This window comes from Shewanella kaireitica (assembly GCF_023284045.1).
GTDB lineage: Bacteria > Pseudomonadota > Gammaproteobacteria > Enterobacterales > Shewanellaceae > Shewanella > Shewanella kaireitica.
This window is the reverse complement of record NZ_JAKIKQ010000004.1, coordinates 1-115,343: the sequence shown is the minus strand read 5'-3', so window position 1 is coordinate 115,343 and position 115,343 is coordinate 1. Positions and strand designations below refer to the sequence as shown.

Below are 115,343 nucleotides of genomic sequence, written 5' to 3'. Positions count from 1 at the left end.
TTGCAGCGGGTTTATCGATTGATTGAACCGCATTTTCTGTACGTTCGCTGATCTCATGTATATCGGAAATAAACTTTTCTTTCGGACCCGCTTTTTCTATAAAACCGTCTCTTAAGCAAACAACCCAATCCATCTGCCTTAAAAATCCCGCTCGGTGGCTGATCATTATCACGGTGATCCGTTGCTCTTTGCAGTACTGCAGTACTATCGCCAAAGCCACTTCGCCTTCGGGGTCTAGGTTAGAATTGGGTTCATCTAGGATTAACACTTTAGGTTTGCTAAACAGTGCTCTAGCGAGAGCTAAGCGTTGCTTTTGTCCACCACTGATTTGACTACCCACCTCACCTAACTGAGTTTCATAACCTTTAGGTAAACCGATAATAAGTTCGTGGACACAGGCAAGTCGTGCGGCTTCGACGATCTCTTTAGGCTCAGCATCACTGAATCGGCAGATATTCTGCGCAACAGTGCCAGATAGAAGCTCTACATCTTGGGAGACAAAACCGATATAACGCCCGAGTTCATCGCCATTCCATTGATTCAGGCAGGCGCCATCAAGCTTTACCATACCGCTCGTGGGTGTCACGATCCCCATCAGTAGCTTGGCGAGTGTCGATTTTCCAGAACCGCTAGGGCCAATTATCGCGAGGGAGAGCCCCGCTTGTAGGCGAAAGTTAATATTGTTAAGTATCGGCTTGTTATGACGATCGATAGCAAAGCATACTCGTTCGAGTAGGTACTCTCCTTTAGGGGCGGGTAGCGAGGTCTTTTTCTCCTCAGGTGCTTTTTTTAACGCCTGCTTCAATCTTTGATAGGCCTGCCAACTCGACTCCCAATTTTTCCAGCAACCAACAGCTTGCTCTATGGGTGCCATAGCCCGTCCAAGAATAATTGAGGCTGCTATGATCTCACCAGTGCCCAATTGCTGAGTTAGCACAAGCCCAACACCGATACCAATAACGGCTACCTGTAAAAGCGTCCTAGTTAAACGAGTTAATACCAACATCATGCTGACCTTATCGGCCACACTCCACTGTAACCCGAGTAATTGTTGATGCCCTTTCTGCCAATGCTTAGCAACATCAGCCGCCATCCCCATGGCTTGCAATGAACTTGCATGACGTAAGATATCGTTTATCTGCATGCTACTTTCAATCACCGCTTTTGATGCCGCATCCTGCGGTGGTTTAGCAGCAGCTTTGACACCAAACGCTAACAACGACAATACGATTGCCCCAAATGTCGCCGTTACGCCCAATAATGGATGTAGCCCAAACAACACAATAAGAAATACGATAACCCAAGGGGCATCAAAGATTGCCGTCGTTGATGGCGTAAGGAGAAGGCTTCGAACTTCACGCACATCGAGTAAACTCTGCTTGCTAATACTGCCTTGCCTAGCAGATGCTTCAATTGATTCATGTACCAGCATAGAGCTCAACTTCATCTCAAGCTTAAGCCCGCTTTGTTGCATCAACTTATTACGGACAAAATCCAGCGACGCTTGTACAACAAGCAAAAAAACGACAATGAGAGTGAGGTTAACGAGGGTGTGGTAACTGGAACTAGCTATGACTCGCCCAAAGAGTTGTAAACTGTAAATAGGCAGCGCTAGCATCAAAAGATTGACAAAAACACTGAATATCGCCACGTACTTTAATTCCATTTGTAGTGAGCGAATAATACTATTGAAGTGATTATTCATAAGTTCGCACTCCATTGCGAAAGGTATTGCTGGTGCCGAGGTAAACTGACGTTAAGTTGCTTTCAGTATAGCCAAGGGTTTTAAAAATTTTGCTTCACGCAAAAAAAATCCCGTACTTAAAAAGTACGGGATTGATTTAGCTCATAAATATATTTGATATTTTAGTCAAACATTTTATTAGCCAAGCACAGCAAGTAATACACCGGCGGCAACCGCACTACCTAATACCCCTGCCACATTAGGCCCCATTGCGTGCATAAGTAAGAAGTTTTGGTTATTCGATTCAAGCCCCACTTTATTCACGACTCGAGCGGCCATTGGCACAGCCGAAACTCCTGCGGCGCCCAGTAGCGGATTTATTTTTCCACCCGATAGCTTACTCATCAGCTTAGCCATTAATACCCCTGTCGCCGTGCCGATACCAAACGCTACAGCGCCCAATACCAAAATACCAAGAGTTTCGACTTGTAAAAACTTATCTGCAGATAACTTAGAACCTACCGCGAGGCCTAAGAAGATGGTCACGATATTGATCAACTCATTTTGCGCCGTGCTCGATAGTCTATCAACCACGCCAGATTCACGCATCAAGTTACCGAGACAGAACATGCCCACCAGCGGCGTTGCTGCTGGTAAGAACAAAATAGTTAATCCAAGTACCATCAGCGGGAAAATGATCTTCTCCTTTTTGCTGACTTCCCTTAACTGCTCCATCTTAATTTGACGCTCAGACTCTGTCGTTAGCAGCTTCATGATTGGCGGCTGAATGAGTGGTACCAATGCCATATAGGAGTATGCAGCAACCGCAATAGCACCCAGTAGATCAGGCGCCAGCTTGGACGCCAAAAATATCGCCGTAGGCCCATCGGCACCGCCGATAATCGCAATCGCGGCCGCATCCTGCATCGAGAACTCAAAACCTGGAATTAGGTTTAGGCCGATTGCACCAAGCAGCGTGGCAAAAATGCCAAATTGCGCCGCTGCGCCCAATAACAACATTTTAGGGTTAGCGATCAGCGCACCAAAATCGGTTAAGGCACCTACCCCCATAAAGATAAGCAACGGGAATATCCCAGTTTCAATACCAACATGATAAGCAAAGTAGAGCAGCCCACCTTCATCAGTGAAACCTGCATTGGGAATGTTGGCCAAAATGGCACCAAAGCCAATAGGCAGCAATAGTAATGGTTCAAATCCCTTAGCAATGGCTAAGAACAGCAACAAGCAGCCAACGCCCATCATAAATATTTGGCCTACCGTAAAGTTGGCAATGCCTGACTCTGACCAAAAAGCTAATAATCCTTCCATGAAGACTCCTAAGCTAAGGCTAGCAGTTGACTACCAACAGCGACCGAATCACCCTCTTTTACCCAAACCTGAGAGATCACACCATCGGCCTCAGCTCTTACTTCCGTTTCCATCTTCATCGCTTCGAGAATAATAACCACGTCCCCCTCTTTGACACTATCACCAGGAGACACATGTACTTTAAAAATGTTACCTGATAACGGCGCATTTTGTTCAAGCTTTACCACTGAGGTATCAACAGCTGCAGCTGGTGCAGGCGTTGCAAAAGGCACCACATTCTCTGCGGGAGTAATCTCACTAATATCGCCACCTTCAGCGACCTCAACCACAAAGCGCTGCCCTTGCACTGTTACCGTGTAAGTTTCAGGACCCGATTTAGCTGCACAGGCAAGCTCTGCCTTTTTAGCCTCCTCAAGTGCTTTAGCGGCCACTTCAGGTTTTGGTTCAAACGCATCAGGATTATTACGATTGCTAAGGAACTTCAAACCAATCTGCGGGAATAGTGCATAGGTTAATACATCATCATCGAGCTCAGTTGACAGTGTGATAGCCTCTGCTGTGGCCTTTTCAGCAAGCTCAACTCGCAACTTATCAAGTTCTGCTTCGAGTAGATCAGCAGGGCGACATGTAATCGCTTCAGCGCCATCAAGTACCCGCTGCTGTAATTCACTATTAACTGGCGCAGGTGTCGCACCGTACTCGCCTTTGAGTACACCTTCCGTCTCTTTTGTCATCGACTTATAACGTTCACCCGTTAAAACATTGATGACAGACTGGGTACCTACAATTTGCGACGTGGGCGTTACCAGTGGCAGAAAACCTAAATCTTCACGAACACGAGGGATCTCTTCCAACACCAAATCTAACTTATCTGCCGCGCCTTGCTCTTTGAGCTGACTTTCCATGTTAGTTAACATGCCACCAGGCACTTGTGCGCGAAGTATACGTGAATCAATTCCTTTAAGTTCGCCCTCAAATGCTGCATATTTTTTTCGAACGACTCTGAAGTAAGCTGCAATCTCTTCCAGCAGCGCCATATCATAGCCCGTTGCTCTGTCAGTACCTTCAACCATAGCGACTACGGTTTCAGTGGCACTGTGCCCATAGGTTTGACTCATAGAAGAGATAGCAGTATCGAGAACATCAATACCTGCTTCAATCGCTTTTTGATAAGTTGCAGTGCTAAGCCCTGTTGTCGCGTGGCAATGAAGAGAAACGATTAAATTAGTTTGAGATTTGATTTGGCTTATCATTTCATAAGCCTCAAATGGCTTTAAGAGCCCAGCCATATCTTTAATACACAGTGAGTGACAGCCCATATCTTCTATGCGCTTGGCCATATCAATCCAAGTCGCTGTCGTATGTACAGGACTGGTAGTGTAAGACAGTGTCCCTTGCGCATGGGCGCCAACTTCAACCACAGACTTAACCGCAGTCTCGAGGTTGCGCACATCATTCATTGCATCAAAGATTCGGAAAACATCGACACCATTGGTGTGAGCACGTTCTACAAATCGGTTGACTAAATCATCCGCATAATGACGATAGCCTAAAAGGTTTTGCCCTCGAAGTAACATCTGCTGAGGCGTGTTAGGCATCACTTTTTTTAGTTCTCGAATACGTTCCCAAGGATCTTCACCAAGGTAACGAATACAAGAATCAAATGTTGCGCCGCCCCATGATTCAAGCGACCAAAAGCCAACTTTATCAAGCAATGGTGCAATAGGTAACATATCTTCGGTACGCAACCGAGTAGCGAGTATTGATTGGTGAGCATCTCTTAAGACGACATCGGTTAAAGCCAGTGGCTTGCTCATGGTAAACTCCCTACTTTATTTATGCTTTTTGACGGTGTTGATGAATTGCAGAAGCGATTACAGCAGCCATTAAAGGGCTCACTGTTGGTTTGCTTGCTGTCGGCTGGAGAGCAATGTTACGTTTTTTTTCTTGGGGCTCTGGAGCATATTTCTTAGCAACTAGCTTCATCGCCAAAATCAATACACTTAAAAACACAAAAACCAAACACATGCCGAGGATCATTATTCCTAGCGCATCGGTTAACTGTTCTGATATTGCTTCCATCTAATCCTCTCACCAACAATAAAATTGCCAAAGTGCAAACTACCCAGCTAAATGAACAATCACCTACCACAGTTCATTTAGCCAGTTGTGAACACACTGAAACAATACAAACATTCAATCACTATTTATTCACATATTATGCATTTCTGTTGATAACGAAAAATAGCTACTAATAGGCTGTTGCCGCTATCATTGGCAAAAACAATAACTAATCTATAACAAAATAGCGAGAGCTTTGTAAATTGGTCATACCAATAAAAATAAAAACAAACACCACATGATGAAGATTTAACAAAAAAAGCCCACCCATACTGAGGAATAGATAACCAAAAAACAAATATCATCTTATTTACTCAATTAGGTCGTTAAATTGAAGGAAATTGATTTCAGATATAAGAACAGATCACGACCAATCACAGTAATATGAGGTTTTATGCACAAAGGGAAACGGCAATTAAGAGCGGGAAGTTATCGCCAATTTGTAGGGCATAGCATGCCTTTTAACGAAGGGGTTACCTTACAACATATCTAAACAGCTTTTTTAAAGATAGTTCATCCGCAGGTTGAGCTTCGATATCATCACGCTCTTTAGCCAAACGAGGCCCAAAGTAATGTTCAAACAATCTCGATATCGCTTGCTGCTTGTTTGTAAGCTCATCTGTTACAGGTTGCTTAACAGTAACGTGAGGCTTTATTTGCGCCGGAGCTGATACTTTATCACCACGCTGGTAAAGTAAGTTAATAAACCTCCGCCAATCTCTTAGCATTAATGCTTGGCTTAGCTGCACATTTTGAGGCAGCTTCAATTTTTTGTACTTGCAGATCAGCATTAAGCCCACGATAGCCAACACTAATACACAAGCAGCAAGGAGCCATTTATGATTAACGACACTGCCCTTTACAGCAACGCTATATGTCGAATATTGCAGCTGATTTAATCCAACATCAGGCTGCCACCAATTAAGGTTTTCCCCCCCCAATAGATACTCTCCGCTTCGGTGAATAATGTAGCGGTATGTCTGGCTAACGGTTGCAATACTTTCGCCACGATTAACCTTATCCTTCAATTTAGCTTCTTGCGCAATAAGCTTGACTCCTTTAGGCGCAGCAACCTTAAGCCTTGGAATATTCATCGAGGGTAAATTAACAACCGAGATGGTAATTTCACGCTCAATCACATCGCCTATTTGGTAGCTTTGCTTAGGCTCGGACCATTGCTCGTCGATTGAAACCTGCTCTGCGACTATGTAGGGCTCATTATTGGGAATATCCGCTGGTGTATAGGCGTAGAACACTTTAGGTTCAGAGAGCAAACTCAGCGTCTTTGGTTGCAGGCTAACATTATCCATAAATTTAATATCAAACCTGACACTCGGCAACTCTATTAATCCTTGTTGCTCTGGATAAAGATATACTTCCCATAGCTGAGAGGAGTAAGTTACCCCCGCAATCTTTTTGTTACCATTAATGGCGAACGAAGAGGCTCGAGATAATCTTGCCGTAGACATGGAGGGCAGTTCAAATTGAGTGCCACCATTAAAAAAACCATTGACCAGCAGCTCAAAGCGCAACACCACCTGCTCCCCGACTACGGGGTGAACATTAGACACTTGCGTTAGTAGCCGGCTAGTGAATATCGCATTATCTTCGCCCGCTACTTTATGGTTATTAGCGAGGGCACTAAGCTGAAAAAAAGCCAGTAACCCCAATAAAAATGGCAGGAATTGCTTCAGTCGATTTGTATAACACTTTCGTCTATTTGCCATTAGTCGTTACCTCAGGACTTTGGCCTGACGAAGAAGGACTTTGCAGCTGAGAGCGGTTATATTCAGCCTGAAATTTTGCCGCTAAGAACTGTTGTGGATCTTTGCTAATATCGGTCAACCACTGCTGCTTTTTAGTCTCGCTATTTAATAGCTCTTCAACCGATAATTGTTGGATCTCAACCGTAATCTTACCCATCTGCGGTTTATCAGCGCCAAGCTCGGGATCCGTCATGTCATCGGGGTTAATCGATTCAGGTGGATGTTCCTCCTGCTGGCTTTCACCGAGCTGTTTAATATCTCGGATGAGTTGGGTCACAATGCGTAAATTAGTTTCGGCGCCAGGGAAATCTGCATCGATTTCAATCAACAACTGATACAGAGATTGCGCTTTACTGTAATTCCTACCGCGAGTGTATGTCATCGCTAGATTAAATAGACTTTGCAAATCGTTCTGTTGGCGATATATTTTTGCCGCTTTACTGTACTCTTTAGCTTGGTAATACGCCTGTGCTTTCCAATGTGGGTCAGTAAAGATAGTTGCCGCAGTTTGATAATCACCTTGATTGTAATAGTACTGCCCTTGTTGATTTTCGCTGAAAAACCAATCGAGCCAACTCGCTTGTACAGGAGCCGGAAGTAAACTGACGCATAGTACAATGGCGCTTGCCCAATAAAGACTAAAACCTTTACGAAAAAACAACAGCAAAATAAGCCCTGCGGGATAGAGTAACCAATAGCCAAAGTTAACCCGTCGGCTAGACTCTCCTAGTGCACGTTGCTCCAAACTAGCGACTTTGGCAAGCAACCTATCAGGGTTTTCAATCAAACTTTCGCTACCGATAACGCCATAGCCAAGCTTTCTCGCCCCCTCTTCAGCCTCGGTGGTCAATGCGGCAATTACCACCTGTGCGTTTAGCCGATCAGCCAAACCTGATAACTCGCGACCACCGGTAAAACCATCAGAAAAGATCAACAGATCGAAACCAAATTCTTCAATCTCTGGCATAGCACTGATAATGCTGACCAAAGTATCAATATCATCTCCCCCGACAGGCATCATACCTGGTGATAAATACCCCAGATATAAAGTCAGTAATGCGAGTTGGTCTGATGCGGGTAATACTTGATGGCTACTCCCCGAAAATGCCACCAAGGAGATAGGTCTTGCACTCCCCTGTTGTAATAAGGTGGTAATCGCTAATTTTGCCCGAGTTAAATGCTCAATACCTTGTTGCCGCTCTTGCATCGAAGGTGATAGATCTAGCGCTATTACCAGCGGTGCCTTAATGCTATCACCACTGGCCTTTAGCCAGCTGGGTCCCGCTAAGGCGATCACAATCAAACTGCCGCAAAGTAGTGTTAAGGTAATCGGCGCAGTTGCCGTTTTGTGGCTATTTTGCCTAGAGAAGGTCTTTGCAAGATGAGCTGCGATTATCCCATCACCAGCCTGTTCTTCAGCCAACACTCGATTGCGCCAAAGCCCATACATCAACAAAGCTATCGGAAAAAAGAGTAATAGCCAGGCAGGAGCTGAAAACTGAAAGCTAGTCAACATAAGCCCGCCTTCTCACTCTCACCGCCGCTGAAATATTCAATGACAACCACACACAAATATAAATGACGAGCATAGGCCCAAGTAGCCACGGGTAAAGATCTGATTTAGGTTGGAAACTATTCTGCTGATACTTAGCAGGCGCTATGGTGTCAATTTGAGCCAATATCTCGGCGATAGCTGTACTACTATTGCCTTCAAACGCCCTACCATTAGTGATCTTAGCTATTTTATTAAGAGTATTAAAATCAACTTGGTCCTCGCCCTCAGTATCAATAGAGCCCATTCCTAGAGTGAAAATTTCAATACCTTCAGCAGCGGCAACTCGGGCAGCATCGACAGGATCGAGTCTAGAGCTAGTATCGCTGCCATCAGTGACCAATAAAAGAATGCGCTGGCTAGTATTGGAACGCTCAAATGCGCGAATACTTAGGCCTATAGCATCACCAATTGCTGTCGCGGGCCCAGCCATCTGCGTATCCATTTGCTCTAGCAATGTTTGCCATAACCTAATGTCCTCAGTAAAAGGGACTTGCAGGTAGGCGCCAGAGCCAAACACGATCAAACCAAGCCTGTCACCATCGCGTTGCTGTGAAAAGGTGCTAAGCAGTGATTTAAGTGCCACTAAGCGAGATACCTTACTGGCCACTTTCAATTGGCCATCTTGAGATGACTCGTTGCTCGGTAACAAGTAGTCTTTCTGCTCCATAGACTGAGACAAGTCCACAGCAATCATCATGTCTCTACCAGTCTTTTGGGTCACAATAGGCTCTCCAATAAGTACAGGCCGCGCAATACAAAGAGTAATAACAAACCAGCTCAATAGCAGTGCTAGTGCTTGAATACGTTTGCGCTGCTTTATTTGGCTACCAGAGGTAGGCGCTTGGCCTGTCGCTGCGACAATGCGTGAGAAAAATGGCAAGTAAATAGAGGCTGCAGGCTGCCTGTATGCTGGCGAAGCCTTGAAAATAATAAAAGGTAAGATGAGCAGTAGTAGCATCCATGGATACTCAAGACTCATGTTCAAAATGATGCTCCTTTACCCAACGTAGGCATAACTCTTTTAGCGTCACGAAATCAGTTTGTGACAGCTGCTTTGCCACACTTTGAGCGGGCTGATAGTTCAACTGCTCAAGTAGATTAAGCTGCGATTCACTCAATATTGGTTGCTCACTACTGCTGGTAATTAATTGATACCACGCTGTGCCAGTATGGTTTAGCACAATGGATGAATTTCCATTCAAAACTGCCTGACGAAGGATTTGGTTCATGCCACTAGCATTATCCAATGTGAGTGTTTGCAGCTCGCGGTAAGCGACTCTGCGGTATCTATTGGCAACCCAGCGCCGCCTTTTTCTGGCAATAAGTAAACCAAGTACAAGACAAATCCCAATAAGCACGACATACCAACCAGCAGACAAAGGCCACCATGAGATAGGCTCAGGTAGCGGAATCTCAACCAACTGCATCACCTGATTCATTCAGGTTCTCCCATCAATAAACGACTTAACTGACTGATGACTGGCTCATAGGTATTGACAATACCTACTGGTAATATACTGCCTAGCACGGCCTTTTTAAGACTAAGCAACCTTTGCTGGTAAAGCTTTTCATATTTAAGTTGGTTATCAGCATTCGCTTGGATGTTAATCTGCTGCTCACCATGGGATACACTCAGACCATGGGCTCGGGTTAAATCATCTTCTAACGGATCTTGAATGACAAAAAGCAATACGTTTGTTTTCTGAGATAACACCTCTAACTCAGCCAACTCAGCAATTTCTATCCCTTCAATATCAGTTATCAATATCAATACGCTCTGGCTACTTAAAGTCGAAATGAGTGGCCTCACCATTGAGAATATCGATTGTGAAGCATTGGCTGTGTTGTCCGCCGATGACAGCTGTAGTCCATTATTAGCAGTAACAATTGCTTCGAGCAGATGAACAACATTATGACTTGAACGCTTTGGCGATATTGACACTAAATCATTACTGGCCAATACAACGCCTCCAACTCTGTCTCCCGCATCAAATACTTGCCATGCTAACAGCGCAGCTAAATGCGCAGCGGTTACTGACTTGGTGTTAACTTGGCTACCAAAAAACATCGGCAAGCGCTGATCGACAATGATATGAACAGGTCTATCAGTTTCTTCAGAGTAAACTCTCACATAGGGCTTACCTAGGCGGGCTGAAACTCTGGAGTCAATTTGCCGAATATTGTCACCAGCTTGATATTGTCTCAGCTCTTCAAAATTTAATCCGCGACCTTTTATCCGCGACGCATGTCGGCCAGAGAGCATTCCCGCAGGCCTATACCGCGGCGATAACGACAGTTGACGACTTTCCTCTCTAAGTGCCAATAACGCAGCTAAATTGGTATAGATCCTAGGATCGCGCTGATTCATAGCTGGCTCGAAGTATTATTCATAATACAGGCGTCACACTAACGAGTTCTTTCACCACGTCTTGAGCACTCATACCATCAGCGACTGCAGCATAAGAAAGCATTAATCGATGACTCAGCACCGCTAATACAACAGCTCGCACATCATCAGGGTCAACATAGTCTCTGCCCTCAAGGACTGCATGAGCTCTAGAGGCTTTATCAAGCGCTATTGACGCTCTGGGGCTAGCCCCTATCTTGATATATTTATGTAACTCGCTGTTTGGATACCTTTCTGGCTTTCGGGTGCCCATCACTAACGCTACAATATACTTTTCAATGCTTTCAGACATGAAGACTTGATGCACTAATTGCCTCCCCTGCATGATCAACTCTTCAGCATTATCGGTGTTGAGTGACTTAGTATCATTTTGCGCTTCCTGTCCACGAGTGAGGCGAATAATCGCCAATTCAGTTTCATCATCTGGGTAATCAATAACTACTTTAAACAGAAATCGATCCATCTGTGCTTCAGGTAGAGGGTAGGTTCCCTCTTGCTCTACTGGGTTTTGAGTCGCTAAAACTAAAAACACGGCTTGCATTGGATGGCTGGTATTTCCAATGGTGACTTGACGCTCCTCCATCGCTTCAAGTAACGCAGACTGAACTTTGGGTGGTGCTCGGTTAATCTCATCCGCCAGCAAGATATGGTTAAAAATAGGGCCGGGATTGAAGTCAATGTTGTTATTTTCTGAAGATGATAGCGCTTCATAACCAATGACGTCAGAGGGTAAGAGATCAGGAGTAAATTGAACTCGCCCTTGAGATAGGTTCAACAAATCAGCTAAGGTTTTTACAGAGCGTGTTTTAGCTGTGCCTGGTAGCCCTTCGAGTAGCACATGCCCGTCAGCCAATAGTGCTAAGACGAGACTTTTTACAACATGCTCTTGACCGAGAACTTGTTCCTCTAGCGCAACTTGCAACTGATTAAGCTGTGAATATATTGCTTGGCTGTCCATACAGTGAATATCCTTAATGCACATTTTCTATTTTTAAAAAGCGCTAACACTAACCTTTTTAAAAATAGAAAAAGGGCGCAAGCGCCCTTTGTCATTGTTAACTCTATTTACTCGCAGGTTGCTGTAATTTCTCCATAACCTGATCTAGGCTAAAGCTCGCGGCTTTTTGGCTAGGTGGATATTCTTTAAAGGTTTCGAGGAACTTGCCAACATAAACCTGAGCAGGAACCAACATAAATGCTCGATCTAACATCCAATCCCAATAGGTATTTGAGGTTATATCGGCATTTTCATAAGGATCCATTCTTAGGTTATAAATCTTAGGGAGACGCAGCACCACAAATGGCTCAGCCCATAAAGCTAATGTTCCAGCAAGACGCTGCTCCATAAAGACCAACTTCCAGTTTTTAAAACGTAAAGCCGCAAGATCACCATCATCAGTAAAATAAAAGATCTCTTCACGAGGGCCAGATTTATCTTTACCAGTTAAATAGGGCAAGAAATTATAACCATCGAGATGGTTTTTAAACTTCTTACTGCCGGCTTTATGGCCTTTTAATAGCTTGTCTTTAACTTTGCTGTCACCTGCTGCGGCTGCAAATGTCGGCAGCCAATCCATATGATGCATAATTTCATTAGAGACTGAGCCTGCTTCGATGTTTCCAGGCCAACTCACCATGGCGGGAACTCGATAAGCTCCCTCCCAGTTAGTATTTTTCTCACCTCTGAAAGGTGTTGTTCCCGCATCCGGCCAAGTATTCATATGTGGGCCGTTGTCGGTAGAGTAAAATACGATGGTATTGTCTTTGATACCTAACTTATCTACGGTATCGAGCAGTTGCCCTACGTGATTATCGTGCTCTATCATGCCATCAGCATAATTACTTAAACCACTTGAACCTTGCAGTTCAGCTTTCACATGCGTACGAAAATGCATGCGGGTGCCACTCCACCATACAAAGAACGGTTTTTTGCTTTTTACTGTTCGCTCCATAAAGTCGATAGCAGCAGCAACCGTTTCATCGTCCACTGTTTCCATACGCTTTTTGGTTAACGGCCCTGTATCTTCAATCTTGCCGTCAGCAGATGACTTGATAACCCCACGTGGGCCAAACTTCTTGCGAAATTCAGGGTTCTTAGGGTAATCGGCATTTTCAGGCTCTTCTTCAGCATTTAAGTGGTATAAGTTTCCAAAAAACTCATCGAAACCGTGATTTGTAGGCAAGAATTCATCTTTGTCTCCGAGATGGTTTTTACCAAACTGCCCCGTGGCGTACCCCATAGGCTTAAGAATTTCAGCAATGGTTGCATCTTTTGCCTGTAAGCCTATATCCGCCCCGGGCATTCCCACCTTTGATAAGCCAGTACGGAATACACTTTGCCCGGTGATAAAGGTTGAGCGTCCAGCAGTACAGGACTGTTCACCATAGTAATCGGTAAACATCATCCCCTCTTTGGCAATACTATCAATATTAGGTGTTTTATAGCCCATTACACCGAAGGTATAAGCACTGATATTAGACTGTCCAATATCATCTCCCCAAATAACTAGAATATTTGGCTTGTCCGCTCCCACCGCAGCAAAGGACATTAGCCCAGCGGTTAGCGGCAATAGTGCCAGACTTTTTGCAAACTTATTGCGAAGTAGCGTCATAAAAGATCTCCGTTCATTAGTACAAACTTGTTTTTATACAAACCTGAATTCATTCTGCGCATTGCGACTTCCAGAATGACTATGACAAATATAGCTGTTCACTTTAAAATCACACGTTAATGAAGTGTAATCAACCAAAAATACGCTTTATTCTATAAATTTACAGATGGACGAGCTAGCAACTACAATTGTCAATTTCTTATTAGTACGTATCAAAACCAAGTGTAGGTCACAAAACCTCTGTTATACCAATTGCATTAAAAGTTTGACCATTCAGCGGGAATTCAAAACGCTGTAGGCAAGTAGTGGGGGTTGAGCTAATAGTTATTCTCGGCTCTGGCATCCTGCTTCGCTCTACCTCCTAAATCTGACCGCCAAGGAGGGCCGGAATGTCTTATTTTGTATGGAACAAAATAGACCATTTAGTCGTATATCCAAATCCCATAGCGAAGCATACAGCGTTTTGCCAATTTGACTCACCTAAGTCGCACTACGTGAGCCACTCAGTCTTTCCACTTCTGCTTTGCATTGGCTTAAAAGGGAATAACCATTTCTTTACCAATGCGCTTTGAATTGAAAAGACTGAGGGGGTCTGAACTGCTCAAATACTTAATGCAATTGGTATTAGGGGAGTCATCATATTGACAAGGGGGAAAATGAAATTGGCGTCGTATGTGAAAATTATCCTAGCCTGCTGCAGCTAACTTTAAGCCTCCAAATACTCTTCTTCACCTGTGTAATGGCTTTAGGGAATGAACACTCTCGTCAAGCCACGATAAAGTACAACATATTAATGCTTGCGGATAACTTGCTATTGAGAACACATGGAGTGCTTATTTTTGAGTAAGGCTAAAATGATAAGATTTACTGGCTAGTATATTACGGGCACAAAAAAACCGCTTCTAAAAGCGGTTTTTTTGTATTTAAAGAATGGCGGAGAAGGAGGGATTCGAACCCTCGATGGGAGTTAAAGCCCATACTCCCTTAGCAGGGGAGCGCCTTCGGCCACTCGGCCACCTCTCCGCAAAACTTGGTGCGCGTGGAAGGAGTCGAACCTCCGACCGCCTGGTTCGTAGCCAGGTACTCTATCCAGCTGAGCTACACGCGCTAAATTCTGTAAACTTTATATGGTGCGGATGGGAGGATTCGAACCTCCGACCGCCTGGTTCGTAGCCAGGTACTCTATCCAGCTGAGCTACATCCGCATATATAAAGGTATATCGACTAAGGCTTAATGGTGCGGATGGGAGGATTCGAACCTCCGACCGCCTGGTTCGTAGCCAGGTACTCTATCCAGCTGAGCTACATCCGCGCATATTAAGTTTTAGGTCTAGCTTTTAAATGATTTAATGGTGCGGATGGGAGGATTCGAACCTCCGACCGCCTGGTTCGTAGCCAGGTACTCTATCCAGCTGAGCTACATCCGCTCACTAAAACATTTAAACACAACAGTAGATTATGGTGCGGATGGGAGGATTCGAACCTCCGACCGCCTGGTTCGTAGCCAGGTACTCTATCCAGCTGAGCTACATCCGCATCGTCGTCTACTTTAAGAAATGGCGGAGAAGGAGGGATTCGAACCCTCGATGGGAGTTAAAGCCCATACTCCCTTAGCAGGGGAGCGCCTTCGGCCACTCGGCCACCTCTCCGTTTCTTGGCGCACATATTACTGTTTGCCGAAAATAAGTCAAACCATTTTTAAGAAACAATATCCGTTTGAACTGTTTTTAAGCATGTTGACTGTATATCCGCCTAAGAACGCCTATTATCAGACTTTTAAAAACCAAAAAATAAAAAAGCCAGTTAAAAAACTAGCTTCTAAAATTCTCAGTAATCATCAAACTACAATCAGAAATTTCCGCCTTCAGGGGCAGAGCCTGATTTTTCAGATTGAATGCGTTGGTAAATCTCTTCGCGATGGACAGAGACTTCTTTAGGTGCATTAACACCAATTCTAACTTGGTTACCTTTAACGCCTAATACAGTGACAGTAACTTCATCACCAATCATCAGTGTTTCACCAACACGACGAGTCAATATCAGCATTATTTTGCTCCTTTAGTTCCTAAATCTGCTTTATACGGCATTATTCCGTTATATACATATTATAGAGTTAGCTTAGTACAAATTAACAGTATTCAATTTGAAATAAGCCAATTAATTACATCTTTAAAACGGTTTACACTACTTTGAAGACGAAACCCTATAAGCCATATTAAGAAAAAACTGCACTAAAAGGCCATTATCAAACATCTAGATTAAACAAGCATGAAAAAAGCACCAATAGCTTCCTCGCCACCATTTAACCGTGTCTATAGCCACACAACTCTTAATTGTCACATTCAACCATACCAAAGTTAACTGTGATATCTACTAGTTTTCTCGTAAACAGTGATATTTATGCAATTAGTTAGCTAAATACTCCCAGTATCGTTGTTGCAATTCTATTTTTTAAGCTTCTAACAACAAAAAACGCTCATAAAGAGCGTTTTTAGTATTTTCATTCAACAATCATCGTCATTAAGCGAGCTTATCTGTAATCCAAGGGATTACGCTATCTAATGCGCCTTTAAGGTTTTCAGGCTGACTACCACCGGCCTGAGCCATATCAGGGCGTCCACCGCCCTTGCCGCCAACCTGAACAGCGATAGAAGCAACAAGTTCGCCAGCTTTCACTTTAGCCGTCAGATCCTTAGTCACACCTGCAATTAGGTTAACCTTGGCGTCTCCGGCAATACCTAAGACTACGATACCCGACTTAAGCTTTTGCTTTAGCTCATCTTGAAGGCCACGAAGTGAACCTGCATCAACACCTTCAAGTTGCTTAACCAAAACTTTGATGCCATTAACCTCAACAGCTTCACCTGCTAAATCAGCACTCGTCGCTGCTGCTAACTTATCTTTTAGCTGAGCAAGTTCTTTCTCCAAAGCCTTCGACTTATCAAGCTGAGCCTTAAGCTTGGTGATAACTGACGCGCTATCGCCTTTAAGCAGTGCCGCAGCCTCCTCAAGTGACGCTTGCTGCTTAGCCACATATGCCATCGCAGCTGCGCCAGTTACCGCTTCAATACGACGTATACCGGCTGCGATTCCGCCTTCTGAGGTGATCTTAAATAGACCTATGTCACCAGTACGTCCTACGTGTGTACCACCGCAAAGTTCAATAGAGAAGTCGCCCATCGTCACGACGCGTACTTCAGCGTCATATTTTTCGCCAAATAACGCCATAGCGCCCTTTTCTTTGGCTTGCTCAATATCCATGACTTCGGCTTTAAGCTCATGGTTACGACGAATTTGAGTATTAACCAACTTTTCAACTTCTTTAAGTTCTGAGGCTTTAACCCCTTCGAAATGAGAGAAGTCAAAACGTAACCGCTCAGGATCAACCAATGAACCTTTTTGAGTAACATGAGTGCCGAGTACTTGACGCAACGCTGCGTGTAAAAGATGTGTCACAGAGTGATTTAACTCAGTGCGATGACGTAGCTTCTTATCGACATTGGTTGCGATACTCTGCCCAACAGTAATAGAACCTACAGCAAGCTTACCGATATGCCCGATTGCCTGGCCATATTTCTGTGTATCTGCTACTTGGTACTCTACACCGTCAGCTAGCAGCACGCCTTTATCACCACACTGGCCACCTGATTCGCCATAAAACGGTGTGTTATCGAGTACGATAACTGCTTCATCACCAACATTCAGCACATCTACAGACTCACCCGCTTTATAGATAGCAGTAACGCTTGCTTGGTTATTAAGCTCTTGGTAACCAACAAAACCGCTCTGTTCATCAATTTTGAGGCCTTCATTGTAATCAGTTTCAAACTGACCAGCAGCTTGAGCACGACTGCGCTGCTCAGCCATTGCCGTTTTGAAACCCGCTTCGTCAACGGTAATATCGCGCTCACGACAAACATCAGCAGTCAAATCAACAGGGAAGCCGTAAGTGTCATACAACTTAAATGCTGTTTCTCCATCGAGCACATCGCCTTTCAAGCTAGATAGTGCATTATCTAAAATACCTAGACCACGCTCTAAAGTACGAGCAAACTGCTCCTCTTCAGCTTTAAGTGATTTTTCTACGATAGCTTGTGTTGCAACTAAACCTTTAGCAGCATCGCCCATCACTTCGATTAATGTTGGTACTAACTTATAGAAGAAACTACTCGTTGCTCCCAGCTTGTTGCCATGACGCACTGCACGGCGAATAATTCGACGAAGTACATAGCCGCGACCTTCATTTGATGGCATTACACCATCAGCGATTAAGAAGGCACATGAACGAATATGATCTGAAATAACTCGCAAAGACTTATTCTCTAAATCAGTCACGCCAAGAATTTCTGCCGTCTTTTTGATAAGTGCTTGGAAAATGTCAATTTCGTAATTCGAGTGTACGCCCTGCATAATAGCGGCGATACGCTCAATCCCCATGCCAGTATCAACCGATGGTTTTGGTAGTGGGTTCATCGCACCGTCAGATTGACGATTGTACTGCATGAATACAATGTTCCAGATCTCAATAAATCTGTCGCCATCTTCTTCAGGTGTGCCAGGACGTCCGCCCCATATATGCTCACCGTGGTCATAAAATATTTCAGTACAAGGACCACAAGGACCCGTGTCACCCATCTGCCAGAAGTTATCCGACGCATAAGCGGCACCTTTATTGTCACCAATACGAATGATATTTTCAGGTGCTACACCGACTTTCTTAGTCCAAATATCGTATGCTTCGTTATCTGTTTCGTAAATCGTTACACATAAACGCTCTTTAGGTAGCTTTAACTCTTGAGTTAAGAAGTTCCATGCAAAGTTAATTGCATCTTCTTTAAAGTAATCGCCAAAGCTAAAGTTACCCAACATTTCAAAAAATGTATGGTGACGTGCTGTATAACCAACATTGTCTAAATCATTATGCTTGCCACCTGCGCGCACACAGCGCTGAGAAGAGGTAGCACGGGTATAATTGCGCTTGTCTTCACCAAGAAAGACGTCCTTAAACTGGTTCATGCCCGCATTGGTAAATAACAGTGTAGGGTCATTACCCGGCACTAAAGAACTACTATCAACGACCTGGTGACCATTTGTGCGGAAATATTCCAAAAAAGCACTACGCAGTGCTGCAGTGGTTTGATACATGAAACCGTCCTGAATTAGGTTGTGCAACTAGCTCGAAAAGAGCCTAATGATAAATTTTTATGAAGAGCATTATAAGCAGTGTCATGACTAACAACCAGCCCTGTAGATGCAAAACTCGCTAGACAGTTAAAAATAAAATGGATCTTGCGCGGTAACCAATAGATATGAACGTAAAAGCAGTCAGTTATCGCCATATCGACAACAAATTCATCGACAGCTCAAAAAGATGTAACTTAAAAACAACTACGGCGTGCTTATAGCACGCCGTAGTTAGCATTGATAACCCTATGGGTTTAGGGCTAATGGAATGATGACATTCGTTTAAAAAACTTCACCGGTTTCCATATCAACATTATCACCAGCTGTATCAGTGGCGCCAGCTTCAACTTTTTCGCCTTTGCCTAACAACATTGAACGTAGAGCTGTTTCAATCTCATCTGATATTTCTGGGTTCTCGATTAAGTACTTACCCGCATTTGCGCGGCCTTGGCCGATTTTGCTGCCTTTGTATGCATACCATGCACCTGACTTTTCAATCAACTTGTGCACAACACCGAGGTCAACTAATTCGCCAGTACTGTTAATACCTTGACCGTAAAGGATTTGGAACTCAGCTTGCTTAAATGGTGCAGCAATCTTGTTCTTCACCACTTTTACGCGTGTTTCGTTACCAATAACTTCATCACGATCTTTAATCGCACCTGTACGGCGAATATCTAGACGAACTGACGCATAAAACTTAAGTGCGTTACCACCCGTTGTCGTCTCTGGGTTACCAAACATCACACCAATTTTCATACGAATTTGGTTAATAAAAATAAGCAGTGTATTCGACTGTTTAAGGTTACCCGCAAGTTTACGCATCGCTTGGCTCATCATACGTGCAGCAAGGCCCATGTGAGAGTCACCAATTTCGCCTTCAATTTCGGCTTTTGGTGTTAGTGCAGCAACCGAGTCAACAATAATCACATCTACAGCACCTGAGCGAGTTAATGCATCACAGATCTCTAACGCTTGCTCACCGGTGTCAGGTTGTGAACAAAGTAAGTTATCAATATCGACACCTAGCTTTTGAGCATATACAGGATCCAAGGCATGCTCCGCATCGATAAATGCACAGGTCTTTCCTTGCTTCTGCGCTGCTGCGATAACTTCAAGAGTAAGTGTCGTCTTACCTGATGATTCTGGACCGTAGATCTCAACGATACGTCCCATTGGTAGGCCGCCAGCGCCTAATGCCACATCCAAAGAGAGAGAACCTGTCGAGATAGTTTCAACATCCATTGAGCGATCTTCACCCAACTTCATAATTGAACCTTTACCAAATTGCTTTTCAATTTGACCTAAAACGGCATTTAACGCTTTCTCTTTATTTGGATCAGTCTTCATTCTTATGTCCTTTGGATCTCAGTGCTAATACAGTATCAGCACTGCATTATCATTTAGGTGATGACTCTAATGCCTTCTCTAGAGCCTCAATATGAAACTAGTATACTGTACAATCATACAGTATCAAGTACTGTGCAAGATTTTTTTACAAAGACATATAAATCAACAAGATAGTTACCCTCCGTTAAACATAGCCATGAATTAACAGTATTTCATTGCAATAATCCACACTAAAATGGGTAAAAAATTGCTAAGATTGGCTCCCATAATTGTTTCATGGCTCACGATGGCCGCAGTAAAAGTACAGGCAAAGCAAATCAATGACTGCAATTGAACCGCAAAACATAGAAAAACATACCCCAATGATGCGTCAGTATTTGACGTTAAAAGCACAACATCCAGACATGTTGTTATTTTATCGCATGGGAGATTTCTACGAGCTTTTCTACGAAGATGCTAAGCTCGCATCGGAGCTGTTAGGGATATCATTGACAGCGAGAGGCAAAAGCGGCGGTGATCCTATTCCCATGGCTGGCCTACCCTACCATGCAGTAGAAGGGTATCTAGCTAAGCTAGTTCAACTGCGAGTATCTGTTGCGATATGTGAGCAAATTGGTGATCCCGCAACTTCAAAAGGCCCTGTCGAGCGTAAAGTGGTTCGCATAGTGACCCCTGGTACTTTAACCGATGAGGCTTTACTGCAGGAACGACAAGATAATTTGTTAGCCGCGCTCTATCAAGGTAAAAGCGGGTACGGCTATGCCACGCTGGATATCGCATCGGGCCGTTTTGTGATCACAGAGCTGGCAAATACCGAAGCGCTAGAAGCAGAACTGCAAAGAACCAACCCAGCAGAATTACTCTATAGCGAAGATTTCTCGCAGATGAGCCTTATTGCTGGCATGAATGGTACTCGCCGTCGTCCTGAATGGGAGTTTGATTTTGATACCTGCCAACGTTTACTACTAAATCAATTCGGTACAAAAGATCTTAATGGTTTCGGTATTGAAGGTGCTAGACTTTCGCTACAAGCTGCTGGCTGTTTGATGCAATACGTCAAAGATACTCAGCGTACCGCACTGCCACACATTAACTCTATCGTGCGTTTTAACCAAACAGATAGCATAGTGCTTGATGCAGCAACCCGCCGTAATCTAGAACTGACCGTAAACTTACAAGGCGGGCACAGCAATACTTTGGCTTCAGTTTTAGACAATACCGTTACCGCTATGGGGAGCCGCATGTTGCAGCGCTGGTTGCATCAACCACTGCGAGATCACCAAGTGATTAAAGCAAGGCAGTCATCAATTGCCGAGTTAATTGCAACAGAAAACTACCAACTTCTCGCTGATGATTTAAAAGCGCTTGGGGATGTTGAGCGAATTACTGCACGTATCGCGCTTCGAAATGCCCGACCAAGAGATTTCGCCCGTTTACGTCAGGCATTAGGGTTATTACCTCAGCTACAACAAACGTTAAAAACCTCCTCAGAACCTCACCTACAATATTTGTCACAGGTTATTGGAGAGTTTCCTGAAGAGTTAGCATTACTCTCTAGGGCTGTTGTCGACAATCCGCCCATGCTTATTCGCGATGGCGGTGTAATACGAGACGGTTACGATGCAGAGTTGGATGAGTGGCGCGTACTAAGCGCTGGTGCTACTGATTATTTGACTCAACTTGAAGCCAGAGAAAAAGAGCAAACAGGCATATCAACCCTCAAAGTCGGTTACAACCGAGTTCACGGTTACTATATTGAAGTCAGCCGCCGTGAGTCTGATTTAGTACCACTGAGCTATCAGCGACGTCAAACACTCAAAAACACTGAACGTTATATTATTGCTGAGCTAAAAGAGCATGAAGAGAAAGTGCTTTCTAGCCAGGGAAAAGCGTTAGCACTCGAAAAACAGTTATGGGAACAGTTGTTTGATCTCATCTTACCTAAGCTGCATGAACTGCAAGAGTTTGCCACTGCGGCGGCAGAGTTAGATGTATTATGCAATTTCGCTGAGCGCGCTGAAACACTTAATTATGCCTGCCCAGAGCTTTCTGACACATCAGGCATACACGTTGAAGCAGGTCGTCATCCTGTCGTCGAACAAGTAAGTCAAAGCCCTTTTATTGCCAATCCAGTGACGCTAAATTCACAGCGTAAGATGCTGATTGTAACAGGACCTAATATGGGCGGTAAGTCCACCTATATGAGACAGATTGCCCTCATTACATTAATGGCCCATATAGGTTGTTATGTTCCCGCAGAACACGCGGTTATCGGTCCAGTTGATAGGATATTTACGCGCATTGGTGCATCTGATGATTTAGCATCTGGCCGCTCAACCTTCATGGTGGAGATGACTGAAACGGCAAATATCCTTCACAATGCGACGCCAAATAGCCTAGTGCTAATGGATGAAATTGGTCGTGGAACCTCAACCTATGATGGTCTTTCACTTGCGTGGTCAGCAGCCGAGTACTTAGCAAATAATTTAAACGCTATGACCCTATTTGCCACTCATTATTTCGAGTTGACCCAGCTGCCAGAACAGATGGGAAATGTCGAAAACGTGCATTTAGATGCCGTTGAACATGGTGACACTATTGTATTTATGCATGCAGTACAGGAAGGTCCAGCGAGCCGTAGCTACGGACTACAAGTTGCTGCACTTGCAGGTGTTCCTAACAGCGTTATCAGTGCGGCCAAACAAAAACTTCACCATTTAGAAAGCCGCGATCACGCATTAGAGCAATCTAAAAATGGAGAGATGGCAGTGCAGCAAGCAATGAGCTTCCCAGCTCAACCGACATCACCAGTGATAGAAGCACTTGAAAAACTCAACCCAGATGAATTAACACCAAGACAGGCTCTCGATTACCTTTACAACTTGAAGAAAATGACCAGGTAATTTGTAATCAAGAGATACAAAAAAGGCGCCATTGGCGCCTTTAATTTATCATTAACAACTACACTCTGAAGATAGCTTCAACTGACAGCCCTTGAGCCCCAAGTAGATCTTTCAAACGCTTTAACGCTTCGACTTGGATTTGGCGTACACGCTCACGTGTCAAACCAATCTCTTTGCCCACATTTTCAAGTGTTGATGGCTCATAACCCAATAACCCGAATCGGCGCGCTAACACTTCTCTTTGTTTGGTATTAAGTTCATCTAACCATTTCACAACTGATTTTGACATATCTTCATCCTGAACTTTGTAATCAGGACCAACGTTGTCATCATCGGCTAATACGTCAAGCAGTGCTTTATCACTTTCACCGCCTAATGGGGTATCCACAGAGGTAATGCGTTCATTGAGCTTTAGCATACGGCTAACATCACTACTTGACAGATCAAGCTTCTCTGCAATCTCTTCCGCTGTGGGCTCATGATCAAGTTTATGTGCTAGCTCTCGTGCCGTACGCAAGTAAACATTGAGTTCTTTAACAACGTGAATAGGTAATCTAATCGTACGAGTCTGATTCATTATTGCTCGTTCAATTGTTTGTCTAATCCACCAAGTGGCATAGGTAGAGAATCTAAAACCGCGTTCAGGGTCAAATTTTTCAACTGCGCGGATTAGGCCTAAATTGCCCTCTTCGATAAGGTCAAGCAGCGCTAAGCCACGATTATTATATCGGCGAGCAATTTTTACCACAAGTCTAAGGTTACTTTCAATCATGCGGTTACGTGATTTTTCACAGCCTTTAAGAGACTTGCGTGAAAAGAACACCTCTTCTTCTGCACTGAGAAGGGGGGAAAATCCGATTTCGCCAAGATACAGTTGAGTTGCATCGAGGTTTTTTTGTAAATCGTCTTGTACTTGTTGTTCTAATTCTGCTTCTTTAACTGCTTTTGTACTGAGGTCTGATTTGGATTCCTTTACAGAAACATTCGTAGGTTCTTCTGCCATAACGGCGTTATTAGTTCTGCCCATAATATATCTCCCGAATTTTCAATTTAATTACTGCACTTCACTATCCTCCGATTTGCCAAATTGGCAGCCTAATCAATTATTGCTTAGGCAAATATTTAAGTGGGTTTACTGACTTCCCATGATAACGGATCTCAAAATGTAACATGACCCGATTCGTGCCTGTACTACCCATTTTAGCAACTGCCTGTCCAGCATTAACAGCTTGCTTTTCTTTTACTAAGATCTTATCAGCATGTGCGTAAGCACTGAGGTAATCGTCGCTATGTTTTATAATAACCAAATTACCATATCCTCGTAGTGCACTTCCTGCATAAACCACTCTACCACTAGCAGCAGCTTTAATTGCCTCACCACGATTACCCGCGATCTTTATTCCTTTATTTCCCTGCTCTTTGGCTGAGAAAGTACCAATCACCTTACCTTTCACTGGCCAGGACCAACGACTTACCTTTTTCGGCAGTGTTGACTCTTGCCTGTGGATAACTCGGTTAACAGCTTGTTGACTGTCTGTAACAGAATACGCAGGCTTTGCCACATGATCAAGCTGTTTTTTTGACGCAGATTTAGCGGTCTCTTGAGATACCGCAGATGACACAACTGGTTGTTTAACAATAGAATTTATTGTATTGACCGCCTGTTTAGATGTCTGTTTCGACGGTTTTTTGGCAGTATTGCTATTTGTAACAGATTTTTTAGAGTTTAGACTCAACACCTGTCCAGGGTAGATGGTGTAAGGCTTTGCAAGATTATTTATCTTTGCTACGTGAGCAAAATCTTTATTTGCTCCCCAAGAGATAGAGTAAAGTGTATCTCCCTGTTTCACCTTATAGCGGCTAGCGGTAATAGAGCCTTTATCGTGGGAAGGTTTGCTAGGGTAATTAAGTGATTCTACAGGCGCGGGACGGTCAGCCTGAAAACTACAGCCGGCTAACAACAAAATAAAAACGATAGTGAAGTGTGGTAAAAACTTCATATAAACAGGCCACCCCAAATCGCTAGTCTGCGACGATAACTAAAATATTGCGCTAATTTAAAATGACTAAGCAAGCTCGCCATTGATTAACGGTACAAACCGAACGATTTCTATAGCCTCTGAGACATACTGATTGCCTTTGCGAGTGACTTTAAGTAGTTGTTGTGAAGTCTCTCCTACAGGAATAACCAATACTCCACCGTCTGTTAACTGCTCTATTAATGCATTCGGTACACTTGCCGCTGCAGCAGTCACCATAATTGCGTCATAGGGCCCTTTACTGGGCCAGCCCTGCCAGCCATCGCCGTATTTAAAAGCTATGTTGTGTAAATCTAACTTCTTTAAGCGTTGCCTAGCTTGTATTTGTAAGCTCTTTATACGCTCTACAGTACAAAGTTGGGGAACCAGTTGCGCTAATATTGCCGCTTGGTAACCGGAACCCGTACCAATTTCTAACACTTTTTGAGGTTGACACTGCAGTAGAATTTCAGTCATCCGCGCAACAATGTAGGGCTGCGATATTGTCTGCCCTTGCCCAATAGGCAATGCAGTATTCTCGTAAGCTTTATGCCCCAAAGCTGCATCCAAGAACCGCTCTCTGGGCGTATTGGCTACCGCTTTTAAGACCGGTTCGTCACGAATACCAGCTTCATACAAACTTCTTGCTAGATTTAAAGCCGATGTTGACGCGAGCCGATCCATAAATAACAGTTCCAATTTAAATAAGTCATTAAGTTGCAGCACCTATACCAAATATTAGCAAGGCTAATTGTTGTGATTAAATTAGCGACTCAAGCCAAGTCGTCATTTCAGGTAGCTGCTCAAAAGCGGTTAAGTCAACCGTCAATGGTGTAATAGAAACATAGCCATGCTCTACGGCATAAAAATCAGTGCCTTCGCTCGCATCTTGCTTGTCCCCTGGCGGACCTAACCAGAAGATCTCTTTACCCGCAGGATCTTGTGTTCTAACCATCCCTTCAGCGCGATGTCTGGCACCAAGTCGGGTGATCTTAATACCTTTAACATCCTCAATAGGCAGATCAGGCACATTTACATTTAAGATTTTGTCTTGTGCAATCGGACTCTTCTTTAGGCCCTGAACTATCTTCAATGCAAAATGTGCTGCTGTATCATAGTGTTTTAGCTCAGTTCCCACTAACGAAATTGCAATTGCAGGAAAGCCTAAAAAGCGCCCTTCCATTGCAGCGGCAACGGTTCCAGAATAGAGAGTATCATCTCCCATATTAGCGCCAGCATTAATACCTGACACCACCATATCCGGTTCATCTTGATACAGCTCTCTTATCGCTAGGTGGACACAATCAGTAGGCGTGCCACTCACTGATATATAACCATTGTCTAACTTATTCAGCCGCAATGGATTCGTCAAGGTCAAAGAGTTACTGGCACCTGAGCAGTTTCTGTCTGGGCCCACCGTTAAAGTTTCCGCTATCAAGGTTAAGGAGTTGGTTAATGCAGCAATGCCTGCTGCATTTACGCCGTCATCGTTACTAATTAAAATTTTCATTAGATTGAAACGTTATCCTGTTGAGCTGCTAGCATCGCTTTTCTTGCGACCTCCTGTACATCTTGGTAGTCAACCAGTTCGCGTAATACCGATGTAGCATAAGAGCCTGATGGTAAAGCAAATTTAAGAGTAATAGTATTATCTTCAACTTGATACTGCAAATGTTGAGGCTCAAGTAGCAAAGTCCGGCGCTCTTGATTGAGACCCGCTTGCTCCAATCCATCTCTATCAACTGAATATTCAGCTAACGCTGCGGATTCAAGCTCTGCCGCATCGGATTGCACCAAAGGCTCTCCACGGCCCCATAAAGGTGCCGATAGCTGAATGTCCTTATTGTTTAAGCGCTCTACTAATGTTTCATCCCAATGCTCAGCGGTAAAGTAACTCTTACTGCCCGCAAGCATCACACAATCTCCCGCAAGTGTTGCTGCTCCATGAGCCGCTAATCTTGCTGAGCTAGCTAAGTTAAACAAGTTAGAGCGCACTGCAGATAAATACATACTGCGCTTTTTTCTATCTTTTACTTTACGGCCAGTAAACATCTGTCGACCGAAAATAATATTCTTTCCATCATGGCCAAAGCGTTGCTCGCCAAAGTAATTCGGCACACCAACTTGCGCGATTTTTTCTAGACGAGCGATCACATCTTCAACCTCTGATACATTCCTAAGCACTAAGGTGAAACGATTTCCCGCTAACGCGCCAATCCGCAATTTCTTTCCATGGCGAGATGCAGACAAAAGCGTGAGTTTATCACTATTCATTTTTTGCCAATCCGGCGTTTCTTTGCCTGGAATTCGCACACCAAACCACTGCTCCGTTACCGCATTCTTGTCTTTTTGCCCGGCATAAGTCACTTCTTTCGGGTGCACATGGGCAAAACTTGAAAGCATTTTAGCGACCTCAACGGTGTTCAAACCATCTTTTCGAATATGTAGCAGATGATGCTCACCTTCGCCTGTTGGCGCAAACGGTAAGATCTCCTGCACCAAGAAGTCGCTATTCTGGGTACGTAAATCAGCTTTAGCGTTAGGCTTGCCGTATAAGTAGTGAAGTTCGCTCATCTCAATCTAGTTCTCTTTAAATCTTGGTCATCAGTACCACAGCTTCAACTGCAATACCCTCTTTTCTACCGGTAAACCCGAGTTTTTCGGTGGTAGTTGCTTTAACATTAATATCATCAATATCTGATTGTAGATCTGCGGCTAAAACCAATCTAATCGCTTCGATATGCGGCGCCATTTTCGGCGCCTGAGCAATAACCGTCACGTCGAGATTGGACAAACTAAAGCCCCTATCTAATGCCAATTGATAGCAATGCTTTAATAACACTCGGCTATCAGCCCCTTTAAATTCAACATCAGTATCAGGAAAATGCTTGCCGATATCCCCCAACGCCATAGCACCTAATATGGCATCAGAGATAGCATGTAGCACGACATCACCATCTGAATGTGCAATAAGACCCATTTCATAGGGTACTGTCACGCCGCCTAAAATCAATGGCGGTTCACCGCCAAATTTATGCACATCAAAGCCATGGCCGATTCTAATTTTCATTTCAATTCCTCGTAACGGTAAAGCTTATATTTAAGCTAATCGTTAGTAGTCAGCCTAGCGGCCTAAGTTTTTAAGAAACAGTGAAGCTAATTGCAAATCATCGGGGTGGGTAACTTTAATATTATCTGCACGACCGCTAACGATACCGGGCATGACCCCCGCCCACTCCATTGCTGAAGCTTCATCGGTGATTTTAGCCCCCGCAGCGAGTGCCGCTTGAAGGTTAAGTTTAAGCTGCTTTGCTTGAAAATACTGGGGGGTTAATGCATGCCATAAATTATCACGACAAACAGTATTGCAGATCTCTCCATGCTCTCCAGTACGTTTCATTGTATCTCGCACCGGAGCGCCAAGTATTGCTCCCTGTGGAAAGGCCTTTGTTGATGCAATTAATTTATCAATATCTAAATGACTTAAACAAGGACGCGCTGCATCATGGACTAACACCCAGCTCTCCTCATCAGCCTGTTGCAGCGCTGCTAAAACTGAATCTGCGCGCTCATTGCCGCCAGTGACTGTCTGCAGTTTCTTATGCTGCGCTTGTGGCAACAGACAAAAATGTTTGTCTTCAGGGTTTAGCGCAACGATAACCTGTGCAATTTGAGGATGATTCAATAAGCAATCCAAAGTATGACCAAGTATAGTTTGCTCATTGAGTGCTAGATATTGTTTAGGCACTTCGGCGCCCATTCGACTACCGATCCCCGCCGCTGGCACGACAGCGATAATTTGATTGGTTGGTTGACTCATTAGAGGATCCCGCTAGCAGGTAAAAATGTATTAATTATTCTGTTTGGTTAGCCGATCGCCACCAACAACTCGAAAGAAGGTTTCCCCCTCTTTGACCATACCTAATTCGTTGCGAGCCCGCTCTTCAAGCGCTTCAGTTCCACTACGAAGATCATTAATCTCCTCTCTTAAGACCTGGTTTCTTGCCACAAGCTGCGCATTACTTTCTTGCTGTAGCTTGATCTGTTCTTGCAGATGAATAGAGTCAGCAAGGCTCTTATCTCCTAACCATAGGCGATATTGAAGCATGGCAAGTAACACTATAAGGGCAAAAAGAAGGCGTTTCATTATACTAATGATAAGAATTTGAGAATAGTAAACAGATAGTACAACAAAAAAGGCCACCGAGTGGTGGCCTTTTTTAGTTAAATCAGCAAATCATTTGATTATGCTTGACCTTTAACCTCTTTAAGCCCTTTATAAGGAGCTTTTTCACCAAGTTGCTCTTCGATACGAAGCAACTGGTTGTACTTAGCAACACGGTCACTACGGCTTAAAGAACCCGTTTTGATTTGGCCTGCAGCAGTACCAACAGCTAGATCAGCAATAGTTGCATCTTCAGTTTCACCAGAACGGTGAGAGATAACAACTGTGAAACCAGCGTCTTTAGCCATTTTGATTGCAGCTAAAGTTTCAGTTAACGAACCGATTTGGTTAAACTTGATTAAGATTGAGTTAGCAATACCGTTGTCGATACCACGCTTAAGAATCTTAGTGTTTGTTACGAATAGATCGTCACCAACTAATTGGATTTTATCACCCATTAGTTTAGTTTGGTGTGCGAAACCGTCCCAGTCAGACTCGTCAAGGCCATCTTCGATAGAAACGATTGGGTATTTATTAGTAAGATCTTGTAAGAAGAAGTTGAACTCTTCAGAAGTGAATTTTTTGCCTTCACCTTTAAGATCGTAAATGTTTGCTTCTTTGTCGTAAAACTCAGATGCAGCACAATCCATTGCTAGAGTGATGTCTTTACCTAATTCGTAACCAGCGTTTGCAACAGCTGTTTCGATTGCAGCAAGTGCAGCTTCGTTAGACTCAAGGTTTGGAGCGAAACCACCTTCATCACCAACAGCTGTTGAGTGACCACCAGCTTTAAGTACTTTAGCAAGGCTATGGAAGACTTCTGCCCCCATACGTAGACCTTCACGGAAGTTAGCAGCGCCAACAGGTTGAACCATGAATTCTTGGATGTCTACAGAGTTATCTGCATGCTCGCCACCATTAATGATGTTCATCATAGGTAACGGCATAGAGTAAACACCTGGAGTACCGTTTAGATCAGCAATATGTGCGTATAAAGGTACACCTTTAAACGCTGCTGCCGCTTTAGCTGCCGCAAGAGAAACAGCTAGGATAGCGTTAGCGCCAAACTTAGCTTTGTTTTCTGTGCCGTCTAAATCGATCATGATTTGATCAAGTTCAGCTTGCGCAGTTGCATCTTTGCCTATCAGAGCGTCAGCAATAGTACCATTGACAGCTTCAACAGCCTTCAATACGCCTTTGCCTAAGTAACGTGCTTTGTCACCATCACGTAGTTCTAGTGCTTCACGTGAACCAGTTGATGCACCAGATGGTGCAGCAGCCATACCCATGAATCCGCCTTCTAAATGAACTTCAGCTTCAACAGTTGGGTTACCGCGAGAATCCATGATTTCGCGACCGATAATGTTAATAATCTTAGCCATAATGCCCTCGATTTAAGTTTGAAAGATAAATTTAAAGTTAAAAGTAAAACGAATTTCTTTATGCCTAAATCCACATCACCAAAAACAAAAAAACCGCTCCCATAAAATGGGAGCGGTCAATATTTTGGTTTAGCCTAAATCGCGTTTCTGATACGCGGCGGCTGCAGCAACAAAACCTTCAAACAATGGTTGCCCATCACGAGGTGTCGATGTGAATTCAGGGTGGAATTGACCGGCTACAAACCAAGGGTGGTTCGGTAGCTCAATCATTTCAACTAACTGGCGGTCTGAAGATAGACCACTAAAAATTAAACCTGCTTTTTCAAGACGATCTTTATAGTTGTTGTTCACTTCATAACGATGACGATGACGTTCAACACAGCTAATACCTTTGTAGGCTGCTGCGGCTTTGGTGCCTTCTTCAAGATGACAAAGCTGAGCACCAAGGCGCATTGTACCGCCTAAATCAGACTCTTCATGACGTTCTTCAACTTGACCTTCTTCGTTGATCCATTCAGTGATCAAACCAACGACTGGATGCGGTGACTCTTTATTAAATTCAGTTGAATGTGCGCCTTCTAGACCAGCAACATTACGCGCGAACTCAATCAGTGCAACTTGCATACCCAAACAGATACCAAAGTAAGGAAGGTTATTCTCACGGGCATACTTTGCCGCCATGATCTTACCTTCAACACCGCGCTCGCCAAACCCACCTGGAACCAAGATACCGTCAAGTCCAGCAAGAACTTCTTCGCCTTTGGCTTCAACGTTTTGTGAGTCAATATACTTAATGTTAACTGAAACGCGGTTAAACAAACCGGCATGTTTTAATGCTTCATTAACTGATTTGTATGCATCTGGCAGCTCAATGTACTTACCCACCATACCAATGGTAATTTCGCCCGTTGGGTTGGCTTCTTGGTAGATAACATTTTCCCACTCGTGCAGATCAGCTTCCTGGCAATCAATACCAAAACGCTTAGTTACAAGTTGATCAAGACCTTGAGCTTTAAGTAAAGCAGGGATCTTATAGATGCTATCAACATCTTTAAGTGAGATAACCGCGCGCTCTTCTACATTACAGAATAGCGAGATTTTCGCCTTTTCATTAGCAGGAATCGCTCGGTCACCACGGCAAACCAATACATCAGGAGCAATACCGATTGAACGGAGCTCTTTAACTGAATGCTGAGTCGGCTTAGTTTTAACTTCACCTGCAGCGCCTAAGAACGGCACTAAGGTTAGATGCATAAACAGTGTTCTTTCACGACCTAGCTCAACGCCAAGCTGACGAATAGACTCAAGGAAAGGTAGTGATTCAATGTCACCTACCGTGCCGCCAATCTCAACGATAGCAACATCGTGACCTTCACCACCAGCAAGTACCTTTTCTTTAATCGCATTAGTAATATGTGGGATAACCTGAATGGTTGCGCCCAAATAGTCGCCACGACGCTCTTTACGCAATACTTCTTCGTAAATTCGGCCAGTGGTAAAGTTATTACGGCGATTCATCTTGGTACGAATAAAACGCTCATAATGACCTAAATCTAGATCAGTTTCAGCGCCGTCTTCTGTCACAAACACTTCACCGTGCTGTGTTGGACTCATGGTACCTGGATCGACGTTAATATATGGATCCAGCTTCATAATGGTTACGTTGAGGCCGCGAGCCTCTAATATTGCAGCCAAAGAAGCTGCTGCAATGCCTTTACCTAGTGATGAAACCACGCCACCAGTAACGAAGATATACCTTGTAGTCATGCTGAACCTGAGAAAATGAGTTGGAAATATGTGCTTGTAAGAAAGCACTAGGACGGGGCAATATTATACCAAAGCATCACCGATTCGACAAACTAGAATTAACCTAAAATTCAGTTTATTTACTCTTCTCGCTCTGTTTAACCCTATCCCAGTATGTATCAAGTTCAGCTAATGTATGTGTCTCAAACGCTCTGCCATCTTGCGTGACGCACTCTTCTACACCACGAAAGCGTCTTTCAAACTTTTGATTTGCTTGCCTTAAGGCTTTTTCTGGCTCGACACCTAAATGCCTTGCAAGGTTCACAACAGCAAACAATAAGTCGCCCATTTCATCCTCAACTTTGCTTTGGACAACTTTTTCCTGCTGCACCTCAAAGAGAACTTCATCTATCTCTTCATGGATTTTCGCAACCACGGGAGGCAAATCTGGCCAATCAAACCCTACACGAGCCACTCTTTTTTGAATCTTTATCGAACGAGATAGCGACGGTAAGCTCAAGGGAATGTCGTCCAGCACGGAGTGTTGTTCTCGCTCTGCACGCTCAGATTCCTTAATTTTTTCCCAGTTGTGTTTAATCTGCTCGCTGCTGGTCTTTTGCAAATCGGCAAATACATGAGGATGTCGGCGGGTCAATTTATCGCAAATACGGCTAACGACAGTATCAAAATCAAACATGCCCTGCTCTTTGCCAAGCTGGCAATAAAACACCACTTGAAATAGCAAATCGCCTAACTCATCAGGCAGCTCATCAAGTGCTAAACGCTCAATAGTATCCGCCACTTCGTAGGCTTCTTCCAATGTAAACGGCACGATTGTTTGAAAGGTTTGCGCTTTATCCCATGCGCAACCAGATTCCGGATCGCGCAGCTTTTGCATAATAGTGAGCAAAGGCTGCATGTTTCCTATTTGCTGTGTCATTCTTTTTCTACTCTCTTAAAGCTAATACCTATCTAACTCAAGTTAGATAGGTATATTAAACTCTTCGTGCTTCACTGACGCCGTCAACCTGAGACAGCTTGGCAATTACTCGAGATAAACCGTCAAGATTGTACAGTTCAAGTTCTAATTCGATAGTCGCCGTTTGCGTTTTCACATCGGAGCTTGAGCTCATCGATAAAACGTTAGACTTTTCCGCTGCCAGCACAGAGGTAAGATCTCTAAGCAGTCCAGAACGGTCACTAGCAAAGACTCGAATGCGGATCTTGTAACCACCTGAGTAGTTCTCCCCCCAAACCACTTCAACAGAACGTTCAGGATGAGCACGAATAAGCTCTTTAACCTGATCACAATCGGCGCGGTGTACAGAGATCCCTCGGCCTTTAGTAATGAAACCAAAGATTTCATCACCTGGTACAGGCTGGCAACACTTAGCAATGTGGCTCATAAGGTTCCCCACACCGTCAACCTCTACCTGACCTTTACCTTTTCTAGTCGGCTTGCTTTGACTCTTTTTGACAAGGTCTTCGAGCACTTCTTCGTCAGATAGCTCGTTAGTGCGCAGCTTGCTTTGCACATGGTTAACCACTTGGTTAAGACGAACATCACCGCCGCCAATACCAGCAAGTAGATCATCCATACTCACCATATTGAAGCGTTCAACTGCTGATTGAGCATCTTTAATTTTTAAATTGGTGCGCGCGAGCTCTGTTTCTAACATCTCACGTCCAGCGACGATGTTCTTATCTCTGTCTTGCTGCTTAAACCAGTGCTGGATTTTAGAGCGCGCACGAGATGTTTTGATGTATCCCAAATTAGGATTCAGCCAGTCTCTTTTCGGGTTAGGATTCTTAGAAGTAATAATCTCAATCCGCTGGCCGGTTTCAACTTGATAAGTAAATTGTACAATACGGCCGTCAACCTTTGCGCCGATGCACTTATGGCCAACGTGAGAGTGAATATAGTAGGCAAAATCTAACACGGTTGAACCAAGAGGCAAGTCGACAACTTCACCACTTGGGGTAAAGACATAAACTCTGTCTTCAAATACTTGGCTGCGCACTTCATCAACTAAATTGCCGCTTTCAGCAACGTCTTCTTGCCACTGTAAAATCTTACGCAACCAATTTATTTTCTCTTCATACCCGCTTTGTTTACCGCTAGCACTGCCCTCTTTATATTTCCAGTGCGCAGCAACACCGAGCTCTGCATCTTCATGCATCTGTTCGGTGCGGATTTGAATTTCTACAGTCTTACCTTCAGGCCCCACAACAATAGTGTGAATAGATTGGTAACCATTGGGTTTAGGGTTGGCCACATAGTCATCAAACTCACGGGGGATGTGATGCCAAAGTGTATGCACTACGCCTAACGCACCATAACAATCTTGCAGTCTATCGGTGACGATTCTCACCGCTCGAACATCAAACAGTTCATCAAATTTGAGCTGCTTACCGTTCATCTTTTTCCAGATACTGTAGATATGTTTTGGTCGGCCATAAACTTTGGCGCGAATTTGGTCTTTATCTAAACGCGCTTGCAGTTGGCTGACAAAGTCATCGATAAAGGTTTCTCTGTCAATACGCTTGCCATCTAGCTGCTTAGCGATATCTTTATAGGTTTGTGGATGCAGGTAGCGAAAAGAGATATCTTCAAGCTCCCATTTTAACTGTCCAATACCTAGGCGGTTTGCTAGCGGAGCATAAACATCGGCAATCTCTCGAGCGATGAGTACTTTGACCTCTTCATCGGCATTTTTTATCTCACGCAGCAGGCAAATACGCTCAGCGAGTTTAATCACCACGGCGCGTACATCTTCAACCATCGCCAATAGCATTTTACGGATATTGTCGATTTGTGGTTCGCCGTTGCGAGTTTGATTATCTACCTTCAATGCGCCAATGGCATTCATGGTTTGGACACTAGAAACTAGAATCTCTAATTTGGCACCAAAACGTTCTTTGATCTCCTCTTCAGAGATCAGGTCTGCATCAAAAACAACAAACAGAATGGCCGCTTGTAGGGTTTCAATATCCATATTGAGCGGGGCAAGGATCTCTATCATCTCTCGGGCACGTTCGAGCACAGGTGTTTTGGTCTCTTTGTCTTGACCAACTAAAAGCTCCACCTGCTCAATCAACTCCAAAAGAGTGTTGGCTTCGTTGGAATCACTTATATAACGTTTCACCCACTCTTCGAGTTGAAAGTCAGGGTCGCTAAAATGTGCTTCACGAACTGATACCATTATCTGTTATTCCTTTAAAATCCTAAGGCTGATTAACTTATAACGGTTAATCTTATCCTTTTAAAATTAAGACTCTCTATCTTCAGCATTCAGCGTTTGTTGTCAATGAACAAACGCTGACTATCGTAACTAAAAGTGTCATTTACCAAGCTCGAATAGGGCCATCGATTCCAAATGGTGTGTTTGCGGAAACATATCCACCATGGCAATTTTTTTCAGTGTGTAACCTTGTTTTAAAATCACTTCGCTATCGCGGGCTAAACTAGCGGGGTTACACGAGACATAAACCAATGCTTGCGGCTTTAATTTTTTAAGTGACAACATGCTCTCATAGGCACCAGCTCTTGCAGGATCGATTAGCATCTTATCGACTTTTCCTAACCATGGTTGTTGTGACAAATCAGCACTTAAATCTGCATGGTAAAAAGAGACTTTATCTAGCGCTGCACCTTTGGCATTAATCGTTGCCTGCTCAACCATGGCAGGCACACCTTCAACACCTATAACTTCAGCGCCATCTTTAGCTAATGGCAAACTAAAATTTCCGATCCCACAGAACAGGTCTAGCACTCGCTCATCTGCTTGCGGGGCTAACCAGTCCACCGCTTGTTTAACCATTGCTTGATTAACTGAGGCATTAACCTGAATAAAGTTACCCGCTGAAAATTTAAGCTCAGCATCACTATCATTAAAACCATAAAAAGGCTGCTGACCATGGCCACTTAAATGCTCAGTATTGCCATCGTCATTTTGTAGCAGCATATTAAGCGTGTGGCTTTCACCAAACTCGGCTAAACGTTGGCGATCTTTATCCGATAACGCTTTAGTAACGCGTAGCACGACAAAAATACCGTTATCAGCCAGCGTGAGTTCAACATGGCCGAGCGCATTTTTACCACTCAATTGATTGAGTAAAAAAGCCAATTCAGGGATCAAAGCCGACAGTGGTTTCGCTAATACAATACAAGATTGGATCTCAACCACGTCACTACTACTGTTCGCGCGGAAACCTAAACTAATATGCTTGGTTTTTTTATCAAACCAGGTCGCTAAACGTGCACGTCTGCGGTAATGCCACGGCGAATCGCTTAAGGTTTCACAAACTTGGCTTGCCGTTGTTTGGGCAAATTTAGCCACTAGCTCCTGTAATGCTTTCGCTTTATGTGCTCGCTGTGATTCTACATTAAGGTGCTGGAGATCACAGCCACCACACTTTTCATAATGAACACATAAGGGGGCAACACGTTCACTCGACGCAGTTTCGACTTTTAATAGCTTAGCTCTAGAAAACTTCTTCTTCTGCTCAGTCAGTTGTACCTGCACGGTTTCGCCTGGCAATGCACCATTGATAAAAACAATCTTGCCTTGATGGTGAGCGATACCTGCGCCAAGGTGATCTAACTGAGTAACATTCAAAGATAACTTTGACGATAATTGTTTAGATCTATTTGGTTTTGCTTTAAAAAATTGTGCCATTTTACTCTCTAAATAGATAAAAAAACTGGCCAACACAGGCTGTTACTGGCAGTCTATCGAATACTCACACTATATTTATCGGTAACGCAATCATCTCATGAATGAAGCCAACAATATGACCAAATACAGCCTACGTTCATGGGTTCTGGTATTGGCGTTAGCTCCAACTATTTTAGTGGGTATTTTATTGGGCAGCTATTTTACCATAAATAGATTCTATGAACTTGAAGAAACGCTCATCGATCAAGCGAGTAATATTATCGAACCGCTGGCGATTGCTGCAGAGGTTGGTTTAGACAGTAAAGATTTTGAAACCACCAAGCGATTAATCACTGCCGCTCAGCTCAATAAAGCCTCTTTAGTACAATTCATTGCCATTTTTGACGTCAATAACCGCGTTGTGGTCACCTCGCACCATTACAAAAATCATGAAGTCATGCGATATGACAAGCCATTAAGCTCGATGCTAAGAACCGAGCTTGAACAAGTTGGCGATAGTATGATTTTACGCAGCCCTATTTTTAACAATAGCGCCATCAAGCCTATCGATACCTTTGATGAGAACAACCAGCGCATTGAGCCTGAAGTCATAAAATTGGGCTACATATCTATATTGATAAATAAAGAGAACGCACTGCTTGAGCAGCACCGCGCTGCAGTTGCGGCATTTATTATTGTGTTAATCGGGGTTCAACTAAATCTATTCTTTACTTTTCGTCTGGTTAAAAACGTTACCCAACCTATTACGGAGATGGTACGAGTTGTCGCCAAAATTCGAGAAGGCAAACTCGATACTCGGCTAACAGGCAATTTGATTGGTGAACTGGATCTGCTCAAGCGTGGTATTAACGCCATGGCGGGTTCTTTGTCAGAATATCACGACGAGATGCAACAAAATATTGACCAAGCCACATCAGATCTGCGCGAGACATTAGAGCAAATTGAAATTCAAAACGTCGAGCTTGATATGGCAAAGAAACGTGCGCTAGAAGCCAGCAGGATTAAATCTGAATTCCTTGCCAATATGTCGCATGAGTTACGTACCCCGCTTAATGGAGTGATAGGTTTTGCTAAACAGCTATTGAAAACGCCACTACACTCTAGCCAGCAAGACTACATTCGTACGATCGAGCGCAGTGCGACCAACCTTTTGAGCATCATTAACGATATCTTAGACTTCTCTAAACTCGAAGCCGGTAAAATGGTATTAGAAAATATGCCATTCTCACTGCGGGAGATCATCGAAGAAACGGTGACAATGCTCTCGAGTAGTGCCAGAGAAAAAGAGATCGATCTAGTGATAGATGTGGACCCGCGCATTCCAGAGGATGTCACTGGCGATGCTATGCGTTTTAGCCAAATTATCACTAACTTAGTTGGCAATGCCGTTAAGTTTACCGACAGTGGCAGTGTACAGCTAAAAATGCAGCTAGAAGAGATAGCAGATGGAAAAGTACATGTCCGCACTGAGATTATCGATACAGGCATTGGTATCGATGAGGAAAAACTCGCGTCTTTGTTCCAGGCTTTTGGTCAAGCTGACTCTTCCATCTCACGGCGCTTTGGTGGAACAGGTTTAGGACTTGTGATCACCAAGCGCTTAGTAAATCGAATGGGCGGCCAAATTGGCTGCAACTCAGAGCCGCAGCAAGGCTCGACCTTCTGGTTCTCTTTACCGTTAAATTTAAGCCAATACCCTATTAGCGATACTTTACCCATAGGCACGCTGAAAAATAAAAGTATTCTGTTATTCGAACCAAATCCGTTATCACATCACGCTATAGAACGAATGCTTGTACGTTGGGGATTAAGAGTCACCAAAGCTGCCACCAGCAAGCAATTAGAGTTTATTGTCACTCAGTCAAGTCACTTATTCGATTATGGCCTGTTTAGCTGTAAAGGCTTAGCGGCTTCAGGTAACGCAGCGGAATTACTCAAGGTCACTAAGCCTAAGATCAACTATTTAATGTTGATCACCAATTGTGTCGAAAGCGAAGAGATATTCTCACAACTTCGCCCTTATATCGATAAGCAGCTTACGATGCCTATTGGTGAAAAAAGGCTGTCGAGTAGCTTAATTGATCCGCAATCAACGCTAGAAGCTGAAGCTTTGCCACTGCCTATGCCCATTGCTATTCCCGAGGCAAAAGAGAACTTAACAGTACTGGCAGTTGATGATAACCCTGCCAATTTGAAGTTAATTGACACCCTACTCAATGAGCTAGTAACTCAAGTTCATATCGCTGACAACGGTGATGCCGCCGTACAGCTAGCAAAGCAGCGCAGCTTTGACCTCATCTTTATGGATATACAGATGCCGGGTACCGATGGCATTAGCGCCACTAAACAGATAAGACAAAACTCGGCTAACCGCAATACACCAATCATTGCGGTCACCGCACATGCCATTGCCGAAGAACGCGAACGTATATCATCTAGCGGAATGGACGGTTACCTGCCTAAACCGATTGATGAAACGGCGCTTAAAGATGTTATTCATAAATGGAAAAACAGACCTAAGTTTACTCACTTTGACCAGCGTACTCTCAATTGGGAACTATGCTTAACCCAAGCGAATAATAAACCGGATTTAGCGCTGGATATGCTCAAAATGTTGCTCAAGTCGCTACCAGAAGCTGTTGAACATATAAATAGTGCACTGGCAAGCTTCGATCAACAAGGCATGTTGACCTGTATACACAAGTTGCACGGTGCAAGTTGTTATTGTGGCGTACCGACGACACAACAGCTTTGCCAAGAGATTGAGTCAGGATTAAAGAAAGGCATTGCTGTTGAAGACGTTGAACCTGAAATCCTTGAGTTACTTGATGAGTTAACTAAGGTAGAATCAGCGGCTAATCAGGTGATCACCCAGCTATCAGTGGATGTAAAAGATGACAAATAAGACGGGCTTTTTTCAACGCCTTAAAGGGCTAACGCTAGCACAAAAGAAACTTTTTGCTATTGCACTCTGCCAACGTATGCTGCCCAATTATCAGCTTTTTTCTGAAGTGTGTGAATTTGGCAACCCCAAAGTACTCGATACACTATTGAATCTACTTTGGCAGTCTATGTATGACAATAAGCTTAAGCTAAACATTGAGCTACAAATGGAACGTATTGAAGAGAATACTCCTGAGCCCGCTGATTTTGACGTATATGGCGTCTACCCTGCTATGGATGCTGCAGTCGCGTTGACCTCTTTACTTAGCGCATTAGAGAGTAAAGTAGAGGAAGATATTACTAATATCAGTAAGCTTTCATCAGCCACTGTTGCCAACTATATTGAAGCGACCTGTGAGCAAGAGTTTGGTAAAGAGTCTGAATTAGATGACTATATATTCAACCATGAAGTGATGGTTGAAGAAAAAGAGATGCAAGCTGTTCTTCTACAAGCCATTGAAGAAAACCCTCATCTTAAAGCTGATTTTGTCAAAGAGTTACGCCGAGAAATTGTCGCCGTCGGCATTTCAAATATCGGCATTAGCCACACAGAAGCTTAAACAAAAGACAATACTAAAAAGCCGTTCACTGAACGGCTTTTTTATTGCTCACTGTTATTCTAAATCAGGCTACTTACTTTCCATCGAGAACAACTGCTCCGCTTTCGAATGCATAAACTCGATAAACAGCTTTACCTTTAGCGGCTGATGACTACGCTGGTGATATAAGATCGAAATTCGCCTTTTTTCACCAATCCACTCAGGCAACAAGCTCTGTAACTGACCAGAGTTGAGCTCATTTTTTACAAAAAGTGCAGGGCCATACAGTATTCCACCATTATCAACAGCCGCTCTGACGGCACCATTTAGCTCACTTAATGTTAACTTAGCCGGTCCATCATAATAAAAGTTCTCTCCAGATGGATGCTTGAGTGTCCAGTTAAAAAGCGGCCACACCTTTATCAAAGCATGGTTATCTAGCTCGCTAGGATGTGTAAAAGGAGCGGCGCTGGCAACATAACCTGGCGATGCAAACAAACCGTAATTAAGCACCCCAAGAGAGCTTGAGATCCAAGAGGAGTCCGGCTGGGTACCGCCAACGATGGCAACATCAACACCTTCATCAATCAAGTCAATCACGTTATTGTTTTGCACAATATGCAGCTGGATATCTGGATACTTTTCGCAGAACTCATTAATAACATGAATGAATATCATCGAGATAATTGACACCGGCGCTGCAATCCGAAGGGTGCCTTCAGGCCTATCAACCGCTGCGCCACGAATGCTATCAAACTGAGACACGATAGCCTGATACTGCTGGAATAGTGCTATCCCCTCCTCGGTCAAGCGTAGCTTACGCGTGTTACGCATTAAAAGTTGTTTATCGAGCAATGTTTCCAACTTTGTCAGTTTACGACTCACCGTTGCAATTGGCATCTCAAGCTCTTTTGCTGCTTGAGAAAAGCTTCCTGCATTAACTAAGTGAATAAATTGGTAGATCAGCTGTAGTTCTAATCCAAAATTACTATTCATCGATAAAACCTTTGCGTTTAAAACAAAAAGTGACGAGCGGCTACGACCTAAGGTCAATAGTACACCAAAGAGCAACTATGTTAGTGTTCCAGCTCAATGTTAAGCGTGATTAGCGCATATTATCCCCAAGTGAAGAGAAAGCATGCCAGCAGTATTGACGCCGCTCCTCGCCGTATTTGGCATTATGTTAATTGGAACTTTGGTACAGAAAACAAAGTTATTACCATTTGAGACCGACCAAGTATTAAACCAATATGTTTACTATATTGCGTTCCCGGCCATCATGCTTATCACGCTTGCGCAAACCCCTATCAACGACATCCTCCACTGGGGATATATTGCAGGCTTTAGCGCTGCGATGCTAATTAGCTACCTCATAACATTTTCCGTGTCATTGCTTGTAAACCCAACCCAAAGAACCGTCGCAACCATGCGAGCGCTTAATGCCACCTTTGGAAATACTGCTTTTATCGGTATGCCACTCATGGCAATACTGTTTCCTGGTAATCAGCTTGCGTTGGCAGCGGCCGCGATTGCCAGCTTATTATCAGTGTTAATTTTCGCCGTTGCTTTGGTGTCTTTAGAAGTCTTAGGCAGTAACAATCAAACTTCAGCAATAAAAGTCATTTCTCTCGCCTTAATTAGAAACCCTATCGTTGTCGGCAGCTTTATCGGGATAAGCCTATCTGCAATGACAGTGACCTTACCGGATAGTCTAGCGCTTATTATTAAGCAACTCGGCATGACATCTAGTCCCTGCGCACTATTTGCCATTGGTATGGTATTAGCAAAATCTGGACAATACCAAACATCAAAGCAGCTTATAAATTATCAACAGTTGAGTGATATCAGCTCAATAAACATGATAAAGCTATTCATACAGCCTTTTATTACCTACTTGCTGATGAAGAGCTTACAAGTGGAACCACTGTTAATTTCGATGGGCGTGATGCTTGCAGCCCTGCCAACTGCAGCAAGTGTTTACTTACTCGCGCAGCGTTACCAGACTCAAGTGATAACTAGCGCTCAAGGTATACTCTTTGGAACACTAGTCACTTTTATTAGCCTGCCCTTATTAGAAGCGTTCTTATTAGGTTAAAACAAAATAACGTTCATTTATTATCGCTACCACAACGCCTACTAAGTGCTGTGTCATCGACTAGAATAGTATTTAACGATAATGACTATCCAGTCACCACCTAAATGAAACTTAAGCACAAACCAACAAAAACCATATAAAATTAACAACTTAAAATATCACAAGCTAAACATTGCTTGATTTAACAACAAATAGTTTACTGTATAGAAAAACAGTATATACTGTTCATCAATACAGTGTTTTGGATAGGACATCACTATGCTTTGCCAACTCAGCATTAACAATTTTGCTATTGTGCGTTTTTTAGAACTCGATTTTAAAGCCGGAATGACCAGTATTACGGGTGAAACTGGCGCAGGTAAATCTATTGCGATTGACGCATTAGGTCTATGCTTGGGCAATCGAGCTGATGCCAATACTATTAGGCCTGGTGCCACAAAAGCTGAGGTTAGTGCTCGCTTCTCCCTATCTGATATTCCTTTGGCTAAACGCTGGTTAGAGGACCATGATCTCGAACTAGACAATGAGTGTATCTTAAGGCGCACGATTAATAGTGATGGACGTTCTCGTGCATACATTAATGGTAACCCGGTACCACTAGCCCAAATAAAATCTCTAGGCCAACTGCTCATCGGGATCCATGGCCAACATGCTCACCATGCAATGCTAAAAAGTGAGCACCAGCTTACATTGCTCGATAGCTACGCTAATCATAAAATGCTGCTCGAGTCGGTCTCTGCCAGTTATCATCGCTGTAAAACGATAGAGAAAGAGCTGCAGCAGTTAGAGCTTGCTCAACACGAAAGGTTGGCACGCAAACAATTACTGCAATACCAGGTAGAAGAGCTTAATGAGTTTGCCATTAGCGAAGGTGAATTTGAGACCATTGAAGCCGAACATAAAAAACTTGCCAACAGCACTGCACTAATAGAGTTATGCCGCAGCCAATTACATATTTTACAAGAAAACGATCAAGGCAGCGTTGAATCACTACTCAATACCTCTATCAGCCAGGGGCAAGATTTAGAAAGCTATGATGCAGAGCTTGGCAGTGTCGTCGTCATGTTAAATGAAGCGCTGATCCAAGTGCAAGAATCCAGTAGTGAACTTGAGCGCTATCTAGATGGCTTAGAATTAGATCCTGAATACTTTGAGCAGTTGGAGTTACGCATATCTAAGGCACTGCAATTAGCGCGCAAGCATCATGTCAACGCCGCCGAACTATATGTTCATCATCAAGCCCTATTAACAGAGCTTCATGACTTAGACTCAGATGAAGATAAGCTTGGTGAGATCCGTAATCAACTCAGTAACAGTCAACAAGCCTATTTAAACCATGCAAGAAAACTAAGTCAAAGCCGCAATCGTTACGCAAAAGAGCTTGATAAAAAGGTCACCCAATCGATACATGAACTCAGTATGCCAAAAGGTAAGTTCAGCATTGCGGTCAACTTTAATGAAAGCGTAATTAGCCCACATGGCTGTGATGGAATAGAGTTTTTAGTCACCACTAACCCCGGACAGCCGTTACAACCAATAGCGAAAGTTGCCTCTGGTGGTGAGCTATCTCGTATTGGGCTAGGTATTCAAGTGATAACAGCTAAAAAAGTAGCAACACCGACACTAATTTTTGATGAAGTTGATGTTGGGATCTCAGGCCCAACAGCGGCGGTTGTTGGCCGTATGCTGCGCAGCTTAGGTGAGTCCACACAAGTATTTTGTGTCACCCATTTACCACAAGTTGCTGGTAACGGTCATCAACATATGTTTGTAAACAAAAGCAGCAAAGCAGGAAAGACAGAAACCTCGATGGTGCAGTTAGATAAAGAGCAACGCGTTGAAGAACTGGCGCGCTTATTAGGCGGCGATACCATCACTAGCAACACCTTGGCTAACGCTAAAGAGCTACTGCTAAGCTAAGTGTCATTCGACTGAGTGTCATTGGAAAGTTTAGAGCATTAAAAAAGGAGCTAATAAGCTCCTTTTCCTTTCACTCGATTAAATCAAGTAGTAAGCAGCAACTTGTAGACAAATAAGTGAGAATATACCAGCCAGTACATCATCGATCATAATACCGAAACCACCATGTACTTTGGCATCGAGCCAACGAATTGGCCAAGGTTTCAAAATATCGAAAAAGCGGAACAATACAAAACCGGCTAACAACCATTGCCACCCAGCTGGGGCTGCAATCATAGTAATGAGCAAACCTGCGATTTCATCCCACACAATCGCGCCATGATCATGAACGCCCATATCTTTAGCGGCTTTATCACAGATATAAAAGCCAATTAACACACTAAATAACGTAAGCCCTATATACCAAGGTAGGCTTAATGGTGCCATAAGTAAAAAGACAGGGATCGCGGCTATGGTACCGAACGTGCCAGGCGCTTTTGCTGCTAAACCGGAGCCAAAGCCCAATGCCAAAAAGTGAATTGGGTTCTTAAGGGAAAGCTTAGCCACCGCCTTATCTTTTGAAAGTAAATCCATCAATTAAAGTGCTCAAATCCAAGATTAATAGGTTCGAATGGTTGGTTATCTAATAGCAAATTTAGCTTACCACCAGTGCAGACTTGGCCAATTTGAGCAAACTTAACGCCAGTTTCAGCCAATGCGATTTCTAATGCGCCTTTTTGCGCCTCAGAAACAGTAAAGAGTAGCTCATAATCTTCACCGCCAGTCAATGCATAGCTCAATGCCATCTCCTCGGAGACATTCGCTTTTAGCTCTTTGGATAATGGCAGTTTATCAACATTGACCATAGCACCGATATTAGACGCCTTCAGTACATGCTGTATATCAGAGACCAAGCCGTCAGAAATATCGATTGCACTGGATGCCAAAGTCCTTAACGCTTGTCCTGCAAGTACCCTTGGAGTTGGTCGATAATGGCGATTGATAAGGTACTCTCGATCGGCCTCATTACATTGCGCTTTGCCTCGCAGCAGATCCAAGCCTAATGCTGAATCGCCCAAGGTACCCGTAACATAGATCCAATCACCGTTCTTAGCACCACTGCGTGTCAGACCAGTGTGCTCTGGTACTTGGCCATTTATCGTAATGGTGATTGAGCGAGGCCCGCGAGTAGTATCCCCCCCCACTAACGCGACACCGTAATACTCAGCAATTTCAAACATACCGGTACTAAAATCAGCAAGCCAATTCTCATCGACTTCAGGCAGCGTTAGCGCCAACGTCATCCAAGCAGGTTCAGCCCCCATAGAGGCAAGATCTGACAAGTTAACCGCTAGCGATTTATACCCCAATGCATTAGCTGGCATATCAGAGAAAAAGTGAACGTTTTCCACTAGCGTGTCACAAGATATCGCTACAGACTTATTAACAGCTGGCTCAACAATGGCACAATCATCGCCTATACCAACGGCCACGTCTTTTCGAGACTGGGCGCGCCCAGTAAAATAGCTTTCGATTAACTGAAATTCTTTCACAATACCAATCACATTTTAAAAGTGGACTGAAGAAAAAAAGGGAGCCAAATAGCCTGTAGGTATTAAGGCTATTTCGCTGTGCTTACCCTGTATAGCTGTGGGCATGCAACAAAGACTCTCTTTTAGCCATACAAAAACGGCATCCGAAGATGCCGTTTTGACTATTTAGTTCTTGCTACTAACTTATCCAGAATACCGTTAACGAACTTATGTCCATCTTCAGCGCCGAATGCTTTGGCAAGCTCGATAGCTTCGTTAATCGCTACCTTATATGGAACGTCTTTACGGAAAGTCAATTCGTAAGCCGCTAGACGTACAATCGCTTTCTCGACTGGATCAACTTCATCCATAGGACGAACCAAAAATGGAGTGATAAGCTCATCCAATTGGCTTTTCTTTGTTGCTACGCCACCTAATAACTCACGAAAGTAAGCTATATCGACACCATCAACATTTTGTTCAGTTAGAAACTCATGCTCTACATCAGCAATATTGTTGCCACTTAGCTGCCAAGAGTATATGGCCTGAACCGCTAAACGACGTGCCTTTCGGCGCTCTGAAGGCTTCATTAAATTGTCCTAAATTACAGCTGTTCTTCAAGTGCTTGCAAAACGTTAACCATCTCTAGCAGACCCAAAGCAGCTTCGCCGCCTTTGTTACCTGCTTTAGTACCTGAACGCTCAATAGCTTGTTCAATGGTATCTGTAGTCAAAACGCCGAATGAAACAGGAATATCATACTCAAGTGCAACTTGAGCTAACCCTTTATTACATTCGCCTGCAACCAGATCAAAATGAGGTGTACCACCACGGATAACCGCACCAAGTGAGATTATGCCGTCAAATTTTCCGCTTGCCGCAACACGACGGGCAGCAAGTGGCAGTTCAACAGCGCCTGGGACTTTAATTACAGTGATATTATCATCTGCAACCTGACCAAAACGCTTTAGAGTGTCTACCGCACCATCAAGCAAACTCTCAACAACAAAGCTGTTGAAACGTGAAACTACAATCGCAATTTTTGCGTTTTTCGATTCGATATTACCTTGAACTACGTTCATTTATCTTACCTAAATTAGCTTAATGACCCAGCATGGGGGCGGAAGAGGCGGTATGATACCACAGCCACTTACGCTGATCCCTATGCAATTTATAAGAAAAGAGTGAAATTGTGCCTCGGGCGATAATAATCGCCACCAACAAAATTTATTCTGCTATATATTCAGTAACTTCCAAGCCAAAGCCTGAGAGTGAATGATAACGCTTTGGTGAACTCAACAGACGCATAGACGTGACCCCTACGTTAGCTAGAATTTGCGAGCCAACACCCACTTGGCGTGATGTCCCTTGCCACTTAGCTGCAATAGGAGCACTGCCGTTATCTTCAGCTTCGAATGCTTTAACTTTAGCCAAAATGTCACTGCTATGCTCTTGATGACCAAGCAGCACAAGTACACCGCCTTCATCACCAATACGCTGCATTGCCTTCTCTAACGGCCAGCTACGCTGCTGATCACGCTCAGAATGCAATAAATCGTTAAAGGTATTTTGTAAGTGAACACGAACCAGTGCATTCTCAGTAACAGGACCTTTAACCAATACGTAGTGTAATTGGTTATCGATAGTGTCACGGAAAGTCAGCATATCAAACTCGCCAAAACGAGTGGGTAGCTTACACTGTGCTTCGCGCACAACACTGGTCTCTTTAGTATTACGGTATTCAATTAAGTCAGCAATGGTGCCCATCTTTAAACCATGCTTTTCAGCAAAGATTTCAAGATCCGGACGACGTGCCATAGTGCCGTCGTCGTTAAGGATTTCAACAATCACTGATGATGCTTCAAAGCCTGCAAGCCTTGCCAAATCACAGCCCGCTTCAGTATGACCTGCGCGAATGAGCACACCTCCCTCTTGCGCCATCAATGGAAAAATATGACCTGGCTGAACAATATCAGCGGGTTTTGCGTCTTTACCAACAGCAGCTTTAACCGTCACGGCGCGATCTTGAGCTGATATGCCCGTTGTTACACCCTCAGCCGCTTCAATTGACACGGTAAAGTTAGTTGAAAACTGCGCATTATTATTAGTTACCATCAACGGAAGGTTTAGCTGCTGGCAGCGCTCTTTAGTTAATGTCTGACAAATAAGACCTCGACCAAAAGTGGCCATAAAGTTAACGGCCTCAGGCGTCACCATGTCAGCAGCCATAATAAGGTCGCCTTCATTTTCTCTGTCTTCATCATCCATCAAGATAACCATCTTACCTAGACGAATATCTTCAATGATCTCTTCTATACTATGTAACGCCATGTTTAGACCTTTATTTTTGTATTACTGCGTTAGCTGAGGTCGCTAATCAATAAGCCGCTTGTGGCACTGCAGTAAATAAATGTAATGATTATTTTGTAGGATTTTCTAATGACAAATACTATCGTTAAAATAGTCTTAAGCCAGTTTTTATCTTAAAAACCCTGAGCGAGCTAACAAATCCATAGTAACTTCTGACTTTGGTTGCTCTGCTTGCTGCTCTGATGAGTAACTCATCAATCTTTCTAAGTGTCGGGCAATAAGGTCTACTTCGATATTGACGCTATCCCCTGCTTTTAAATCTATTAGCGTTGTTTCGCCTGCGGTATGAGGCACGATGGTCAATCTAAAACGGTGCCCTTGCACCTCATTAACCGTCAAGCTGACACCATCGATTGTGATCGAACCTTTATGAGCAATATAGCGACCTAACTCAGCCGGAGGCGTCAGCCAAAACTCTATGGCTTGGCCGCGTACTTGTCTATCATCAACATGAGCGATGCCATCAACATGGCCGCTGACCATATGCCCACCAAGACGAGTTGTCGGAGTGACCGCCTTCTCTAAGTTTACCGCGGTACCTACGGCGTAATGAGCAAATCCTGTTAAACTAACCGTTTCGGCAGATATATCGGCAACATAACCATCAGCTAAACGCTCAACAACCGTTAAGCACACACCATTGGTCGCAATACTATCACCTAGCTTTACATCTGACAGGTCAAGCTTGCCACTTGCGACGGTCAATCTAATGTCATCACCACGGCGTTCTACTTTGCGCAGATGGCCTACCGATTCAATAATTCCAGTAAACATAAAGTTAGTTACTCATTCTTAATGTTAAGCGGGTATCTTTACCCACTTTTCGTTCATCTATTACATCAATACTTGGGATCTCTGACATTTTCTCGAAATCAGGCAGCGCGAGCAGATCTCTGCCTCCAGCACCAAGTATCTTCATCGCTTGATATAAAATTATTTCATCAACGCAATGACTCGCTACAAATGCCCCAGCAAGAGTCGCCCCCGCCTCCACGAGCACTGAGTTACAAGTTTCGCCTAACAGTGTAAGTAAAGCCTGTAGATCCACTCGATTATCTTTCGCTGGCAAAACTTGATAACTCACATGAGCAGGCCATTGAGATTTTACTGATTCTGGATAGTCGCGAGTACTCACCAGTAAAACAGGGTTAGTAATACTAAACATATTCAATGCAGCCCCAAGCCTAGCTTGGCTGTCTAATATTACACGCAAAGGCTGATACACTTCTGCTGGTGCGATCTCATTTGATAAAGATCCCAGCTCACTGTGACGTACATTTAAACTTGGGTTATCGGCCAAGACGGTTTCAACACCAGTGATGAGTGCACAGTGCCTCGCACGAACTCGCTGCACATCTCTTCGAGCCTCAGGACCTGTAATCCATTTTGACTCACCGTTAGATAATGCCGTTTTACCATCAAGGCTAGCGGCTAACTTAACCGTTACCCATGGCAAGCCTTGCTGCATACGCTTTAAAAAACCAAGGTTAACCTGCTTAGCAGCATCGGTTAGTAAACCAACATCAACCTTAATTCCTGCTTTTTGCAACATGGCTATGCCGCGGCCCGATACTTGCGGATTAGGGTCCGTAACAGCAACGACAACTCGGTTCACTCCGGCCTCAATGAGTGCTTTAGCACAAGGAGGAGTGCGGCCGTAATGGCTGCAAGGCTCAAGAGTAACGTAGGCGGTTGCGCCTTTGGCGTCATCACCTGCCATATTAAGGGCGTAAACTTCTGCGTGGGGACCGCCAGCGCGAATATGATAACCCTCACCGACAATAACGCTATCTTTAACGATGACGCTGCCAACACACGGATTGGGTCTGGTGGTGTAGAGCCCTTTTTGTGCTAACTCAATAGCGAGGCTCATCATTTGATTGTCTTCAGTTGACCACATAATGTAGCGAGTTCCGATTGATCAATTAAGCTAATAAATGGGTACGACTATTTCTGTAAGTTAGCAATAGCTTCGCCAAACTCTGACACATCTTCAAATGCGCGATAAACCGATGCAAAACGGATGTAGGCCACTTTATCGAGATTAACCAATTGGTCCATCATTAGGTTACCAATCATCTCTGATTTGACTTCACGTTCGCCAGTTGCACGCAGTGTTGATTTAATCTTAGTTAAAGACTGTTCAATTTGATCCATCGATACCGGTCTTTTTTCTACCGCTCGAAGCATGCCGCCACGGAGCTTTTCTTCATCGAAAGGCTGTCGGCTACCATCTTGCTTCACCACTCGCGGCATAACAAGTTCAGCACCTTCAAAAGTAGTATAACGCTCATGGCACTGCACGCACTCTCTACGACGACGTACTTGATGACCATCAGCGACGAGTCGAGAGTCAATCACTTTAGTGTCTGTTGCGCTGCAAAATGGACAATGCATCTGGCCTCCGGTCAGTTAATAAGTGGAACAAAATACTGGTATCAAATTTGGCTGAAATGCCAACAAAAATGGCCGCATAAATGCGGCCATTAAAGTTTACCTGATTTAACGCTTAAGGTTAACCGTAAACAGGGAACTTAGCGCACAATTCAAGAACCTGCGCTTTCACTCGCTCGCTAACAGCAAGATCAGTAATGTCATCAAGGACGTCACACATCCAGTTAGTCAGCAATACTGACTCTTCTTCACCAAAACCACGACGGGTAATAGCAGGAGAACCAATACGCAGGCCTGATGTTACAAATGGTGAGCGCGGGTCGTTCGGCACTGAGTTTTTGTTAACCGTAATGTTTGCATTACCAAGTGCAGCGTCAGCATCTTTACCCGTCATATCCTTGCTGATCAAATCAAGCAAGAATAGGTGGTTATCGGTACCGCCAGAAACAACATCATAACCACGCTCAATGAAAGTGCGTGCCATTGCTTTTGCGTTAACAACCACTTGCTCTTGGTATGTTGTAAATTCTGGATCTAGTGCTTCTTTAAATGCAACCGCTTTAGCAGCGATAACGTGCATTAAAGGACCACCTTGGCCACCTGGGAATACTGCAGAGTTAAGCTTCTTGTAAATAGCTTCATCATCAATAGCTGATAAGATCAAACCGCCACGTGGGCCAGCTAATGTCTTATGGGTTGTAGTTGTCACTACATGCGCATGAGGCAATGGGTTAGGATAGATACCAGCAGCGACAAGACCTGCAACGTGAGCCATATCGACAAATAAGTAAGCACCTACTTTATCTGCGATTTCACGGAACTTGCCCCAATCGACGATACCTGAATATGCACTGAAACCTGCAATAATCATTTTAGGCTTATGTTCAACAGCTAAACGCTCAACTTCAGCGTAATCAATTTTGCCTGTTGATTCGTCAATACCGTACTGAACAGCATTGTATAACTTGCCAGAGAAACTAACGTGTGACCCGTGAGTTAAATGACCACCATGAGCAAGGCTCATACCTAGTACGGTATCGCCACCCTCTAGAAGTGCCATGAATACTGCCGCGTTAGCCTGTGAACCAGAATGTGGCTGTACGTTAGCGTACGTTGCGCCAAACAACTCTTTTGCGCGTGAAATCGCTAATTCTTCAACAATATCAACATGCTCACAGCCGCCATAATAACGCTTACCAGGGTAACCTTCGGCATATTTGTTAGTAAGCTGAGTACCTTGTGCTTCAATAACGCGAGGGCTGGTATAGTTTTCTGAAGCAATGAGTTCGATGTGCTCTTCTTGACGACGAGTTTCATCTTCAATCGCTGCAAACAGTTGTGGATCGTAATCCGCGATATTCATGTCTTTTTTCAGCATTATTCACTCCAGCTGTAAATTCTTATAGTAGGGTTGCGCGGTATGATACAGCGCAATTGATCACAATCCCAGTATTAGAAACATGAAATTACTTGCATTTAAAGGTGAGAGGCGTTTAAGGGAGCTAAAATAGTAAACATGAACAGCGTCAGCAATTGTATTACATAGCAAAAATACCTTTACCCTATCGATTCATTACCTTGCGGTGTAATCACAGAAAACTCTGTTCTAAAAATTAGCCGGCTACCAACTTGTTCACTCATTTTAGCCAACCTACAAAGAATCGGCTGCTCACCCGTTAATCTCTATGTCCGTGGGGATATTAGTATTTATAAGCAAGCTTCAAACTCGTGCGGTTTTCACTATCATCATTTCTGAACGAAACAGACGAATTATCAATACCTACCAGCTTGCCTGTGCGGTCAATGCGTTCGTAATGCACACTGATCTCAAAACTTTTAGCAATAGGAACACCCAAGTAAACCTCATAACGATCCCGTGCATCCTTGAAATCTAAATCACTCTTATTAGGGTTCCAATCGCTGCTGCGGTTAAACTCTTTATCGTCAATCGAATCCCAACGTTGCGAGGTCACTTTTAACCCTAAGAGCAATTCTCTGTAACTGGCTTCAAACTTAACTTTTGCGGTATGTCCCAATCCATAAGCGTAACCCCCTTCCCAGAGTACCGACTTAGTCCCCCAAAACTGCCCCCCTGCAGCACGATAGCTTTTTTCCGCAAAGGGTTTAACCATACTAAAATCACCAAATATATCGCCGCGGATACTGATCGCAAAATCAGCATTTTCCCACTCACTACCAACCGACAAACCGATTACATTTATCGCCGCAAAAAAATCCTCTTCATCTTCTTGGCCTAAACTTGAGTACTCGATGCCCATTGAGGGGCCAACAAACCAACTATGTCCCCATGACTCACGGGAACCTGTCATCGGTTTAACCTGTTGAGTATATCCACCTAGAAAAAGTGAAGAAGACAACTGCCAATCTTCAATCCCCTCTTGAGAGATCCCCAACTCCATATTGAGTTCTACCTGACTTGGCGTCGCAGACAGTGCATCGTATTGCCCTTGTATGCTATCAATACTCGCATCGACACCGAGCAATACCGTCGAAGTCGAAATATCCTCAGCTTCTTTAATTGAATGAAGTACGCCAGTGTATATATCGAATCTATCTTGCGCTTTTTGTCTGTCAAAGCGATTAGGGCTGCTATAACCAAACCAACCGCGTATTGCGCGCGAAGGATTAAACACTGCAGCAAAGGTCGCAGGTACCCAGCCTTCTTTGGTATCAAGCATCTCGCCCAATTGAAAAAAGCTTTCTCCCAATACTGAACCGCCAAATGTAGTCACAATCTGGTCATTAATGCTCACAACCTCTTTGTACTCAGCAAATACTTCCCATATTCCAGATGCTATAAAATTACCAAGCATAGACTCGTAATAGTTGAAGTTATAGTTACGAAAAGCTTGGTGGTATAACGCGCCCGCATAGGCATGCCCCCAATTCATACCAATTTCGTTATCATCTAACTTCCAAGATTCGGTAGAGATAATACGGTCCACAAAATACCGTCCAGCATTACCTTCAATCTCATAATCAAAGTCTTGCTTCATGCTCTCTTCACCAGACTGATAGAGCAACTCTCCAATAACCAATACAGTCGTTATTTCCGCAAGCGCGCCCCACCAATCCTTTTCTACTAACTGAGGAAGCGTTATTGCATTGTCTAGTGGTGATCCTTCATCGCTGGTAGAAAATGCCGCTGAATCGTCGCCATCGATATCAGCGTCAGCTTTTAACATTGATGAAGGAAGTGGGGATACTAAAGACGTAAAATCATTACTCTCAACCGCAAGTAACGGAGGGCTTAGCGCCAAAACAGCAGCACTCAATACTGCATATTTTTTGATATTCAATTTATTCCCTTAAATAACTAATTTAAATCGCTGCATACTACGCCCAGCGATGATTTTCTTATTGTTAAAATTGACCCGCCAATAAATGTAACAATAATGCTACATTTATTTAAGGTAAATAGCAGCAATTCCAGATACACTTTTACTCACTTAGCGTAGGCAATGCCTTTATGGTTCCAAAGCGTCACAGCCCGATGACAACGGCTTACTAAACTCATCTATTGAACGATTGAGTGTTTGTACATCTTAAGGATTAGCCAAAGATCAGATTTAAGTTCTGCGGCGATTCGAGTAGAATCGTCGCCATTCCCAGTCAAAGAGAAATAAAATGGCTCAGTTTGTATACAGCATGCTTAGAGTGGGCAAGATTGTTCCGCCAAAAAAGCAAATTTTAAAAGATATCTCCTTAAGTTTTTTCCCAGGTGCCAAAATTGGTGTCTTGGGTCTAAACGGTTCAGGTAAATCAACGCTACTTCGCATCATGGCTGGCCTCGATACCGAGATCGAAGGTGAAGCAAGGCCAATGCAAGATCTTAAGATTGGTTACCTACCACAAGAACCTAAACTCGATCCGACCCAAACAGTGCGCGAAGCGATTGAAGAAGCTGTTTCTGATGCTAAAAACGCACTGGTACGTTTAGATGAGGTTTATGCGCTTTACGCAGAGCCAGATGCTGATTTCGATGCGCTAGCTAAAGAACAAGGTCAGCTTGAAGCCATCATCCAATCACAAGATGCACATAACCTTGATGTGGTATTAGAACGTGCAGCCAATGCACTTCGCTTACCAGATTGGGATGAAAAAATTGAAGTACTCTCAGGTGGTGAACGACGACGAGTTGCAATTTGTCGCTTATTACTTGAAAAGCCTGACATGCTGCTACTCGATGAACCGACCAACCACTTAGATGCTGAATCTGTTGCTTGGTTAGAGCGTTTTTTACAAGACTACACTGGCACAGTTGTGGCGATCACCCACGATAGATATTTCCTCGATAATGCAGCGGGTTGGATTTTGGAACTCGATCGCGGCGAAGGGATCCCGTGGGAAGGCAACTACTCCTCTTGGTTAGAGCAAAAAGACGCGCGTTTACAACAAGAGTCTGCAACCCAGAGTGCTCGACAAAAAACCATTGCTAAAGAACTCGAGTGGGTACGTCAAGGCGCCAAAGGCAGACAGTCTAAAGGTAAGGCTCGTATGGCTCGTTTTGAAGAGCTTAATACCAATGACTACCAAAAGCGTAACGAAACCAACGAGCTGTTTATTCCACCAGGGCCACGTTTGGGTGACAAAGTTATTGAGATCAATAACCTGACTAAATCATACGGCGACCGAGTACTGATTGATGATTTAAGCTTTTCGGTGCCTAAAGGCGCAATCGTTGGTATTATCGGCGCTAACGGTGCAGGTAAATCTACGCTGTTCAAAATGATTTCAGGCGCAGAGCAACCTGATAGCGGCAGTGTTGAGTTAGGCGAATCGGTACAAATTGCCTCGGTTGAGCAATTCCGCGATTCAATGAACGATAAAAACACTGTCTGGCAAGAGATCTCCGAAGGCCAAGACATCATGCGTATTAACAATACCGAGATCCCAAGCCGAGCTTATGTTGGCCGCTTTAACTTCCGTGGTGGCGATCAGCAAAAAATTATTGGCACGCTATCGGGCGGTGAACGTAACCGTGTGCATTTGGCTAAGTTATTACAAGCTGGCGGCAACGTATTACTACTCGATGAACCAACCAACGATTTAGATGTTGAAACCTTGCGTGCACTTGAGGAAGCGTTATTAGAGTTTCCAGGTTGTGCCATGGTTATTTCCCATGACCGTTGGTTCTTAGATAGAATTGCGACGCACATTCTTGATTACCGCGACGAAGGTAAGGTTAACTTCTACGAAGGTAACTACACCGAGTACTCAGCATGGCTGAAAGACACATTAGGCACTGATGTAGTCGAACCACATCGTTTGAAATACAAGCGTATGACTAAATAGTCACTGTCGCGCCCCAAATCAAAACAGAGACTTCGGTCTCTGTTTTTGTTTCTACCAACCTGTTTGTCACGCCAGTTCTCCACCATCCGTCAAATTAATAGCAGAACAATGCACAATCTAATTGTATAGTTAATTTAACTGAGTTAGCATACTTTATACATTATACATAAAAGGTTGTTCTTCGATAATTTGTTGTATTTTCGAGGCTACAAAAGTTGGTGATTCAGTGAATAATTTTAAACGGAGTTTTCAGTGAGATACGGTTTAATTCCCCTTGCGGTTATTTGTTTATTCTCGAGCAACTCATTTGCAACATTAAAAGTGATAACCCCTGCCGAGGAAGGTCTGTTTGAGCGAATAGAGAGCCAATATGATATAGACTCTGAGCTGATCTCTGTTAATGATAAATTTTCACAATTAAATAAGCGCTCCTACGATATCCAAGAATTGAAAGATAAAATCGCGCTTAATCAAGCGCAGTACCAAAAGCTTATTACTCAGTTGCCGAAGAAAATTTTAGCCAAAAGTGATATGAGTGATTTTTACGCAAAAATAGAAGGCAATATCAATTCAACTGCTAACTTAACCCTAAAAACAGAAATTGATTCTGCTGCACTAAAACGACAAAGCCTTACGATTCAGGAAGAGTTCGAAGCGGTAAATAAGCGTAGGCTACAGAAAAGCCAGCAACTATTTGAACTCAAAACTGACATAATCAACCGATTAATCAGCGATCTCTCGAAAACCACAAGTAACCACCCCGTTAATATTAGTGGCTCTACAAAATGTTCTAAGTTTCAATCAATCACTGATTGCTTAAAAGAATCCAAAAGCCAGATCCTGTCGAGTACTCGCAATAAATCACCATTCTTAAACGACAAAAGCGTTTTACTTTCTTATCAAGTTGTTGATGCCAATATGAATATGGCTGGAGATCTGCGCTATAAAGTAGCAATGAACTTTAAGCCCTCTTATAACAGCAAAATAGATACGGTTCTAAACGAAAAGCTAGGCTTGCGCTCGGCAATGGTGACACTCGTCAGCAACGTGCCAGCAGATTGGTTTATCAATGGTAAAAAAATCGGTTCAGGTAAAGAGCTATTTCATGAAATACCGCTAGGTAAGCATGGCATTTTGGCTTCATACCAAAATAATGATAAATCCAGCGTAGAAAAAATCGAAGGTAACGGTGTGTTCAGCTATAACTTCAAAGATAGTAAGCAGCCAAAAGTACTCAAAGTGAGCAATAGTGTTGAGCGATTACCCAGTGTGGAAGTGGCAAAAGGTAATATCAAACCTAAGAAAAAAGCCAAATTCACTCTGCTTGCCGATAACACAACAATACCAACACCTGAGAAACAAAAACAGACAAACACAGAATCAGAAAAAGGCTATGAGTATTTCATCGGCGTTACACCGTCATCAAAGCAACAGAATATCGAATTTACCAATGAACCTATTAATAAATAACCTAGGGCAGTAGCCTGTTTTTGCCTAGCTCGCTAATCAAAGAATAAGCTAGGCTAAGCTGCATTCACGTCATCGTTGTATTTTCACAACAAAATAACTCTAATTATGAGATGCTAAGCGTTAAATCAGTGAATTAACAATAATAAGAACCAAAGCCATGGATGAAAAACTCACTCAAGCTCAAGGCAACCCCACCGTCTCAACAGCAGAGCCTGTCGGGACAGAAAAGAAGCCCAAAAAATTCTTAAATAGTATTAACCACTTCCGCGGTATCGCTATTATTTTCATTGTGATGGCACACTGTTATCGACCAGCGGGATGGGAAATTGAAACATTCGCCGACAAAGCTTGGTTTAACTTGATGATGAACGGCACCGTATTTTTTGTCTTCATTTCAGGGTTTCTGTTTCACCATGTGTTTTATCATCGCTGGGACTACAAAAAGTATATGAAAAGCAAAACAAAGTTTGTTTTTCTACCCTATTTATTACTATCACTACCATGGATCGTTTGGCACTTGACTGTTGGCACTGACCCAGCATTTCATGTGCTCTATGCTGATATTACAGCACCTGCTCAAGCTGCTAGTTGGTATGTTATCACCGGACGCACCCTAACTGCTTACTGGTATATCCCTATGGGAATGATGCTGTTTGCGCTGTCTCCTTGGGTAATGTATTTGATCAAAAAGCAGCAGGTGATGCACTGGGCTCTGGTACTGCTAGTGATCGCTATTTTAGTTCACAGGCCTATTTCAAACCTCAATGCTATTCAATCACTAGTCTATTTCTTACCTTGCTACTTATTGGGGGTTTGGGGCTCAGCTCATCGCGACAAACTGTTTCCATTCATCGATAAATATTGGCTATTAATGCTGGTTGCAGCTATTGCACTCGCACTGATTCAAGCGCAATTTTTTGGCGCTGGAGTGCTCAACAAAGCCCCGTTTGAAATGACCGTTCCCGATCTAATGTTGCCGCAAAAACTGTTGCTAACTTTAGTTATATTGGCACTACTCAATAAGTTTGAACATATCTCGATTGCTCCATTACAAAAACTGGCTGAAGTCAGCTTTGCAATTTACTTTATCCACCCGTGGCTCACCACCCCGTGGTGGATGATATATGACAGCCCAGATCTGTTTGGGCTTGCAGGCAAGGGCAATATCTTTACCACACTAATCGTCACCCTCTTAGTAGTTGCTATCTCCTATATGATTGCATTATTAATTAAAAAATTGATGAGTAAGCGCAGCCGCTACCTAATTGGTTGGTAATCGCTAATCCTATAACCCAACAATAATAAAAGAAGTAATATAGAAATGATGAATGATATTTTTCGCCCTGTAATACTTGGGCTGGCATTAATTACCACTGCAGCGATGTCAAATGACAAGGCTGAATTTGATGGCCCTTATGTGATAACACCTGCATCATCAAGCCAAAGTACTGCTTACTGGGTGTGTAACAACAACCTCAAAAGCACCTCTGTTATAGAGCAGCAGGTGAAGCGGCCAGAAAGCTGTGGCCAACTCCCTCAAGCCACCATTTCAGCAGAGATAAAACAGGTAATGCCTGATACATACTCTGGTATTAAAAAAGTCGTCGCCTTAAGCGATGTACATGGCCAATTTGATGTGCTTATTACATTACTGACAAACCAAGAGATTATCGATGATGAAGGCAACTGGGCTTTTGGTGATGGGCATATGGTAATGACCGGTGATATCTTTGATCGTGGCCACCAAATAAATGAAGTGCTGTGGTTTATGTATAAACTCGACCAACAAGCAAGGGATGCTGGCGGCATGGTACATCTGTTAATGGGTAACCATGAACAGATGGTACTCGGTGGAGACTTACGTTATGTACATAAGCGTTATGATGTTGCAGCAAAACTGCTCGACCGCTCCTACGACAAACTTTATGGCGCCGATACAGAAATAGGTCAATGGCTCAGAAGTAAAAATACCATAATAAAAATCAACGATGTACTTTATATGCATGGTGGGATCAGCAGCGAATGGATCAGCCGAAACCTAACATTAGCGAGAGCCAACAAACTTTACAGACAACATGTGGATGCTTCAAAGCAATCACGTAAAGCTGATGATGAGCTTAACTTTTTATTCTTTGGCAATGGCCCTACATGGTACAGAGGTTACTTTTCAGAAGAATTTACCGAAACTGAACTGGACACCATACTCAACCATTTTGATGTTAAACATATTGTCGTCGGCCATACATCTCAAGAACGAATTTTAGGACTGTTTAATAATAAAGTGATTGCTGTTGATACCAGCATCAAAAAAGGTCAATCAGGTGAACTGCTTCTGTTAGAAAACGGGCAGCTTACACGTGGCTTATATAACGGTAACCGTGAGAATTTATAACCAGCACCAATAACGACATAACACCAGTGGCCAAATTACAACGGAGTAACCCACTGGTGAAAAATGCAACTATGCATAACGTCGCGAGAGCTAAACCTTATCGTTAGAAGCTAATTAAAGCACTTTGCACTTTAAATAAAGCCAACAGATGAAAACAGAAAGATCATTCCACCGCTATAAATGTTAAAAGACGATCTTTTAAGTTAATTAACTGTAAATAATTAAATGCTAATTTTCTTTACTTTACATTGCTTTACCCTACTCTAGCTGTTTTTTTTCTAAAATAGGGGCAACTTTGGTAGCGTTAAGTAGTCACTCATGAAAGCATCATCTTTTGTAATCCCCATCTTTCTTATATTAGCGGGCGCGCTAACATATAGCACTCTATCTGAAGCAAAAAGACCTGCTAAAAATGAGCGAGCAGTGCGCACGGTTCCGGTAATCACCGGTATTGTCGATCAGCATGAGTTAGCTCAGTCCCTTTCTCTTGTTGGTAAACTCGATGCAGAGGAGTCTGTCTTCATCGCACCGCAGATTGCTGGCAAGATCCGCTCAATTAACGTCAGTTCAGATCAAGATATCACAGCTGGTCAACTGTTAGTTCAGCTTGATGATGCCAAAGCTCAAGCCGCACTGGCAGAAGCTGCTAGCTACCTAGCCGATGAGAAACGTAAGCTCACCGAATTTTCAAAACTGATTAGCCGTAATGCCATTACTCAAACAGAGATTGATGCCCAAAAAGCCAGTGTCGACATGGCAACCGCTAGGCTCGCCGCAGCGCAAGCCGACCTTGATTATCATTATCTAAGTGCCCCTTTCTCTGGCACTGCTGGTTTAATCGATTTTAGCCAAGGAAAAATGGTCACCGCGGGCACAGAACTGCTGACTTTGGACGATCTATCTAGCATGCGTTTAGATCTACAAGTACCAGAGCATTACCTCGCCATGTTAAGCCCGGGCATGAATGTGCTAGCCACCAGCAGAGCATGGCCAGATACCCAATTTGCCGGCAAAGTGACGGCTATTGATTCTCGTGTCAACCAAGACACTCTTAACCTTCGGGTAAGAGTGCAGTTTGACAACCCTCAACATCACCTAAAACCTGGCATGATGATGTCAGCAACCTTGGTATTCCCTAGTGTCTCAGAACCTGTGATTCCAGTACAAGCACTTGAATACTCAGGCACCAACCGCTTTGTATATGTCGTCGGTGAGGACGGGCTCGCCAAGCGCACTAAAGTTACCCTAGGTGCACGTATCGACAATGAAGTATTGATCACCGATGGCCTAGCCATTGGCGATAAAGTTGTAGTTCAAGGGCTGGTTAATATGCGTGATGGCTTACGGGTTGAAGATCTCACTAATTCAGCAATAGCTAAAGATGCTGAACAACAGACAGAGCAAGCACGAGGTAGCATCTAAATGTGGTTATCAGATGTATCCGTTAAGCGCCCTGTTGTCGCCATTGTTTTAAGCTTATTACTGTGTGTCTTTGGTGCAGTCTCGTTCAGTAAACTCGCTGTTCGTGAAATGCCAGACGTTGAAAGCCCTGTTGTTACTGTGATGACAACCTATGACGGTGCTTCGGCAACCATCATGGAAAGCCAAATCACCACCGCATTAGAAGATGAACTCACCGGTATTAGTGGTGTCGACCAAATAGAATCAGTGACCCGGAATGGCATGAGCCGCATTACTGTAACCTTTTTCTTAGGCTGGGATCTTACCGAAGGTGTCAGTGACGTGCGTGACGCCGTTGCGCGTGCTCAACGTCGACTTCCCGACGAGGCAAACGATCCTATCGTATCAAAAGATAACGGTACTGGTGAGCCATCGGTCTACGTAAACCTTAGCTCATCCATCATGGATAGAACTCAGCTTACCGATTATGCCCAACGTGTACTTGAAGACCGCTTTAGCTTAATTAGTGGTGTAAGCAGCGTCGACATTTCTGGCGGCCTATACAAAGTGATGTACGTTCAGCTCAAACCTGAACTTATGGCAGGTAGGCAAGTTACCGCTAGCGACATTATTAAAGTACTCAACCAAGAGAACGTCGAAACACCCGGCGGTGAGGTCAGAAACGACACCACTGTAATGGCAGTAAGAACCGCAAGGCTATATCAAAACCCAGAAGACTTTGATTATTTAGTACTGCGCCGTGCAAGCGACGGTACGCCAGTCTATTTAAAGGATGTTGCCGATGTCTTTATTGGTGCAGAAAATGAAAACTCTACCTTTAAAAGTGACGGTGTGGTCAACATCAGTTTAGGTGTTGTGCCGCAATCAGATGCTAACCCGCTAGAAGTAGCCCAAGATGTGCACAAAGAGGTCGACCGCATTCAACAATTCCTGCCAGAGGGCACCAAACTTATTGTTGATTATGACTCTACCGTATTTATCGACCGCTCAATTGATGAAGTGTTTAACACTTTAGCCATCACTGCCCTACTGGTGATATTAGTTCTTTATATTTTTATCGGACAAGCCCGTGCAACCCTTATCCCGGCTGTCACAGTGCCGGTATCTTTGATATCCGCTTTTATTGCAGCCAATAGTTTTGGCTTTTCAATTAATCTATTGACCTTAATGGCGCTTATCCTCTCGATTGGCCTAGTGGTCGATGACGCTATTGTGGTGGTTGAGAATATCTTCCATCACATCGAAAAAGGTGAGCCGCCTATTCTGGCAGCCTACAAAGGTACCCGAGAAGTTGGCTTTGCTGTTGTGGCAACCACCGCGGTATTGGTAATGGTATTCTTACCAATCTCGTTTATGGAGGGTATGGTTGGTCTACTGTTTACTGAGTTCTCAGTCATGCTAGCAGTCTCAGTCATCTTCTCTTCAATTGTGGCACTCACCCTAACCCCAGTGCTGGGCAGTAAGTTATTAAAGGCCAATGTAAAGCCAAGCCGTTTTAACTTGTGGGTTGAAGCTAAATTCGCACGGCTAGAACAGCTCTATCGCCGAGTCGTTAGCAAAGCAGTGTCATTAAGACTGGCCGCGCCTTTAGTCATCATCGCTTGTATTGTCGGTAGCGGATTCTTGATGAAACAAGTCCCAGCTCAACTTGCCCCGCAAGAAGATAGAGGCGTAATATTTGCCTTTATCAAAGGCGCTGAAGGCACCAGTTACAACCGTATGGCCGCTAATATGGAGATAGCAGAGAAAAAGCTAATGCCACTGTTAGGCCAAGGCGTCGTCAAATCTTTTAGTATTCAAGCGCCCGCTTTTGGTGGCCGTGCTGGCGACCAAACTGGCTTTGTGATTATTCAGCTAGAAGACTGGAATGAGCGAACTGTTAATGCCCAACAAGCACTGGGGGTTATCGCCCAAGCGTTAAAGGGGATCCCCGACGTAATGGTGCGGCCAATGCTACCAGGCTTTAGGGGCGGTTCCAGTGAGCCTGTGCAGTTTGTTCTTGGTGGCTCTGACTATAAAGAGTTATTCAAATGGGCAACGGCATTAGAGGAAGAGGCACTCTATAGCCCGATACTAGAAGGCCCGGAAATCGACTATAAAGAGACCACACCAGAGCTCGTGGTCACCGTTGACCGTGAACGTGCAGCTGAACTAGGCGTTAGCGTTGCAGAGGTGTCTGAAACACTTGAGGTGATGTTAGGTGGTCGCAGTGAAACCACGTTTGTAGAGCGCGGTGAAGAGTATGACGTGTATCTTCGTGGTGATGAAAATAGCTTTAATAGCGTGGCGGATCTAAGCCAGATCTACATGCGCTCAGCTAAAGGAGAGCTTATCACCCTAGATACCATCACCCATATTGAAGAGGTCGCGTCAGCGCAAAAACTGAGCCACAACAACAAGCAAAAGTCGATAACCCTTAAAGCTAACTTAGGTGAAGGCTATACCTTAGGTGAAGCGCTAGACTTTCTAGATCAAAAAGCCATTGAGATGCTGCCAAGTGATATCTCCGTTGCTTATACCGGCGAGTCAAAGGACTTTAAAGAGAACCAAAGCAGTATATTCATGGTATTTGGTTTAGCTTTACTGGTTGCTTACTTAGTGCTAGCCGCACAATTTGAAAGCTTCATCAACCCATTAGTGGTGATGTTTACGGTACCAATGGGTGTTTTCGGTGGCTTCTTAGGACTCTATTTAACTGGACAAGGACTAAACATCTATAGCCAAATAGGCATGATAATGCTGATTGGTATGGTGACCAAAAACGGTATTCTAATCGTCGAGTTTGCCAATCAACTCAGAGACAAAGGTTTAGCGATAGAGCAAGCAATTATTGACGCCTCAGCGAGACGTCTACGTCCTATTCTGATGACTGCATTCACGACGCTAATTGGTGCTATACCACTCATTATGTCTACCGGCGCAGGCTCTGAGAGCCGTATCGCAGTGGGGACAGTGGTATTCTTCGGTATGGCATTTGCTACATTCGTTACCTTACTTATCATACCCGCCATGTATCGATTGATCTCTGGCGCAACCAAATCGCCAGGATACGTCGAAGCACAGCTAGATAAAGCAATTGCTGAGCAGGCGCTAAAGCAACAGCAATAGCGAAAGCACTAACAGCAACATTCATCTAAAAGGGCTTATCATTACTGATAAGCCCTTTTTACATCTCAATTCAGTCGAACAGGTTTTATAACGAAAAGTTATTGTTTTTATAAAATTTGATAATTTCTATAAATGGTAACTCCCCCCTATAATTCTTCCATCGAAACAAACAAGCAATTACACAGCAGAATTTGAGGTAAGTTATGAAGATGAATCATATAGGCATCATGGTTGGTAACATGGATCAAGCCGTTGAGTTTTACACTAAAGCACTTGGTCTTAAAGTCGTCATGGGAAATACTCAAGTTAAAGAAGAGCGCGAAACCGCAATCGGTAGAATGTGCGTAGCAGTATTTGGTGAAGGCTTTAAAGGTTTCAATATCGCTCACTTAGTGACTACCGACGGTATTGGCGTAGAGCTATTTGAAATGAAACAGCGCCAAGAGCGTCATGAAGTAGACTTCTCACGTATTGGGATCTTCCATTTCTGTTTGCAAACAGATGACTTCCACGGTGTTATCGAACGTACTCAGCAGCTAGGCGGGAAAGTGCGCATGGACATCATGCGTTACCACCCTGAAGATGACAGCAAGCAAGCTAAAATGGTCTACCTAGAAGACCCATTTGGAAACCTGTTTGAGTTGTACTCGCACACTTATGAAGAAACCTACGCGTCTGATTACGAATAAGTATTTTGGCGACTTTGCAGTAAGAGGGTTGGCTATATGCCAGCCCTTTTTTATATTTGTACTAACCTAAATTAAGTCAGATCCTTATGGCCGCTGTTTCAGCGTCAATGACTCAAAAACACGTTATCGAAAGTTGAAAAACTGATAGCGCTGAGAGCTAGCCATAATGACTATCCATCAGATAGTATAAAGTGGCAGGCAATTTAACAAGGAAGGAACCTATGCCGAAGTATCTCATTTTAAGTTTATTGCTGTTGAGTTGCCATGTAAGCTCCGCGGATAATTTCGAACAATTGCTGCAGAAAAATATTGCTTCCCTCAGTGAGAAAGTCTTTAAATCAGCAGATAATGAGCAGCTGTTAGATGACTATAATCAAAAAAGAATGTCATTTATTAACTTTGCCGAAGACAACGTTTTTTCATGTGGATTTATCGGCTTACCTTATCAGCCAACACCAAAAATACTGTACCAGCTAACCTATCAAACCAGCAAAGAAACTTGGACACCCTTAGCTAATAATCATAGTGTTATATCGTATTGGCAGGTTAACTAGCATGATGGATAACGTGCAAGTAGCTACTTTTGAGTTCTGCTTTAATTGACATGGAGGCACATGAAGTCATTTAGGATAATGCTAGCAATTGGGCTCATTCTGTTTGGGATAATCGAGTTAAGTGTTCAATCAATAAGCCTGTGGTGGCCAATAAGCTCATTGATTGTAGGAGTCGCTTTTTTACTGTCTTGCGTATCGTTTAAATCGAATAATCAAAGGGGGGATTGGCTTGGCGGTGATTCATCCTCTTGGAATAGCTCGAATGGCAGCGATAGTGGTGGAGAATAAGCAAGGAGCTCGCCATTAAAAAGCAATAGCTACATACATCAGTCAATTTGGAGGACAAATGGGATTAACAAGTAAACAAACAGGCGTATTTAAGGGGATGGCTGCGGCAATGCTGACCTCAATCCTAGTGATTGTTTATGCTATGAGTGTCGATCCGTTTAATTTAGCTCAAAATAGCCAGGCTTCTCAGCGGTTATCTATCTTAGGTTTATCACTGATCTTACCAACCCTGTTTTTAATCGCTTCAATTGGACGTCTGGCTAAGTTTCGATTTTTTAGCCCTGAAGATATTGATGGCAGCGGTTTAACCGCTGGAACTAATGAAGCCCGCGTTCTACAAAGTTTGCTGCAAAATACTTTAGAGCAACTTGTTATCGCTATTGGCGTCTATAGCGCCTGGTGTCTGCTTATGCCAAGCGCTTGGCTATCTGCAGTGCCTTTATGTTCAATACTTTTCGCCATCGGTAGAATATTATTTTTCAAAAGTTATAACCAAGGTGCTGCAGCCCGAGCTTTTGGTTTCGCACTGACCTTTTACTCTACAGTGGTGATGTTCTTGGTACTCATTGGGTATCAATTGGCCCAGTGGTTCAGCTAAAACATCGCTCTAACTTAAGAGGTGTTTAACACTAAAACAGAGCGGTCTTCCCCTCCTGATTAACGCGTCATTTTTCTGGCTTTAGCTAAAAACTGGCGTAAACCTCCCAAAACCGCACCGAAACACAAAGATACCTACGTTAATATCACGTAAAGGAACCGCAAATCACACAACACAAACCGTCAAACCAACAGTTAACGCCAACAGTTAACGCCAACAGCAATAAAGCATCTTTTAAACCCAACGCAAACAGCACTTTAACATTCATATCGTTTTTTATATTTTGCAGGCGAAACTGGTAGGGTTGGCCAATTATTTGCTAATAACAGTGCAAAATAAAACATACGTAACTTTTTTAAGGTGTAACGGGTGAAAAAACAACTCTCTTTAGCAGTATCAATGGCATTAGGCTTAGCAGCATGTGGCAGCAGTGATAGCTCATCTTCACCAGAACCAGCCCCTAAATATGACTGGCAAATCATTAACCTCTATGCAGCAAACCAAAGTGATGTAGCTAAAAGTTGTGTCATTTACGACAATGCTATTGCTGAACCGCAGAAAGTCATCACGGCATCAATTGCACTTTATGGCTATAACATTCTATTTCATAACCGCGATGGTAGCGTAATAGCTAAACACACAATTAGAGCTACTGATGTGCCAAGCACTGGGATTGTTACCATTGATAGTGCAAATGTGCCTGACGGTGGCTACGTGTCACTAGAAGAGGTTGATGGCGGCATAGGCGGTAACGCGGACGTCTACATGTTCACTGTACAAAAAGAGTTACTGTCTGATCTAGTGCTTAATGTTCGTCAACCTCAAATTGGAGCCAGCTGCTTTAAAGGTAGCCAAGACTTGCCTGTAGAGACAGTTAAGGGCGCAGCGATATCAGTGCTTCAAGAGAAAAACATTAGCTATTATCAATCGAGTTATGGAGTAGATGTTGACGGCCATAGCATCTCTTCACATATCCCGGTTAAATCTGAGCTTCCCGCTAAAAAGCAGGTACTCGTCACCGCATATGAAAATGATAATAGCGGCAATGCCACTATCATGAGTCATTACGGCTTAATTCAGTCTGGGTATATCTACGATAGCAATAATCCTGGCTCAATCGTCGCCCGACCATTAACGAGTGAAAACTTAATCTATCAACCATGGGCGTCAGAAAATAACCTCAGCATTAGCCAAGGTAGCGCCATTTATATGGTTAGCAATCAAGAGACATACCTATGGCAGTCAATTTTTGAAGATAACCAAGAGTTTGCTATCGTCGATGGCAGCAGCACTCTGCAGCAATGGTCAGCCTACTTTACCGGGACTGAAACAAACTACCTTTGGCACTATCACTCTTACATGCCACTTGATGGCAGTAATAGCGCCATTGTAAATGTGCTGCCAGAAATGTATGACTTTAATGACATGGCTATTACTAGCAGTTGTAGTGCAGAAACATCTGCAGACTTGTGTATAGATACGGATAGCTTCAGGACCAATGACTTTGATCTGCAGCGCACGCAAGTCCGGTCAACAGCAACTATTGGCGGTCGTAATTTCTACCAATCTATTTATGCTGTTCCGAGTGCCCAACAAGTGTTGATGAACAGCAGTGTGGCCATCATGGATCCGAGTGAGAACAACCGTGTAGAAGTTGGTCTAACAAAATCAGATAACCTAACACAAGCACTTAGCTATATGATGGCCGAGTCAATGAACATACAAACGGCAGCTAAAGACTCACCAATAGTGCCAAATTTCACTGACACAAACGGATCCATTTTGACCTTAGCTGAAAAGACCGCGACCCATCAGACTATCCTTGGGACAAACAGCACTATGGTGTCAAACAGCACTATGGTGTCAAACAGCAAAAACTAACCTATCGCCTTAGTTAGCTCCCCCCCATTAAAAAGGACGCTATTTAGCGTCCTTTTTGTCTATTATCAACTCCGATTTTTAATATTTCGACGCTAAAACAATATAAAAAAATTAGTAAGTTAAATACCACCACCACAGCATTTAAGTCTAAAAAACCATCACTATAGAGCAATTAAAACCAACCAGACAAGCAACATCTTCACTACGGACTATAATTAACTACATCAATAGCTGGTTGAAACTAAGTGTTCTTTCACCTTCTAAGCAAAGGATATGCAAATGATTAAGCCCTCAATGCCCTCAAAAGTGATCGAAACAATCAATGTCAATGGTCAGTTTTTAGTTGATAGACGCAGACCTGAACCCGAAGATATCACTGAAAAACCGCAACTCGCAGCATATGAACGCCGCCAAGAAAATCTCGCTTATCTAGAAACAAGTATCGACGTTTGGGTTTAACTGCGGCTAATTTCAATCAAAGCCCTGCGCCTTCCTGCGGTCAAATGGCTGCATAACACTTCACTCCACTCGCTGGCTCATGTATTGTCTTGAGGCTACTTGCCAATTATGGACTCTCTGTGAAAAAAATCGCTCTGTTTGTTGATGTTCAAAACATTTACTACACCTGTCGCCAAGCCTATGGTCGCCAATTTAACTATCGAAAATTATGGCAGCACCTGGGTTATGAAGGCGAAATAACAAACGCAACTGCGTATGCGATTCATCGCGGCGATGACGGTCAGCTAAAGTTCCAAGATGCACTAAAGCACATAGGTTTTGATGTCAAACTAAAACCCTTTATCCAACGCAGCGACGGTTCAGCAAAAGGTGATTGGGATGTCGGAATTACTATCGACATCATGGAAGCTGCCAGTGAAGTCGATTGCGTTATTTTGCTCTCAGGTGACGGTGACTTTGATCTATTGATGCTAAAAATCTATCAGAAGTACGGCGTTGAAACCCAAGTCTATGGCGTACCTGGCTTAACGGCTAAATCCTTGATCGATTCAGCCAGTCAGTACCATGAAATTGATGATAGTTTACTGCTCTAATCACTATAGCTTAATGGCACCACTACACCGGTATTAGTAAAATAAAATCATGTACTAAAGGCAGTATAGCTTGTCTACATATTGCTTTGCTTGGCTATGCCAATCAAAGCGTTGCTGCATTGCTAACAGCTCCATTGCACGCCATTTGTCACTACCGTGAAGCGCTAGCGCCGCTTCAAAGCTAGCGATTAGCGCTACTCCCTGCTCATGTATGTCGCTTCCCTCAAAGATAAAGCCTGTTTCCATATGCTGCACCGTATCTTTAAGCCCACCGACATGATTGACCAAGCACAGCTGGCCTTCTCGCATCGCTAACATTTGACTAATACCACACGGTTCAAACGAGCTTGGCATCAGAAATAGCGAGCCAGATTGATACAGCGAGGAGGAGAGTTGCTCATCATAGCCATCAAGAAACACAAAGTTATTATGCTGAGCGGCGAGATCTGAAAACTCTCGCGCTATTTGCTTATCACCACTGCCTAGTAAAATAAATTGCCCATTTGGCTTTAACAACGCTAAGCGTTCAAGCATCACCTGCAGTACCGTCTTAGCGCGAAAGCTTTCGTTCGCCGCCGCGCCTGAAAAGCGATAACGTAAAATCATCACTTTTTGATCGGTTAGCCTGCCAACAGAGGTCATTAGAAATCGCGCTTCATTTGCTAGAGCAGATTGCTGCTTCGCCAACTGTGCACTGTTTTGCCACTGCTGTAATCGAGACTGCGCCACAAAGTGTTGACTGCTAACCTGCTCTTTACCCACTTGCCAGCGTAACAGCGCTGACTCAGCCTGCAGAAGCAATGCTTGCCAACCGCTTACTGAGCAATTAGCTCGCGCTGAAGGCTGGCAAACTTGGTGGTTATCAATATCAGTGTCATACATACAACCATTTAAGATCCCGATAACCCTGCCCTGCTCAAGCTTGGCCTGCAGATCTGCCTCTAATCCTTCACCGCCAAAAAAACCTTGCTCGGGTATCGAAGGTTTTAACACTTCAGTCGCATAGCTTGGTGAGACGAGATGTACTCGATCTGATAGTACGATGGCCGCTCTTAGAGGATTAACGCAATGGCGATAGCGTGGATCAACTATCGCGGCTAATTGCTGCTCATCGAGCTTGGCGGCCAATTGAGGAAACCATGCCGCCAACGATGACGCCTCATCTGCTAACGGTCTTATTCCTTGCAGTGCTAAGTTGTGAATACTGAACACGCAAGGCGTTGCAGCGAGTGCCTCAAAGCTAGGATCGAACGCCCGCAATATGGCGAAGAAGCCACAATGCCAATCATGTAGATGGATGATATCTGACGGTGGCATTATCACGCTACTTGTTTCACTAGCTTCAATCGCCTGTGAATCAGCAGTTAACGCTGTCGCAACAGCTAAACTGAACAAAGCAAACTTGCTCGCATCGGTAGCAAAAGGACGAGATGCATCGCCTTGAGAGTAGATCTCACCACCAGCATTAAACAGAGGGTGTGAGAATAGGTAGCAATAGCAATCATCAAGACTTGGATGGGCCGCCTTATAAACGCTGACTTGCTCCTCTCGCCCCGCAAAGTTAACCCTAAGCTTACAGATCTGCTTTGCAGCGATAGTATCTTGCAAAAATCCATAGCTGGGCATAGCCACATCTACTGCCACATTGTGCAGTGCCAATGCTAAAGGTAGGTCGCGCACAACATCAGCCATACCGCCTACTTTTGCGCCAGCAATGGCAGCATTTTCTGCTGCCAACATTAATACTCGCGGCCTATTTTGCTTGACGTTCGTCAGAGTTTGCTCTTGGTCTGCCATGGTCTATTCATACCCCACAGGCAATCCCAACATGTCACGAGTCACCAGCACCACTCCTTTCTCTGACACTCGAAACCCTTTAGCGCGGTCGTGATCATGGTTATAGCCAATCACGCTTCCTTCGGGAATGATGCAGCCACGGTCAATTATGGCATTTTTGATCTTACAATTTCGTAGCACGACCACATCGGGCAAAATCACCGAATCTTCAACCGATGAGTAGGAGCAAACTCTCACCTCGTTAAATAGCACGCTACGGCGCACTGTTGCGCCAGAGATAATGCAGCCACCAGAGATAATAGAATCGAGAGCCATACCGCGCCTATCGTCATCATCGAACACGAATTTTGCTGGCGGAAGTTGCTCTTGGTAAGTCCATATGGGCCATTTGGCATCATAGAGATTGAGTGCTGGTGTTGGCGACAACAACTCCATATTGGATTGCCAAAAAGAGTCTAAAGTCCCCACATCACGCCAGTAAGCTTCTTCGTTAGGGAAGACACTTCTAAAGCGGTGTGCGTAGACTTGATGATCTTCAATTATCGACGGAATGATATCTTTACCAAAATCTCTGTCTGAGTCTTCATTTTGCGCATCACGCTTCAGTTGTTCAAACAAAAACTCGGTGTTAAACACATAGTTTCCCATCGAGGCGAGACATTTCTCAGGGTCTTCTGGCAGATGTTTAGGTAATTCTGGTTTCTCTTCAAAGCCTAAAATCTTGCCAGTATCATCGACCTCAACCACCCCAAATGCTCCCGCAGCTTCAGGTGTTGGCACCTCTAAGCAGGAGACTGTCATATCAGCGCCAGATTCAGCATGGGTTGCCAGTAGGCCCGCATAATCCATACGGTAAACATGGTCACCCGATAAGATCATCACGTACTTAGGCAGTTCATGGCGAATGATATCAATATTTTGAAACACTGCATCAGCGGTGCCTTGATACCAATTTTCAGAATAACGCTGAGAGGCTGGTAAAATCTCAACCGATTCACCCAGTTCTTTTTTAAAATGCCCCCAGCCGCGCATCACGTGGCGTATAAGCGAGTGTGATTTATATTGAGTGACCACACCAATACGACGGATCCCCGAATTAATACAGTTCGACAATGGGAAGTCTATAATCCTAAATTTGCCACCAAAATAGAGTGAAGGCTTAGCACGCCAGTCCGTGAGTTCATGTAACCTAGAACCGCGTCCGCCGGCCAAAATAATCGCATAGGTATCGCGGGTTAAATTACTAATGTAACGAGGATTATTACTCATATAAGTTCTCTCCTTGAACGTGCGTTAACAACATGCTTTTTCAACTGAATGCGCATCATGCTCTCCAAATTTCGTCACGGTAACCGGCAATCGTCATATCACTAGAAAAACGCCCACTCGCGGCGGTGTTTCTAATACTCATTTGTGTCCAACTCATTTGATCTTTATAAGCGTTTGCAGCATCAACTTGAGCTTGGCGATAGGATTCAAAATCGGCGGCTGTCATCCAAGGGTCATTAGGGCTTTTAATGCTGGCGATAATTGAATCGAAAATACCAGGTTCTTGCAGATTGAAATGACCGCTCTCTATTAGCTCCATCACCTCTGACAGTGCGCTCAACGGCGGCATAAATGAGTCCGGTTGATAGTTCAACCTAAGCGCTGCCACCTCATTGGCATTAAGGCCAAACAGGAAAAAGTTTTCTTGGCCGACCTCTTCTAACATCTCAACGTTAGCACCATCTAAGGTGCCAATCGTTAACGCGCCATTCATCATGAACTTCATGTTGCCTGTGCCAGATGCTTCTTTGCCTGCAGTTGAGATCTGCTCAGACAAGTCCGTTGCAGGGCAGATTTTTTCCATCGCGCTGACGTTATAATTAGGCAGAAAAGCAAACCGGAGGTATTGACTCACCACCGCATCAGAGTTGACCATGTGAGCAACATTATTCGCCAGCTTTATTAGTAACTTTGCCATGGCATAACCGGGGGCTGCTTTGCCGCCAATTAACACACAACGAGGCACTAAATCATCGGTATTACCTAGGCGGATCTGCTGGTATAAATGGATAACATGTAAAATATTCAGCAGTTGACGCTTATACTCATGAATGCGCTTAACCTGTACATCGAACATCATTTCAGCATCGAACTCGACGCCGCACTCGCGACTTATCAGCTGTTGTAACTCTGCTTTGTTAGCCTGCTTGACTGCGGCCCATTCTTTGATGAATCCGACATCATCAGTAAAGGCATTTAGCGCATTTAGGCGGCTAAGATCCGTTATCCACTCATCACCTAAGCGCTTACTCAGCAATGCACTTAACTTAGGGTTACACTGAGCAAGCCAACGCCTAGGTGTCACACCATTGGTGCGGTTATTGAACTTATGTGGCCACAGTTGATAAAAATGACGAAACAGTCCTGAAGTCAAAAGTTGGGTATGTAACCCTGCGACACCGTTAATTGAGAAACTGGCAACAATGGCCAGATATGCCATTCGAACATGAGGCTCACAGCCCTCTTCAATAATCGACATATCGGCAAGTTTGCTGGCATCTCCCGGCCACTGATGGGCAACATGTTCAAGGTAACGGGCATTGATCTCAAAGATTATCTCCATGATGCGCGGCAGCATATGTTGCATCATTCTTACAGGCCAGCGCTCTAATGCTTCAGGCAGCAAGGTATGGTTGGTGTAAGCCATGGTTTGATTCACCACCTGCCACGCCTGATCCCACTCAAGGAAATACTCATCCACCAGCAAACGCATCAACTCTGGGATAGCGATAGCTGGGTGGGTATCATTTAGCTGCATCACATTAAACTTGGCAAAGTCACTAAAGTCGTTGCCATGCTGATTAACCCAAGTATTGAGCAGATCTTGTAAGCTGGCAGATGATAAGAAGTACTGCTGCCGCAATCGTAGCTCCTTGCCATTCTCGCTAGCATCGTTGGGGTAGAGCACCATGGTGATTTGCTCTGCCATATTTTTACGTGCAACTGCTTCGCTGTAATCCCCCTGATTAAACTCAGTCAGATCAAAGTCATCAGTTGCCTCTGCTTTCCACAACCTCAACGTATTGATGCGACCATTTTTATAGCCGGGAACTGGCATGTCGTAAGCCACGGCCAGTACATCTTGGGTATCAGTCCATGTGACATTATTGCGGCCCTCACGGTCGATATAGCTGCTAGTACGGCCAAAGAATGGCACTTTAACGTTGTGGTTGGCGGCCCTCACTTCCCATGGATTACCCTCTCTGAGCCAACGGTCAGGGCGCTCTACTTGAAAACCATCCACCAGCTTTTGAGCAAACATGCCGTACTCATAGCGAATACCGTAACCTGTCACCGCCAGATCCATAGTGGCGCAACTATCTAAGAAACAAGCGGCTAGACGCCCCAACCCACCATTACCCAGCCCAGCATCATGCTCTTGCTGTTCAATATCCTCTATATTGACCGCGTATTCTTGCAATGCATCACGAGTGGTTTGCTCAATATCAAGATTGAGTAGCGCATTGCCGAGCGAGCGCCCCATTAAGAACTCAAGTGATAAGTAAGCAACCTGCTTTCGCCCTTGCAAAATATCTTCAACACGTGTTTGACGCCAATCTACGAGCATCTGCTGCTTGACTGTAGTGGCCAAGGCTTGAAACAGATCTTGTTTATCTCGTTCATCGCAAGTCAGGCCATTGCTAACATGCCGCGCCATCACCAGATGGAACGCGTCACAAGGCTCACACAGTTGCTTAGGTGCAGACTGGCTATTGGGCACAGCATCCTTCTTCGGCATTTGTTTGCTCGGTGTCGCTTGCTTAGATTTCGCTTTAGGCTGAGTCGGCTTTACCGGTGTCATCATGGGGTTGATCCTTTTAGCTGGGCGGAAAACAACATTAAACTGCGATCTTTTAGCGGGTAACTTGGGCAGGAGTTATTAGCAGCAGATGAAACTGCGATAGGCAGTGGCAACTCACTTTGTACTGTAGGCTCAACTTGCCAGCCTTCGGCGTCCATTGACTGGGTATGCAGCAGGCATTGCCAAGACTCAAAACCTTCGATATCAGGTGCGGTAAAAACAAGCGCTTGTTCATCCGCATTAAGCATCAACAGCAACGCTTGTTGCTGAGTAGGGTCTGATCGATTGCCGCCAGTAAGTACCAAACTTAAGCTACGGGTATGAGCGTCACTCCAAAGCACTTTACTCATGGGCTCGCCATTTCGGCAAAACCAACTGAGACCAGCGCCATGACTTGACGCTTGTTGATGAATAAATTGTCGAGTGTACAACGTGGAGAATCGTTTACGGATGGCAATAAGCCGCTGTACAAAGCCAAGCAAGCTTTGCTGCTCTGCGGTATCGCTCCAGTCACGCCAGTTGATTGAATTATCTTGGCAATAGGCGTTGTTATTTCCCTTTAGACTGTGCCCGTTTTCATCACCAGCGAGTAACATAGGAACGCCTTGTGACAGCAGTAAAGTGGTGAGCATGTTACGCACTTGGCGTTGACGCAATACGTTCAGCGCGGCATTGTCACTTTCGCCCTCCTCGCCATAATTGTGACTGTAGTTCTCTTGATGGCCATCGCGGCTTTGCTCGCCATTTAGATCATTATGCCTTTGGCTATACCTAACGATGTCATGCAAGCTAAACCCATCATGGCTAGTGATAAAGTTAATTGTAGAGTCAGCATCTCGGTCTGCATGTTCAAACAAATCACTGGAACCATGAAGCCTGCGGGCAAGCTCAGGGAGCATGCCAAAGTCACCGCGCCAAAAACGCCGCACAGTATCCCGAAAACGATCGTTCCACTCGCTCCAACCTTGGGGGTAACCTCCAAGTTGATAACCTCCAGGACCGATATCCCAAGGCTCTGCAATCAACTTGACTCGACTAAGCACAGGATCTTGCAACATCGCATCAAAGAAGCCTGCCCCCTTATCAAAGCCGCTCGCTTCACGCCCTAAGCAGCTGGCCAGATCGAACCTAAAGCCATCCACCCCCATCACTTCCACCCAGTAGCGCAATGAATCCATTACCAGCTGCAAGACTCTAGGGTGATTGATATTAAGGGTATTACCACAGCCAGTATCATTGATATAAAAACGTTTATCGCTTGGATGTAAACGGTAATAACTGAGGTTGTCGATGCCCTTAAAGCAAAGCGTTGGTCCGAGGCGATTCCCCTCTGCCGTATGGTTGTAGACCACATCTAACAGCACTTCGATGCCAGCTTGGTGCAAGGAGTTCACCATGGTTCTGAACTGACTAATCTCATCAGGCGCAGACAAGGCATGACAGGTATATTGCCTGTGAGGCACAAAAAAACTCAGGCTGTTATAGCCCCAATAATTACTCAGCGCTTTATCTTGTAAAAATGCTTCACTGATAAAACCATGAACCGGCAAGAGTTCGACGCAAGTCACTCCGAGTGCGACTAAATAATCCAATACCTTTGGCTCTGCCAAGCCCAGATATGTCCCGCGCTTGGCGCTATCAATATCAGCGCATTGCTGAGTAAATCCCTTTACATGCATCTCATAGATGATATGACCATTAAGATCGTTCGCAGCCATGCTTGGCGAGTCTGCCATTTTAACAACTGGTGCTATAGGCGCTAAAACAGAGGTATCAACCACCTGACATTTAGGCATATAGTCTGCATTGTCAGTGTCATCAAAGGAGAGATCTTCTAGGGCATGATCGACGCAGTAACCGTAATGACTTTGATGCTCAATAAACTGACCAACCCAGCGTTTAGCATAGGGATCGAGTAGCAGCTTATTAGCATTAAAGCGATGGCCGGAATGAGGCGCATATGGACCATCAACTCGATAACCATAAACCAGTGCTTTGTCCGATGTCGCCAAATGCAGATGCCAAATCTGCTGACTCTTTTGCAGCATCGGATAGCGAGCAACTTCATGTTCGCCACTTGCATCAAAGATACACAAGGTGACTGAAGTAGCATGAGCAGAGAACAGCGCAAAGTTAACGCCAACTTCATCGACACTTGCCCCAAGTGGATAAGGTTTGCCTGCGGTAATAAGCATCAATTAGCCCTTTCCAATAACTAAGCAGGCTAGCGGCGGCACCGTAATCAACGCGCTATAGGGCAAGCCTTGATATGCATAGCTCTCAGCATTGATAACCCCTTGATTACCCACATCGCTACCGCCATAAAATGCGCTATCGCTGTTAAGCTGCTCACTATATTCACCATCTTGAGGCAAGCCAACTCTAAAGCCGTGATGCACCTCAGGAGTCATGTTGACGATGAAAATCAAGTCGTCACGACTTCTCGCCAATGAATCACTACCATGGCGGATAAAACTGAAAATACTCGAGTCGGCATTGTCACAATCTAACCAGCTAAAGCCGCTCGGTTCATTGTCCTTTAACCACAGTGCTGAAGATGCTTTATATAGCTTATTTAAATCTTTTACCCACGCTTGCATGCCTAAATGCGGCGGGTATTGCAGTAGATGCCAGTCTAAGCTTGCATCGTGATCCCATTCGTCACGCTGAGCAAATTCGCCGCCCATAAATAGCAATTTTTTTCCCGGATGCCCCCACATAAAACCGTAATACGCCCGTAAAGTCGCAAACTTCTGCCAGTCGTCACCAGGTATTTTATGCAGCAAAGAACCTTTTCCATGCACCACTTCGTCATGACTTAATGCCAAGATAAACTGCTCGGTGTATTGATAAACAAGGCTAAAGCTAAATTCATGGTGATGATGGCGACGATGAATCGGGTCGCGGCTTAAATAGCCTAAACTGTCATTCATCCAGCCCATGTTCCATTTAAAGCCAAACCCAAGGTTTTGCTGTGTTTGCCCGCCCTCTTGTGCCTGCAAAGGCTTATCAATAATATGAGTCACCCCCGGCCAAGCCGTTGACTCCTCGGCAATCATGCAGATCCCCGGAAAACTTTGATACAAGCGTTGATTAAGGTTTTGTAAAAAGCGAATCGCGGCTAAGTTCTCGCGCCCACCGTACGCATTGGGTAACCACTGCCCCGCTTCACGGCTGTAATCTAAGTAAAGCATCGACGACACCGCATCCAGCCTTAAGCCATCGAAATGGAACTCCTTTAACCAGTAACACGCGTTACTCAACAGGTAACTTTGCACCTCACCGCGCTCATAGTTATAAATAAGAGTGTCCCAATCAGGGTGTTCGCCTTGGCGAGGATCATCATGCTCATAAAGACGCGTACCGTCGAACTGCTTTAAACCATGTGGATCTTTAGGAAAGTGAGCCGGAACCCAATCAAGTAATACCGCAATTCCAGCTTGATGGCAGGCATCAATAAAGGCTTTTAATCCGTTAGCATCACCAAAACGGTAGGTAGGAGCATAAAGCCCTACTGGCTGATACCCCCAGGAACCATCAAATGGATATTCGCTTAACGGCATAAGCTGTATATGGGTAAAGCCCATTTCTAACACATAGGGAATAAGCTGCTTGATGAGCTCGGAATAATCTAAGTAATCAGCGCCACTTTCACCTTGTCGACGCCAAGAACCTAGGTGCACTTCGTAGGTCGACATCGCCGCCTGATGCCAAACTTTGTCACATCGCTGTTTGAGCCATTGCTTATCTTGCCAATCATATGGGGCTTGCTCTGGCACTATAGAGGCATTTCCAGGAGCACTCTGCATCGCTTTGGCGTAAGGGTCTGCTCGCTCGATGCATTGACCATTAACATCGATTATCTCGAACTTGTATTGATCACCCGCACTCACCTCTGGAATAAAAATCTCCCAAAGTCCATTGGCAAGATGTTGCCGCATCACATTTACAGCGCCGTCCCAGTGGTTAAAGTCTCCAATGAGCGATACTCTCTGAGCATTCGGTGCCCAGACGCAAAACAGCACTCCAGTAACCCCTTGATTGACCCTCCAGTTAGCCCCTAAAAATTGATAACTCTGCTGTTGTTGACCTTCAGCAAAAAGATAAAGGTCATCGGCATCAAGAAGGCTCGGAAATTGATACGGATCGATGATTTCTTGTATATCTAACGGATACCTAACTCGCAATTTGTAGAGAAATGGTTTTACCCTGCGGCCCATTTTTCCACTAAAAAGCCCTTGGTCATTACACTTGTCTAAACTGGCAACTTTGCGCGATGTTTTCATACAGATAACATCAACGCCCAAGGCTCCACGCAAAAAGCAGCGCACCAGCAGCGACTTTCCGTCATCACTGCCATGCATGCCTAAAAGCGCAAACACATCGACATATTCACCGTTAAGCAGGGCGACATCGATACCATGTTGAAACTCGGGAGCGTTGTTAGTCATAGCGGTTTAATCCATTTGGTTGTAGTGACGAAGTTGCGTGAGACGGTGTTGAATTCGTGCGATTGGGATGAGCATTGGTACTAATATTGTTTTTTGTGCAGGCTTGTGTTCTTGCATGAGTGTCAATTTCCCGATCACTCTCCGCACCTTGCTGACGAGAGCTTTGTAACTGCAATAGCAATCCATGCACTTGTTTATCTGCTGCTAACTCGGTTAAAGATAGTGCTAATCTGCGCTGCCAATTAGGATACTGCAGCCAGGTACCAGGGATATTTATAGGTTGGTTATCACAGACCAAATCGCAAAGTTGCACGCTGAAAAGGTGTGCGTTACCCGCTGCAGTGACCGCCAACCATGACTTAAGTAGTTCAGGGTAATGAATGCTGTTTACATCGCGGCCGTCAAACTGACCTTGCGATTGCAGTAATTTCAACAGCTGCTGTTTATCGAACTCTCGCTGTGAGATCAGCGATTGCAGCAACTCATCATTATCGATAAGGCCGATACTACGTCTGAGTTGCAGATCATCTGCTTGCCACCAAGCTAATAACGGTGGAACATCGTGATTAGCTAACATCATTAAACTGTCTGCAGGATAGTTTGCAGGTAAAGCAAAACCATCACCGTCTCTGCTAAAGTAGAACAGATCGTTAGATAACACGCCCGCAGCCGAGAGTTTGCTAACAATTTCAGGAGGGATTAGGCCTAAGTCTTCACCGATAATTAGACATTGAGCGCGCTGACTTTCAATACACACAATAGCCAATAACGTATCAAGCGGATAATAAACATAGGCGCCGTTACCTAAATCTTCCGACCTTGGCCACCACCACAAACGCAGTAGCGACATAACATGGTCGATTCTCAGGGCACCGCATGATTGCATATTACTGCGCAATAATTGGATAAAATGCTGATAGCCTTCGTGTTTTAGCGCAATAGGGTCAAAAGGTGTTAAGCCCCAGTTTTGCCCTTGGGGAGCAAAAGGGTCCGGCGGCGCACCAATACAGGCATGTTGGCAAAAAGGGCTGTTATCTGCTCGAACCTCAACACTATTGGAAGCCACCCCAACCGCCATGTCGCGAACCAGTCCAATCGCCATCCCCAACCGCTTTGCTTGGGCTTGGCATTGGCTCAATTGTTGTTCTGCCACAAACTGCAGGTAAGCAAAAAAGCGACTATCCAACCCAGAAAATTCACTCATAGCCGCGGTATCACTAAGCTGCTGCTCACAAAACTGCCGCAGACTATCGCCGTTATCAGCAATGAACTGGCTAAATCGCTGGCCTCTTACACTATTGGTTTCAACATGAGCCACTATAAACTGCCGATAAAGCAATTTAAAAATTCGGTATTTATGCAGGCTTACCAGCTGGTAATCAAGCCAGTCGGCACGATTAACCTGCTGCTTTATTGCTTTAAATTCAATGGTTAGCTCAGATGCTGTTCCAACTGCAGCGTTAGGCTCCACATCGCAAAATAACTGTGGAAACTCTGGCACCATTTCAAGGTTAATATAAAGCGGGTTAAGCCTGCGCCTATCAGATGGACTATAGGGGCTACACGCTTGAGGGTTGGCAATATCCAGAGCATGTAACGGATTGAGTTGAATAAAGCTGCCACCCTCGTTAGCCACCAGCTCAATAAGCACAGCTAGATCGGCAAAATCACCAATGCCCCATTGCGTCTCACTGCGAAGGCTAAATAGTTGAATACTAAGCCCCCATAATCGATTATTGCTAAGTGAGCGAGTATTACCGCTTTGGTAACTCATCACGGGAGCAACTAACCACTGACCTTCAACAAAATGGGTGCAGGCTGAAGCAAACTCAGCTTCATCACTGATCCGCACCCGATGATAGCCAAGGCCTATATAAGGCAAAACAGACATTTGTAATGAACCGCAGCAGATATCAGACTCAAGCAATGCTTGAGTGATCAACAGTCGATAGTGCAAATAATCGCAATCATCGACATGGTAATGGCCTGTAATTTTGGCGATACGAGGATTCGCTGCAAACTTGGCAGTATCTATACATAATTGAAACTGTTCACCGCCCTCTAACTGCAACTCAATCGTCAACCGAGAATCACTGTCGCTAGCGATGAACACACTCAACTCGGGATTATCTAGCGTTGTATGTTGAAATAAAGGCAACCGTTGAGTCCACGGCATCGCATCAAGTTGGTAAATTTTTTCGTCTACCTGCTCCGCTGATATCACAGGTTCGCATCTCTCTTGTCCACCGCTAGTTAGCATACAATGTAAAATGCCAATACGATCTTGCTCTGGGGTAACGATGTTTTCGCCACTACAACTGACAAACTCAGCGCCAACGCCTTGCAAATACAGTAACTTTTGTAACCCCATGCTTCTCATCCTTGGACTTGGCAATGCACTCTCTAGATGGAGCAGTAACCATGCCAATAACAAGTAACAGCTTGAAGACAGTTTTATTTCATTGGGGTGACAATTCGCATTCGATGAAAATCAGCAGCTTAAATAAAAATATAGCTTTCCTCCTTATCAGTAAAAAACTAACAAGTAGCGTTAAGCTGCTTTGTGATTGCACGATAAACGCGCAGGAATTGCATCAATAAAGCACATTCTCTTAGCCTAAGTAGCGCTTGTATCAGCAAACCACGCTTGCTGATGTCGTAAAATTACAGAATTAGCTACCTGGATCTAGTTTTGAAGTCATTTACACTAGATTTAAGGCTAATTTAGAGCCAGATCACACCTTTACCCCACAAGTGTTGGTACTTTAATTACCAGAAAAGATAACAAACTTTAACATTAAGCTTATAGGTGGATTTTATGGCTGCTAAATTTTTCATCCCTTCTGTCAATGTCTTAGGTAAAGATGCGGTTACTGAAGCGATTGGTGATATCAAAACTCTGGGCTTTAAAAATGCCTTAATTGTTACAGACAAGCCGTTAGTTGAAATTGGGTTAGTAGCTCAAGTGACTGACAAGCTTGCAAGCAATGATATTGCTTCAGTTGTGTTCGACGGTGTTCAACCAAACCCAACCACTGGTAACGTTGTTGCAGGTCTTGAATTGCTTAAAGCAAATAACTGTGACTTTGTTATCTCTCTTGGCGGTGGCTCTCCTCATGACTGTGCTAAAGGTATTGCATTAGTTGCAACCAACGGCGGCAGCATTAAAGATTACGAAGGGCTAGATGTGTCTACTAAGCCACAACTACCACTTGTTGCTATCAACACCACAGCGGGTACCGCGAGTGAAATGACTCGTTTCTGTATTATCACCGATGAAGCACGCCACATAAAAATGGCCATCGTTGACAAAAACACCACACCGCTGCTCTCTGTTAATGACCCAGAGCTCATGCTTCTAAAGCCTGCAGGCCTAACAGCTGCAACGGGTATGGATGCACTGACTCACGCAATTGAAGCTTATGTTTCAATCGCTGCAAACCCAATTACAGATGCCTGTGCAATCAAAGCGATTGAGCTCATCAAGGGTAACCTAGTTGAAGCTGTAGAAAACGGTCAGAGCATCGAAGCACGTGACCAAATGGCTTATGCACAGTTCCTAGCAGGTATGGCATTTAACAATGCTAGCTTAGGATATGTACACGCGATGGCGCATCAGTTAGGTGGATTCTACGACCTACCACACGGTGTATGTAATGCATTGCTACTACCACATGTACAAGCTTACAACGCACAAGTGGTGCCAGAGCGCTTAAAAGATGTTGCTAAGGCAATGGGTGTTGAAGTGAGCGCCATGAGCGACGCCGAAGGCGCAAGCGCAGCACTAGAAGCAATTAAAGCACTTTCAGTTGCAGTGAAGATCCCAGAGAACCTCACTAAACTAGGTGTTAAAGCTGAAGATATCCCAACACTTGCAGATAATGCACTGAAAGATGCTTGTGGATTTACTAACCCTAAACAAGCGACTCATGAAGAGATCTGTCAGATCTTTACTAACGCTTTGTAATCAGACGCAGATAAAGCCTGTTTAGTAAAAGGTGAATGGATAGCAAGCGTATCATCGCTCCCTTGATGTTGCTTGCTATCTTTCATTGCTAAAGACTACTTTATGCAATTAGAAGACAAGAATAGCGTCAGTTTTACCGAGGTATATGATCCGAAGCGTTTTAGAGCTTGAACAAATTGATACATTTGTGTGACAAACATTCAAATATATCAGTCAAAAGCCCATAAACAGGCAGTTTCTGGTAGTAATACTGGATACAAATTACTGCAATTGCGATATAATTAAAGTGTTCGCTTTTTCCCTGCAAAAGTTAAAGCAAGCTTTAAAGCCCACTCTTCGGAGTGGGTTTTTCCTTTCTACAAGCAAAACCACGCTCAGCTTCTGCGCATTTATCATTCCAAGTATGTTGTCGCTCAGCGATAGCAATAAACCGTTTGTCTATTAGTCAACCAATAACGATATAATCGCTTGCTGTTAGCTTGATTTTGGAAAAGAATGAGTTATGTTGAGAGTCTAAAGATCAGTACCGAGATTAAGGGTATATCATTGTTATCAAGAGCAATTCAACTGCATTTAGCTTTTGCAAAAAAGCCGTATATATATCCCTATAGGCTCTGCTAAATCATCCATAATTAGCAGCTTGCACAGCCTAACTCAGATGAATAGCTAGCATGTCCATGGTAATCGTTAACTCGTTTTTGGACAAAAGTTTGTTGGTGCTTAAAGCACTTCTCCATCTAAAAGCCAAACCAATCAAACTTCGTTTGATATAAGATCGTGGCGCTTCGCCCACACCCGAGCCAAGGGGCAAAGCGCTTGCGCCCCTTAACAATCCCTCAGCGCCCCAAACGAAGTTGTCTTCCTCATACTTATTCGAAATAGCCTAGCGCTTCCGATGGGACATCCTGTCCCGCGAAAGCTATGCCCACGTCCGTGTGGGCATTACGACTATTTCTTCAACGTACTTCGGCAACTTCGATGGGGAGTGTGTGTATTAGGTGAGTCTGTAATGGCTGTTAGTCACTAGGTATCTGCCCAACGGGGAAGCTAATTATTGGACAAAAATGAGCTAGAGTTTTTTATCTAACGTGGAAGCTTGGTATTAGAAAAACTATGGCTAAATCATGTTCTTTAAAAGGAATGCCTTACCGAATGTTTTGTTATACCTGTTGATACGGTATGTGAGTAAAGCGTTTAAAATTTAACAGGTGTGAGTTCTTGCTTTGCAAATGCTTAACTACACTAAACCATTCCAAGTTCAGCGAGAACAATCGATTCCCCTTCTCGGTAGCGGTATCAACAACATCGATGTCATCCAGTAAACAGTCATACTCTAGCTCAACTTGACGTCTCTTTGCATTAATGACTTCTATGCTTTCATCCATCTGATTTTTTACTAAGCTTCTGCTTTTCAGATGCATTTCTGAAATTGCATAGATGTAGCCATCCATAATTTCGTGCAGGTCAATTTTATCACCATAGTTTGATAACTTATTTTTTTTAACACCACCATCTATTAGCGCTTGCTTATCAAGTGGTACGTGAAACACTGCAAAATTTTGATTGTCTTCAGGTCGAGTGCGGAAGCCTGAAGTGAAAGTTCTTACAGGAAGCGAAGCATGTTGAACATAATTGCGCAGCTGACATCCTACTACGTATTCAGGGTTTTCATTGAATATCTCTTCTCGATGCGTTTTTATTTTCTCGATATCATTATCTGAATCAGTAATTTTATTGACGAAACAAGTGGTTTTTACAATATCGCCATCTTTATTTTTATGCTCGCGATAGTGGTCGTCAAGGTATAGCTTACTCAAATTTAGACTGTTGAAAAAAAGTCGATTTAGTTTACTTCGACAATCATGATTCTTAACGTAATCGCACGTAACGCTGTTAGAAATTGCTCTGACACTCATCTCATACATTACAGATTTAGCATCAACGTAGGATTCTATTACCTGATCATATAATTCTTCATGATTGAGTACCCTTGATAGAACCTTCCTAGCATTGCTCAGTTCGAGGTACTCATTAGAACTCAGCTTGATTCTGTGAGTTACAAGTACATGACCATTCATGATATAAAAATGTAGTTCTTTCAAATTATTAGCCTTGATGATGATTGCAATTTTTCATTTTCTACACATTACATAGATAAGTAAAGCTAGGTCAAATAACAATTAATTGAATTGCGAGGAATGAAATTACTGAGAAGAAAAGGGGCATAAACAATTTGGAACTTAGGGGTTTAGATTAGCCCTCCTACCCATGCGCTGTAGTTGTATGGGCGGGAGCTGTTACTTGTTACATGCCCAGGATTGCACAAACGTCATAAGTTTTTCAGACTCGAGCCCTGCATTAGAACTTGTAGCCAAATCACATAGTCCAGCGTAAGCCATACAAGAGATCATTGCTGAAAACTCTAAAGCCTCATTAATGTGTTCATCGTCATAGCAACTCTGTATGGTTCTACCATTGAAATTATTGTGGAGCTGTATGCTGCCAGAGTGAGTGATGCTATTCAGGCCATCCCACGTATATTTTGCAATTTCAGAAAAATATGCAGGGAACTCATGGAGTGACTCTACCTCTAGAATCATGTCCTTGAAATATAGGTTTTTGTTCTTCTTTGATACAACTTCATCCTCATTGATGAATTTGTCCAACTGTTTTTCATCTGCACACTTCTCCAACCACATTGCGCGAATATATGTTTCGAACAATACCCTTAACAAGGCAAAAGCTGGCGGATATGCTTCTCCAATAAGGCAATTTTTTATTCCTTGTGCGTGATCCAGCGTTACAGCGAATAAAGTTGCAGCTGCCTTAACAGAAACCTTTGAAGTCTCAATTTTAATCCCAACAATATCTCTTTCAATGATATTAAGAGTCTCGATATATTTAGGTAGATTATTCATATTTACATTTAAGGTCTTAGTATTTATGTGTTGAGCGTTTATTTTTCAAAACGAGCATACACATCTAACAAATGTGGCTATTATTCAAGCCTTGATTAAGCAAAGCTATTGATTAATCAGCACTCTATCAGAATAGTGTTAAAGAACGAATACACCTAATCGAAAAGTGCTTATTAATATCGATGACGTGTTAAAAAATAGAATTAAGCACCATTTATGGATTAATAAAACTAGGTCAATTAGGAGGCTGAACATTTGTGTAGCCTGTCAGCCCCAACTCATAAAGGGGCATTTCCTAGTTAGAAACCAAACTCTACAACCTAATGATTACTCCAATTATCAAGTGTAGATACGGCTGAAGCCTTCGAAAACAGGGATGTTTTCGTTGAGCCTACACGGACGTACTTGCGGCGAGCTTCAGCAGTATCTGCACATACCCCGCCGGAGGCGATTGATAGCTATGAAGCTAAAACATAGAACAGACTTCCCCGTAGCTACTGCTTAAAGAAAAATGTAATTACCCTTCATTCGAAGGCTAACCAACTTTGGGGCAAAAGTTAGTTTCAAAAACTTACAGAAAACACAACTCCCCATCGGAGTTGCCGAGATACGATGGAGATACCTTCGCAGGGGCACTGTGGGATTGACTCTTATTAAATCAAGTGCGAGGCGCCACGACTTTAATCAGATGCAGTCAGATGCATTAGAGTGCTTGCCTGTTGCAGGCGATTAGATACACCTTTATTCAAAGATAACCACGTTTTTAGGCAAAATGAACCAACACTCTAGCGCGGGATAAAGAAGTCTCCTCCTTTAACCACAAAAAAGCCCCGAATAATCGAGGCTTTTATCAGTTTAACTAGGACTAAATCTAGAACTTAGTTCAGATTAAAACTTAGCTTTAATCCAAACCATACGATGGTCTGAAGATACGTCTTTACCTGTACCATATTTACCAATGCGAGCATCGTTAAATAGCATACGACCTTCTTGGTAACTGGCTTGCCAGTATACACCTGAGTCGACAATATTTAGTGAAGCTGATGGAATAGCGTGGTCAGCATTAATTCCGCCATAAGAGTTATGGAATTCAGCGGTAATACGATTCGGATACGGATGCTCAGAACTTCGGTCAGCAGCATATTCTGCAGCGCCGAAACTTGTTGGGTACAAATCGCCATTAGTCACATTTTGGTTTACGACAGGATCAGCATGTAGTGCCGCCATAACTTCAGTAAAACCATCACCCGCACCAACTGCTGCATCTAGGTTCTGGTCACCAACAATAACAAAATGAGCACCTTCTTTTAGGGCGCCAGTGTTACCAGCATCATCATAAAAGTCTTGTGAGTTTGTGACATAGTTATGCCAAAACTCAACTTCTGCAGCATTTTGAAGCTTGTTCTTACCGGTATCAAACACTGGAGGTGTTGGGTGAGACATTAGAATGTGGATAGTCTCAGTGCCATCTTTAGTCGGAACTAAAATCGGTGCGTCGACGTGGTTTTTAGATGACAAAGTCATTTGTTGCCACTCTTCGTCGGTATACCAATTTTCGCCATCGAGTAATGGGTTTTCAGCACCGTCTAGATCTTTCCATTTGAAGTCTTGGAAAGTACGAGTATTTTTAGCATCAATTTCGTATTTAGACATTAACGCAAAAGCGTACTGTCCGTGATACTTACCAAAACCCCAAGTATCGCCTGCGTACTCGTTAGTACCCACATCTTCAGCCGTCGCGATGTAGCCATCGTTATTTAAGTCGAATCCGCTTAGCAGACCAGTGTTAGTGCCATAGCTTTCGGCGAATGGGTATTCAATAGGCTCTAGATCAGCTTCACCACCTGCTCCCTCAATACTTTGGGCGACGGATAGGTAGTTTGCTTGGAAGCCTTCTAGTGCAGATAAGTCTTCACCTGTGCCATCATTGTTATATTCACCCATCATTAGCACATCTGGGCGAGTCTTTTGAATGATCGCAGCTACGTTACGAATTTGGATAACTTTCTCTGCAGCTGTTTTATCAGCTGGATCCATCGCATCACGATCTGCAAGGTAAGCATCTACCAGCGTCTTTTGCTCTGCGGAGGTAATAGCCATCTCTGCAACTAAGTCAGCAAAAGTCGCACGATCAAAAGAAAGGTTATAAGCAGCAATTTTAACTTCAGTATGATCAACATACTTGACGTCGTCATCATTACAGCCTGTTAGCAGTGCAACACCAACAGCTAAGGCTGCGGCAGTTTTTAGTATTTTCATGTTTTGACCCATCAATTGTAATTATAATAACGAGCTCATTTAGTTGAGCTTCGGTGTTATTCTATACAGCAGTAGATTGCATGAAAATGTATCTAGGTTAAGGTTACGTTCAAGTGTTGTATTAACCATCACAAGTTAAACGGTGTTTAACGGCCTGTTTCGCAAATGCTGCCAACGTGTATATTTAAGGGTTGTTGTTACTTATTTGATTAGCGCTAGCTTAAGTTGTTTTGCAGTTGAATAGGACTTGATCGTGTTATGAGTTATTTGAGAATTAGGTGACGTCTTTATACCAACTCGATTAATGAGTTGCTCATTCTGCGGGAGTTAAAATCACTTTAGACAAGTCAGTGGCTTATAGCCAATCGTTATTCTCGGCTCTGGCATCCTGCTCCGCTGTCGATAATTGCTCCAGCATTATTCTACCTTCGACTATCCTTGGTCTCGCACCTCCTAAATCTGACTGCCAAGGAGGGCCGGAATGCCTTATTTTGTATGGAACAAAATAGACCATTTAGTGGTATATCGAATACCACATGCGCTGTATTAAGTGATTTGCCCCATGCCTTAAATATCAGCCGCACGTTGTGAGCGTCTCAGGACTTTCACGGCAACGTTGCATTGTCTCAAAAGGGAATAACCATTTCTTCCACAATGCGCCTTGAATTGTAAGCCCTGAGAAAGCTCTGAACAGAGTATATCTTTAATGGAATTGGTATTACTTAAAAAGCCGGCATAAAAAGGCCCGCTCAATGCAGGCCTTAATCTTATTTAACTTGCGACGCTAGCGCTTAGCTCTCTACTTTAGCCTCGCCTTTAAACTTTTCGCGCAGTGTTTGCATCATCACGTAGAATACCGGTACTAACAGTGTTCCTACTATTGTTGCTGCTAACATGCCGCCAAATACCGAGTACCCCAATGCACGGCGACTACCCGCACCAGCACCAGTGGCTATGACCAAAGGTAATACCCCGAGTAAGAATGAGAAAGCCGTCATCAATACCGCACGGAAACGTAATCTTGCTGCCGTTTCTCCTGCATCAAGAATGCTCTTGCCCTCTTCTCTGAGCTGCTTAGCAAACTCTACAATCAAGATAGCATTCTTACAGGCGAGTCCTATCAATAGCACCAAACCAATCTGTGCATACAGATTAAGCTCTGCCCCCACCAGCCAGATATTGAGGAACGCTCCCAGTATCGCAATCGGCACTGCTAACATCACCGCAAACGGAATGGTCCAGCTCTCGTATTGAGCCACCAAGAATAGGTAGGTAAATACCAATGCTAAAGCGAAGATTAATGGCGCTAAGTTACCCGCTTTAATCTCTTGGTAAGTTTGCCCTGTCCACTCATAGCTGTAACCTGTCGGTAAAGTCTCTGCCGCCGCTCGTTCCATCGCACGAATAGCATCACCAGAGCTAAAGCCTGGAGCAGGGAAACCGTTAATCGTGGTTGAACTAAACATGTTGTATGAGTTCATCACATCAGGGCCGAGGATCGGTGTCACTGTCACCAAGGTACTCAGTGGTACCATCTCACCGGTCGAGGATCTTACGTAGAAACGGGCAATATCCATATCGGAGTTACGGAAATCAGCTTCTGCTTGCAAGATAACTCTGAAGACCTTACCAAAGCGGTTGAAGTCATTGACATACATCGAACCTAGCATGGTCTGCATGGTCGTGAAGATCTCGTTTAGCGGTATCCCCAATGCTTTAGCTTTGTCACGGTCAACATCAACAAACATCTGCGGTACATCGGCGCGGAAATTACTAAAGGACATGGCAATTTCTGGCTGCTCATTGGCTTTCATAATAAGCGCACGCATCACTGATGCTAACTCCTGCGGGCTACGCCCCTGGGTGTCTTGCAACACAAATTCAAAGCCACCCACACTACCGACACCAGGAATAGGCGGCAACGAGAATGCCATCGCTTTCACTGACGGATTGGCAGCGTATTTGGCCTGCAACTTTGCCACAATCGCATGTTCTGCCATATCTGGCGACTCACGCTCAGACCAAGTCGACAGCGTCACAATCATCAAACCTCCGTTTGATGCAACTGAGCCAGTTAGGATACTAAAGCCACTGGCATGGATGACATTTTCAACGCCAGGTTCAGCCAAGGTTAGCTCAACTAGATCACGCATCACATCTTCCGTCCGGTTTAATGACGCGCCATCAGGCAGTTGAATATCAACCATAAAGGCTTTTTTATCTTCCATAGGCACAAAACCCGATGGCAAAATTTTAGCAAGTCCGCCGGTTGCTCCCAGTAGGCAAACAAACACCACCAACACTAGCGTTAACTTGCGAGTCAGCACATGGACTAATTTGGTGTATTTGCCAGTAAACACGTTGAAGTGCTTGTTGAATTTGGCATGAAAACCTTGAGTATGCTCTTTAGGTGGTCGCAATACTGAGGCGCATAATGCCGGGCTTAAGGTTAATGCATTAACCGATGAGATTAGCACTGAGATACAGATGGTCACAGAGAACTGCGCATACATCTGCCCGGTGATCCCCGGCATCACAGCTGTAGGTGCAAATACAGCAAGTAATACCAGTGTGGTTGCAATAATCGGCCCGGTAACCTCTTGCATCGCTTTAGAGGTCGCTTCTTTAGGTGATAAACCCTCATCTTGCATTAGACGTGTAACGTTCTCGACCACCACAATGGCATCATCAACCACGATACCAATGGCTAAGATAAGTGCGAATAGCGAGACGGTATTGATGCTCATCCCTGACAGCAGCAAGAAGGCAAAGGTACCAATCAAAGATACTGGAATCGCGATACCTGGGATTAATGTAGAGCGTACATCTTGCAGGAAGATAAACACTACAAAAATCACCAACGCGACGGAGATAAACAGCGTTTGCACCACTTCTTTAATTGAGGTTTCAACAAATTCAGTGGTGTCGTAGAGCACTTCATACTCTAAATCTTTGGGGAAGTTTGCCGACAAAGCTTCCATCTGCGCACGAATACCTTTTGCCACGTCTAGGGCATTGGCATCAGGTGACTGATAGATAGAGATAATCGCAGAAGGTTTGTTATTGAGCTTACCTTGAGCGTCATAGGTTTGTGAGCCAAGCTCAACCCGTGCTACGTCGCCAACAATGATTTTCGAGCCATCGTCATTAGCTCGTACAACAACGTTTGCAAACTCTTTCGGGTTCTTCAAACGGCCTTTTGTTTGCAGGGTATATTGAAATTGCTGATCAGGATCAACCGGTGCAGCACCAATTCGCCCTGCTGCCACTTGAATATTTTGCTCTTGCAGCGCGCCGATAACATCAGTTGCCGTAATCGAAAAGCTGGCCATTTTATCGGGATCAAGCCAGATCCGCATTGCGTAATCTAACGCACCAATAATCTGTACTTTTGACACACCGTTTTGACGTGCTAACGCATCTTTAACGTTGAGTCCGGCATAGTTGGTAATAAATAGTGAGTCAAAGGTTTCGTTAGGAGAAACCAGGTTGACCACCATCAATATGTTCGGGCTTTGCTTTTCAACTTTTACGCCCTGCCTTTTTACCTCTTCAGGTAGTCGCGGCATTGCTTGTTGCACCCGGTTCTGCACTTTGACCTGCGCCATGTCAGGATCAGTGCCCACCTCAAAAGTCACGTTGAGCGAATAACTGCCATCATTGGCGCTCTTTGACTCCATATATAGCATGCCTTCAACGCCGTTCACTTCCGCTTCTAAAGGTTGGGCAATGGTGTCTTTTACAATATCAGCACTCGCACCAGAGTAGCTGGTCGATACACTGACTTGTGGTGGTGCTATTTCTGGAAACTCTGCCACAGACAAGATAGGGATAGAGATAAGCCCAACCAAGGTCAGTACGGTAGAGATCACAAAGGCAAATTTAGGCCTATTGATGAAGAATTGACTAATCATAGCAATCCCCTACTTAGTTTGGTTAGCTTCTTGAAAAGGAACAATTTCTTGCTCCACAGCGTTCACTTCAATACCCGGTCTGATCTTTTGCAGGCCGTCGACCACTATGCGATCGCCGCCTTCAAGACCACTTAGTACTCGCCATTCAATGCCGAAACGCTCACCCAGTTCAACAATACGTTTTTCAACTTGATTTTTATCATTAAGCACCATTACAAAGCGACCTTGCTGGTCCTCTTGTACCGATGCTTGTGGGATCAATAACGCTTGTTCTTTGACTGGCGACTCAATGATTAGTGTCACAAACATGCCCGGTAGCATAAAGTTATCAGCATTTTCGAAGGTTGCTCGAAGCGGCAAAGTACCGGTTGAAGGGTCAACTTTGTTACTAATAAAGTCGATATAACCTGTCTCCTTATGCATTGTGGCATTTGGCAGACGTAAATTAATCACGATATCTTGGATTTTAATATCTCGCGATAGTGCTTTAGAGAAGTTTTGCTGTGCAGTAATTAACGATCTTTCAGCCACTTGGAAGTTAACCCACATTGGCTGTAACTGCACTAAATTGGCCATATCTGATTGTGGACTGATGATGTCACCAGTACTCACTTTCGAGTTACTAATTCGTCCTGAGATTGGCGCATAAATCTTGGTATAGCTAAGTTGTAACTCTGCAGCACTCACCGCGGCTTCAGCTTGCACAACCCCTGCTGCGGTAGTTAGTTTGCGTGAGGTTAACTCATCCATGTCTTGAGCACTAATCATGCCATCAGGTAAAAGACGGCGGCCACGCTCCCAGTTCATCACGGCGACATCGCGAGAAGCTATTGCTTGCTTTAATACCGCTTTTTGCTGAGCAAGTTCTGCCACGTAAGTAGCGGGGTCGATTTCAAACAACAAATCCCCTTGCTTCACATCATCGCCTTCAACGAAAGTACGTTTAAGTAACTGCCCCTGAATTTGCGATTTAATCATCACATCTTCCGACGCCCGTGTTCGACCAACTATCTCACTTTTTGATTGGATCTCTTGCTGATGAGCAGTACTCACAATCACACTCGGTAACATGGGAGCTTGCGGTGCTGGAGCTTCGCCGCAACCGGCAGTAATCACACTAATACACACCATGGCGAGCAGTTTTAATTTAGAAACTGTTGAACAGGCCATTAAAGCCTCCTGAGGGGATTAATAAGAAATTATTTTTATCTTGAAATTATAAGCACATACTCATCATTATATAAACCTTTTTACATGTTTGTTTCATTATACTTACAGGTAACAGCTACAAGGCTCTGTTATGGACTTCTGCTAGGGTCTGAGCCTGTTACAGAATCGTTGAGTTAAATTAACTGATGCTTTATTAGTCAAAGTAGCCCTATGTCGAAGTTGCTGGGGCAAAAGTGAGAGCTAGGGCAAGTTTATTGGCGTCTATGTCATGGTAAAAAATACTCAGAGCAACTAAGTTTTAGCTAGGCTTTCAAGTTAGCAAGCTTGTTAGTTTCAATCATTAGCCAATAGTGTTACAAATGAATTAGCTCTTTTCGTTATTTATCTAACAGCATGACAAAGCAGCTGTTATTAGTGTAGATAACCAAAGTTAAAACTTAATTGTTAACGTTAGACACATACAGTACGCACAGGCCAACATCATTATGTTGACCATTATAAAAAAACAGTGCCCGATACGGCATCCGTTACAGCGAACAGGTAGGTAATTTATGACAGCAATTTCTCACGTTTATAACTATACAGTCCGATGCCCTCATATAAAGGATCCATCTCACCCAACCAGCTGGCTAAACCATATTGAAATTAACCGTTCATGTGAAATCGCTCTAGACAGAATCACTAAATGGCATGGCCATTCAGGCACTCGGCTGTTTGAACACGAGGGTTGTGTTGTCAGAGAAGCGGAGCAAGAGCAAGCTTACTTTTCGATGAAGAATGACCGCCTAAGAGATGACATTCATGTACTGGTAACCTTCAAAGTCTTTATGGACAACAAAACCAAAGACACTTCAGTACAAGAGATCATGGAACATGTCATTGATGATTATAAGTCACGCTTAAGCAAACTTTAGTCATTAGCAGGCATGCTCTACTTTTGGGGCATGCCGCTAACCACCTCTGATGCAAACTACTATCGAGTTCACACTTCTAGACATTCATTTAGCCCCTAGCTCACAGTTCTCTCCCTCGAAAATCAGCAAATTACGTCTACAAAACTCTATGAACAATTAATAAAATCATTATTAATCAATACAATAAAAACTTTAATATCACTTTTAGCCGCAATTCAGCTAGAGAAAGAGCAAATTGCTGCTTTCATTACTCACTGCTACAATAACCTTATACAATGTGTTGTTACTTTTTTATTTTAAGGATAATTTAAGATAAAAGTAAAATAACTAAAACAATAAGTTACAACCACCACCAATTTAAAACTCTATTTTTCGATTATCACTATATTTAATTAAGGATTGTACACTTATGCATGAAATGGCAAATATTGTCATCGTCGGTGGTGGCGCTGGTGGAATGGAGATAGCCACCAAACTGGGTCATAAACTCGGTCGCAAAGGCAAGGCAAGAGTTACACTGATAGATTGTGCTGAGAGCCATGTTTGGAAACCTTTATTGCATGAAGTAGCAACTGGCGCACTTGATATCGGCATTGACGCGATAAGCTATCGCGGTCATGCAGCAGCCCATGGTTACCATTTCCAACAAGGCGCGATGACAGATATCGATAGAGAGACTAAACAGGTTATTCTGGCCCCGATAACTGATGACAATGGTGAAGAGTTATTGCCTGCACGTCGTATTGATTACGATTACCTTGTTATTGCCATTGGTAGTATTGCCAATGACTTTAATATTGATGGTGTACGTGACAACTGCGTTTTTTTAGACAGCACAGAACAAGCAATGGAGATCCGCACCATTTTGCTAAACAAGTTCATGCGCTATGCAAGCCATCACCAACTGGATGAAAAAATTAAGATTGCGGTTGTTGGCGCTGGCGCAACGGGCGTTGAAATGTCAGCAGAGATGCACCACGCCGTTGACCAACTGCGAGGCTTTGGTTACAAGATTGATAGCACTCTACTTGAGATCACCTTAATTGAAGCAGACAAACGTATTCTGCCAAAAGTAGAAAAAGCTGAGATATCAGAATCTGTCGCCAAAGAGTTAACCGCAATCGGGGTTAAGGTGATGACTGAAACTCGGATTAATCGAGTGACCAGTGAGGGTTTACATACTTCTGAAGATGAATTCATTCCATCAGACATGGTGATTTGGTCTACTGGGGTAAAAGCGCCTGACTTTTTAAAAGAGATTGGTGGACTAGAGAGTAACCATATCAATCAAGTAATGGTGCAGCAGAATATGCAAACCACTCGCGACCCGGCTATTTTTGCTATTGGCGATTGTGCTGCCTGTCCGCAGGAAGATGGCAGCTGGGTGCCGCCAAGAGGTCAATCCGCTAGACAAATGGCATTGATGACCGCAGACAACATCATGCTGTTACTAAATGGCAAAGCTGCATCAAATAACTACGTCTATAAAGACTTAGGCGCACTGGTTAATCTGTCTAAATTCCACACGGTTGGCAATTTAATGTCATTTATTGGCGGTGGTGTAATGGTAGAGGGCAAAATTGCTCGCTTCGTTTACACCTCACTCTATAGAAGGCACTTAATAGAGCTGCATGGGCCAGTGAAAGGCACCCTCTTGATGTTTGCTAAAGGCATTAGTCGCATCATCCATCCGCACCTAAAACTGCACTAACCCGCTGTGACACACTAGATCCCATTGATAATTGCTGGCATAGTGCCAGCAATTATTTTTTAAGATGGTATTATACCAATCGTAGTAAATAACTGCTTACCCTAGCTTGTTAAAACACTCGATAACGTCGTTAGAAATTTTGATTGTAGAATAATACCAATTGCATTAAAAGTTTGACCATTCAGCGGGAATTCAAAACGCTGTATGCAAGTAGCGGAATTTGAGCTAATAGTTATTCTCGGCTCTGGCATCCTGCTTCGCTCTATCTCCTAAATCCATTTAGTCGTATATCCAAATTCCATAGCGAAGCATACAGCGTTTTGCCAATTTGTTTAACCTCAGCCGCACTACGTGAGCCCCTCAGTCTTCCCACTTCTGCTTTGCATTGGCTTAAAAGGGAATAACCATTTATTTACCAATGCGCTTTGAATTGAAAAGGCTGAGGGGCTCTGAACTGGTCAAATACTTAATGCAATTGGTATAACTACTTATCGAAAATTACCGCCTTGTTCTGAAGCGTTTTTCCTGCGCTATCTCTGAACACTTACTTACTGTGATTGGTATTAAGCTATGAAACTATCAACGCTTGCAATGACGATTATTGCAATTAGCACACTAAGCGCCTGTGCAGAACTCAAAGACGCTGGCCGTCAAATCGGCGCAACCACCAAAGAGGTCACCACCGACATTGGTCACGCAAGTCGTGATGCCACCCGTGCAATAGGTCACGCATCCCGCGATGCAGTTAATTCAGTAAAAAATGACCTTAGCGAAGACGATACGCTATAAATCACCCTCAAATTAAGCCGCATTAGCTCGCATACCATGTGGTACGGGCAACCCTTGCTCATTAACATGAACAAACACCATTTTGTCGATACTGACAATGGGGGCATGGGTGAGCTTATTTCGCACTCTACAAGATACTGTGATTGAGCTTGAACCATAGCTTAATAAAGATAAGCCAAATTCGATCACATCCCCCTGCCTTGCTGGCGTCATAAAGTTCACCTCAGAAATCAACTTAGTCACATGACTTTGGCTCTGCATTTGGCAACCTGCAAAAATAGCGGCCTCTTCATCAATCCAACTCAAAAGCTGACCACCAAATAGTGAATTAGCAGGATTAAGATGTTCTGGCTTTATAAAACGTCGACTGTAAAACTTCATATTTTTTTACCTCAGTAACTGTAACGTAAAGTACCTACAAAGTAGTAGCAATTAACAAGCCAAAAATTAAAACCTTTAATTTCAAAGGCTAAGCAAAGAAGCAACGTCCCCAGAAGTTCGTTTTGCACACAGCTGATACAATAGTGCACCAAAGTAGGTGAAAGGTATTAGCCGTCTACCTAATTAATCAGCAATAAAACTGACACAAAATCATCGCCATATCGTCATGCTTGTGCCCGACAATCACTGCGCCACAAACAAACCTCCTTTAAATAATACAAATTGACGGTGATGATAGTGATTAATATCAAAAAGATAGCGGCAATAGCCTCTTGCAGTCTGGTAACAATCGCAGCCAATGCTGCTGTACTGCCGAGCAATCAAACTGATAGCCAATGGTTTAAAGACAGCGCGAAGTTAGTTAGCGATAAAACCCAACAAACAACAGCTAAAAAAGCTAAAAATGTGATTTTATTTGTCGGTGACGGCATGGGTGTTTCAACCTTAACTGCTGCGCGGATTTTTGAAGGGCAACAGCAAACAGGCAACCAAGGTGGCGAAGAAAACTTTTTAAGTTTTGAGCAGTTTCCAAAAACAGCATTGGTTAAAACCTACAACACTAACCAACAAACTCCAGATTCAGCTGGCACCATGACAGCCATTGTCACTGGTGTTAAATCTAAAGCGGGCGTGTTATCAGTATCAGACAACACCCTGCGTGCGAACTGCCTATCTTCAAAAGGTAACGAGCTTATTACTTTAGTTGATCTGGCTAATGCCAAAGGTTTATCTACAGGGATTGTCAGCACCGCCCGCATCACCCATGCAACGCCAGCCGCTGCTTACGCAACATCTCCTGAGCGCAACTGGGAAGCAGACTCTAATCTTCCAGCAGAAGCAATCGCAAATGAGTGTAAAGACATCGCCTATCAACTAGTCATGCGCGATGAAGCGGATGCTTTAAGTGTGGCACTGGGCGGTGGTCGCCGTAACTTCATTCCAAACGATGTCACCGATGGTGAAAACAAAAGTGGTCGCCGCACTGATGGTGTCGATTTAACGGCTGCTTGGACTGACAACTTAAGCAACTCGGCCTACGTTTGGGATAAAGCCGGTTTTGATGCCATTGATGTGAGCACTACCGATCATCTATTGGGTTTGTTTAACTCCTCTCATATGGAGTATGAGGCTGATAGAGCTGATGATACTGCAGGTGAACCCTCTCTCACCGAGATGACCAGTAAATCGATTGAGCTACTCAATAAGAACGAAGATGGCTATCTGCTTATCGTTGAGTCAGGTCGCATCGATCATGCTCACCATTCAGGCAATGCATACCGCGCCATGATGGACACGGTTGAGCTATCAAATGCAGTAAGAGCCGCGGTTGAAGCAACCGACCCTGATGAAACACTCATAATGGTTACCGCCGATCATAGCCATGTATTTACAATCGCAGGCTACCCTAAGCGCGGCAACCCAATACTTGGTTTAGTGCACAATGTGGGTGGCGACTTGGCTATCGCTCAAGATGGAAAGCCATACACCACAGTAGGTTACACCAATGGCCCTGGCGCCGTAGTTGGCACGCGTGATGATTTAAGCTCTATCGATACCCAAGATAAAGATTTCATGCAGCAATCACTGGTGCCTATGAGCAGTGAAACCCATGCAGGTGAAGATATCACGCTTCATGCAACAGGCCCTGGCTCAGATCTTATCCAAGGTGTTATTGAACAGAACGTTATCTTCCACATCATCAACCAAGCACAAACGCTAGGTGGTACTAAGTATTAATACCTAAAAGGTCATTAATCAATTTCTGCTGACGCATTAAGTATGTCAGCGATAGTACCCAACAATTGGAGTTAAAAATGAACAAGAAATTACTCGTACTTTCGATTGCAGCAATGCTTGGTTTAGCCGCTTGCGGCAGCGATGGTGATAACGGCGCCGATGGTAGCAACGGAAATGATGGCAGCAACGGTGGAAATGGTAGTAACGGCCAAGACTGGACTGCAGCTAACCAGTGGTTTATCGACGGCCAAGCAAGAGTCGCAAAAGCCGATGGTTTAACCGTTGAAAACCAAGCTGGAGCAGCCAAGAATATTATTCTATTTGTAGGCGATGGTATGGGCGTATCAACCGTCACAGCAGCACGCATTTTAGAAGGCCAATTGAAAGGACAAACCGGTGAAGAAAACTCACTATCGTTTGAAACCTTGCCTTACTTAGGCCTAGCCAAGACCTATAATGTTGATGGTCAAACTCCGGATTCTGCCGGCACCATGACCGCTATGGTTACTGGTGTAAAAACTGATGTTGGTGTGCTTTCGCAAGCGGAAGGCGTCAGCCGTGGCAACTGCGCTTCAACCACAGGGCAAAATCTTGTCACCTCGCTTGAACTTGCAGCAATGGCAGGACTGTCAACAGGTGTGGTCTCTACAGCGCGCATCACTCATGCAACCCCAGCAGCAACTTATGCCCACGCTCCTGAGCGCAACTGGGAGAGCGATGCTGATTTACCCGCAGAAGCGGTAACAAATGGCTGTAAGGATATCGCATCACAACTACTCGACTTTGACTTTGGTAACGGGCTCAATGTGGTCATGGGTGGAGGTCGACGCGCGTTTATTCCGAACACAATGACAGATCCCGAAGGAAAATCAGGTAAACGCCTCGATAACCGAAACCTAACTGATGAATGGTTAGCAAAGTACAACAACGCGGCTTATGTGACCGACAGAGACAGCTTTCTAACAATTGATCCAAGCAGCACAGATCACGCCTTAGGGTTATTCAATTCCTCTCACATGGAATATGACTTTGATCGCACTACAACAGGTGTGACAGGTGAACCATCTCTTGCTGAAATGACCGCGAAATCAATTGATATTCTGCAAAAAAATGATAAAGGGTTTGTGCTTATCATTGAAGCGGGTCGTATCGACCACGCCCACCATGCTGGCAATGCAGCCCGCGCTTTACATGACACTATCGCACTGTCTGAGGCGGTACGTATTGCGATGGAGAAAACCTCAGAAAAAGATACGTTACTCTTGGTCACCGCAGACCACAGTCACGTATTTACCATTGCCGGTTACCCTACCCGCGGCAACCCAATTCTAGGACTGGTAAAAGGCAACGGTTCAGATGGTCAACCAGCCATCACCAATGCTACCGACTCTAACGGCTTGCCATACACAACTGTTGGCTACGCTAACGGCTTAGGCTATGCCAGCTTAGCAACAGGTGGCGATGAGCGATACGGCTACGCCGCGGCACCTGGTCGTTTCGATTTGAATTACGTAGACACCCAACATGCAGGCTTCCATCAAGAGGCACTTGTGCCACTAGGCAGCGAAACTCATGCAGGTGAAGATGTTGGCATATTCGCTAGCGGTCCTGGTTCACACCTTGTGCAAGGTACGGTTGAGCAAAACCACATCTTCCATGTAATGAACCACGCAGCAAGCTTAGTCGAAAAGGCTGAAGCGATGCAGCCATAACAAAGCCCTATTTAGCAGAGCATAGGTTGACAGCCACTGACTCATTCAGTCGTCAGTGGCTTATTCACATAGCTAGAATCATCTAAGCTCGGGTACTAGAGGTGCTAGGTTCGAGTATTAGAGACTATAAGCACAAATAAAACACAAAAACTCAAACCAAGATTCCGCCCTTTTAAGGAGTGAGCATGCAGTACCCTTTAGGCTCTATAGCATTACCGACGCGCGCAGCACTACTATTAGCTGGTGGCTTAATCAGTCAACTTTTCAGCTCAGTAGCTTATGCGGTGCAATGCCAATCCATAGGAACCATAATCGATGCATCACATCTCAGTGCGCGCTATGCTGTTAGTAACAGCCATGGCGACAGTCGTGAAGTAACCTTGATACGTAATAAGCAACAGCTTATCTATCAGCACAATCCACAAAGCTTTGAGTTGTGGGATAGCCGCGGAGAATATGTTCGCTATTTTCCTAATGAGCGTCGCTCTGTGAGTTACCGCAAAGGCGATCTCCTCTCGCTTAATATGCACTTCAATTTCGAGCAGTTGAACCACCTTATCTCTCCGGCAAGTATTGAAGGCTTGCAGCAACGACCTACCAGCAAGACAAATCAGCTAGATAGCTGTATCACCCAGCGATACAGTGGAGAGCAATCAGGTCAAAAGCTTGTTGTCAGCTGGATTGATAAACTAGAGTTACCGCACTCTTTTGTCGTTAGTAATGCTAACGGCAGCATGCAGTATCAACTGCTTGAGTTAACATCTTTTTCAAATAATGAGTTTAGCGCGCTGATCTCAGGCTACCAGGATATTGATTTTGCCGATGTCGGCGACAATGAGTCTGATCCCTTTATTGCTAAAATGATCCACCAAGGCTTTATCCAACATGGTAGTAGCGGGTTTTACGACAGCGAAGGCAATAAGCTTTCAGGCGGAGAAAGTGGCCATAAGCATTAGTCTTTCGGGAAACTGCGAGATAATCGACAAACAAAAAGCCCCTAGCTAATAGGGGCTTTTATTTGTCGAGCAACGGGCATTAGCTAGCGCAGTAAAATCACTTTAAGTTCACGAATAAAGCTATCGATATCAGTACGAGAGATATCTGCATGGGTGACTAAACGTAACGTTTGCCCAGCACTAATGAGTATCCCTTTCAGCTTAAGCTCTTTAGCGACAGCATTAATATCTATCTCGCCAACAACAGTGGCAAATACCATATTCGTCTGCACTAAAGATAGATCAACATCGAAACAGCTAATGGCTGACAATTGCGACGCTAAATAGCTGGCATTATCATGATCTTCAGCTAATCGCTCAACTTGCTCGGTCAATGCTAGCTGCGCAGCCGCGGCCAAAATTCCTGCTTGGCGCATACCTCCACCTAATACTTTTCGCCAGCGACGGGCTTTTTTGATCAAGCGCTCATCGGCTAACAATATTGAGCCTACTGGCGCACATAGACCCTTTGATAAACAGATAGAAACAGAGTCGAAATATTGGGTAATATCAGTAATGGGTAAATTCTGTGCAACCGCAGCATTAGCCACTCGAGCGCCATCAAGATGGATTTTTAGCCCCTTCTCAAACGCCAAACTCTGTGCTTGGGCTAAATAGTTTTGAGGCACAACTTTACCGCCAATAGTGTTTTCTAAGCTCAACAATCGAGTACGGGCAAAATGGATGTCATCAGGCTTAATTGCCGCTTCAATATCGGAGAGCAAAATACTGCCATCAGCTTGGTTAGTTAATGGTTGCGGTTGAATACTGCCTAATACAGCGGCGCCACCACCTTCAAATTTATAGTTGTGCGCTTGCTGACCACACAGGTATTCGTCGCCGCGCTCACAATGACCCATTAAAGCTAATAAGTTGGCTTGAGTGCCTGATGAAGTAAATAACGCACCATCAAAACCGAACATTTCTGCTGCCATATCTTCAAGGTAATTTACGCTTGGATCATCTCCATATACATCGTCTCCGACCTCAGCAACGCCAATAGCCGCGCGCATTGCCGCGGTAGGTTTAGTGACGGTATCACTGCGAAAATCTATCATTACTTACCTCATTATCGATATTGTTTTCGTACTCACTGGCCAATACTACTGTGCCTTTGGCGCTAGCACCAGCACCAAATCAATAGATAGTTCAACAAATAAACAGTCCTTAACCGCCCCTCAGCAAAATACACCTTGCAAATGGATATAACCGAGCATCATTAATATCATTCAACAAGTAAAACCAAGGAAAGAACCCATCACATCCCCCGTAAAATCTAGCTACAATAACAAACACCAAAACAACACCCATTAGTTTTTATAATGATAAAAATAAATTTAATCACTATCTTTATTGACCAAACAGGGGCAAAATCCGCTTCCTTTTAGTTAGCTAGTGTCTCTTATGTTAGAAGTAAAAGTAATTAGTGCTTTGTGGCTCATCGGTATCTTAGCGGAAGCAATGACTGGTGCCCTAGCCGCTGGTAAAAAACAGATGGATCTTTTTGGGGTGGTCATTATTGGCTGCGTCACCGCAATTGGTGGTGGTACGCTGCGCGATATGCTCCTAGGTAACTATCCGATTATATGGATTGAAAATGCCCACTATCTACTCGCGATTGCAGCTGCGTCGCTACTCACTGTGATGATCGCACCTTTAATGCGTTATCTATCACGATTATTTCTGGCGATCGATGCCATTGGGCTGGCAGTATTTTCAATCGTAGGCGCACAAAAGACCTTAATGCTAGGTTACAGCGCAGAAATCGCGATCGTGATGGGCGTTGTCACTGGTGTATTTGGCGGCGTAATTCGAGATATTTTATGTAATCAGGTACCGCTTATTTTTAAGAAAGAGCTATATGCGCTGGTCGCATTACTGACAGCGGCACTCTATGTGGGAATGAAGCTCAATGGGATCACTGAATGGTTAAGCTTGACGATTGCGCTGCTGTTTGGCTTTAGCTTTAGAATGCTAGCGATTCGTTACCACTGGTCAATGCCCAAATTTGACTATCAATATCAGTCTGACAGCTCTCACTAGTGCTCCCCCACAAAAAAGGCCAGCAATTGCTGGCCTTTCTTAACACAAACTATGATTAACTGGCAGGCGTCTCTTTCACATACAGGTCCATCTGTGGGTATGGAATGCCAATTCCCGCTTCATCAAGTGCCACTTTAATTTGCTCAAGGATTTCGAAATGAGCAGGCCAGTAGTCACTGCCTTTAACCCATGGGCGAACGACAAAGTTTACCGATGAATCAGCAAGCTCAGCAACCGCTACGGTATAAGCCGGATCTTTAAGCACATACTGACTGTTATCTAATATTGAAGTCAGCACCTTCTTGGTTTCGGCAAGATTAGCGTCATACGACACACCAATCACTAAATCTAAACGGCGAGTTTCCATTGCCGAATAATTAACAATAGTGCCGTCCATCATTGCCGAGTTTGGTGCAATAATAACTTTATTATCTGGGGTAAGCAGTTTAGTTGAGAAGATAGTTATCTCGCTTACTGTGCCTGCAATTCCTGCTGCCTCTACATAGTCACCGACTCTGCAAGGACGGAACAAGACCATCAACACGCCTGCTGCAAAGTTAGATAGCGAACCTTGTAGCGCTAAACCGACCGCTAAGCCCGCGGCACCAATGACTGCGACAAGAGACGCAGTTTGCACACCAATCTGTCCTAGCGTGGCAACAATGGTAAATACCAACACCAACGACCAAGCGATATTGCTAACAAACGAAGTTACTGTTTCATCAACTTTGCGTTTTTTAAGCAATTTTGTGGTGAGTTTTTTTGCAACACCGGCTAAGAACTTACCAATCACAAAAATGATTATCGCAAATAATATTTTCATGCCATAAGTGACTATCAGCTCTGGTGCTTGATCCATCAGACCTTGCAAGTTATCCATGTATATACTCCCTTAACTTTTAATTTATATTTTAAAAAACAACGAAAAATTCAACTCTTCTATTTAGTGCTCGGCCACTACCAGTATGGTTATTTGCAATCGGAGCTTGGCTTCCAACACCTTTTATATCAAAACGATCGGGTTCGAAATCAAACTCAGTGATTAAAGCTTGCTTAACACTTTTTGCGCGCAATAATGACAACCTTTGGTTAAAGGCTTCACCTCCAATAGAGTCAGTGTAACCAACCAGTAATAACCGAGCTGGAACGTGAGTTAACCAAGCGGATATACGTTCAAGCACGGCTCTTTGACTCGATAACAGCTCAGATTTTGCAAACTCAAATTTAACAATATTAGATGACAATTGTGTACAACTGGCCGGGTAAAAAACTCCAGTTATGGTTCTCAGGCAAAGGGTTGTAGCTAGTGCCTTGTAAGCACAGCCACTAGCATCTACTCTTTGACCTAATTGAGATTGTGCACAGGCATCTTTTTTATCAGGCACTCCATCAGCATCACTATCATGCCAGTCACGAGCATATGCACTCCCCGCCGCCAAGATATAAACTCCAAGAACCAATATTAACCATCGCATATCGATAACCCATCGCTATAGTCAAACAATTCTCAGCGCTAAGACATGTTTGCTATGTTAACTAACAAAAAACAAAAAGGCAGTTAAATAATTAACTTAACCATTACAATAATAGTCATATTTGGAGGTTTGTCCCAATACAACGCGCTATTCGACTCAATTTGGTCGCAGAAGCAAACAACCAAGAAACAGTAAGTCACTGTTGAAGAGGTTGACCCTATCGAGTCAAGAGTATGTTGTAACAAAAGCGACTGGCTGTTGATTATGAAATCAACAGCCAAATTTGATGGAATAAGGCGGTCACGCTGCAGAAATGAGATTGGAACAAAAAATCAACGCTATTTTTTTTGCTGCTTAAATTTAGTGATAAGGCGATCTAATTGATTAGCAAAGGCTTGTCTTTCACTTTGACTCATCGCAGCAGGGCCTCCAGTTTGCACACCACTCGCGCGCATGGTATCCATAAAATCACGCATATTTAAAATCGATTTAATATTTTGCTCAGTGTAAAGTTCACCTCGAGGGTTTAGCGCTAATCCACCTTTCTCGATAACTTCAGCCGCCAACGGTATATCTGCTGTAATGACCAAATCGCCAGCAGTGAGTCGCTTAACAATCTCATCATCAGCGACATCGAAACCTGATGAAACAGTCACCATTTTTATAAATCGTGAAGGCGGGATCTTAACACTATGATTGGCGATCAATATGGTTTCGATTTCTGCTCTGTCAGCGGCGCGAAATAGCGTTTCTTTAGTTACACCTGGACAAGCATCAGCATCAACCCAAACTTTCATAACAATCCTTTATATATCTAGCCACAACGGACAAAGTGCAGTATCAATCAATAAGCGAACAACCCGATCTCTCGTGCCGCACCAAATACTGAGTATTATAGCGCTAAACGAACCACTACCAATAGTGCCTTTCTCAATCAAGTGAGCCAATAGTACATGCCATCATGTCACTATTTTGTTATGTTAATCAGCAATTAAATCACTTTGAGAACTGAGTCATGTTTTCACCTGCGAGTTTTGATTTCCTAAATGAACTGTCAGTTAACAATGATCGTGAATGGTTTAAAGCAAACCAGCCACGTTATGAGCAGCAAGTACGCACACCAGCATTACAGTTTATTGAAGCGATGCAACCATCGATATTAGCGCTTTCGCCTAGATTGACTGCAGTACCTAAAAAGGTTGGCGGCAGTATGATGCGTCCCCAACGAGATAGTCGCTTTAGCAAAGATAAAACACCTTATAAAACTAATGTAGGCATTCAATTTCGCCATTTTCAAGGCAAAGATGTGCATGCCCCAGGTCTTTATTTGCATATAGCCAACGACGGCTGTTTTCTTGGTGCCGGGATTTGGCATCCTGAATCAAAGGCATTAAACGCAATACGCAGCTGTATTGACGAAAATCCTAATGGCTATAAAAAGGCTTTAAAAGCACTCACTCAGGCTGGATTTAATATGGAGGGCAGTCAGCTTATAAGGCCGCCAAAGGGCTACGACAAAAGCCACCCAATGCTAGACGAGCTTAAGCGCAAGGATTTTATTGCTATCAAAGCTATCTCAATGGAGCAAGTCTGCGCCGCAGACTTTGACGACTTCTGTTCCACTGAATTTGAGCATTGTCAGCAGCTAATGCGTTACCTTTGCTTTGCACTGGACTTAGATTATTAAACAGCTAACTACTGATGTCTCAGCCTTAGTTGCTAGCATTGAGAGTTGGAGTTCTTTTCTCGAAAAGCTAAGGTTTAGGCTCAGTAAGAATAGCTAGAATCAAGCGATATCACTTGCTCTCTTTATCGCATTGCGACCCTAGACCTGCTAGCGGTGCTAGATTGAGGCGTTTAACTTAATACTCTGCTACAATTGCGCCACTTTTTCTATGAGCCCTTTGAGGCTTCTGCGTCAGGCACATCTACATGGTCGAATCATCCACATCTTCAGTTAATGCATTTCAAGCACAGAGCAGTGCTCAGAAACGCGCATTGAGCTATAGCAATACAATTTATCAGCTATTTAATAGTGTCTTTGAACAAGAAATGCCTGCTGACCGGATTGTTGGCGAATACTTTCGAGCTAACAAAAAACATGGTTCTAAAGATCGACGTGTAATTAGAGAAAGCTTATTTGCGCTATTTCGCTGGTGGGGTTGGCTTAAAAAAGTGCATACCAGCACCGAGCAAGATGAAAGTTGGTTTGCCGCGCTCGCCATGGTTGCCGAGTTTGAACAGCACAACTGGAGCCAATTTAGTGAAGCTTGGCGAGAGTTCGCTAACCAATCTAACCAGTACTGTATTGTTAGCAGTACAAAAGCTATGCCGACTGTGTTGGATAAATGCCAATATGTGCAGCAATCATTTACTGACATAGAGTTTGACTCGCGGGATCTACTGCCAATATGGTTTTGGGACACTATCGATATTAATACTATCGATGAACTCGCACTGATTGAGGCGATGAGCTCACGCCCTCCAATATGGGGGCGCGCACAGAAATGCACTGCTCAGCAACTGTGTACACAACTGCAAAGCGAGAGTATCGAGGCTTCAACCAGCGAGTTTTTTAATGATACGGTCAATCTCGGGCATAAAAGCATTAATCTTAATGGTATAAAAGCTTATCTAAATGGGCAGCTTGAGATCCAAGATTTAGGCTCCCAAGTGATTGGACAGATCTGTGCGCCTAAGCCAAACGATAACTGGTGGGATACCTGCAGTGGTGCTGGCGGTAAATCGCTCCAGTTACGCTCACTCATGCTTACTCAAGATGACAAAGGCTTAGGCGCTATAACGGCTTCAGACATTCGAAGAAAACCCTTAGAAGAGCTTGGCAAGCGAGCAAAGCGTGCAGGCTTTAATGGCATATCAACCTCACCTTGGAAAGATGAATCTCTACCTGTTGCAGCTGAAAGCTTTGATGGTGTGCTCGTTGATGCGCCTTGCAGCTGCACTGGAACTTGGCGACGCAACCCTGATATGCGTTGGCTCGATGATGTCTCCGTGGTTAACGATAAACAAGCATTGCAGCTAGATATTCTCAACCGTAGTGCAAAAGCTGTAAAACTCGATGGTCAATTGGTGTATGCCACATGTTCACTCTCTCCAGTCGAAAACGAGCAGGTCGTTAAGCAGTTTCTTTCTTTGAACCCTCAATTTACTATCCAACAACTGACTCATCCCTTTACCGGACAAGCTGCAACAATGCTGACCGTTTGGCCGCAGGATGCTGATACAGACGGTATGTTTGTCGCCAAAATGCGCCGGGTAAGTTAAGCCAAAGAACAATAAGTAACACTAACAAAGCCGTGTAATGCACGGCTTTTTATATCCCCATCCAAAAGCGCTACGTTTTGTCATTGCAGTGTCATATTCACTTTCTAATATCTAGGCTGTTAGTGCATGTAAAATAGTAAACAGTAGGGTTAAGTCGATGAGAAACACATATGAGTTTGACCAGCAAGCGGAGTGGCATAATGACTTCGATGATAGCTTTAGTGATGACAGTAAAAGCAAACGCTTAAAGCAGCGTAAAAAAGAGCAACGTAGTAGTAATAAACGTTCGCCAATAGAGGCTTTTTCTGAAGAGCACTTCATTAGCGAAAGTCGGCGCCGTTAAAAACCACATTTTGAGGTTGAACTTATTCAGCCTCAAAATGACCTTACATATCCATATCAAGGGCGCTACTTATGCGCTTCGCATATAACTGACGCCGTTTGATACTCTTGTTGGCATACAAGTTCTGATCAGCATTGCGCAACCATTCATGATTATTAACCACTTCGGTATTCAAGCAGCGCCCAACATGTAAGCTCGCATCATTAAAGCCTTCAGCATTAAAGTGCGATTCAATTCTGGCTGTGGCCTGCTCAACCTCCGCAAAATCCTCTTTATCAATGAACAACACAAAGTCATTCACGCCTACCCTATAAATATACTCTTGGTGGCGATTTTTAATCTGACTTTCCAACTGTTTAGCGACAAAGCAGATCAACTTATCGCCCTCGCCCAGCCCTAATCTTTTATTCACCAACGACAAACCTTCAATGGTGATAAGGACTAAATAACACTCAGCATTCGCTGAGGGACCAATGGGCTGCTCTTGACGCATAAATTCATCAAAAGCAAAACGGTTTGCAGTACCAGTAAGCTCATCGATTCTCGCATTTTTCCAAGCGACATCTAACGTTTCGATATAACGCTCTTTTTCATCTGACAACATGCGGATTTTGTGAGCCAATGCAAGTGATAACAGCAACGCGTCAGCCGTGCCACCGATAAGAGTCGCTAACTCTGCGTTGTCAAAAAAGTCTGGGGTGATCCCCATATTTCCAGGCAAAATAAGTACTGCGGGCAACAATAAACAGGTAAACGCGAATATGAAATATCGAGCAGGATAAAAGCCTTTTAACAAACAAACGTTGCCACAGGTTATCGCCAAAGCTATCCATAACATAATCAGTATTGAAGCAATAATAGCCGTGTATGAGATGAAATAAATACTCGTCGGTAAGGCAATGATACAGGCCCACATTAAGTATTTGCTCAACTTCCACAACCTTGGCGAATGTTCCGGCAATTGCAAAAAGTGTTTATAAAAAAGAATGTTAAAAATCGGCAAACCAATAAAAAAAAGATGGTGTAACTGCAAAGCATGCAAATCAAAAAGATGAGCAGGGATATGAAAGGTTAATGCCCAACCAGTGAAATAAGTTAAAACATAAAAACCGTAATATAAAAATGCTCTATCTCTAATTGATGCATAGATAAGTAAGTTATAAAAAGCGATTGAAGCTAGTGCCCCTAAACAGAGTACGATAAACATCGCACTTAAATCAGACTTGAGTCGGTGCTGCTGGTAGGGCTCAAGTTGCAGTTTAGGTTGTGATGAATAGTAGCGACTACTAACTCGAGTCACCAGCCAATAGTTAGTCTCCCTTTTTAATTCGACATTACGTGCATAATCAAATAGAAATTCATAAGGAGCATAATACCCGCTGTGAAAATATTGCTTTGAGCCATCTTCACCAATAATCCAATAGTCCACAGACTCAATAATGGCGTTTTTGACATTGACGCTCCACTTCCCTTCGTTACCGACAATAACAAAAGCGCTGGCCATCCAGTAATCACCGCCAGCCAATGAGACCTTACTCTGCAACGAGTGCGACTTAATCCAAGGCATTATCGCCATAAAATCTTGTGGGTTACTATCCCCTTCGACCGCTTCAAAGAGGTATTTTTGATCGAAAACGGCACTAGCATGCGCACTTTCATTGCCGCCCATAATGGACAGCATAAGCAAAATGAATGTTATTATTTTTATGTGCATGGAAGATAAATCCGTTTTCAAAAGCCACACTAAATTGAAGTTAGCGTGACAAAAGTCACGTATATGACAATAATTTGACTTAAGTTTACATGAAACAGACATTTATCAAAATGTAAAAAGCATTTTGTTGTTGAAACAAACGACTAAATATTGAAGATGTTGAATAGGAAGTAAGAGGCTGATTTAAGCTATGGGTAATTAAGGTAAAACAGAGTTAAACTCAAAAATGAATATAACGACCAATAGCCATCAATCGGCTATTGGCTGCATAATTTAGACTATATTAGAAAGTCGCTCTGCCACCTAAATAGAAGCCTGAGTCAAATGTAGTATTAGCTGCATCATCGTACTGAAAACGAATATTTCTATAACCGACAAAAAGTGCTAATGAAGGATTTAGCTGGTATTGAACCTTGCCATCGACCTGCCAAGAACCGTCAACATCACCAAACGATAACACTGAAGGCGAGTAGTAACCTGATCCATGTACTGAAACGTTTGAACCTAAGTGCATTGCGTAGCGGCCGCCTATGCCTACCACATTACCATTTTGACTTTTCTTAGACCAAAGCTGAGAAAACTTCGCCCCAATCTCAATATGGTGTACTCCAGCATCATGGGCTATATGCATAGCACCTGATAACATCTGACCGCCATTATCAGAGTAGATATACTCTACAGATGCATTCACATCTTTATTCAAATCGACCTGTATATCAGTTAGCAAGGTGTCATCATTAAGCCCCAAGGTAAAATCGGTTGCTTGAGCTGAAACACTCGCCAAACTCAATACTGCAGCACCCACTAAAAGTTTTATTTTCATTGTTAATCCGACACATATTTTAATTTGTCAGGAGCATACACAAAACTGATCTCAATTTTTATCTAAACCACCGTACCGAGTTCGCATTTTAATAAAGCTCAACCTAAATCCCCTTAACGGACAACACACTCAACAATAAAGACACATTAATCTCAACCAAGATTCAAACATGAAATCTCCACTCAAATAATTAAAGCGTTGATTTAGATTAAGAACAATCGGCAACTTCTTAGCCTGTTGAATGCGCCATAATAGTTCAGCGGACATTCATCTTAAATTCCCTTATAGTGCCGCAGGGGTATTGGTCGACAAAGTAAGTATCCATAAGGATTGCGGCTTTGGTTTACCCCTATTTAGCATAAGCAAAAGTACTTATAACAACTATAATGAATATCCTGAGTGATATGATTTGGAGCAATGATGAAAAATATAAAACTCACATCTTTGAGTATCGCGATAGCAACCAGCATCATGTTATCTGGCTGTGGTTCTGATTCAGATTCCACCCCAGAACAAGAGTTCGGCACATTCACCCTTGGAGTGTCAGATAATCCCGCTGATGCGAATATTGTTAATATCGCCTTTAAGCAAGTGGTATTAAAAAACAGTGAAGGCTCTGTCTCATTCGACGTTTCAGTTGGAGAGGACGGACTACAACACGTCGACCTATTAAGTGTGCAAGGGCAAAATGTTGAAACACTTGTCAGTGGCCAATCTGTTGCTGTCGGCGAATACCAAATGTGTATCTATATGCAAAACAACGAAATATCAGATACGGATAGCTCTTATGTACTTTCTGGCGCCTCTAAAGATGACAACGGAGAATATGTAGGTGGCGTGGTTGAAGGGTTAGTGACAAACAGCAATGGTTCTTGTGGTGGCGAAGGCGCTGATGAAGACAATACTGGTCGTTTATTTTTCAATAAAGCATTTACGATAGCCGCTGGTAATAACGCTTTCGTCGCTGAGTTTAACCTATCTAAAGGCCTTCAAGCTCCCCACGGGAATAAGGAATATTGGACGTTAAAGCCAACGTCAGTGCAATTGGTCAATAACGCTGAGGTTGGCGCAATTGCAGGGCAAATAAGTCCTGAAACCATGGCAACTTGTGAAGCTAATGCTGGTGGTTCAGCGTTTTCTTCAGCTGTTTATCTCTATCCAAGCGATACGGCACTTGATGACATGGCAGATTTTAGAAGCGGTGCAAATGTACTCACTCAGGTTGCCCCTATTACTTCTGCTAGAGTTAACCCAATTGAAGACGCTGAAGGCAATAACTTAGGTTATGGCTATGAATTTGGTTTTGTGGTTGCTGACACGTATAGCCTAGGTTATACCTGCCTAGCACAAAATGACGACCCTGAACTGTCTAATGTTCGTGAGCCAGAAGATGACACACTTCCTTTCTTTATCGACTCTGCAGAGCAAGATGTCACGGTCGTTATTGATGAAACAACCACCCGTCATTTCCCTGAGTCATTTGTACCTAGCGACTCATAAGCAAAGCAAGGCTTTGTAGCCCTGTTACTTAGGTTACTTAGGTTACTTAGGTTACTTAGGTTACTTAGGTTACTTAGGTTACTTAGCAAAAAGGTACTCATTCATTTGTGAGTACCTTTTTAATTTAATTTTCCCAGAGAAAATATCTGTTTACTGTAACCCTCACCACATAGATTGCGCACAACAATATTGCCCGCAAACCCATTTAATAGTATGCTTTCTCAAAAAGGAGCGCACTATGCCATCATCAATTTACGATTTTTCAGTTGCCAACATCCAAGGTCAACCTACCGCTTTAAAAGACTACCAGGGAAAAGTGGTCCTTATTGTAAATACAGCGAGTGAGTGTGGCTTTACTCCGCAATATAAAGAGCTTGAAGCCCTCTATAAAAAATACCAATCTCAAGGCTTAGTCATACTTGGCTTTCCTTGCAACCAATTTGGCGCTCAGGAAAAAGGTGACAGTGCAGCCATCAGCTCATTTTGCGAACTCAATTTTGGAGTTACTTTTCCACTTTTTGAAAAAATAGAGGTAAACGGCGCAACTACAGCCCCGCTTTACCAATATTTAAAAACAGAAGCAAAAGGCTTACTAGGCTCAGAACGGATCAAGTGGAACTTCACCAAATTTCTAATTAACAAGCAGGGAAAAGTTGAAAAACGCTTTGCACCTACAACGAAACCAATGGCGATAGAGAAAAACATCTTAGAACTATTGTAATTTTTATAGTTTAAAAACAATGAATTAAAAATATAATTAAAAAAACCACAATTAACTTGTCTATTTTTTGAACTTTAACTGATTTTAACTCTCTAACTTTTTGAGCATTGAATATTTACTTCATGTTCATCATTCTCCCTGGGACTTCTAGCGCGGTCCCCTTGATCTCTAAGTAGGTCAGTCAGGCAACCCATTGGGTTGCCCTTTTTTTACCTCAAAGACTCTCCAAATGACATAAAGCTGAAGCAAGTAGAAAAAAACACTCTTTCAGGGAACTAAAACAAATTACAGCACTCTGACTATATGAACCGATTCTGGTTAAGTGAATTTTATTAATTGGCTTAACGCTTTTACTCTTTGCTCATCACTTAGAGTTGATAGTTTCATTGTTCATCATCATTCCCTTAGGCACTCCTGTTGAGGTTTGCCATTGGAGTTAACCGTTACGCTAGCGCACTAACCGTGTTAACTCTTGAAAACTTATGTTTATGGCAACCTATTTAGGTTGCCATTTTTTTTGGCTAACAATCACCGCAAAATATCCTTAAGCAAATCTTGGTTTATTCACAAAATTCAATGCATTAATAAACGGATAATCACCAGTAAGTGAGCTAAAAATCAAACCAAATGAAATAAAAACGAAAAAAGTGAGGAGTAATTGGAACTAAAGCTAAATTTGGCACTCTGACTATATGAACCGATTCTGGTTAAGTGAATTTTATTAATTGGCTTAACGCTTTTACTCTTTGCTCATCACTTAGAGTTGATAGTTTCATTGTTCATCATCATTCCCTTAGGCACTCCTGTTGAGGTTTGCCATTGGAGTTAACCGTTACGCTAGCGCACTAACTGTGTTAACTCTTGAAAACTTACGTTTATGGCAACCTATTTAGGTTGCCATTTTTTTTGACTAACAATCACCGCAAAATATCCTTAAGCAAATCTTGATTTAATCGCAAAATTCAATGCATTAATAAATGAATAACCACTAGTAAATGAGCCAGAAGACAACAAAATCAAATAAAAATGAAAAAAGTGAGGAGTAATTGGAACTAAAGCTAAATTTGGCACTCTGACTATATGAACCGATTCTGGTTAAGTGAATTTTATTAATTGGCTTAACGCTTTTACTCTTTGCTCATCACTTAGAGTTGATAGTTTCATTGTTCATCATCATTCCCTTAGGCACTCCTGTTGAGGTTTGCCATTGGAGTTAACCGTTACGCTAGCGCACTAACTGTGTTAACTCTTGAAAACTTACGTTTATGGCAACCTATTTAGGTTGCCATTTTTTTTGGCTAACAATCACCGCAAAATATCCTTAAGCAAATCTTGGTTTATTCACAAAATTCAATGCATTAATAAACGGATA

General features: G+C 43.6%; 87 protein-coding genes and 7 tRNA genes (1 of these 94 running past the window's edge). 31 read left to right on the top strand and 63 right to left on the bottom strand.

All coding sequences use genetic code 11. The features are described from left to right. The 21 genes from L2730_RS07665 to recA form a co-directional block, all read right to left on the bottom strand. On the bottom strand, positions 1-1,705 hold the 5' portion of the coding sequence (locus L2730_RS07665) for a type I secretion system permease/ATPase (protein ID WP_248974051.1). 8 nt of this gene lie to the left of the window's left edge; 1,705 of the gene's 1,713 nt are visible here — the first part of the coding sequence; the start codon lies at positions 1,703-1,705; the stop codon falls past the left edge of the window. Between the two features lie 177 nt (positions 1,706-1,882). Next, on the bottom strand, positions 1,883-3,013 hold the full coding sequence (locus tag L2730_RS07660) for a sodium ion-translocating decarboxylase subunit beta (RefSeq protein ID WP_248974050.1): 1,131 nt from the start codon (positions 3,011-3,013) through the stop codon (positions 1,883-1,885). Positions 3,014-3,021: 8 nt separating this feature from the next. Then, positions 3,022-4,830 carry a sodium-extruding oxaloacetate decarboxylase subunit alpha gene (gene oadA, locus L2730_RS07655; RefSeq protein ID WP_248974049.1) on the bottom strand — a complete coding sequence of 603 codons (1,809 nt, stop codon included), beginning with the start codon at positions 4,828-4,830 and terminating at the stop codon, positions 3,022-3,024. 19 nt (positions 4,831-4,849) lie between these two features. Continuing rightward, positions 4,850-5,095 (bottom strand): OadG family protein, encoded by a 246-nt coding sequence (locus L2730_RS07650; RefSeq protein WP_248974048.1) that lies wholly within the window; start codon positions 5,093-5,095, stop codon positions 4,850-4,852. Positions 5,096-5,607: 512 nt separating this feature from the next. Then, positions 5,608-6,861, bottom strand: a complete 1,254-nt coding sequence (locus tag L2730_RS07645; RefSeq protein ID WP_248974047.1) for a BatD family protein — start codon at positions 6,859-6,861, stop codon at positions 5,608-5,610. Beyond that, positions 6,851-8,416 (bottom strand): vWA domain-containing protein, encoded by a 1,566-nt coding sequence (locus tag L2730_RS07640; protein WP_248974046.1) that lies wholly within the window; start codon positions 8,414-8,416, stop codon positions 6,851-6,853. Before L2730_RS07640 ends, L2730_RS07645 begins: the two co-directional genes overlap by 11 nt. Then, positions 8,406-9,434 carry a VWA domain-containing protein gene (locus tag L2730_RS07635; RefSeq protein WP_248974206.1) on the bottom strand — a complete coding sequence of 343 codons (1,029 nt, stop codon included), beginning with the start codon at positions 9,432-9,434 and terminating at the stop codon, positions 8,406-8,408. The genes L2730_RS07640 and L2730_RS07635 overlap by 11 nt, the downstream gene beginning before the upstream one ends. Then, on the bottom strand, positions 9,424-9,894 hold the full coding sequence (locus L2730_RS07630; protein WP_248974045.1) for a DUF4381 domain-containing protein: 471 nt from the start codon (positions 9,892-9,894) through the stop codon (positions 9,424-9,426). Before L2730_RS07630 ends, L2730_RS07635 begins: the two co-directional genes overlap by 11 nt. Then, positions 9,891-10,823: a DUF58 domain-containing protein gene (locus tag L2730_RS07625; protein WP_248974044.1), complete on the bottom strand. Its 933-nt coding sequence runs from the start codon at positions 10,821-10,823 to the stop codon at positions 9,891-9,893. Before L2730_RS07625 ends, L2730_RS07630 begins: the two co-directional genes overlap by 4 nt. Positions 10,824-10,842: 19 nt before the next feature. Then, complete coding sequence (locus L2730_RS07620; RefSeq protein WP_248974043.1) at positions 10,843-11,820, bottom strand: AAA family ATPase; 978 nt, start codon at positions 11,818-11,820, stop codon at positions 10,843-10,845. Positions 11,821-11,923: 103 nt separating this feature from the next. Beyond that, positions 11,924-13,474: an arylsulfatase gene (locus L2730_RS07615; protein WP_428848443.1), complete on the bottom strand. Its 1,551-nt coding sequence runs from the start codon at positions 13,472-13,474 to the stop codon at positions 11,924-11,926. 931 nt (positions 13,475-14,405) lie between these two features. After that, positions 14,406-14,497, bottom strand: a tRNA-Ser gene (locus tag L2730_RS07610). Between the two features lie 8 nt (positions 14,498-14,505). Beyond that, positions 14,506-14,582 (bottom strand) — tRNA-Arg (locus L2730_RS07605). Between the two features lie 20 nt (positions 14,583-14,602). Then, positions 14,603-14,679: transfer RNA gene (locus L2730_RS07600), tRNA-Arg, on the bottom strand. A gap of 30 nt (positions 14,680-14,709) precedes the next feature. Further along, positions 14,710-14,786, bottom strand: a tRNA-Arg gene (locus L2730_RS07595). Between the two features lie 38 nt (positions 14,787-14,824). After that, positions 14,825-14,901: transfer RNA gene (locus tag L2730_RS07590), tRNA-Arg, on the bottom strand. 32 nt (positions 14,902-14,933) lie between these two features. Next, positions 14,934-15,010 (bottom strand) — tRNA-Arg (locus L2730_RS07585). A gap of 21 nt (positions 15,011-15,031) precedes the next feature. Continuing rightward, positions 15,032-15,123 (bottom strand) — tRNA-Ser (locus L2730_RS07580). Between the two features lie 199 nt (positions 15,124-15,322). Beyond that, positions 15,323-15,520 (bottom strand): carbon storage regulator CsrA, encoded by a 198-nt coding sequence (csrA, locus tag L2730_RS07575; protein WP_020911533.1) that lies wholly within the window; start codon positions 15,518-15,520, stop codon positions 15,323-15,325. A 474-nt stretch (positions 15,521-15,994) separates the two neighbouring features. Further along, positions 15,995-18,619 (bottom strand): alanine--tRNA ligase, encoded by a 2,625-nt coding sequence (gene alaS, locus L2730_RS07570; protein WP_248974042.1) that lies wholly within the window; start codon positions 18,617-18,619, stop codon positions 15,995-15,997. Positions 18,620-18,940: 321 nt separating this feature from the next. After that, on the bottom strand, positions 18,941-20,008 hold the full coding sequence (gene recA / locus L2730_RS07565; protein ID WP_248974041.1) for a recombinase RecA: 1,068 nt from the start codon (positions 20,006-20,008) through the stop codon (positions 18,941-18,943). 320 nt (positions 20,009-20,328) lie between these two features. On the opposite strand from recA, the gene mutS reads away from it, so the two are divergent. Continuing rightward, positions 20,329-22,911, top strand: coding sequence for a DNA mismatch repair protein MutS (mutS, locus tag L2730_RS07560; protein ID WP_248974040.1), 2,583 nt, complete (start codon positions 20,329-20,331; stop codon positions 22,909-22,911). Between the two features lie 58 nt (positions 22,912-22,969). Here the strand turns inward: mutS and rpoS are convergent, their stop codons facing one another. From rpoS to rlmD, 13 genes are all read right to left on the bottom strand, one after another. Beyond that, entirely contained in the window at positions 22,970-23,938 is a 969-nt protein-coding gene (gene rpoS, locus L2730_RS07555) for an RNA polymerase sigma factor RpoS (protein WP_428848442.1), read from the bottom strand. Between the two features lie 76 nt (positions 23,939-24,014). Then, the gene (locus L2730_RS07550; RefSeq protein WP_248974039.1) at positions 24,015-24,911 is read right to left on the bottom strand and encodes a peptidoglycan DD-metalloendopeptidase family protein; all 897 of its coding nucleotides are present in this window, start codon (positions 24,909-24,911) and stop codon (positions 24,015-24,017) included. A gap of 66 nt (positions 24,912-24,977) precedes the next feature. After that, positions 24,978-25,613: a protein-L-isoaspartate(D-aspartate) O-methyltransferase gene (locus tag L2730_RS07545; protein WP_248974038.1), complete on the bottom strand. Its 636-nt coding sequence runs from the start codon at positions 25,611-25,613 to the stop codon at positions 24,978-24,980. A 76-nt stretch (positions 25,614-25,689) separates the two neighbouring features. Then, positions 25,690-26,439, bottom strand: coding sequence for a 5'/3'-nucleotidase SurE (gene surE / locus L2730_RS07540; protein WP_248974037.1), 750 nt, complete (start codon positions 26,437-26,439; stop codon positions 25,690-25,692). Further along, the gene (truD, locus tag L2730_RS07535) at positions 26,439-27,503 is read right to left on the bottom strand and encodes a tRNA pseudouridine(13) synthase TruD (RefSeq protein WP_248974036.1); all 1,065 of its coding nucleotides are present in this window, start codon (positions 27,501-27,503) and stop codon (positions 26,439-26,441) included. Before truD ends, surE begins: the two co-directional genes overlap by 1 nt. Before the next feature lie 16 nt (positions 27,504-27,519). After that, a complete protein-coding gene (gene ispF, locus L2730_RS07530; protein WP_248974035.1) occupies positions 27,520-27,999 on the bottom strand; it encodes a 2-C-methyl-D-erythritol 2,4-cyclodiphosphate synthase in 480 nt (159 codons plus the stop codon). 54 nt (positions 28,000-28,053) lie between these two features. Then, entirely contained in the window at positions 28,054-28,749 is a 696-nt protein-coding gene (ispD, locus tag L2730_RS07525) for a 2-C-methyl-D-erythritol 4-phosphate cytidylyltransferase (protein WP_248974034.1), read from the bottom strand. A 30-nt stretch (positions 28,750-28,779) separates the two neighbouring features. After that, positions 28,780-29,076 (bottom strand): cell division protein FtsB, encoded by a 297-nt coding sequence (ftsB, locus tag L2730_RS07520; RefSeq protein ID WP_044555715.1) that lies wholly within the window; start codon positions 29,074-29,076, stop codon positions 28,780-28,782. 98 nt (positions 29,077-29,174) lie between these two features. Further along, positions 29,175-30,476: a phosphopyruvate hydratase gene (gene eno / locus L2730_RS07515; RefSeq protein ID WP_248974033.1), complete on the bottom strand. Its 1,302-nt coding sequence runs from the start codon at positions 30,474-30,476 to the stop codon at positions 29,175-29,177. Positions 30,477-30,605: 129 nt separating this feature from the next. Further along, the gene (gene pyrG, locus L2730_RS07510) at positions 30,606-32,243 is read right to left on the bottom strand and encodes a CTP synthase (protein WP_248974032.1); all 1,638 of its coding nucleotides are present in this window, start codon (positions 32,241-32,243) and stop codon (positions 30,606-30,608) included. Positions 32,244-32,358: 115 nt separating this feature from the next. Continuing rightward, the gene (mazG, locus tag L2730_RS07505) at positions 32,359-33,162 is read right to left on the bottom strand and encodes a nucleoside triphosphate pyrophosphohydrolase (RefSeq protein WP_248974031.1); all 804 of its coding nucleotides are present in this window, start codon (positions 33,160-33,162) and stop codon (positions 32,359-32,361) included. Between the two features lie 55 nt (positions 33,163-33,217). After that, on the bottom strand, positions 33,218-35,425 hold the full coding sequence (relA, locus tag L2730_RS07500) for a GTP diphosphokinase (RefSeq protein WP_248974030.1): 2,208 nt from the start codon (positions 35,423-35,425) through the stop codon (positions 33,218-33,220). A 138-nt stretch (positions 35,426-35,563) separates the two neighbouring features. After that, positions 35,564-36,901, bottom strand: coding sequence for a 23S rRNA (uracil(1939)-C(5))-methyltransferase RlmD (gene rlmD / locus L2730_RS07495; RefSeq protein WP_248974029.1), 1,338 nt, complete (start codon positions 36,899-36,901; stop codon positions 35,564-35,566). Between the two features lie 97 nt (positions 36,902-36,998). On the opposite strand from rlmD, the gene barA reads away from it, so the two are divergent. Then, entirely contained in the window at positions 36,999-39,806 is a 2,808-nt protein-coding gene (barA, locus tag L2730_RS07490) for a two-component sensor histidine kinase BarA (RefSeq protein ID WP_248974028.1), read from the top strand. Beyond that, positions 39,796-40,404, top strand: a complete 609-nt coding sequence (locus L2730_RS07485) for a YjaG family protein (RefSeq protein WP_248974027.1) — start codon at positions 39,796-39,798, stop codon at positions 40,402-40,404. Before barA ends, L2730_RS07485 begins: the two co-directional genes overlap by 11 nt. Before the next feature lie 69 nt (positions 40,405-40,473). Here the strand turns inward: L2730_RS07485 and L2730_RS07480 are convergent, their stop codons facing one another. Next, on the bottom strand, positions 40,474-41,379 hold the full coding sequence (locus L2730_RS07480; RefSeq protein WP_248974026.1) for a LysR family transcriptional regulator: 906 nt from the start codon (positions 41,377-41,379) through the stop codon (positions 40,474-40,476). 142 nt (positions 41,380-41,521) lie between these two features. Between L2730_RS07480 and L2730_RS07475 the strand changes: the two genes are divergently transcribed. Beyond that, positions 41,522-42,478 carry an AEC family transporter gene (locus L2730_RS07475; RefSeq protein ID WP_248974025.1) on the top strand — a complete coding sequence of 319 codons (957 nt, stop codon included), beginning with the start codon at positions 41,522-41,524 and terminating at the stop codon, positions 42,476-42,478. 258 nt (positions 42,479-42,736) lie between these two features. Next, complete coding sequence (recN, locus tag L2730_RS07470; RefSeq protein ID WP_248974024.1) at positions 42,737-44,398, top strand: DNA repair protein RecN; 1,662 nt, start codon at positions 42,737-42,739, stop codon at positions 44,396-44,398. Between the two features lie 78 nt (positions 44,399-44,476). On the opposite strand, the gene L2730_RS07465 is transcribed toward recN, so the two are convergent. The 10 genes from L2730_RS07465 to L2730_RS07420 all read right to left on the bottom strand — a co-directional run bounded on the left by L2730_RS07465 (position 44,477) and on the right by L2730_RS07420 (position 53,992). Beyond that, positions 44,477-44,971 carry a phosphatidylglycerophosphatase A gene (locus L2730_RS07465; protein WP_220738933.1) on the bottom strand — a complete coding sequence of 165 codons (495 nt, stop codon included), beginning with the start codon at positions 44,969-44,971 and terminating at the stop codon, positions 44,477-44,479. Then, positions 44,971-45,930 carry a thiamine-phosphate kinase gene (gene thiL / locus L2730_RS07460; RefSeq protein WP_248974023.1) on the bottom strand — a complete coding sequence of 320 codons (960 nt, stop codon included), beginning with the start codon at positions 45,928-45,930 and terminating at the stop codon, positions 44,971-44,973. Before thiL ends, L2730_RS07465 begins: the two co-directional genes overlap by 1 nt. 161 nt (positions 45,931-46,091) lie before the next feature. Continuing rightward, positions 46,092-46,499, bottom strand: coding sequence for a transcription antitermination factor NusB (nusB, locus tag L2730_RS07455; RefSeq protein ID WP_020911508.1), 408 nt, complete (start codon positions 46,497-46,499; stop codon positions 46,092-46,094). A 14-nt stretch (positions 46,500-46,513) separates the two neighbouring features. Further along, positions 46,514-46,990 carry a 6,7-dimethyl-8-ribityllumazine synthase gene (ribH, locus tag L2730_RS07450; RefSeq protein WP_020911507.1) on the bottom strand — a complete coding sequence of 159 codons (477 nt, stop codon included), beginning with the start codon at positions 46,988-46,990 and terminating at the stop codon, positions 46,514-46,516. Between the two features lie 145 nt (positions 46,991-47,135). Further along, positions 47,136-48,239 (bottom strand): bifunctional 3,4-dihydroxy-2-butanone-4-phosphate synthase/GTP cyclohydrolase II, encoded by a 1,104-nt coding sequence (gene ribBA / locus L2730_RS07445; protein WP_248974022.1) that lies wholly within the window; start codon positions 48,237-48,239, stop codon positions 47,136-47,138. 147 nt (positions 48,240-48,386) lie between these two features. Further along, positions 48,387-49,052 (bottom strand): riboflavin synthase, encoded by a 666-nt coding sequence (locus L2730_RS07440; RefSeq protein WP_248974021.1) that lies wholly within the window; start codon positions 49,050-49,052, stop codon positions 48,387-48,389. A gap of 4 nt (positions 49,053-49,056) precedes the next feature. Next, complete coding sequence (gene ribD / locus L2730_RS07435; protein ID WP_248974020.1) at positions 49,057-50,178, bottom strand: bifunctional diaminohydroxyphosphoribosylaminopyrimidine deaminase/5-amino-6-(5-phosphoribosylamino)uracil reductase RibD; 1,122 nt, start codon at positions 50,176-50,178, stop codon at positions 49,057-49,059. A 47-nt stretch (positions 50,179-50,225) separates the two neighbouring features. Further along, positions 50,226-50,675, bottom strand: coding sequence for a transcriptional regulator NrdR (nrdR, locus tag L2730_RS07430; RefSeq protein ID WP_020911503.1), 450 nt, complete (start codon positions 50,673-50,675; stop codon positions 50,226-50,228). A 118-nt stretch (positions 50,676-50,793) separates the two neighbouring features. Next, positions 50,794-52,050 carry a serine hydroxymethyltransferase gene (glyA, locus tag L2730_RS07425; protein ID WP_248974019.1) on the bottom strand — a complete coding sequence of 419 codons (1,257 nt, stop codon included), beginning with the start codon at positions 52,048-52,050 and terminating at the stop codon, positions 50,794-50,796. Between the two features lie 322 nt (positions 52,051-52,372). Beyond that, positions 52,373-53,992, bottom strand: coding sequence for a DUF3943 domain-containing protein (locus L2730_RS07420; protein ID WP_248974018.1), 1,620 nt, complete (start codon positions 53,990-53,992; stop codon positions 52,373-52,375). A gap of 328 nt (positions 53,993-54,320) precedes the next feature. Here L2730_RS07420 and ettA point away from each other — a divergent pair, with 328 nt between their 5' ends. The 13 genes from ettA (at position 54,321) to L2730_RS07355 (ending at position 69,442) form a co-directional block, all read left to right on the top strand. Then, positions 54,321-55,988 (top strand): energy-dependent translational throttle protein EttA, encoded by a 1,668-nt coding sequence (gene ettA, locus L2730_RS07415; RefSeq protein WP_248974017.1) that lies wholly within the window; start codon positions 54,321-54,323, stop codon positions 55,986-55,988. A 252-nt stretch (positions 55,989-56,240) separates the two neighbouring features. Beyond that, the gene (locus tag L2730_RS07410) at positions 56,241-57,458 is read left to right on the top strand and encodes a hypothetical protein (protein WP_248974016.1); all 1,218 of its coding nucleotides are present in this window, start codon (positions 56,241-56,243) and stop codon (positions 57,456-57,458) included. 157 nt (positions 57,459-57,615) lie between these two features. Next, positions 57,616-58,734: an acyltransferase family protein gene (locus tag L2730_RS07405; RefSeq protein ID WP_248974015.1), complete on the top strand. Its 1,119-nt coding sequence runs from the start codon at positions 57,616-57,618 to the stop codon at positions 58,732-58,734. 48 nt (positions 58,735-58,782) lie between these two features. Then, positions 58,783-59,850 (top strand): shewanella-like protein phosphatase, encoded by a 1,068-nt coding sequence (locus L2730_RS07400; RefSeq protein ID WP_428848444.1) that lies wholly within the window; start codon positions 58,783-58,785, stop codon positions 59,848-59,850. 318 nt (positions 59,851-60,168) lie between these two features. Next, the gene (locus tag L2730_RS07395; RefSeq protein WP_248974014.1) at positions 60,169-61,272 is read left to right on the top strand and encodes an efflux RND transporter periplasmic adaptor subunit; all 1,104 of its coding nucleotides are present in this window, start codon (positions 60,169-60,171) and stop codon (positions 61,270-61,272) included. After that, positions 61,273-64,380 (top strand): multidrug efflux RND transporter permease subunit, encoded by a 3,108-nt coding sequence (locus tag L2730_RS07390; protein WP_248974013.1) that lies wholly within the window; start codon positions 61,273-61,275, stop codon positions 64,378-64,380. Positions 64,381-64,583: 203 nt separating this feature from the next. Next, on the top strand, positions 64,584-65,069 hold the full coding sequence (locus L2730_RS07385; protein WP_248974012.1) for a VOC family protein: 486 nt from the start codon (positions 64,584-64,586) through the stop codon (positions 65,067-65,069). Between the two features lie 221 nt (positions 65,070-65,290). Then, on the top strand, positions 65,291-65,623 hold the full coding sequence (locus L2730_RS07380) for a hypothetical protein (RefSeq protein WP_248974011.1): 333 nt from the start codon (positions 65,291-65,293) through the stop codon (positions 65,621-65,623). A gap of 60 nt (positions 65,624-65,683) precedes the next feature. Then, positions 65,684-65,911: a hypothetical protein gene (locus tag L2730_RS07375; RefSeq protein ID WP_248974010.1), complete on the top strand. Its 228-nt coding sequence runs from the start codon at positions 65,684-65,686 to the stop codon at positions 65,909-65,911. 58 nt (positions 65,912-65,969) lie between these two features. Next, entirely contained in the window at positions 65,970-66,509 is a 540-nt protein-coding gene (locus tag L2730_RS07370) for an MAPEG family protein (protein WP_248974009.1), read from the top strand. 369 nt (positions 66,510-66,878) lie between these two features. Further along, a complete protein-coding gene (locus L2730_RS07365) occupies positions 66,879-68,390 on the top strand; it encodes a hypothetical protein (protein ID WP_248974008.1) in 1,512 nt (503 codons plus the stop codon). A 279-nt stretch (positions 68,391-68,669) separates the two neighbouring features. Next, positions 68,670-68,849 carry a hypothetical protein gene (locus L2730_RS07360; protein WP_248974007.1) on the top strand — a complete coding sequence of 60 codons (180 nt, stop codon included), beginning with the start codon at positions 68,670-68,672 and terminating at the stop codon, positions 68,847-68,849. Between the two features lie 119 nt (positions 68,850-68,968). Then, complete coding sequence (locus L2730_RS07355; protein WP_248974006.1) at positions 68,969-69,442, top strand: LabA-like NYN domain-containing protein; 474 nt, start codon at positions 68,969-68,971, stop codon at positions 69,440-69,442. Positions 69,443-69,496: 54 nt separating this feature from the next. On the opposite strand, the gene L2730_RS07350 is transcribed toward L2730_RS07355, so the two are convergent. From L2730_RS07350 to malQ, 6 genes are all read right to left on the bottom strand, one after another. Then, positions 69,497-71,239, bottom strand: coding sequence for a glycogen synthase (locus tag L2730_RS07350; protein ID WP_248974005.1), 1,743 nt, complete (start codon positions 71,237-71,239; stop codon positions 69,497-69,499). 3 nt (positions 71,240-71,242) lie between these two features. After that, the gene (gene glgC, locus L2730_RS07345) at positions 71,243-72,508 is read right to left on the bottom strand and encodes a glucose-1-phosphate adenylyltransferase (protein WP_248974004.1); all 1,266 of its coding nucleotides are present in this window, start codon (positions 72,506-72,508) and stop codon (positions 71,243-71,245) included. A 55-nt stretch (positions 72,509-72,563) separates the two neighbouring features. Next, a complete protein-coding gene (locus L2730_RS07340; RefSeq protein WP_248974202.1) occupies positions 72,564-75,026 on the bottom strand; it encodes a glycogen/starch/alpha-glucan phosphorylase in 2,463 nt (820 codons plus the stop codon). A gap of 62 nt (positions 75,027-75,088) precedes the next feature. After that, on the bottom strand, positions 75,089-77,284 hold the full coding sequence (glgX, locus tag L2730_RS07335; protein WP_248974003.1) for a glycogen debranching protein GlgX: 2,196 nt from the start codon (positions 77,282-77,284) through the stop codon (positions 75,089-75,091). 3 nt (positions 77,285-77,287) lie between these two features. Then, a complete protein-coding gene (glgB, locus tag L2730_RS07330; RefSeq protein ID WP_248974002.1) occupies positions 77,288-79,540 on the bottom strand; it encodes a 1,4-alpha-glucan branching protein GlgB in 2,253 nt (750 codons plus the stop codon). Next, complete coding sequence (gene malQ, locus L2730_RS07325) at positions 79,533-81,911, bottom strand: 4-alpha-glucanotransferase (RefSeq protein WP_248974001.1); 2,379 nt, start codon at positions 81,909-81,911, stop codon at positions 79,533-79,535. The genes glgB and malQ overlap by 8 nt, the downstream gene beginning before the upstream one ends. Positions 81,912-82,358: 447 nt before the next feature. Between malQ and yiaY the strand changes: the two genes are divergently transcribed. Continuing rightward, positions 82,359-83,507, top strand: a complete 1,149-nt coding sequence (gene yiaY, locus L2730_RS07320; protein WP_220735875.1) for an L-threonine dehydrogenase — start codon at positions 82,359-82,361, stop codon at positions 83,505-83,507. 1,160 nt (positions 83,508-84,667) lie between these two features. Here the strand turns inward: yiaY and L2730_RS07315 are convergent. From L2730_RS07315 to L2730_RS07295, 5 genes are all read right to left on the bottom strand, one after another. Then, positions 84,668-85,324, bottom strand: coding sequence for a hypothetical protein (locus L2730_RS07315; RefSeq protein WP_248974000.1), 657 nt, complete (start codon positions 85,322-85,324; stop codon positions 84,668-84,670). Between the two features lie 480 nt (positions 85,325-85,804). Then, positions 85,805-86,425, bottom strand: a complete 621-nt coding sequence (locus tag L2730_RS07310) for a DUF6988 family protein (protein WP_248973999.1) — start codon at positions 86,423-86,425, stop codon at positions 85,805-85,807. Between the two features lie 888 nt (positions 86,426-87,313). After that, positions 87,314-88,684, bottom strand: a complete 1,371-nt coding sequence (locus L2730_RS07305) for an endonuclease/exonuclease/phosphatase family protein (protein WP_248973998.1) — start codon at positions 88,682-88,684, stop codon at positions 87,314-87,316. A gap of 791 nt (positions 88,685-89,475) precedes the next feature. Further along, positions 89,476-92,598 carry an efflux RND transporter permease subunit gene (locus L2730_RS07300; protein WP_248973997.1) on the bottom strand — a complete coding sequence of 1,041 codons (3,123 nt, stop codon included), beginning with the start codon at positions 92,596-92,598 and terminating at the stop codon, positions 89,476-89,478. 9 nt (positions 92,599-92,607) lie between these two features. After that, positions 92,608-93,768 carry an efflux RND transporter periplasmic adaptor subunit gene (locus L2730_RS07295; RefSeq protein ID WP_248973996.1) on the bottom strand — a complete coding sequence of 387 codons (1,161 nt, stop codon included), beginning with the start codon at positions 93,766-93,768 and terminating at the stop codon, positions 92,608-92,610. Positions 93,769-94,319: 551 nt separating this feature from the next. On the opposite strand from L2730_RS07295, the gene L2730_RS07290 reads away from it, so the two are divergent. From L2730_RS07290 to L2730_RS07280, 3 genes are all read left to right on the top strand, one after another. Next, a complete protein-coding gene (locus L2730_RS07290) occupies positions 94,320-94,682 on the top strand; it encodes a hypothetical protein (protein ID WP_020911466.1) in 363 nt (120 codons plus the stop codon). Between the two features lie 409 nt (positions 94,683-95,091). Further along, positions 95,092-96,393, top strand: a complete 1,302-nt coding sequence (locus L2730_RS07285) for an NAD(P)/FAD-dependent oxidoreductase (RefSeq protein ID WP_248973995.1) — start codon at positions 95,092-95,094, stop codon at positions 96,391-96,393. 570 nt (positions 96,394-96,963) lie between these two features. Further along, on the top strand, positions 96,964-97,182 hold the full coding sequence (locus L2730_RS07280; protein ID WP_248973994.1) for a hypothetical protein: 219 nt from the start codon (positions 96,964-96,966) through the stop codon (positions 97,180-97,182). A 12-nt stretch (positions 97,183-97,194) separates the two neighbouring features. On the opposite strand, the gene L2730_RS07275 is transcribed toward L2730_RS07280, so the two are convergent. Further along, the gene (locus L2730_RS07275) at positions 97,195-97,563 is read right to left on the bottom strand and encodes an acyl-CoA thioesterase (RefSeq protein ID WP_220735885.1); all 369 of its coding nucleotides are present in this window, start codon (positions 97,561-97,563) and stop codon (positions 97,195-97,197) included. A 291-nt stretch (positions 97,564-97,854) separates the two neighbouring features. On the opposite strand from L2730_RS07275, the gene L2730_RS07270 reads away from it, so the two are divergent. From L2730_RS07270 to L2730_RS07260, 3 genes are all read left to right on the top strand, one after another. Next, positions 97,855-99,360: an alkaline phosphatase gene (locus L2730_RS07270; RefSeq protein ID WP_248973993.1), complete on the top strand. Its 1,506-nt coding sequence runs from the start codon at positions 97,855-97,857 to the stop codon at positions 99,358-99,360. 77 nt (positions 99,361-99,437) lie between these two features. Further along, the gene (locus L2730_RS07265) at positions 99,438-101,072 is read left to right on the top strand and encodes an alkaline phosphatase family protein (RefSeq protein ID WP_248973992.1); all 1,635 of its coding nucleotides are present in this window, start codon (positions 99,438-99,440) and stop codon (positions 101,070-101,072) included. 185 nt (positions 101,073-101,257) lie between these two features. Then, positions 101,258-102,028, top strand: coding sequence for a hypothetical protein (locus tag L2730_RS07260; RefSeq protein ID WP_248973991.1), 771 nt, complete (start codon positions 101,258-101,260; stop codon positions 102,026-102,028). 83 nt (positions 102,029-102,111) lie between these two features. Here L2730_RS07260 and ltaE read toward each other — a convergent pair whose 3' ends face one another. Next, a complete protein-coding gene (gene ltaE, locus L2730_RS07255; RefSeq protein WP_248973990.1) occupies positions 102,112-103,125 on the bottom strand; it encodes a low-specificity L-threonine aldolase in 1,014 nt (337 codons plus the stop codon). Between the two features lie 346 nt (positions 103,126-103,471). Here ltaE and L2730_RS07250 point away from each other — a divergent pair, with 346 nt between their 5' ends. After that, entirely contained in the window at positions 103,472-104,110 is a 639-nt protein-coding gene (locus tag L2730_RS07250) for a trimeric intracellular cation channel family protein (RefSeq protein WP_248973989.1), read from the top strand. A gap of 55 nt (positions 104,111-104,165) precedes the next feature. On the opposite strand, the gene L2730_RS07245 is transcribed toward L2730_RS07250, so the two are convergent. The 3 genes from L2730_RS07245 to L2730_RS07235 form a co-directional block, all read right to left on the bottom strand. Further along, positions 104,166-104,990 carry a mechanosensitive ion channel family protein gene (locus L2730_RS07245; protein ID WP_248973988.1) on the bottom strand — a complete coding sequence of 275 codons (825 nt, stop codon included), beginning with the start codon at positions 104,988-104,990 and terminating at the stop codon, positions 104,166-104,168. A 31-nt stretch (positions 104,991-105,021) separates the two neighbouring features. Further along, the gene (locus L2730_RS07240; RefSeq protein ID WP_248973987.1) at positions 105,022-105,585 is read right to left on the bottom strand and encodes an OmpA family protein; all 564 of its coding nucleotides are present in this window, start codon (positions 105,583-105,585) and stop codon (positions 105,022-105,024) included. A 338-nt stretch (positions 105,586-105,923) separates the two neighbouring features. Beyond that, positions 105,924-106,382: a YaiI/YqxD family protein gene (locus L2730_RS07235; protein ID WP_248973986.1), complete on the bottom strand. Its 459-nt coding sequence runs from the start codon at positions 106,380-106,382 to the stop codon at positions 105,924-105,926. A 218-nt stretch (positions 106,383-106,600) separates the two neighbouring features. On the opposite strand from L2730_RS07235, the gene L2730_RS07230 reads away from it, so the two are divergent. From L2730_RS07230 to L2730_RS07220, 3 genes are all read left to right on the top strand, one after another. Continuing rightward, the gene (locus L2730_RS07230; RefSeq protein WP_248973985.1) at positions 106,601-107,272 is read left to right on the top strand and encodes a DUF2461 domain-containing protein; all 672 of its coding nucleotides are present in this window, start codon (positions 106,601-106,603) and stop codon (positions 107,270-107,272) included. A gap of 245 nt (positions 107,273-107,517) precedes the next feature. Continuing rightward, positions 107,518-108,870 carry an RsmB/NOP family class I SAM-dependent RNA methyltransferase gene (locus L2730_RS07225; protein ID WP_248973984.1) on the top strand — a complete coding sequence of 451 codons (1,353 nt, stop codon included), beginning with the start codon at positions 107,518-107,520 and terminating at the stop codon, positions 108,868-108,870. Between the two features lie 157 nt (positions 108,871-109,027). Continuing rightward, the gene (locus L2730_RS07220; protein WP_248973983.1) at positions 109,028-109,213 is read left to right on the top strand and encodes a hypothetical protein; all 186 of its coding nucleotides are present in this window, start codon (positions 109,028-109,030) and stop codon (positions 109,211-109,213) included. 43 nt (positions 109,214-109,256) lie between these two features. Here L2730_RS07220 and L2730_RS07215 read toward each other — a convergent pair whose 3' ends face one another. Together L2730_RS07215 and L2730_RS07210 are read right to left on the bottom strand one after the other, a co-directional pair. Beyond that, positions 109,257-110,927, bottom strand: a complete 1,671-nt coding sequence (locus L2730_RS07215) for a 7TM diverse intracellular signaling domain-containing protein (protein ID WP_248973982.1) — start codon at positions 110,925-110,927, stop codon at positions 109,257-109,259. Between the two features lie 283 nt (positions 110,928-111,210). Then, the gene (locus L2730_RS07210) at positions 111,211-111,750 is read right to left on the bottom strand and encodes a YfaZ family outer membrane protein (RefSeq protein WP_248973981.1); all 540 of its coding nucleotides are present in this window, start codon (positions 111,748-111,750) and stop codon (positions 111,211-111,213) included. A gap of 420 nt (positions 111,751-112,170) precedes the next feature. On the opposite strand from L2730_RS07210, the gene L2730_RS07205 reads away from it, so the two are divergent. After that, entirely contained in the window at positions 112,171-113,250 is a 1,080-nt protein-coding gene (locus L2730_RS07205; protein WP_248974201.1) for a DUF4382 domain-containing protein, read from the top strand. 238 nt (positions 113,251-113,488) lie between these two features. Beyond that, positions 113,489-113,971, top strand: a complete 483-nt coding sequence (locus L2730_RS07200; protein ID WP_248973980.1) for a glutathione peroxidase — start codon at positions 113,489-113,491, stop codon at positions 113,969-113,971. Positions 113,972-115,343: the final 1,372 nt, after the last annotated feature.

Bases quoted from the DNA above. Each gene is read 5' to 3' on its own strand.
- L2730_RS07660 (WP_248974050.1), bottom strand. From the start codon at position 3,013: ATGGAAGGATTATTAGCTTTTTGGTCAGAGTCAGGCATTGCCAACTTT.
- oadA (WP_248974049.1), bottom strand. From the start codon at position 4,830: ATGAGCAAGCCACTGGCTTTAACCGATGTCGTCTTAAGAGATGCTCAC.
- L2730_RS07650 (WP_248974048.1), bottom strand. From the start codon at position 5,095: ATGGAAGCAATATCAGAACAGTTAACCGATGCGCTAGGAATAATGATC.
- L2730_RS07645 (WP_248974047.1), bottom strand. From the start codon at position 6,861: ATGGCAAATAGACGAAAGTGTTATACAAATCGACTGAAGCAATTCCTG.
- L2730_RS07640 (WP_248974046.1), bottom strand. From the start codon at position 8,416: ATGTTGACTAGCTTTCAGTTTTCAGCTCCTGCCTGGCTATTACTCTTT.
- L2730_RS07635 (WP_248974206.1), bottom strand. From the start codon at position 9,434: ATGAGTCTTGAGTATCCATGGATGCTACTACTGCTCATCTTACCTTTT.
- L2730_RS07630 (WP_248974045.1), bottom strand. From the start codon at position 9,894: ATGAATCAGGTGATGCAGTTGGTTGAGATTCCGCTACCTGAGCCTATC.
- L2730_RS07625 (WP_248974044.1), bottom strand. From the start codon at position 10,823: ATGAATCAGCGCGATCCTAGGATCTATACCAATTTAGCTGCGTTATTG.
- L2730_RS07620 (WP_248974043.1), bottom strand. From the start codon at position 11,820: ATGGACAGCCAAGCAATATATTCACAGCTTAATCAGTTGCAAGTTGCG.
- L2730_RS07615 (WP_428848443.1), bottom strand. From the start codon at position 13,474: ATGACGCTACTTCGCAATAAGTTTGCAAAAAGTCTGGCACTATTGCCG.
- csrA (WP_020911533.1), bottom strand. From the start codon at position 15,520: ATGCTGATATTGACTCGTCGTGTTGGTGAAACACTGATGATTGGTGAT.
- alaS (WP_248974042.1), bottom strand. From the start codon at position 18,619: ATGTATCAAACCACTGCAGCACTGCGTAGTGCTTTTTTGGAATATTTC.
- recA (WP_248974041.1), bottom strand. From the start codon at position 20,008: ATGAAGACTGATCCAAATAAAGAGAAAGCGTTAAATGCCGTTTTAGGT.
- mutS (WP_248974040.1), top strand. From the start codon at position 20,329: ATGACTGCAATTGAACCGCAAAACATAGAAAAACATACCCCAATGATG.
- rpoS (WP_428848442.1), bottom strand. From the start codon at position 23,938: ATGGGCAGAACTAATAACGCCGTTATGGCAGAAGAACCTACGAATGTT.
- L2730_RS07550 (WP_248974039.1), bottom strand. From the start codon at position 24,911: ATGAAGTTTTTACCACACTTCACTATCGTTTTTATTTTGTTGTTAGCC.
- L2730_RS07545 (WP_248974038.1), bottom strand. From the start codon at position 25,613: ATGGATCGGCTCGCGTCAACATCGGCTTTAAATCTAGCAAGAAGTTTG.
- surE (WP_248974037.1), bottom strand. From the start codon at position 26,439: ATGAAAATTTTAATTAGTAACGATGACGGCGTAAATGCAGCAGGCATT.
- truD (WP_248974036.1), bottom strand. From the start codon at position 27,503: ATGAGCGAACTTCACTACTTATACGGCAAGCCTAACGCTAAAGCTGAT.
- ispF (WP_248974035.1), bottom strand. From the start codon at position 27,999: ATGAAAATTAGAATCGGCCATGGCTTTGATGTGCATAAATTTGGCGGT.
- ispD (WP_248974034.1), bottom strand. From the start codon at position 28,749: ATGAGTCAACCAACCAATCAAATTATCGCTGTCGTGCCAGCGGCGGGG.
- ftsB (WP_044555715.1), bottom strand. From the start codon at position 29,076: ATGAAACGCCTTCTTTTTGCCCTTATAGTGTTACTTGCCATGCTTCAA.
- eno (WP_248974033.1), bottom strand. From the start codon at position 30,476: ATGGCTAAGATTATTAACATTATCGGTCGCGAAATCATGGATTCTCGC.
- pyrG (WP_248974032.1), bottom strand. From the start codon at position 32,243: ATGACTACAAGGTATATCTTCGTTACTGGTGGCGTGGTTTCATCACTA.
- mazG (WP_248974031.1), bottom strand. From the start codon at position 33,162: ATGACACAGCAAATAGGAAACATGCAGCCTTTGCTCACTATTATGCAA.
- relA (WP_248974030.1), bottom strand. From the start codon at position 35,425: ATGGTATCAGTTCGTGAAGCACATTTTAGCGACCCTGACTTTCAACTC.
- rlmD (WP_248974029.1), bottom strand. From the start codon at position 36,901: ATGGCACAATTTTTTAAAGCAAAACCAAATAGATCTAAACAATTATCG.
- barA (WP_248974028.1), top strand. From the start codon at position 36,999: ATGAATGAAGCCAACAATATGACCAAATACAGCCTACGTTCATGGGTT.
- L2730_RS07485 (WP_248974027.1), top strand. From the start codon at position 39,796: ATGACAAATAAGACGGGCTTTTTTCAACGCCTTAAAGGGCTAACGCTA.
- L2730_RS07480 (WP_248974026.1), bottom strand. From the start codon at position 41,379: ATGAATAGTAATTTTGGATTAGAACTACAGCTGATCTACCAATTTATT.
- L2730_RS07475 (WP_248974025.1), top strand. From the start codon at position 41,522: ATGCCAGCAGTATTGACGCCGCTCCTCGCCGTATTTGGCATTATGTTA.
- recN (WP_248974024.1), top strand. From the start codon at position 42,737: ATGCTTTGCCAACTCAGCATTAACAATTTTGCTATTGTGCGTTTTTTA.
- L2730_RS07465 (WP_220738933.1), bottom strand. From the start codon at position 44,971: ATGGATTTACTTTCAAAAGATAAGGCGGTGGCTAAGCTTTCCCTTAAG.
- nusB (WP_020911508.1), bottom strand. From the start codon at position 46,499: ATGAAGCCTTCAGAGCGCCGAAAGGCACGTCGTTTAGCGGTTCAGGCC.
- ribH (WP_020911507.1), bottom strand. From the start codon at position 46,990: ATGAACGTAGTTCAAGGTAATATCGAATCGAAAAACGCAAAAATTGCG.
- ribBA (WP_248974022.1), bottom strand. From the start codon at position 48,239: ATGGCGTTACATAGTATAGAAGAGATCATTGAAGATATTCGTCTAGGT.
- L2730_RS07440 (WP_248974021.1), bottom strand. From the start codon at position 49,052: ATGTTTACTGGAATTATTGAATCGGTAGGCCATCTGCGCAAAGTAGAA.
- ribD (WP_248974020.1), bottom strand. From the start codon at position 50,178: ATGTGGTCAACTGAAGACAATCAAATGATGAGCCTCGCTATTGAGTTA.
- nrdR (WP_020911503.1), bottom strand. From the start codon at position 50,675: ATGCATTGTCCATTTTGCAGCGCAACAGACACTAAAGTGATTGACTCT.
- glyA (WP_248974019.1), bottom strand. From the start codon at position 52,050: ATGCTGAAAAAAGACATGAATATCGCGGATTACGATCCACAACTGTTT.
- ettA (WP_248974017.1), top strand. From the start codon at position 54,321: ATGGCTCAGTTTGTATACAGCATGCTTAGAGTGGGCAAGATTGTTCCG.
- L2730_RS07405 (WP_248974015.1), top strand. From the start codon at position 57,616: ATGGATGAAAAACTCACTCAAGCTCAAGGCAACCCCACCGTCTCAACA.
- L2730_RS07400 (WP_428848444.1), top strand. From the start codon at position 58,783: ATGAATGATATTTTTCGCCCTGTAATACTTGGGCTGGCATTAATTACC.
- L2730_RS07395 (WP_248974014.1), top strand. From the start codon at position 60,169: ATGAAAGCATCATCTTTTGTAATCCCCATCTTTCTTATATTAGCGGGC.
- L2730_RS07390 (WP_248974013.1), top strand. From the start codon at position 61,273: ATGTGGTTATCAGATGTATCCGTTAAGCGCCCTGTTGTCGCCATTGTT.
- L2730_RS07385 (WP_248974012.1), top strand. From the start codon at position 64,584: ATGAAGATGAATCATATAGGCATCATGGTTGGTAACATGGATCAAGCC.
- L2730_RS07380 (WP_248974011.1), top strand. From the start codon at position 65,291: ATGCCGAAGTATCTCATTTTAAGTTTATTGCTGTTGAGTTGCCATGTA.
- L2730_RS07375 (WP_248974010.1), top strand. From the start codon at position 65,684: ATGAAGTCATTTAGGATAATGCTAGCAATTGGGCTCATTCTGTTTGGG.
- L2730_RS07370 (WP_248974009.1), top strand. From the start codon at position 65,970: ATGGGATTAACAAGTAAACAAACAGGCGTATTTAAGGGGATGGCTGCG.
- L2730_RS07360 (WP_248974007.1), top strand. From the start codon at position 68,670: ATGATTAAGCCCTCAATGCCCTCAAAAGTGATCGAAACAATCAATGTC.
- L2730_RS07350 (WP_248974005.1), bottom strand. From the start codon at position 71,239: ATGGCAGACCAAGAGCAAACTCTGACGAACGTCAAGCAAAATAGGCCG.
- glgC (WP_248974004.1), bottom strand. From the start codon at position 72,508: ATGAGTAATAATCCTCGTTACATTAGTAATTTAACCCGCGATACCTAT.
- L2730_RS07340 (WP_248974202.1), bottom strand. From the start codon at position 75,026: ATGCCGAAGAAGGATGCTGTGCCCAATAGCCAGTCTGCACCTAAGCAA.
- glgX (WP_248974003.1), bottom strand. From the start codon at position 77,284: ATGCTTATTACCGCAGGCAAACCTTATCCACTTGGGGCAAGTGTCGAT.
- glgB (WP_248974002.1), bottom strand. From the start codon at position 79,540: ATGACTAACAACGCTCCCGAGTTTCAACATGGTATCGATGTCGCCCTG.
- malQ (WP_248974001.1), bottom strand. From the start codon at position 81,911: ATGGGGTTACAAAAGTTACTGTATTTGCAAGGCGTTGGCGCTGAGTTT.
- yiaY (WP_220735875.1), top strand. From the start codon at position 82,359: ATGGCTGCTAAATTTTTCATCCCTTCTGTCAATGTCTTAGGTAAAGAT.
- L2730_RS07310 (WP_248973999.1), bottom strand. From the start codon at position 86,425: ATGAATAATCTACCTAAATATATCGAGACTCTTAATATCATTGAAAGA.
- L2730_RS07305 (WP_248973998.1), bottom strand. From the start codon at position 88,684: ATGAAAATACTAAAAACTGCCGCAGCCTTAGCTGTTGGTGTTGCACTG.
- L2730_RS07300 (WP_248973997.1), bottom strand. From the start codon at position 92,598: ATGATTAGTCAATTCTTCATCAATAGGCCTAAATTTGCCTTTGTGATC.
- L2730_RS07295 (WP_248973996.1), bottom strand. From the start codon at position 93,768: ATGGCCTGTTCAACAGTTTCTAAATTAAAACTGCTCGCCATGGTGTGT.
- L2730_RS07290 (WP_020911466.1), top strand. From the start codon at position 94,320: ATGACAGCAATTTCTCACGTTTATAACTATACAGTCCGATGCCCTCAT.
- L2730_RS07285 (WP_248973995.1), top strand. From the start codon at position 95,092: ATGCATGAAATGGCAAATATTGTCATCGTCGGTGGTGGCGCTGGTGGA.
- L2730_RS07280 (WP_248973994.1), top strand. From the start codon at position 96,964: ATGAAACTATCAACGCTTGCAATGACGATTATTGCAATTAGCACACTA.
- L2730_RS07275 (WP_220735885.1), bottom strand. From the start codon at position 97,563: ATGAAGTTTTACAGTCGACGTTTTATAAAGCCAGAACATCTTAATCCT.
- L2730_RS07270 (WP_248973993.1), top strand. From the start codon at position 97,855: ATGATAGTGATTAATATCAAAAAGATAGCGGCAATAGCCTCTTGCAGT.
- L2730_RS07265 (WP_248973992.1), top strand. From the start codon at position 99,438: ATGAACAAGAAATTACTCGTACTTTCGATTGCAGCAATGCTTGGTTTA.
- L2730_RS07260 (WP_248973991.1), top strand. From the start codon at position 101,258: ATGCAGTACCCTTTAGGCTCTATAGCATTACCGACGCGCGCAGCACTA.
- ltaE (WP_248973990.1), bottom strand. From the start codon at position 103,125: ATGATAGATTTTCGCAGTGATACCGTCACTAAACCTACCGCGGCAATG.
- L2730_RS07250 (WP_248973989.1), top strand. From the start codon at position 103,472: ATGTTAGAAGTAAAAGTAATTAGTGCTTTGTGGCTCATCGGTATCTTA.
- L2730_RS07245 (WP_248973988.1), bottom strand. From the start codon at position 104,990: ATGGATAACTTGCAAGGTCTGATGGATCAAGCACCAGAGCTGATAGTC.
- L2730_RS07240 (WP_248973987.1), bottom strand. From the start codon at position 105,585: ATGCGATGGTTAATATTGGTTCTTGGAGTTTATATCTTGGCGGCGGGG.
- L2730_RS07235 (WP_248973986.1), bottom strand. From the start codon at position 106,382: ATGAAAGTTTGGGTTGATGCTGATGCTTGTCCAGGTGTAACTAAAGAA.
- L2730_RS07230 (WP_248973985.1), top strand. From the start codon at position 106,601: ATGTTTTCACCTGCGAGTTTTGATTTCCTAAATGAACTGTCAGTTAAC.
- L2730_RS07225 (WP_248973984.1), top strand. From the start codon at position 107,518: ATGGTCGAATCATCCACATCTTCAGTTAATGCATTTCAAGCACAGAGC.
- L2730_RS07220 (WP_248973983.1), top strand. From the start codon at position 109,028: ATGAGAAACACATATGAGTTTGACCAGCAAGCGGAGTGGCATAATGAC.
- L2730_RS07215 (WP_248973982.1), bottom strand. From the start codon at position 110,927: ATGCACATAAAAATAATAACATTCATTTTGCTTATGCTGTCCATTATG.
- L2730_RS07210 (WP_248973981.1), bottom strand. From the start codon at position 111,750: ATGAAAATAAAACTTTTAGTGGGTGCTGCAGTATTGAGTTTGGCGAGT.
- L2730_RS07205 (WP_248974201.1), top strand. From the start codon at position 112,171: ATGAAAAATATAAAACTCACATCTTTGAGTATCGCGATAGCAACCAGC.
- L2730_RS07200 (WP_248973980.1), top strand. From the start codon at position 113,489: ATGCCATCATCAATTTACGATTTTTCAGTTGCCAACATCCAAGGTCAA.